The sequence below is a fragment of the Archangium sp. Cb G35 genome (assembly GCF_001896145.1).
Classification (GTDB): domain Bacteria; phylum Myxococcota; class Myxococcia; order Myxococcales; family Myxococcaceae; genus Archangium; species Archangium violaceum.
In genome coordinates this window covers 402,152-513,797 of the sequence record NZ_MPOI01000007.1, presented here as the reverse complement: position 1 = coordinate 513,797, position 111,646 = coordinate 402,152, and the positions used below count along the sequence as shown (strand labels likewise).

The 111,646-nt window shown below is 68.3% G+C and carries 103 protein-coding genes, 1 tRNA gene and 1 riboswitch (1 of these 105 only partly in view); of the genes, 54 read left to right on the top strand and 50 right to left on the bottom strand.

Translation table 11 applies throughout. From position 1 onward, the window contains the following. Positions 1–546, bottom strand: partial view of a DUF4388 domain-containing protein gene (locus BO221_RS23615; protein ID WP_073562728.1) — the start only. 624 nt of this gene lie to the left of the window's left edge; only the first 546 of its 1,170 coding nucleotides appear in the window; it begins with the start codon at positions 544–546; the stop codon falls past the left edge of the window. A gap of 21 nt (positions 547–567) precedes the next feature. Here BO221_RS23615 and BO221_RS23610 point away from each other — a divergent pair, with 21 nt between their 5' ends. From BO221_RS23610 to BO221_RS23600, 3 genes are all read left to right on the top strand, one after another. Further along, entirely contained in the window at positions 568–846 is a 279-nt protein-coding gene (locus BO221_RS23610) for a glutaredoxin family protein (protein WP_073562727.1), read from the top strand. Between the two features lie 129 nt (positions 847–975). Continuing rightward, the gene (locus BO221_RS23605) at positions 976–1,914 is read left to right on the top strand and encodes a diguanylate cyclase (protein WP_143195634.1); all 939 of its coding nucleotides are present in this window, start codon (positions 976–978) and stop codon (positions 1,912–1,914) included. 69 nt (positions 1,915–1,983) lie between these two features. Next, positions 1,984–3,633, top strand: coding sequence for a sigma-54 dependent transcriptional regulator (locus BO221_RS23600; RefSeq protein ID WP_073562725.1), 1,650 nt, complete (start codon positions 1,984–1,986; stop codon positions 3,631–3,633). 133 nt (positions 3,634–3,766) lie between these two features. Here the strand turns inward: BO221_RS23600 and BO221_RS23595 are convergent, their stop codons facing one another. The 7 genes from BO221_RS23595 to BO221_RS23565 form a co-directional block, all read right to left on the bottom strand. Beyond that, a complete protein-coding gene (locus tag BO221_RS23595; RefSeq protein WP_073562724.1) occupies positions 3,767–4,495 on the bottom strand; it encodes a TfuA-like protein in 729 nt (242 codons plus the stop codon). Beyond that, positions 4,492–5,754 carry a YcaO-like family protein gene (locus tag BO221_RS23590; RefSeq protein WP_073562723.1) on the bottom strand — a complete coding sequence of 421 codons (1,263 nt, stop codon included), beginning with the start codon at positions 5,752–5,754 and terminating at the stop codon, positions 4,492–4,494. Before BO221_RS23590 ends, BO221_RS23595 begins: the two co-directional genes overlap by 4 nt. 61 nt (positions 5,755–5,815) lie before the next feature. Beyond that, positions 5,816–6,874: a hypothetical protein gene (locus tag BO221_RS54930; RefSeq protein WP_158079901.1), complete on the bottom strand. Its 1,059-nt coding sequence runs from the start codon at positions 6,872–6,874 to the stop codon at positions 5,816–5,818. Positions 6,875–7,123: 249 nt separating this feature from the next. Then, complete coding sequence (locus BO221_RS53930; protein WP_143195633.1) at positions 7,124–7,876, bottom strand: hypothetical protein; 753 nt, start codon at positions 7,874–7,876, stop codon at positions 7,124–7,126. A gap of 193 nt (positions 7,877–8,069) precedes the next feature. After that, a complete protein-coding gene (locus BO221_RS23575; RefSeq protein WP_073562720.1) occupies positions 8,070–8,987 on the bottom strand; it encodes an SDR family oxidoreductase in 918 nt (305 codons plus the stop codon). 153 nt (positions 8,988–9,140) lie between these two features. Further along, the gene (locus tag BO221_RS57380; RefSeq protein ID WP_073562719.1) at positions 9,141–12,641 is read right to left on the bottom strand and encodes a serine/threonine-protein kinase PknK; all 3,501 of its coding nucleotides are present in this window, start codon (positions 12,639–12,641) and stop codon (positions 9,141–9,143) included. A 281-nt stretch (positions 12,642–12,922) separates the two neighbouring features. Continuing rightward, positions 12,923–14,659, bottom strand: coding sequence for a DEAD/DEAH box helicase (locus BO221_RS23565; protein WP_073562849.1), 1,737 nt, complete (start codon positions 14,657–14,659; stop codon positions 12,923–12,925). A gap of 426 nt (positions 14,660–15,085) precedes the next feature. Here BO221_RS23565 and BO221_RS53925 point away from each other — a divergent pair, with 426 nt between their 5' ends. After that, entirely contained in the window at positions 15,086–15,859 is a 774-nt protein-coding gene (locus BO221_RS53925) for a hypothetical protein (RefSeq protein ID WP_143195632.1), read from the top strand. Positions 15,860–15,862: 3 nt separating this feature from the next. Continuing rightward, positions 15,863–16,321: an Imm26 family immunity protein gene (locus tag BO221_RS23560; protein ID WP_073562718.1), complete on the top strand. Its 459-nt coding sequence runs from the start codon at positions 15,863–15,865 to the stop codon at positions 16,319–16,321. A gap of 15 nt (positions 16,322–16,336) precedes the next feature. Here BO221_RS23560 and BO221_RS23555 read toward each other — a convergent pair whose 3' ends face one another. After that, positions 16,337–17,680, bottom strand: a complete 1,344-nt coding sequence (locus BO221_RS23555; protein WP_369865437.1) for a sensor histidine kinase — start codon at positions 17,678–17,680, stop codon at positions 16,337–16,339. A 96-nt stretch (positions 17,681–17,776) separates the two neighbouring features. Here BO221_RS23555 and BO221_RS23550 point away from each other — a divergent pair, with 96 nt between their 5' ends. The 4 genes from BO221_RS23550 to BO221_RS23535 all read left to right on the top strand — a co-directional run bounded on the left by BO221_RS23550 (position 17,777) and on the right by BO221_RS23535 (position 20,813). Next, positions 17,777–18,601, top strand: coding sequence for an NAD-dependent epimerase/dehydratase family protein (locus BO221_RS23550; protein ID WP_233166226.1), 825 nt, complete (start codon positions 17,777–17,779; stop codon positions 18,599–18,601). 119 nt (positions 18,602–18,720) lie between these two features. Continuing rightward, positions 18,721–19,200: an RNA polymerase sigma factor gene (locus BO221_RS23545; protein WP_073562715.1), complete on the top strand. Its 480-nt coding sequence runs from the start codon at positions 18,721–18,723 to the stop codon at positions 19,198–19,200. A 1-nt stretch (position 19,201) separates the two neighbouring features. Beyond that, a complete protein-coding gene (locus BO221_RS23540; protein ID WP_073562714.1) occupies positions 19,202–20,014 on the top strand; it encodes a hypothetical protein in 813 nt (270 codons plus the stop codon). Positions 20,015–20,225: 211 nt separating this feature from the next. Beyond that, a complete protein-coding gene (locus BO221_RS23535; protein WP_073562713.1) occupies positions 20,226–20,813 on the top strand; it encodes a tetratricopeptide repeat protein in 588 nt (195 codons plus the stop codon). 13 nt (positions 20,814–20,826) lie between these two features. On the opposite strand, the gene BO221_RS23530 is transcribed toward BO221_RS23535, so the two are convergent. Next, positions 20,827–21,270 carry a GNAT family N-acetyltransferase gene (locus BO221_RS23530; RefSeq protein ID WP_073562712.1) on the bottom strand — a complete coding sequence of 148 codons (444 nt, stop codon included), beginning with the start codon at positions 21,268–21,270 and terminating at the stop codon, positions 20,827–20,829. A gap of 112 nt (positions 21,271–21,382) precedes the next feature. Between BO221_RS23530 and BO221_RS23525 the strand changes: the two genes are divergently transcribed. From BO221_RS23525 to BO221_RS23505, 5 genes are all read left to right on the top strand, one after another. Further along, positions 21,383–21,940: an RNA polymerase sigma factor gene (locus BO221_RS23525; RefSeq protein ID WP_073562711.1), complete on the top strand. Its 558-nt coding sequence runs from the start codon at positions 21,383–21,385 to the stop codon at positions 21,938–21,940. Beyond that, complete coding sequence (locus tag BO221_RS23520) at positions 21,937–22,509, top strand: hypothetical protein (RefSeq protein ID WP_073562710.1); 573 nt, start codon at positions 21,937–21,939, stop codon at positions 22,507–22,509. The genes BO221_RS23525 and BO221_RS23520 overlap by 4 nt, the downstream gene beginning before the upstream one ends. A 61-nt stretch (positions 22,510–22,570) precedes the next feature. Further along, the gene (locus tag BO221_RS23515; protein ID WP_083681291.1) at positions 22,571–23,170 is read left to right on the top strand and encodes a periplasmic heavy metal sensor; all 600 of its coding nucleotides are present in this window, start codon (positions 22,571–22,573) and stop codon (positions 23,168–23,170) included. 81 nt (positions 23,171–23,251) lie between these two features. Then, on the top strand, positions 23,252–24,706 hold the full coding sequence (locus BO221_RS23510; RefSeq protein ID WP_073562847.1) for an amino acid permease: 1,455 nt from the start codon (positions 23,252–23,254) through the stop codon (positions 24,704–24,706). A 49-nt stretch (positions 24,707–24,755) separates the two neighbouring features. After that, complete coding sequence (locus BO221_RS23505) at positions 24,756–25,364, top strand: hypothetical protein (protein WP_073562709.1); 609 nt, start codon at positions 24,756–24,758, stop codon at positions 25,362–25,364. An 84-nt stretch (positions 25,365–25,448) separates the two neighbouring features. Here the strand turns inward: BO221_RS23505 and BO221_RS23500 are convergent, their stop codons facing one another. Both BO221_RS23500 and BO221_RS23495 read right to left on the bottom strand, forming a co-directional pair. Next, a complete protein-coding gene (locus BO221_RS23500) occupies positions 25,449–26,396 on the bottom strand; it encodes a hypothetical protein (RefSeq protein ID WP_073562708.1) in 948 nt (315 codons plus the stop codon). Continuing rightward, on the bottom strand, positions 26,389–26,829 hold the full coding sequence (locus BO221_RS23495) for an EVE domain-containing protein (protein WP_073562707.1): 441 nt from the start codon (positions 26,827–26,829) through the stop codon (positions 26,389–26,391). Before BO221_RS23495 ends, BO221_RS23500 begins: the two co-directional genes overlap by 8 nt. Positions 26,830–26,851: 22 nt before the next feature. Here BO221_RS23495 and BO221_RS23490 point away from each other — a divergent pair, with 22 nt between their 5' ends. Continuing rightward, positions 26,852–28,330 carry an amidase gene (locus BO221_RS23490; RefSeq protein WP_073562706.1) on the top strand — a complete coding sequence of 493 codons (1,479 nt, stop codon included), beginning with the start codon at positions 26,852–26,854 and terminating at the stop codon, positions 28,328–28,330. 91 nt (positions 28,331–28,421) lie between these two features. Here the strand turns inward: BO221_RS23490 and BO221_RS23485 are convergent, their stop codons facing one another. The 3 genes from BO221_RS23485 to BO221_RS23475 form a co-directional block, all read right to left on the bottom strand. After that, positions 28,422–28,625 carry a cold-shock protein gene (locus BO221_RS23485; protein ID WP_043398352.1) on the bottom strand — a complete coding sequence of 68 codons (204 nt, stop codon included), beginning with the start codon at positions 28,623–28,625 and terminating at the stop codon, positions 28,422–28,424. Positions 28,626–28,766: 141 nt separating this feature from the next. Next, positions 28,767–29,435, bottom strand: coding sequence for a spermidine synthase (locus BO221_RS23480; RefSeq protein WP_073562705.1), 669 nt, complete (start codon positions 29,433–29,435; stop codon positions 28,767–28,769). 64 nt (positions 29,436–29,499) lie between these two features. After that, positions 29,500–30,387: an RNA polymerase factor sigma-32 gene (locus BO221_RS23475; RefSeq protein ID WP_073562704.1), complete on the bottom strand. Its 888-nt coding sequence runs from the start codon at positions 30,385–30,387 to the stop codon at positions 29,500–29,502. Positions 30,388–30,751: 364 nt separating this feature from the next. Here BO221_RS23475 and BO221_RS23470 point away from each other — a divergent pair, with 364 nt between their 5' ends. Both BO221_RS23470 and BO221_RS23465 read left to right on the top strand, forming a co-directional pair. Further along, positions 30,752–32,266 (top strand): ATP-binding protein, encoded by a 1,515-nt coding sequence (locus BO221_RS23470; RefSeq protein ID WP_083681290.1) that lies wholly within the window; start codon positions 30,752–30,754, stop codon positions 32,264–32,266. A 96-nt stretch (positions 32,267–32,362) separates the two neighbouring features. Further along, a complete protein-coding gene (locus BO221_RS23465; RefSeq protein WP_083681289.1) occupies positions 32,363–36,472 on the top strand; it encodes an alpha-2-macroglobulin family protein in 4,110 nt (1,369 codons plus the stop codon). A 142-nt stretch (positions 36,473–36,614) separates the two neighbouring features. Here the strand turns inward: BO221_RS23465 and BO221_RS23460 are convergent, their stop codons facing one another. Beyond that, positions 36,615–37,085, bottom strand: coding sequence for an NUDIX hydrolase (locus tag BO221_RS23460; protein WP_073562702.1), 471 nt, complete (start codon positions 37,083–37,085; stop codon positions 36,615–36,617). Between the two features lie 288 nt (positions 37,086–37,373). Here BO221_RS23460 and BO221_RS23455 point away from each other — a divergent pair, with 288 nt between their 5' ends. Further along, on the top strand, positions 37,374–37,814 hold the full coding sequence (locus BO221_RS23455; protein WP_073562701.1) for a hypothetical protein: 441 nt from the start codon (positions 37,374–37,376) through the stop codon (positions 37,812–37,814). 62 nt (positions 37,815–37,876) lie between these two features. Here BO221_RS23455 and pip read toward each other — a convergent pair whose 3' ends face one another. Further along, on the bottom strand, positions 37,877–38,836 hold the full coding sequence (pip, locus tag BO221_RS23450; RefSeq protein ID WP_073562700.1) for a prolyl aminopeptidase: 960 nt from the start codon (positions 38,834–38,836) through the stop codon (positions 37,877–37,879). A gap of 210 nt (positions 38,837–39,046) precedes the next feature. Between pip and BO221_RS53920 the strand changes: the two genes are divergently transcribed. Further along, entirely contained in the window at positions 39,047–40,285 is a 1,239-nt protein-coding gene (locus BO221_RS53920) for a hypothetical protein (RefSeq protein ID WP_143195631.1), read from the top strand. A 76-nt stretch (positions 40,286–40,361) separates the two neighbouring features. Here the strand turns inward: BO221_RS53920 and BO221_RS23440 are convergent, their stop codons facing one another. Next, entirely contained in the window at positions 40,362–40,562 is a 201-nt protein-coding gene (locus tag BO221_RS23440; RefSeq protein WP_073562698.1) for a hypothetical protein, read from the bottom strand. A 359-nt stretch (positions 40,563–40,921) separates the two neighbouring features. Here BO221_RS23440 and BO221_RS23435 point away from each other — a divergent pair, with 359 nt between their 5' ends. The 6 genes from BO221_RS23435 to yvcK all read left to right on the top strand — a co-directional run bounded on the left by BO221_RS23435 (position 40,922) and on the right by yvcK (position 47,636). Beyond that, entirely contained in the window at positions 40,922–41,563 is a 642-nt protein-coding gene (locus tag BO221_RS23435) for a polysaccharide biosynthesis/export family protein (RefSeq protein ID WP_073562697.1), read from the top strand. A gap of 57 nt (positions 41,564–41,620) precedes the next feature. After that, positions 41,621–42,775 (top strand): hypothetical protein, encoded by a 1,155-nt coding sequence (locus tag BO221_RS23430; RefSeq protein ID WP_143195630.1) that lies wholly within the window; start codon positions 41,621–41,623, stop codon positions 42,773–42,775. Positions 42,776–42,802: 27 nt separating this feature from the next. Then, a complete protein-coding gene (locus tag BO221_RS23425; RefSeq protein ID WP_073562695.1) occupies positions 42,803–44,224 on the top strand; it encodes a Wzz/FepE/Etk N-terminal domain-containing protein in 1,422 nt (473 codons plus the stop codon). Between the two features lie 40 nt (positions 44,225–44,264). Then, on the top strand, positions 44,265–45,002 hold the full coding sequence (locus BO221_RS23420) for a CpsD/CapB family tyrosine-protein kinase (protein ID WP_073562845.1): 738 nt from the start codon (positions 44,265–44,267) through the stop codon (positions 45,000–45,002). A gap of 100 nt (positions 45,003–45,102) precedes the next feature. Continuing rightward, positions 45,103–46,488, top strand: a complete 1,386-nt coding sequence (locus BO221_RS23415) for a sugar transferase (protein WP_073562694.1) — start codon at positions 45,103–45,105, stop codon at positions 46,486–46,488. An 89-nt stretch (positions 46,489–46,577) separates the two neighbouring features. Further along, on the top strand, positions 46,578–47,636 hold the full coding sequence (gene yvcK, locus BO221_RS23410) for a gluconeogenesis factor YvcK family protein (RefSeq protein WP_073562693.1): 1,059 nt from the start codon (positions 46,578–46,580) through the stop codon (positions 47,634–47,636). Positions 47,637–47,666: 30 nt separating this feature from the next. Here yvcK and BO221_RS23405 read toward each other — a convergent pair whose 3' ends face one another. Together BO221_RS23405 and BO221_RS23400 are read right to left on the bottom strand one after the other, a co-directional pair. Further along, a complete protein-coding gene (locus BO221_RS23405; RefSeq protein WP_073562692.1) occupies positions 47,667–49,082 on the bottom strand; it encodes an NAD(P)/FAD-dependent oxidoreductase in 1,416 nt (471 codons plus the stop codon). 81 nt (positions 49,083–49,163) lie between these two features. Continuing rightward, positions 49,164–50,573 (bottom strand): NAD(P)/FAD-dependent oxidoreductase, encoded by a 1,410-nt coding sequence (locus tag BO221_RS23400; protein ID WP_073562691.1) that lies wholly within the window; start codon positions 50,571–50,573, stop codon positions 49,164–49,166. Between the two features lie 219 nt (positions 50,574–50,792). On the opposite strand from BO221_RS23400, the gene BO221_RS23395 reads away from it, so the two are divergent. The 3 genes from BO221_RS23395 to BO221_RS23385 all read left to right on the top strand — a co-directional run bounded on the left by BO221_RS23395 (position 50,793) and on the right by BO221_RS23385 (position 54,392). Beyond that, on the top strand, positions 50,793–51,911 hold the full coding sequence (locus BO221_RS23395; protein WP_073562690.1) for a GNAT family N-acetyltransferase: 1,119 nt from the start codon (positions 50,793–50,795) through the stop codon (positions 51,909–51,911). Beyond that, positions 51,899–53,074 carry a DegT/DnrJ/EryC1/StrS family aminotransferase gene (locus BO221_RS23390; RefSeq protein ID WP_073562689.1) on the top strand — a complete coding sequence of 392 codons (1,176 nt, stop codon included), beginning with the start codon at positions 51,899–51,901 and terminating at the stop codon, positions 53,072–53,074. The genes BO221_RS23395 and BO221_RS23390 overlap by 13 nt, the downstream gene beginning before the upstream one ends. Positions 53,075–53,180: 106 nt before the next feature. Further along, entirely contained in the window at positions 53,181–54,392 is a 1,212-nt protein-coding gene (locus BO221_RS23385) for a GNAT family N-acetyltransferase (protein ID WP_073562688.1), read from the top strand. A gap of 11 nt (positions 54,393–54,403) precedes the next feature. On the opposite strand, the gene BO221_RS23380 is transcribed toward BO221_RS23385, so the two are convergent. Next, a complete protein-coding gene (locus BO221_RS23380; protein WP_073562687.1) occupies positions 54,404–55,009 on the bottom strand; it encodes a macro domain-containing protein in 606 nt (201 codons plus the stop codon). 104 nt (positions 55,010–55,113) lie between these two features. On the opposite strand from BO221_RS23380, the gene BO221_RS23375 reads away from it, so the two are divergent. Next, entirely contained in the window at positions 55,114–58,203 is a 3,090-nt protein-coding gene (locus BO221_RS23375) for a sensor histidine kinase (protein WP_073562686.1), read from the top strand. A 9-nt stretch (positions 58,204–58,212) separates the two neighbouring features. Here BO221_RS23375 and BO221_RS23370 read toward each other — a convergent pair whose 3' ends face one another. Continuing rightward, entirely contained in the window at positions 58,213–58,938 is a 726-nt protein-coding gene (locus tag BO221_RS23370; RefSeq protein ID WP_073562685.1) for a BON domain-containing protein, read from the bottom strand. A gap of 415 nt (positions 58,939–59,353) precedes the next feature. Between BO221_RS23370 and BO221_RS23365 the strand changes: the two genes are divergently transcribed. Together BO221_RS23365 and BO221_RS23360 are read left to right on the top strand one after the other, a co-directional pair. Further along, on the top strand, positions 59,354–59,689 hold the full coding sequence (locus BO221_RS23365; RefSeq protein ID WP_143195628.1) for a hypothetical protein: 336 nt from the start codon (positions 59,354–59,356) through the stop codon (positions 59,687–59,689). 206 nt (positions 59,690–59,895) lie between these two features. After that, positions 59,896–60,267 carry a nuclear transport factor 2 family protein gene (locus tag BO221_RS23360; RefSeq protein WP_073562683.1) on the top strand — a complete coding sequence of 124 codons (372 nt, stop codon included), beginning with the start codon at positions 59,896–59,898 and terminating at the stop codon, positions 60,265–60,267. A gap of 53 nt (positions 60,268–60,320) precedes the next feature. Here BO221_RS23360 and BO221_RS23355 read toward each other — a convergent pair whose 3' ends face one another. From BO221_RS23355 to BO221_RS23340, 4 genes are all read right to left on the bottom strand, one after another. Continuing rightward, positions 60,321–61,682, bottom strand: a complete 1,362-nt coding sequence (locus tag BO221_RS23355; protein ID WP_143195627.1) for a hypothetical protein — start codon at positions 61,680–61,682, stop codon at positions 60,321–60,323. Between the two features lie 205 nt (positions 61,683–61,887). Continuing rightward, the gene (locus BO221_RS23350; protein ID WP_073562681.1) at positions 61,888–62,295 is read right to left on the bottom strand and encodes a hypothetical protein; all 408 of its coding nucleotides are present in this window, start codon (positions 62,293–62,295) and stop codon (positions 61,888–61,890) included. A gap of 35 nt (positions 62,296–62,330) precedes the next feature. Further along, positions 62,331–63,251, bottom strand: coding sequence for a ribonuclease Z (locus tag BO221_RS23345; RefSeq protein WP_073562680.1), 921 nt, complete (start codon positions 63,249–63,251; stop codon positions 62,331–62,333). Positions 63,252–63,326: 75 nt separating this feature from the next. Beyond that, on the bottom strand, positions 63,327–63,962 hold the full coding sequence (locus tag BO221_RS23340) for a hypothetical protein (RefSeq protein ID WP_073562679.1): 636 nt from the start codon (positions 63,960–63,962) through the stop codon (positions 63,327–63,329). A gap of 548 nt (positions 63,963–64,510) precedes the next feature. On the opposite strand from BO221_RS23340, the gene BO221_RS23335 reads away from it, so the two are divergent. After that, complete coding sequence (locus BO221_RS23335; protein WP_369865421.1) at positions 64,511–65,281, top strand: DUF6310 domain-containing protein; 771 nt, start codon at positions 64,511–64,513, stop codon at positions 65,279–65,281. A 1-nt stretch (position 65,282) separates the two neighbouring features. Next, positions 65,283–66,044: a DUF5953 family protein gene (locus BO221_RS23330; RefSeq protein WP_073562677.1), complete on the top strand. Its 762-nt coding sequence runs from the start codon at positions 65,283–65,285 to the stop codon at positions 66,042–66,044. A gap of 178 nt (positions 66,045–66,222) precedes the next feature. On the opposite strand, the gene BO221_RS23325 is transcribed toward BO221_RS23330, so the two are convergent. The 3 genes from BO221_RS23325 to BO221_RS23315 form a co-directional block, all read right to left on the bottom strand. Next, positions 66,223–67,149, bottom strand: coding sequence for a hypothetical protein (locus BO221_RS23325; RefSeq protein ID WP_073562676.1), 927 nt, complete (start codon positions 67,147–67,149; stop codon positions 66,223–66,225). Then, positions 67,146–67,634: a cytochrome c-type biogenesis protein gene (locus tag BO221_RS23320; protein ID WP_043398241.1), complete on the bottom strand. Its 489-nt coding sequence runs from the start codon at positions 67,632–67,634 to the stop codon at positions 67,146–67,148. Before BO221_RS23320 ends, BO221_RS23325 begins: the two co-directional genes overlap by 4 nt. 138 nt (positions 67,635–67,772) lie before the next feature. Further along, the gene (locus BO221_RS23315; protein ID WP_052518441.1) at positions 67,773–68,189 is read right to left on the bottom strand and encodes a helix-turn-helix transcriptional regulator; all 417 of its coding nucleotides are present in this window, start codon (positions 68,187–68,189) and stop codon (positions 67,773–67,775) included. 238 nt (positions 68,190–68,427) lie between these two features. Between BO221_RS23315 and BO221_RS23310 the strand changes: the two genes are divergently transcribed. The 7 genes from BO221_RS23310 to BO221_RS23280 all read left to right on the top strand — a co-directional run bounded on the left by BO221_RS23310 (position 68,428) and on the right by BO221_RS23280 (position 75,897). Beyond that, positions 68,428–69,579 (top strand): serine/threonine-protein kinase, encoded by a 1,152-nt coding sequence (locus BO221_RS23310; protein ID WP_083681288.1) that lies wholly within the window; start codon positions 68,428–68,430, stop codon positions 69,577–69,579. A 99-nt stretch (positions 69,580–69,678) separates the two neighbouring features. Then, complete coding sequence (locus tag BO221_RS23305) at positions 69,679–70,086, top strand: (deoxy)nucleoside triphosphate pyrophosphohydrolase (protein ID WP_043398238.1); 408 nt, start codon at positions 69,679–69,681, stop codon at positions 70,084–70,086. A gap of 1 nt (position 70,087) precedes the next feature. Further along, positions 70,088–71,032 carry a hypothetical protein gene (locus BO221_RS23300; protein ID WP_073562674.1) on the top strand — a complete coding sequence of 315 codons (945 nt, stop codon included), beginning with the start codon at positions 70,088–70,090 and terminating at the stop codon, positions 71,030–71,032. A gap of 206 nt (positions 71,033–71,238) precedes the next feature. Further along, on the top strand, positions 71,239–73,302 hold the full coding sequence (gene ftsH / locus BO221_RS23295; protein WP_233166225.1) for an ATP-dependent zinc metalloprotease FtsH: 2,064 nt from the start codon (positions 71,239–71,241) through the stop codon (positions 73,300–73,302). A 112-nt stretch (positions 73,303–73,414) separates the two neighbouring features. Next, positions 73,415–73,660 (top strand): RNA polymerase sigma factor region1.1 domain-containing protein, encoded by a 246-nt coding sequence (locus BO221_RS23290; protein ID WP_073562843.1) that lies wholly within the window; start codon positions 73,415–73,417, stop codon positions 73,658–73,660. A 50-nt stretch (positions 73,661–73,710) separates the two neighbouring features. Then, positions 73,711–74,316 carry a nucleotide exchange factor GrpE gene (locus BO221_RS23285; protein ID WP_073562673.1) on the top strand — a complete coding sequence of 202 codons (606 nt, stop codon included), beginning with the start codon at positions 73,711–73,713 and terminating at the stop codon, positions 74,314–74,316. 132 nt (positions 74,317–74,448) lie between these two features. After that, positions 74,449–75,897, top strand: a complete 1,449-nt coding sequence (locus BO221_RS23280) for a trypsin-like peptidase domain-containing protein (protein WP_073562672.1) — start codon at positions 74,449–74,451, stop codon at positions 75,895–75,897. Between the two features lie 12 nt (positions 75,898–75,909). Here BO221_RS23280 and BO221_RS23275 read toward each other — a convergent pair whose 3' ends face one another. Then, positions 75,910–76,584, bottom strand: a complete 675-nt coding sequence (locus BO221_RS23275) for a DUF6066 family protein (RefSeq protein WP_073562671.1) — start codon at positions 76,582–76,584, stop codon at positions 75,910–75,912. 207 nt (positions 76,585–76,791) lie between these two features. On the opposite strand from BO221_RS23275, the gene BO221_RS23270 reads away from it, so the two are divergent. Then, positions 76,792–77,157, top strand: a complete 366-nt coding sequence (locus BO221_RS23270; protein ID WP_043398228.1) for a PilZ domain-containing protein — start codon at positions 76,792–76,794, stop codon at positions 77,155–77,157. Between the two features lie 76 nt (positions 77,158–77,233). On the opposite strand, the gene BO221_RS23265 is transcribed toward BO221_RS23270, so the two are convergent. After that, a complete protein-coding gene (locus BO221_RS23265) occupies positions 77,234–78,784 on the bottom strand; it encodes a Glu/Leu/Phe/Val dehydrogenase (protein WP_073562670.1) in 1,551 nt (516 codons plus the stop codon). Positions 78,785–79,095: 311 nt separating this feature from the next. Between BO221_RS23265 and BO221_RS23260 the strand changes: the two genes are divergently transcribed. The 3 genes from BO221_RS23260 to BO221_RS23250 all read left to right on the top strand — a co-directional run bounded on the left by BO221_RS23260 (position 79,096) and on the right by BO221_RS23250 (position 81,277). Continuing rightward, positions 79,096–79,171 (top strand) — tRNA-Thr (locus BO221_RS23260). Between the two features lie 336 nt (positions 79,172–79,507). Then, a complete protein-coding gene (locus tag BO221_RS23255; RefSeq protein ID WP_083681287.1) occupies positions 79,508–80,701 on the top strand; it encodes an AHH domain-containing protein in 1,194 nt (397 codons plus the stop codon). A gap of 9 nt (positions 80,702–80,710) precedes the next feature. Continuing rightward, positions 80,711–81,277: an imm11 family protein gene (locus BO221_RS23250; protein WP_073562668.1), complete on the top strand. Its 567-nt coding sequence runs from the start codon at positions 80,711–80,713 to the stop codon at positions 81,275–81,277. Between the two features lie 194 nt (positions 81,278–81,471). On the opposite strand, the gene BO221_RS23245 is transcribed toward BO221_RS23250, so the two are convergent. After that, on the bottom strand, positions 81,472–82,083 hold the full coding sequence (locus BO221_RS23245; RefSeq protein WP_073562667.1) for a hypothetical protein: 612 nt from the start codon (positions 82,081–82,083) through the stop codon (positions 81,472–81,474). Between the two features lie 512 nt (positions 82,084–82,595). On the opposite strand from BO221_RS23245, the gene BO221_RS53915 reads away from it, so the two are divergent. The 4 genes from BO221_RS53915 (at position 82,596) to BO221_RS23225 (ending at position 87,403) form a co-directional block, all read left to right on the top strand. Then, positions 82,596–82,937, top strand: coding sequence for a hypothetical protein (locus BO221_RS53915; RefSeq protein WP_143195626.1), 342 nt, complete (start codon positions 82,596–82,598; stop codon positions 82,935–82,937). Positions 82,938–83,300: 363 nt separating this feature from the next. Continuing rightward, positions 83,301–85,415 (top strand): hypothetical protein, encoded by a 2,115-nt coding sequence (locus tag BO221_RS23235; protein WP_143195625.1) that lies wholly within the window; start codon positions 83,301–83,303, stop codon positions 85,413–85,415. A gap of 556 nt (positions 85,416–85,971) precedes the next feature. Continuing rightward, positions 85,972–87,069: a hypothetical protein gene (locus BO221_RS23230; RefSeq protein ID WP_143195624.1), complete on the top strand. Its 1,098-nt coding sequence runs from the start codon at positions 85,972–85,974 to the stop codon at positions 87,067–87,069. Between the two features lie 10 nt (positions 87,070–87,079). Then, positions 87,080–87,403, top strand: coding sequence for a hypothetical protein (locus BO221_RS23225; protein ID WP_143195623.1), 324 nt, complete (start codon positions 87,080–87,082; stop codon positions 87,401–87,403). Positions 87,404–87,514: 111 nt separating this feature from the next. On the opposite strand, the gene BO221_RS23220 is transcribed toward BO221_RS23225, so the two are convergent. The 7 genes from BO221_RS23220 to BO221_RS23190 all read right to left on the bottom strand — a co-directional run bounded on the left by BO221_RS23220 (position 87,515) and on the right by BO221_RS23190 (position 93,271). Next, complete coding sequence (locus BO221_RS23220) at positions 87,515–88,180, bottom strand: hypothetical protein (protein ID WP_143195622.1); 666 nt, start codon at positions 88,178–88,180, stop codon at positions 87,515–87,517. A gap of 20 nt (positions 88,181–88,200) precedes the next feature. Further along, positions 88,201–89,043: a hypothetical protein gene (locus BO221_RS23215; protein ID WP_073562661.1), complete on the bottom strand. Its 843-nt coding sequence runs from the start codon at positions 89,041–89,043 to the stop codon at positions 88,201–88,203. A 441-nt stretch (positions 89,044–89,484) separates the two neighbouring features. Continuing rightward, a complete protein-coding gene (locus BO221_RS23210) occupies positions 89,485–90,768 on the bottom strand; it encodes an SGNH/GDSL hydrolase family protein (protein WP_233166224.1) in 1,284 nt (427 codons plus the stop codon). Between the two features lie 181 nt (positions 90,769–90,949). Continuing rightward, the gene (locus BO221_RS23205) at positions 90,950–91,132 is read right to left on the bottom strand and encodes an SIP domain-containing protein (RefSeq protein WP_255408485.1); all 183 of its coding nucleotides are present in this window, start codon (positions 91,130–91,132) and stop codon (positions 90,950–90,952) included. A gap of 33 nt (positions 91,133–91,165) precedes the next feature. After that, positions 91,166–91,573, bottom strand: coding sequence for a DoxX family protein (locus BO221_RS23200; RefSeq protein ID WP_073562660.1), 408 nt, complete (start codon positions 91,571–91,573; stop codon positions 91,166–91,168). A 33-nt stretch (positions 91,574–91,606) separates the two neighbouring features. Next, entirely contained in the window at positions 91,607–92,470 is an 864-nt protein-coding gene (locus BO221_RS23195; RefSeq protein WP_073562659.1) for a pirin family protein, read from the bottom strand. Positions 92,471–92,650: 180 nt separating this feature from the next. Then, positions 92,651–93,271 (bottom strand): TetR/AcrR family transcriptional regulator, encoded by a 621-nt coding sequence (locus tag BO221_RS23190; protein WP_073562658.1) that lies wholly within the window; start codon positions 93,269–93,271, stop codon positions 92,651–92,653. An 85-nt stretch (positions 93,272–93,356) separates the two neighbouring features. Between BO221_RS23190 and BO221_RS23185 the strand changes: the two genes are divergently transcribed. After that, positions 93,357–94,913: an NAD(P)/FAD-dependent oxidoreductase gene (locus BO221_RS23185; protein WP_083681285.1), complete on the top strand. Its 1,557-nt coding sequence runs from the start codon at positions 93,357–93,359 to the stop codon at positions 94,911–94,913. Between the two features lie 15 nt (positions 94,914–94,928). Here BO221_RS23185 and BO221_RS23180 read toward each other — a convergent pair whose 3' ends face one another. From BO221_RS23180 to BO221_RS23155, 6 genes are all read right to left on the bottom strand, one after another. Next, complete coding sequence (locus BO221_RS23180; protein ID WP_073562656.1) at positions 94,929–95,993, bottom strand: L-dopachrome tautomerase-related protein; 1,065 nt, start codon at positions 95,991–95,993, stop codon at positions 94,929–94,931. Positions 95,994–96,063: 70 nt separating this feature from the next. Then, positions 96,064–96,429 (bottom strand): Rieske (2Fe-2S) protein, encoded by a 366-nt coding sequence (locus tag BO221_RS23175; RefSeq protein ID WP_073562655.1) that lies wholly within the window; start codon positions 96,427–96,429, stop codon positions 96,064–96,066. Next, positions 96,426–97,439 carry a fumarylacetoacetate hydrolase family protein gene (locus BO221_RS23170; protein ID WP_073562654.1) on the bottom strand — a complete coding sequence of 338 codons (1,014 nt, stop codon included), beginning with the start codon at positions 97,437–97,439 and terminating at the stop codon, positions 96,426–96,428. The genes BO221_RS23175 and BO221_RS23170 overlap by 4 nt, the downstream gene beginning before the upstream one ends. Beyond that, complete coding sequence (gene hmgA, locus BO221_RS23165) at positions 97,436–98,749, bottom strand: homogentisate 1,2-dioxygenase (RefSeq protein ID WP_073562653.1); 1,314 nt, start codon at positions 98,747–98,749, stop codon at positions 97,436–97,438. The genes BO221_RS23170 and hmgA overlap by 4 nt, the downstream gene beginning before the upstream one ends. Before the next feature lie 34 nt (positions 98,750–98,783). Next, positions 98,784–99,857 (bottom strand): 4-hydroxyphenylpyruvate dioxygenase, encoded by a 1,074-nt coding sequence (gene hppD, locus BO221_RS23160; RefSeq protein ID WP_073562652.1) that lies wholly within the window; start codon positions 99,855–99,857, stop codon positions 98,784–98,786. 126 nt (positions 99,858–99,983) lie between these two features. Then, positions 99,984–100,439 (bottom strand): MarR family winged helix-turn-helix transcriptional regulator, encoded by a 456-nt coding sequence (locus BO221_RS23155; RefSeq protein ID WP_073562841.1) that lies wholly within the window; start codon positions 100,437–100,439, stop codon positions 99,984–99,986. Positions 100,440–100,704: 265 nt separating this feature from the next. Between BO221_RS23155 and BO221_RS23150 the strand changes: the two genes are divergently transcribed. From BO221_RS23150 to BO221_RS23140, 3 genes are read left to right on the top strand one after another with little or no spacing between them, the layout of a single operon-like run. Further along, entirely contained in the window at positions 100,705–101,859 is a 1,155-nt protein-coding gene (locus BO221_RS23150; RefSeq protein WP_073562651.1) for a protoglobin domain-containing protein, read from the top strand. An 8-nt stretch (positions 101,860–101,867) separates the two neighbouring features. Then, positions 101,868–102,590, top strand: a complete 723-nt coding sequence (locus BO221_RS23145) for a response regulator (RefSeq protein ID WP_073562650.1) — start codon at positions 101,868–101,870, stop codon at positions 102,588–102,590. Continuing rightward, complete coding sequence (locus BO221_RS23140) at positions 102,587–103,693, top strand: sensor histidine kinase (RefSeq protein WP_073562649.1); 1,107 nt, start codon at positions 102,587–102,589, stop codon at positions 103,691–103,693. The genes BO221_RS23145 and BO221_RS23140 overlap by 4 nt, the downstream gene beginning before the upstream one ends. A 9-nt stretch (positions 103,694–103,702) precedes the next feature. Here the strand turns inward: BO221_RS23140 and BO221_RS23135 are convergent, their stop codons facing one another. From BO221_RS23135 to BO221_RS23120, 4 genes are all read right to left on the bottom strand, one after another. Then, on the bottom strand, positions 103,703–105,118 hold the full coding sequence (locus BO221_RS23135) for a sigma-54 dependent transcriptional regulator (protein WP_073562648.1): 1,416 nt from the start codon (positions 105,116–105,118) through the stop codon (positions 103,703–103,705). A 77-nt stretch (positions 105,119–105,195) separates the two neighbouring features. Next, positions 105,196–105,735, bottom strand: coding sequence for an OsmC family protein (locus tag BO221_RS23130; protein WP_073562647.1), 540 nt, complete (start codon positions 105,733–105,735; stop codon positions 105,196–105,198). A gap of 123 nt (positions 105,736–105,858) precedes the next feature. Beyond that, positions 105,859–107,196, bottom strand: coding sequence for a universal stress protein (locus BO221_RS23125; protein WP_073562646.1), 1,338 nt, complete (start codon positions 107,194–107,196; stop codon positions 105,859–105,861). 41 nt (positions 107,197–107,237) lie between these two features. Continuing rightward, positions 107,238–107,654, bottom strand: coding sequence for a CBS domain-containing protein (locus tag BO221_RS23120; RefSeq protein WP_233166223.1), 417 nt, complete (start codon positions 107,652–107,654; stop codon positions 107,238–107,240). A 260-nt stretch (positions 107,655–107,914) separates the two neighbouring features. After that, positions 107,915–108,023, top strand: a riboswitch (TPP riboswitch). A gap of 37 nt (positions 108,024–108,060) precedes the next feature. Between BO221_RS23120 and thiC the strand changes: the two genes are divergently transcribed. Next, positions 108,061–109,920 carry a phosphomethylpyrimidine synthase ThiC gene (gene thiC / locus BO221_RS23115; protein ID WP_073562644.1) on the top strand — a complete coding sequence of 620 codons (1,860 nt, stop codon included), beginning with the start codon at positions 108,061–108,063 and terminating at the stop codon, positions 109,918–109,920. 130 nt (positions 109,921–110,050) lie between these two features. Then, positions 110,051–110,440 carry a DUF4870 domain-containing protein gene (locus BO221_RS23110; protein ID WP_233166222.1) on the top strand — a complete coding sequence of 130 codons (390 nt, stop codon included), beginning with the start codon at positions 110,051–110,053 and terminating at the stop codon, positions 110,438–110,440. A 12-nt stretch (positions 110,441–110,452) separates the two neighbouring features. On the opposite strand, the gene moaA is transcribed toward BO221_RS23110, so the two are convergent. Then, complete coding sequence (gene moaA / locus BO221_RS23105; RefSeq protein WP_073562643.1) at positions 110,453–111,451, bottom strand: GTP 3',8-cyclase MoaA; 999 nt, start codon at positions 111,449–111,451, stop codon at positions 110,453–110,455. Positions 111,452–111,646 lie beyond the last annotated feature (195 nt).

The following is a 111,646-nucleotide window of genomic DNA, read 5'->3' as shown; positions in this document are numbered from 1 at the left end:
CTCCGGCAGCCGGCCCTCGTCCACCGTCAGGTACAGGTTCCCCGAGGGGAACGCCGCCCGGATGGACTGCCAGGCCGTCTCGCGGAAGTCACCCTCGCGGCGCACCTCCGTCAGGTCCACCCGCGCGTCCACGCCCTCCACCTCCGCCACCGCCCCGGCGTCGAAGGAGAACTCGCCTTCCTCCCAGCGGAACATGTCCAGCAGTGTCTCGCGGAACTTCAGCGAGAGCGTGGCACGCACCGTCGGCTCGGACACCAGCCCCGTCATCACGATGATCTTCCCCAGCGGTACCTTGGTCTCGCGCTGGGTGGCGAAGGCCTTGCTGAACTGCTCCTCGCTCAGGTGCCCCATGTTGATGAGGAACTGGCCGAGGAACTCGCGCGGCTGGTTGGAGCTGGCGCTGATCACATGCCCGGCCCGCACGAGGATGAGCTTGCGCACGCCCGCCCGCATGACCCGCAATGTGCCGGTGGCCCGCCGGCCGCCGAGGTAGGCGACGAGATCCCTCAACGGCATCGTCGAGAAGTCACCTGACAGGCCGCGCATGACGTCACATCCTTCTGCCGAATGATTGTCCGACTCTACTCGAAACCGAACTGTTGCCTCTGCGACCAGGCGAAGGAAGTCCTGGAGCGGGTACGCGAGCGCATCCCCTTCGACCTGGTGGAGGAGGACATTCGCGCCGATCCCGCCACCTTCGCCGCGTACCGCTACGACATCCCCGTGGTCATCATCGACGGCCGGGACACCTTCAAGCTCCGGTTGGAGGAGTCCGAGGTCGAGGCGTGCCTCCGGAGGGCGACAAATGGCACGCCGGTTGCTCATTCCGGGGAGCATGAGGAGTAACTCCCTTCCCACCCTCAGGAAAAACAGGGGGATGCGAAGGGGAGGCGGCGGGAAGGGCTGTAAACCTGGGGAGAACGCCGGAGGAACGATGGGGAAAAAGGTTCTGGCCGGACGGGGGACACGGTGGCGTTGAGGAGCAAGCACAAGAGGGCGGACCAACCCCTCACGGTGTTGGTGGTGGAGCCGCGGGCGGGAGACCTGGAGCGCACGAGGGTGGAGCTGGGTGAGGCGGGCTTTCGGGTGGTGCCAGTGACGCGCTTCGACGCGGCGGGGCCGCTGTTCGAGGCCATCCGGCCGGACGCGGTGGTGCTGGCGGCTCAGGCGCCGGACTACGCGGCCGTGTCGGTGGCGCGGCGGCTGCGGCAGATGGGCCGGGGCGCGGTGCCCATGCTCTACCTGGTGGACTCGGGGGACCGGGAGGCCTGGCGTCACTGCCTGGAGAAGGGGCTGTGCGTGGACATGGTGCCGCGCAGTGGCTCGGGCGAGGAGCTGGTGCTGCGCCTGCGCGCCCAGCTGCGCCTCAAGGCGTCCGTGCGCCGGGAGATGATGCCCGAGGACCCGGGCTCGGCGGCCCTGCATGATCCGCTCACCGGGCTCTACAACCGGCCCTTCCTGCTGGAGCTCATCGCCCTGGAGACGCGGCGCATCGAGCGCTTCGGGGGCAGCTTCTCGGTGGTGGCGGGGGCGCTCGAGGACTACCGCACCATGCGCAAGGAGTCCGGCAGGGGCCTGGCCGAGCGCCTGCTCGTGTACTGCTCGGTGGTGTTCGGCCAGACGGTGCGCGAGGCGGACGTGGTGGCGCGCGTGGGCGAGGACGAGTTCGCGGTGCTGCTGCCGGGGACACCGGCGGAGGGAGTGCCGGACGTGATGGCGCGCGTGGGCGATCGCTTCGCCCTGGCGCGGCTGCAGGTGGAGGGCAAGGTGCTGCGCCCCTCGTTGGCGTTGGGGGCGGTGAGCTATCCGGACGTGGTGGGGTCGCCGGTGCAACTGCTGACCCAGGCGCTGCAGTCGCTGCGCAGGGCTCGCGAGGAGCGCCGGAGCGGCACCGGAATGGGACTGACGGTTTGATCGAGGGATGAGCCCGGTGGGCGTCCCACGGAGTGAATCGAGATGGACAGGGTGAGGGGAGGCGAGGGGATGGATCGGATCGCGGTGCTGGTGGTGGACGACGAGGAGCAGGTGAGGACGTTCCTCGGCGAGCTGCTGGGCAGCTCGGGGTACCAGGTGCGCTGCGCGTCGAGTGGCTCCCAGGCGCTGGAGATGCTCTCCGGCGGCTCGTTCGACGTGGTGCTGCTGGACGTGATGATGCCGGAGATGAGTGGCCTGGAGGTGCTGCGGCGCTACCGGGCCTCCGGCGGCGGTGCACCCGTCATCGTGCTCTCGGCGCTCTCGGGCGCGGAGGACGCGATGCGTGCCATGAAGATGGGCGCCAGCGACTACCTGTCCAAACCCTTCAGCAGTGACGAGCTGGAGGACGCGATGAGCCGGGCGCTCGGCAGCCGCATGCCGGCGCGCCAGGCTCCGGCGGCCCAGGCGGCGAGCGCGTCGGCGTCGCGGGAGGAGTCGAGCGGGGAGCGGATCCTCATCTCGCACTCGCCGGCCATGCGCAAGGTGCGCGCGTTGGTGGAGCGCATCGCGGACACGGACGTGCCGGTGCTGCTGCTGGGCGAGTCCGGAACGGGCAAGGAGGTGATTGCCCGCGAGGTCCACGCGCGCAGCAACCGGCGCAACCGGCCGTTCATCAAGGTGAACTGCGCGGCGCTGCCGGGCGAGCTGCTGGAGAGCGAGCTCTTCGGCCACGAGCGCGGTGCCTTCACGGGCGCGACGGCGGAGAAGCCGGGCAAGTTCGAGCTGGCGGATCAGGGCACCATCTTCCTGGACGAGATCGGCGAGATGGCGATCCGCCTGCAGGCCAAGCTGCTGCAGGTGTTGCAGGACGAGGAGTTCTTCCGGGTGGGCGGCAAGAAGAGCGTCCGGGTGGACAGCCGCGTGGTGGTGGCGACCAATCGCGATCTCGAGCGGGAGATCGAGCTGGGCAACTTCCGCGAGGATCTCTTCTACCGCCTGAACGTGGTGGCGATCCGGCTGCCGGCGCTGCGCGAGCGGCCGGAGGACGTGGTGCCGCTGACGGACCACTTCCTGAAGAAGTACGGGCGCCAGTACATGAGCGGGGTGGCGGAGCTGCCGCCGGAGGTGCTGAGGGCCTTCACGGAGTACGAGTGGCCGGGCAACGTGCGCGAGCTGGAGAACATGGTGCGCCGGCTGTGCGTGCTGAAGGATCCGACGCTGGTGCTGGACGAGCTGCGCTCGGGAGGCCGTGCGCCGGCGAGTGCGCCGTCGCTGCCGACGTCGTACGCGGGAGACGGGGACGTGGAGCCTCCGGCGCCGACGATGACGCGGACGCCGGTGCCGATGCCCCAGACCGCCGTGACGGTGGCGGGCCCGGGCGGGTCGGTGCAGGTGCTGGAGATGCCGGCGCGCGGGGCGGTGCCCGCGGCGGAGGTGCCGGTGAACCAGGTGGTGGCGCAGCCGAAGTACACGAATCCGTTCGACGTGCCGCAGCCTCCGCCTCCGCCTCCGACGGTGCCGGAAGGCGAGATGTCGCTGAAGGACATCGGCAAGAGGGCGGCGATGCTGGCGGAGCGGGAGGCGATCCTGGCGATGCTGCAGCGCACGGCGTGGAACAAGCGCCGGGCGGCGAGCAAGCTCCGCATCAGCTACAAGGCGCTGCTCTACAAGATCAAGGAATGCGGAATCGTGGACCCGAGGGCCTCGGCCGAGTTCTGAGGTTCCACCTCGAGGGTCCACTGAGGCCCTACCCCTCTCCCCCCGGGAGAGGGACGGGGTGAGGGTATCGAGGACCCCGGGTTGAGCCCCATGTGCCAGCGGCGCTGGTACGTGGGGCTCTTCTCCGTTCAGGTCAGGGCTCGCGGAGGCGGCAGGCCGCCTCCCAGGCATCGGTCCGGGAGAGCCAATAGGAGACCTTCTTCGGACCGGGACGCCGGGTCAGCTCGGCGGACATGGTACGCAGCATGGCCAGGGCATCCTCGCGCTTCTGATTGACGCGGCCCTGGGGCAACCAGGCGCGGAGCCGCTCCAACTCGGGAGAGGGCACGCCCTGGTGGGCTGCCTGGGCGAGCAGGTGGGGATAGCCGCGCTCGGGGTAGTAGAGCCCCTTGGCCATCCGCTCCAGCGCCTGTCGCGTGTCCCCGCGGATCACCCGGGCCCGTTCCGCGGCCGCCAGGGTGGCGCGGATGTTGACCATGGCCTCCGAGAGCGGGCGGAAGCCCTCTTCCTCCGGAGCGTGCATCACCGCCACCTCGTCATCATCCTCAAGATCGCCATGGAGGAACGCCTCGAAGGTGGCTCCGACGCCACGCATGCCGAACGGAGCCAACTCCACGGCGCGCAGGGCGCCCATGCTGGCGCCCCCGTAGACATGGATGCCCTCGGACATTGCCCAGAGGATCTCCTTGTGCCACACGGCGGGGAGGCGCTCGAAGTAGCCGTCGATGAGGCCAATCGCCTCGGGGTGCTCGCGCGCGGCCCGGTACACGTCTCCCTGGGCCGCGGGTGGCAGGAACACCGCGTCGAGCTCTTGTCGTGCCTGCTCGGCGGGGAGGGTTGGTCCAACGAAGACGTAGATCACGACTGCCGCTCCTGCTGGATCCGGCGGGCCCGGGCTCCCAGCACGTAGCCTGGAGCGTCATGGATGGCCTCCAGGCCGGGAATGACGACCCGCGCCACGGCGATGCCAAACGCGGGTTTGGAGAGATCCACCACGACCACCTGCTCGATTCCCGCCGTGGCCAGGCGCTCCAGCTCCCAGGCCACGTCCTCTTCGAAGCTCTCAGCCTCGAAGGAGGGGGCCTGCTGGAAGCGCCGCATGGCCCCGCTGGAGCGCATCACGGCGTGGACGCGCCGCCAGAGGTCCGGCGCCTGAAGGGCCTCATAGTACCGGGCGACGCCGAGATCATCACGGGAGCCGGAGATCAGCGTGGCCCGCACCTGGGCCGCCTCGGTGAGAGCGCGGGACAGGGCCACCTGGCGGGCCGGATGACACCCCGCTCCCGTCGTCGGGTAGAGCGGACGGAAGGGCTCGGGCTCGCGCTCGGCGGTCATGCAGTAGAAGGTGGGCAGACCCACATCGGAGGTCGTCTCCCAGACGGCCACGTCCACACCGGCGCGGTCGAACTTCTCCAGCACGTCGCGGCAGCCCGGGTCGTCCACTGAGCCCAGATCGAGCCGGGTCTGATGCCGCTCCTCGGCGGTGCGCTGATGCCAGAGGGTGACGGCGTCGCGTTCCACCACCTCACAGATGCCGTGGCTGATCGCCTCGAGCAGGTGGTTTCCGGAGGCCAGCCCGTTGGAGCTCATGAAGAACGAGCCACTGCCGGAGGGCAGGGGAACGGTGAAGTCGGTGTGCACCAGCTCATAGGGCAGCCACACCGGTCTGCCGCCGAGGAGGTCATGGCCCTCGATCCACAGCAGCCGCAGGTTGGGGTGGAAGGCGCCCACCGAGAGGCGGGGAAGGCGGGTGACGTCCACCAGGGGATGGCTGAAGCGCAGCTCGTTATAGGTCGCAAGCGTGAGGGGGAGGGTGATGTGCTCGGCGTGGTACGTCTCGATGGCCTCCATGAGTCCGGAGACCTTGGCGGAGGTGAGATCCAACCCCTTGCCCTGGGAGACCGCGAGGGAGCGCGCGTTGGGCCGGCAGACCGTCACCACGGGGATGCCCAGGCGATCCAGGCCAGTGATGTTGGCGATGCGGGTGATGCCCATCACCGCCATGAGGGGACGCACCCGCCGGAGCGTCTCCTCCGGGGAGAGCAGCCGGTGGGTTCCGGCCCGGTAGCGTTTGGGTGTTGACCGAAGGGCGGTACTGGAGTCTGTCGATGACACGGGCATCACCTGGCGTCCCTGTGTTCGCGTTCAAGGCAATGAGGAGCAACCACAGCATCCTGCGGATTCAAGTCTGATCGTCACTCTCATTGTCTCGCGTCTCTTTTTCCGCGAGGCCCTTCTCCGCCTCCTTCGCGATGGGCTTCTGCTCTCTCTCCTTGAGAGCTTTTTCCTTCTTGTCGACAACATCTTCCCTTCTTATGAGTTCCTGCACTTGCCTGGCGAGTTCCGCCTGCGTCATCTTTCGCGGAGCCGCTCTTTTCTTGGCGTTGAGTCTGATTTGCAGATTCTTGTTTTCATCCCTCATTTTTTTCAATTCACCGGACCAGTATTTCAGTATTTCCGGGCTGACCTGGCTTGGTTCGAGGTCGAGGGAAATTCGCTTGAATGATGCCCTCCGTGGTACTTGCGTTCCTTTCAGTTCCGCCGTGAGTCTCGCTTTGTTATATTTTTCTTCCTCGATCTGTGCCTCCAGGGAACTCTTTTCGATGAGCACAGCGGCTCTGGTGCTTCCATGCCGGATGGAAGCAACATTCAGCAGGTAACACGCGCAGCCCGCCGTTGGCAGGCTGGGCATGTCCGCGATCTGGGTACCCAGTTGCACCATGAACTTGGGTGTATTCTCCAACGAACGCGGGAGACTTGTGTACTCATTTGAGTAGATCTGCTTTTTGAGCAGGTAGAATTTCCTGTCCGTTCCAAAGATCACCAAATCGTCTTTCTCGATTTTCAGATTGAATTTGGGGATGATAGGGCCTGATGGGGCTGCCTTCCCGTTCTTGGTGTTCGTGGGTTTTTGGCATTTGCAGGTGGTGTCATCGAGAAAGGAGATGGGGGGATCTCCAGCCTTTTCACTCACCTGCCGGATGGCGGCCAGATTCATGAGTATGCATGCGCTGGCCTGTGTCAGTTCAACAAGTTCGACTGGTTGCGCGGATGTTCTATCATTTTGTCCTTCACCCGATGAAGCGGCTGCGTTGAGCAATTGAAGAGAGGCGACATCCGAGACCATCGCGCCCATCCCCACCACGAACTCCGCAGTGCTCATGAATTCGCTTGGGAGAGGCTCCGATGTATAGGTTTCAGGGGAAACCACGTAGAATTTCCCGTCCTCGCCGAAGATCACCAGATGGTCCACTCCGAGCTGCAACTCTGCCAGATACCGCTGTGGGGTTTCGGTGAGTTTTGGAGTGGCGGGGCCGGGAGTGGCGGGGGCGGGAGCGTCTGGGCCGGGAGTGGCGGGGGCGGGAGCGTCTGGGCCGGGAGTGGCGGAGGCGGGAGCGTCTGGGCCGGGAGTGGCGGGGGCGAGAGCGTCTGGGCCGGGAGTGCCGGTGTCGGTTTTTTGGGGAGCCATATCGATTGGTCCTCTTGGTTCCTAAAGGAAGAAATTCACATCGGCCCTGACCTTGGGCTCCAACAGAGGGTAGAGTTGGTAGTGCCGTGACACGTTTCTACAGACATGTTGATCCTGGTCGCAGAGGAGGTCGATCTGGGCATACGTCAGATTCTCCGCGAGTTGTGGCATCAGCTTCCGGGGACTTTCAGGGTCTTCGTACTCCCAGATGTTCAACAATGTCGTTTCACGGTTTTTACTCTTGTATTGTCCCGCGACAACCAGGGACAGTCCGTACTGCTCGAAGTTGTCAAGCAGTGCCGGCATGTGTTCATTGAATTCGTCCAGATAGTTGATGTCGTGCAGGGTGCAGACGACATGCAGGAGATAGGGTTTGGTCGCCACGAGTTGTGCGCATTGAGCCTGTCCCAGTCCATTGAGCATATATGGCAACTGAGTCAGCTCTTCTTTGTCGTTGTATGGGAGGCGAGACTGTCTTCTGAACTTGCGTTCCTTGCTGGTGATGCGTGCATCCTCCAGGACACGCTCCAAATCCCGCATGCGTGAATCGTTTTTCATGTCCTCCATGGCTTCATCGAATCGGAAGACGTTCTCGACATAGTAGACCTCGAAGAGCCTGTCGGGATCGCCTGTCAGCGCGGAGGCCTTGACCTGCCGCCGTATTTGGTATTTCTCCAGGAATCGTTTCCGGAGTTGGGCGGCATGGAGGTAGCGCGGCAGTTGGCCGTGTTTCACCTTGGCGGTGTAGAAGAGATAGCGTGTTGCTGAACTCATGAGTTTCCTCCTGGCTGGGTTTCGAAAGACATGCTTCGGCGATGCTGTCCGCGGGGAGTCGCGGGCGGCCGGTGGCGTAGCGTGGGCAATGGAGGGTCGAATCCGTTCAGCCGGGTGACGTTCCATGCCACTCCTATGGGCGGTATGGACAGAGCGCTTGCGGGCGGGGCGGTTCCCGCCGGGTTCAGCTCATCTAGGGGGCGTGATGAGACTCCGCCGTGTGGCCGGGAAGCACGCGCTCCACGTAGTCGCGTAGCGTGCGGGGGCGGAGCCCCATGGCCTCCATCGCGGGTCTGGGATCGACCGGGCCTCCGAGCGCGACGTTGAGCATCATCGCCGCGAAGGAGCGCTGCAACGGATCGGTGGCGCCGTCGAACTGCTCACGCAACACCTGCTCGGGGATCTGCTCCAACTCCCAGCGGCGCCCGCTCCGCTCTTCGCTCATCCGGACCACGTCGAGCTGCCCGAGTGCTTCTTCTCCTCCGAGTGGGAGGGTGGCATTCCAGGCGTTCGGGCTCTCCAGCGCACCCACGGCGAAGCGGGCCACGTCCTCGACGGAGATCCAGTTCAGCTTGCCTTGACCCGTTCCGAAGATCCGGGCCCGTGCATTCAGGAAATCGAAGCCCAGGGCGGGGCTCAGCCAGACCTCGGTGAAGTAGGTGGGTTGGAGGATGGTGTAGCGGGGAAATCCGCTTCTCTTCACGGCCCGCTCCACCTCTCGCTTGGCATCCTGGAGCGGGAAGCTCCCCTGGAGGGGGGCGAACGAGACGAAGACGAAGTGCTCCACCCCGGCGCGCTGGGCTGCCTCCACCAGGGCAAGCTGGCCTTCGAGATCCACGGACTGGATGGAGTCTCCCGCCTGTCTCGAGAGTGTGGAGGAGGCGGTCGAAATGATTGCCCGGGTTCCCTCGCAAATGGCGTCGAGCGAGGGCTTGTTCTTGAGATCTCCCCGCAGGAGTTCCACGCCAGCCCGTTCAAGTTGCTCGACGCGGCTCGGATCCGACGTTGGCCGGACCATGGCCCTCACGGGGACACCCGCCGTGGACAGGTGCTTGCAGACCGCACCACCCAGCAGCCCCGTGGCGCCTACGATAGTCGTGATATGTTTCATGGTCTCTTCCCCTCACTCTCCTCATTCCCAGCAATTGCCAGGGACTGCGCCTGGGTGGGCCAGCGTGTCTGCCTCATCCAGGGAAAATCCCTCCACAGGGAGAGTGAAGTGTCCGTGGATGTGATACCACCCGTACGGTGGGGCATATCAGGCTTACAGGAATCCCAAGCGTTGCGCCGACTCCGAGGCGTGGCGCAGATATTCCCGCACCACCTCCTGCTTCCCCTCGTTCCAGGCTGCGAGCGCAGTTTCCAGTGGGGCGGCCAGTTCCGATGACAGTCTTTGCTGGGTGGGTTCCAGCAGTGCACGCGCATGCTTCACGGCCTCCGCCAGGGCCTGGCGCCGCGACGCCGCCGCGAGCAGCACCCACAATCCCAGCCATTGGAAGGGATAGGGGTAGATCGCCGAGAGCTTGCCCCAGCACTCCAGGGCCTCCCGGGCCTCCTGCTCGGCCTCGTCCACCCGGCCCTCCCGCCAGGCCACCCAGGCATGGTTGGCCCGGGCCGCTCCCGCGTAGTCGTGCATGCCCGTGGCGATCGCGATCTCCAGGCTCCGCTCGCTGTACTCACGCGTGAGCTCGAGTTGGCCCCGCATACGATACACCACCGTCAGGTAGGTGAGGAGGCGTGACTTCATCGTCATGTCTCCCGTTTGTTCCACCCACTCCAGCCCGGTGAGGCTCTCCTGCTCGGCTTCATCGAAGCTGCCATGGAAGAGCAGGGTGAAGGCATGGCAGAAGCGGGCCAGCACCTTCGCATCGATGTTGCCGGACTCCTCGCTGGCCACCACCGCCAGACGGCCGTATTCCACCGTCTCGGCGGGAATCACGTAGCGCTCCTCCCGGAAGGACGTATTGGCGAGCGACACGAAGAAGTGCGCGCGTTGGAGGGGCGTCCCGTACTTCTCCATCACCGGACGGATCTTCCCCACCAGCCCGGCCATCTGCTCGCGCTGGTTCATCCAGTAGTAGGTCCAATGGCGATCCATCTGGATCTGGATCCATTCCTTCCACCAGGAGGAGACGTCCGGGTCCGACGCGTCGTCCTTCCCGGTCGGGGTGCCCAGGGCGGTCTCCCCCTCGGCATAGGCGTGCAGCGCGTGCTCGTGCTGGTGGTGCGTCTCCCACGACTTGCCCACCTTTCGGTGGAGGCAGGCCCGGTGGAGCCGCTCGTCCCGCGAGAGCCGCGCCAGGGCCTCGCCAAACGCCGCGCGGGCCTCCTCCTGCTGCCCGGTGAGGGCCAGCACGTCGCCGAGACTCTCGTGGGTGCCCAGCAGGGCCGTGCGCCAGTCCTCCGGCTCGTGGGGCTGCGGCTTCAGGTGCTCGCGGGCCTCGACGAGGGCCGCCCGGTAGTAGGTGATGGCCTCGGCGTTGGCGTGGGCCGTGCGAGCCCCCTCGCCCGCCAGGTGGAAGTAGCGGCTGGCCCGGTCGTGCACCTCCGCCTTGGCCCAGTGCTGGGCCAGGGCCGGGATGTAGAGGGCGAAGTCGAGCGCTTGCTTGTAGCGATGCTCGATGGCCTCGGCGGCCCGGCGGTGGTGCTGGCGGCCGCGCGCGTGGGGGATCCGGGCGTAGGTGAGCTCGCGCAGCATGTCGTGGAGGAAGCGCAGCTTGCCTCCTGCGGCCTTCTCCAGGATCTGCCGCACCCGCAGCGTCTCCAGGGACTCCAGGGCCACCGGGTGCTCCAGCGGCGCCGTGTCCAGCAGCAGCTCCGCGTCGAATTCGCGCCCGAGCACGGCCGCGCTCTCCACCAGCATCTGGGCCCTGGAGTCCAGGTCGCTCAGGCGCCGATGGATGATCTGCGCGATGGAGCCGGGCAGGGACAGGCTCTCGAGGGAGCCGCCCGTGCGTGCCCGCTCATCCAACCGCCACTGGCCGGAGGTGTCGCGGTGGAGCAACCCCTCGGAGATGGTCGCCCGCAGGTACTCGGCGACGAAGAAGGGATTGCCTCCGGAGCGGCTCACCAGTCTGTCGAAGTCCCGGGGCAACGCGTGCAGCGCGAGCATGCCGCGCGCCATGGACTCGATGCTGCGCTCGTTGAGCCGGTCCAGCTCGAGCCGCAAGGAGCCGGGGACGGACACCACCGCGCGCAGGGCGTCGCTCAGCTCCTCCATGCGGTAGGTGCACAGCATCAACACTCCATGCTGGACCAGGTCCTCGTACCGGAGCTGGCTCAGGAAGGTCAGCGTCATCTCGTCGGCCCATTGGAGGTCGTCGATGATGAGCAGCACGGGATCCTCCTCCGCGAAGGCGAAGAGGACGTCCTGGAGGGCGGAGAAGATGCGGGCCCGTGCGGCATCCGCATTGGAGAGCGGAGGGGGCGGGGGGAGCTCCCGCTGGCCGGGGAGCTCGTCCAGGAGTGGCTCGTAGGCCACCAGCACCTTGCCCCGGGGGCCCAGCAGCCGCGCCGTCTCCTCCGCGCCATCGTTTCGGCACCGGTCCGCCACCGCGGCGAGCAGGGCTCGGAAGGGGTGGAGGGGCGAGGCCTTCATGGAGACGTCCACCCGTGCGCCGGAGAGGCCCATCGGGATGCACTCGCACGTCACCACCGGGATGCTGCGGTAGAGCGCCTCGCGGGCCAGCTCCAGGGCCAGACGTGTCTTGCCCACTCCGCTGCCACCGCCGATGAAGACCCGGCCGCCCTTGCACAGCAGCATGTCGTCCAGCAACTCCCGCAGCGTGTGCATGGACTCTTCGCGTCCGGTGAAGGGCGGGCGGTAGAGGTAGGGCCGGGGTGTAGGGAGCTCCTCGGGCTCGTCCGCGTCCACCCCCAGCTCCGAGAGCACCCGGGCCACGTCCTCGGCATAGCCGAGCCGGTCCTCGGGCCGCTTCGCGAGCAGCTTGAGGATGAGCCATTCCAGCCGCGGGGGAATCGGCTCCGCGACGAGCTGGGAGGGCGGGGTGGGTTGCTCCTGGAGATGCCGGCGGCGGACGACCATGCCCGAGCTGCCGAAGAAGGGGACGAAGCCCGTCACGCACTCGTAGAGGATGCAGCCCAGGGAGTACAGGTCGGCCCGGGCGTCCACGAGGTCTCCGCGGATCTGCTCGGGTGCCATGTACATGAGCGTGCCCAGGCCCGCGCCGTCGACGTTGAGGACATCGCGCCCGAAGGCGCCGTCGAAGTCCACCGCCAAGCCAAAGTCACCGAGCACCACGGTACCGTTGTCCCGGATGAAGATGTTGCCGGGCTTGAGATCGCGGTGGACGAGGCCGCAGCCGTGCAGATAGGTCAGGGGGGCGCACAGCCGCATCACCGCTTCCAGCAACGGGCGGGCGGGGAGCTGCGGGGCTGTCTGCCCGGCGCCCGCCTCTTCCCTCCAGGCCGACATGCCCGTGCTCACCCAGGAGTGGGTGGAGCGAGAGCCGGTCTGGTTGTAATAGCGCTCGAGGAGCTGTTTGAAGGTCCGGGCCTCCAACAATTCCATGGCGTACCAGGGCAGCCCCTGGGAGACGCCGTGCGCGATGATCCGGACGATGCGCGGGTGGTGGATGCGGCTAAGCGACTGGACTTCCCGCCGGAGGCTGGCCAGCGTGGTGGTCCGGGTGGCGCGGACCGTTTTGATTGCCACGCGCTCGCCCGTCTCCCGATGGAGCCCCTGGTAGACGATTCCCATTCCCCCACTGCCGAGGATCCCCTGGATGAGATAGGGGCCCATCATTTGCGGCAGGGCGGGCGGTTCCCTGCCTGATCGAGAGACATCCACTCGGCTCATTGCTCCCCCCGTTCCGAAGGGCAGCGCCGCTCGCCAGGATGCGGGTGGGCGTTGGCTGCCCCGGACTCGTCGCGTCTGGTTCTTCCCGCCTATATGGGTAGGGAGGGCAAGGCGGGAGTGACAAGAAGGCACGAAGGGCGGATTCAGCCCTCGACGTACCCCTCACCGCACGGGCGAGCCTTCAGGGCAGGCTGGACCTGCCCCGTGTGTGCTCCGCGGACGGAAGCTCAGGCGCGGTCGCGGCGGACCTGGACCTTCTTGCCGCGCAGGGTGGCCTGGCGCAGGGCGGCGACAATCTGATCGGCGAGGGGCTCGGGCACCTCGACGAGGGAGTAGTTGTCGCCGATCTCGATGGCGCCGATGCGCCGTCCCTCGACGCCGGCCTCGCCGGCGATGGCGCCCACGAGGTCCGCGGGACGCACACCGGCATGCCGTCCCACGCCGATGAACAGGCGCGCCATGTCGAAGTCCTGGGAGGGAGGACCCGCGCGCCGCTTGTCACCGCGAGGCCCCTTGGGAGCCGGACCCGGCCGCTCTCCGAAGCCGGGGCGGGCGGCGGCGCGGGCGTTCTTGCCCGGACGGGGGGGCCGCTCCGTGGGCGGAGGCACCACGGGAATCTCCGCCTCGGCCTCCTCGCGGCCCTCGCTCTGCGCGTCGTGGATGAGTTTCACCGCGGCGGCGGCCACATCCACCAGGTCGAACTCGGAGCCGAGGCTCTCCACCACGGAGCGGTAGGAGTCGAGCTCGCCAGCCACGAGGGCCTCGCGCAGGGAGGCGCGCACCAGCTCGAGCCGGCGGGCGCGCAGATCGGCCACGGTGGGCACGGTGGAGATCTCGATCTTCTGGCCGGTGAGCTTCTCGATGTTGCGCAGCAGCCGGTGCTCGCGCGGCTCGGCGAGGGTGATGGCGACGCCCTCGCGCCCGGCACGGCCGGTGCGGCCGATGCGGTGGACATAGGCCTCGGGGGCGTTGGGCACGTCGTAGTTGACGACGTGGGAGAGCTTCTCGATGTCCAGACCGCGCGCGGCCACGTCGGTGGCGATCAGCAGCTCCACGGCGTGCGTCTTGAACTGCTTGAGGACGCGGTCGCGCTGGGCCTGATCCATGCCGCCGTGGAGCGCCTGGGCGCGCCAGCCGTGGCCGTTGAGGGAGACGGTGAGCTCATCCACCTCGGTGCGCGTACGGCAGAAGACGATGGCGGCGGTGGGGGCTTCCACGTCCAGCACGCGCCCGAGCGTGGCGGCCTTGAAGGCACGTGGGACGATGTAGGCCGTCTGGCGCACGCGGGGCCCGGTGCCAGGGGCCACCTTCTCCTTGGCGATGCGCACGTGCACGGGCTTGTGCAGGTGGCGCTCGGCGATGGAGGCGATGCGGGGGGGCAGGGTGGCGGAGAAGAGGGCGGTCTGGTGCTCCTCGGGGGTGGCCTCGAGGATGGCCTCCAGGTCCTCGGCGAAGCCCATGTCGAGCATCTCGTCGGCCTCGTCGAGCACGACGACGCGCAAGGAGTCGAGCAGGAGCGACTGGCGCTTGAGGTGATCCAACGCGCGGCCGGGGGTGGCGACGATGACGTCCACGCCGCGCTTGAGCACGCGCAGTTGCTGTCCGATGGGCTGGCCGCCGTAGAGGGGGAGCACGGTGACGCCGAGCTTCTGGCCGTAGCGGTGGATGGCCTCGGCCACCTGCATGGCGAGCTCGCGGGTGGGGACGAGCACGAGCGCGGAGGTGGAGAACGGGGCGAGCTTGCCGGGGGTGAGGTTCTGTAGGAGCGGGAGGGAGAAGGCGGCGGTCTTGCCGGTGCCGGTGGCGGCGATGCCGAGCAGATCCTTGCCCTCGAGCAGAGGGGGCAGGGCAGCGCGCTGGATGGGGGTGGGCTCCTCGTAACCGAGGCCGCTGAGAGCCTCCACGAGGGCGGGCCCGAGGCCCAGTTGTTCGAAAGTCGGAATGTTCTCGGAAGGGATGCTCACGATGGAGGGGGCTTGTACCACCCCTCTTGCCCGAGGTCTCCCGTTGCGTGCCGGGGGTGTCGGAGCGGTGACTCAGACCCGGGTACCAGACGGGTTGTCACGCCGCCGAGGCGGGACGGGCACTCGGCACCCGGACTTCTCCGCCATCGGTCTCGACGGTGCCCTCGAGCTACCTGTAGCTTCGAGTCGAGGAGGCCCCTCATGCCACGCTGTGTGGCACTACTTCTTTTCGTATTCCTCGTGGGATGTAGCGGCACGATACGAGGAGTTCGTTCCGGCACTGGCCGGGACATGCTCAGGTTGGGGCTGCCAGCGGCTCCCATTGCCCAGCCCCCGCAGAGCCCGCTCCAGGGAGTTACAGGCGAGGGCCTGGGGAATGGCGTTCCAAGTGCCGTGCTCCGGCTCGTGCCCAAGGGAGCTGCGGCCGTGGCGGACGCAGGGGCTGTTGCCGCGACGGGAAAGGCCCTTGTGACGGGTGGCGCGGTGCTGGCGGCAGGGGGCAGCGTTGTCCTGGTCTGCCTGACCGTCAAAGCCGGCCTGGACGGGGTACGGACCCCGGTCGACATCGCGGACACGTTTTACGGCACTCACTTCGGAGACCTTCAGGGATGGGTTCAGGGTTGCTATGCGCCCAAGGCCACGGTGCGCCCGGGAACACCCGCTCGCACGCCAGAAGTGGATCGGGTGTCCGAGCCTCATACCTCCCCCGCTCCAAGACCCACTTCAGAAGCCGGGAGCGACAGAGACAAAAAGAGTTGGGGCCGACTCTACGCGACCTATACGAAGCTCAACCTGAAGACCGGCTGGTACTACTCGGGTCGAACGAGCATGGTCATCGACCTGAACAAGCCTTTGGAGGCGCAAGCCGAACAAGCTGTGGATACGCGCGATTCGAACCATCACATTGATGAGACCAATGAACCCAGAGGTCCTGGATTCCTGCCGGCCGTGCTGGACAAATTCGATGTAGGGACTGCGGTCGACTACGCGAAGAGATACAGCGACGCCGCTTATTGGCGAATCCGTGGACGAGAGCAGCAGTTGATCGATTCTTTTGGGGGGGCCCGGTCCGATACGCGAGAGCCGTATCGAACCGAGAACGTCAATCGCGGCGTGGCGAAGGACAACCCGTTGGGCAGGCTGTTTCACGATGCCGCCACGAAGCTATGGGGTCAGCTCTACCCCTACACTGGGGAATGAGGAATGCCAAAGCAAAGACACAAGCCAGGGTCTTTCGTGAGAATCGCCCTCTCCGATGGCTCATTCGGCTACGGAAGGTTGCTCGAATCCCCCTATGCCGCGTTCTATCAACACAGAACAATGAGTCCGGATTCTGATCTGGATGGGATCGGCGCGAGACCCGTGCTCTTCAGGACGGCTGTCCGCCATCTGGCCCTGGATGCGTGGGAACTCATCGGGTGGAGAGCACTCGAGGAGCATCTACGTCAGCCGCTCGTGAGGTTCATGCAGGATGTGGGAGACTTCCGTCGCTGCACGATCTTCGACACGGCTGGCCATAGCAGGGCCGCCGAGCCCCAGGAATGTGTGGGTCTCGAGCGGGCGGCCGTCTGGGAACAGGATTCCATCGAAGAACGCCTGCTCGATACCCTTCTGGGCCGGCCCAATGTCGCTGAGGAGCATCTGAAGGTACGGTTGCGTTAGGTCGTCTCTGGGCGCTCACGCCGCCGAGGCGGTCTCGACTACTTCCTTCAGCGTGAGCACGAAGCGCGCGCCGCCCTCGGGCCGGTTCTCGGCGGTGAGCGTCCCTCCTGCTCGGCAGATGTACTCGTGGCAGAGCGCCAGCCCCAGCCCGGTGCCCTTTCCGGGCGGTTTGGTGGTGAAGAAGGGCTCGAAGAGCCGCGGCAGCGCCTCGAGTGGGATTCCCGAGCCGTTGTCTTCCACCTCCAGCCGCACGCCCCCCTCCACCCGCCGGGCCCGTACCGAGATGCGGGCCTTGCGTGGAGGCACTGCTTCCTCCACCGCATCCGCCGCGTTCAGCAGCAGGTTCACCAGCACCTGCACGAGGTGTCGTTGCCCCAGACTCACCTCGGGCAGACCCGGCGTGATGTCCAATGTCACCTCGCCCAGGCTGCGCAGGCGGACCGATGCCAGCCGCCGCGCCTCCTCGATGGCTTCCGACGGCGAGCTGGGCTCCGTGGACGCGTGGCCCTCTCGTGCGAAGCGCCGGAGATCCGTGACGATCTGCTGGATGCGCAGGACGCCCTGCCGTGTCTCGTCCAGCAATTCGCGCAGCTCCGCTTTGTTCTCGGCACCGTCGGCGTCCAACAGCTCCCGCTCGAGGTAGTGCAGGTTGGATTTCACGAAGGCGAGGGGGTTGTTCACCTCATGGGCCACTCCGGATGCGAGCTGCCCCACCAGAACCAGCCGCTCCACCTCGGCGCGCTCGCGCTCGGAGCGGAGCCGGAGACGCTCGCTCTCGGCCAGTTGCTCCAGTGCGCTCAGCCGCTGCTCCTGTGCCACCTTCTCCGCGTCCCGGAGCCGCCGGTAGGTGCGCCCGCCGTAGAGGCCGAACGCTCCGACGCAGCCAAACACGAGGGCCTGGTACAGGAATGCTCGCGGAGGAACTCCCGCCAGGACGTTCAACACCACCACCGCGCCCAGCATGCCCACGAAGGCTACCCGCGTCGGCAAGCGGGAGTCCGGGGCGAATAGCGCGATGATGAGGGGCGCGCAGACGATCGTCACGAAGAAGGGGCTCGCCGGTCCGCCGGTGATGTGGATGATCGCCGTGACCGCGGGAACGCACACCACCGCGGCCAGGGTGCCCGCGAGCCAGGGAGCCAGGACTCCCTTGCCCATACACACGCCGAGCAGCACATAGCTCAGACCCCAGAGCACCTGCACGAGCGCCAGCGAGGGGATCACGGTGCCGGTGAGCAGGAGACGCACGAGAGGGAGCGCCAGGATCATGCACGCGGAGACGAAGAAGATCCTCCGCTTGACTCGGAGCTGTGCCTGGAGCGCGGTGTCATCTGCGAGCATCACTCCGAACGCTGCCACGTCGCGATGCTCCGGCGGCACGGCGACACCCCGGGCGTGCCCCGAAAAGCATCCGATTTAGGACACCGCCGCTCCACCAGTTCAAGGAGGTGTAGAGTGACACCCGGTCATCGCACGGACATGGTTCCTCTCTACCTGCTGGGATGTGGCTACACGTTGACGCGGCTGGCGTGCGAGGAGGCCCGGCGGGGACGTCCCGTGCGGGCGGTGACTCGCGACGAGGCTCGCCGGGAGGAACTGTCCCGCGAAGGTGTCCAACTCCTCTCCTTGGACGAAGCCGTGGCGTCATCGAAGGGCGCCCATGTGGTGATCTCCATCCCCCCGGAAGCCGGGCTCGACACCTCCCTGTCCGAATCCCTGGCGCGCACCGGTCCCGCCCGTCTCGTCTATCTCTCTTCCACGGGGGTCTACGGTGGTGCCCGGGGGCACGTGGACGAGGACACGCCCGTCGATTCCGTCTCCCCGAGGGCCCAGGGCCGTCTCGACGCGGAGGCGAAGTACCGCCCGCTCGGTGGAATCAGCCTGCGCATCGCTGGCATCTACGGTCCCGGCCGGGGTCTGCACGAACGCATCCGCGCCGGCACGCTCCGCATCCCCGAGAGCGGTGGGGGCCGCATCTCCCGGGTGCACGTGGACGACCTGGTGGACGCCATCCGCGTGGTGTTGGAGCGGGGCGCGCCGGGGGCAACCTACTGCGTGGCCGATGACCGTCCGGCGACCCAGGCCGAGACGGCCACGTGGCTGTGCGCCCGGCTGGGGCTGCCCCTTCCACCCTCGGTGCCCCTGGCTTCACTGCACGAGTCCCTCCAGGGCGACCGGGCCATCTCCAATGCCCGGCTGAAGGCCCTGGGCTGGCGGCCCCGCTACCCGGATTTCATCGCGGGTTTCTCGGCCCTCCTGGACGCCGGGGCGTCGAGCTGACAGCCGCGATTCCGGGTACTTACGGTGCCCCTCCACCTGACGCACCCGGCGAAAGCGGTGTGCGGTAACAGTTCGCGCCCGCTCCGGTGTTGAGGTGCGTGAGGCAGGGAGGAACGACGTTGGCCATCGATGTGGAAGCCTGCTACCGCCGGTATGGACCGATGGTGCTCCGGCGCTGCCGCTTCCTCCTGCGCGACGAGGAGCGGGCGGTGGATGCCATGCACGACGTCTTCGTCCAACTGCTCGACCATCAGGACGCGTTGAGCCAGACGGCCCCCTCCAGCCTGCTGCACCGCATGGCGACGAATGTGTGCCTCAACCGGTTGCGCTCCGAGCGCCGGCGCCCGGCGGACTCGGACGAGGAACTGCTGGTGCGCATCGCATCGCTGGAGGACATGGAGGCCCGCACGGGGGCGGCGGCGGTGCTGGACAGGCTCTTCGGCCGGGAGCAGGTGTCCACGCGCACCATCGCCGTGCTGCACCTGGTAGACGGCATGACGTACGAGGAGGTGGCTCGCGAGGTGGGCCTCTCCGTCTCGGGGGTCCGCAAGCGTCTGCGCACGTTGCGCGCCCACCTGCAGGAACTGGAGGCCGCCTGACATGCCCCACCGCACGCCCGATTGGTTGTTGGAGCGCATCGCCCTGGGAGAGCTGCCCCCCGAGGAGCTCGCCGCCGCCCGCGCGCGGCTGGCCACGGAGCCCGGTGGACTCGAGCGGCTCGCGAAGCTGGAGGCCGATGATGGCGCCACGCTCGCGAAGCTCCCGCCGTCCCAGGTCGCCGCCGAGGTCGAGCGCCGCCGCCGCGTCGTGGATGCCTCCCGCTCCCTGTCCGCCTCCACGCCCCCTCGCCGCTGGCTGCCGGCCGTCGCGCTGGGCCTGCCCGTGGCCGTGGGGCTCGCGTTGCTGATGTTCGTCTCCCAGCGGGAGCTGCCCGAGGAGCCCCGGCCCCAGCAGGCGGTGTTGCTGGAGACGACGCGCACCAAGGGCCTGGAGCCGAAGCTGCTCATCCACCGCCAGACGGCGGGTGCACCCGAGCCGCTCGTGGACTCGGCCCGGGTGCACGCGGGGGACGTGTTGCAGCTCAGCTATGTGTCCGGAGGCCGGCCCTACGGCGCGGTGCTGTCCGTGGATGGCCGTGGCTCCGTCACGCTCCATGCCCCGGAGCCGCCCACCGGCCCGCTCGAGCTGAAGGGAGGCACCGTGCCGTTGCCGAGCGCCTACGCGCTGGACGACGCACCCGCCTTCGAGCGCTTCTTCTTCGTCACCAGTGACGAGCCCTTCGACCTGAACGCGCTGATGGAATCGGCCCGCGAGCTGGCCCGTGAGCCCGAGCGCGCCCGCCGTGAGCCGTTGCCCCTGCCGCCGTCGCTCTCGCAGACCTCGCTCGTGCTGGAGAAGGGGCCTCGGACCTGACGCACCGCGCGGTGCACCTGTGCAGAAGATCCGCTTTCCGCCCGGAGAAGCCAGGATCCCGTGAGCGGTGTGGACCGGGCCACAGGTGGAGAAAAGCCTCTCGTTTCCGGGTTCTCGGCGAGCCCCCCGGCCTGTCACGCTCGGGGTCCCTGGCTGTACACTGAAGGACCGGGAACTCGGGCCGGCCTGTGGGCCGGCGAGAAGGGGCCATATGTCCACGCTGTTAGCGGCATTCAACGAGGGCGTCAGCCACTCGATGTCCGGCAACCACGAGGGCGCGATCAAGGTGTTCGACCGCGTGCTGTCCCAGGACCCCAGCCACGTGTTGGCGCTGAGCGCGAAGGGCTCGTCGCTCACGAGCCTGGGCCGTCCGCGCGAGGCGCTGAAGTGCTTCGAGCGCGCCATCGACCTGGACCCCGAGACGGCCGAGCACTACCGCAACGCGGCCATCTGCCAGTTGGAGCTGGACGAGCCGGAGGCGGCGAGGGCCCTGCTGGAGGAGGCCCTGCAGCTCAACACCGAGCTGGCCTGGCGTGAGGCGACGGCGGTGGAGATCGCCAACCTGGGCGAGGCGCTGCTGACGGAGTCGGGCAAGCACCGCACCCGGGGCATCGGGCTGACGGGCAAGGCGCGCTACCGGCACGCGCGCCACGTGCTGGAGATGGCGCTGGAGCTGTACCCGGCGCTGACGGAGGCGGCCAGGTGCCTCGCGGACGTCTGGGCGCACCTTGGCGACACCGAGAAGCGCGATCAGTACACGCAGCTCGCCGGCCGGCTGCTGCGCGCCTCCGCGGTCTGAGCTGCTTCTCCGCTCAAAGCGGACGCGACATGAGGTAGTGCGGGCCGATGCCGGGCAGCTCGAACTCGGCCCCCTCCACGGCGAAGCCCAGCCGTTTGTAGAAGCCGGACGCCGTCGTGCGCGCGTTGCACCACAGCCGGGTGCCGCCCTGACGCGCCGCGTGATCGATGCAGGCCTGGAGCAGGGCCGCGCCGTAGCCCCTGCCCTGGTTCGAGGCGAGCACCGCCATGCCCCGCAGACGCCACTCGGTGGTGGATTTCGTACCCGGCCGGGGCTCGCGGTAGAGCGAGGCCACCCCGTGCTGCTCTTCGTCCACGTACAGCCCGAAGTGGACGGTGTCCGGGGCGTCATCCCCCGGGTAGACGAGCTCCTCGGGCCGCTGGTGGGGGCGCAGCACGACGTGGCGGAGGTAGCGGGTCTCGGCGGCGGGAATGAGTTGGAGCTCGTACGGGGCCATGGCGCGGGGGATTCTCCCGGAGGGGCCGGAAAATAGGGGGAAAATTCAGCGGTATGCCGCCCGGGCGCCTCGTGCGTCCTCCTTTCTGGAAACCGGGCAACGAGGTCCAACCTTGAAGGGCACCGCCGTCATGGACGAGACGCAGATGGAGGAGAGGGGCAACCCCCTCGACTTCGACGCGCTCGTGGAGGGGGAGCAGGCGGCCCTCCTGCGCCTGGCGCGGCGGCTCGTCTGGGACGGGGAAGAGGCGAGGGACCTGGTCCAGTCCGCCCTGGCCGATGCCTACGAGAAGCGCCACACCCTGAGGGACGCGAAGGCGGGCCCGGCCTGGTTGCGGCGCATCCTGGTGTCACGCGCCATGGGACACCTGCGCCGGCGACGGGTGTGGAACGTGGTGCGCGAGGTGTTGGACCTGGGCCCCGCCCCGCAGCCCTCGCCCGAGGAGCGCTTCGCCGGTGCCGAGCGCTGGCGCGCCTTCGGCCGGGCCCTGCGCACGCTCCCGGCCCAACAGGCCACGGCCTTCTCCCTCCGCTACCTGGAGGGGCTCGACCTCGATGCCATCGCCGATGCCATGAACATTGGCCGCGGCACCGTCCGCATCCACCTCTACCGCGCGCTGCAGAAGCTCAAGGCGGCTGACGCGCTCCAACTCCAAGGAGACACCCCATGAGCTGCCAGGACTTCGCCGAGGCCCTCGTGGACGAGCGCCTGCCCAGGCCTCCCGGCTTGCAGGCCCACCTGGAGCAGTGCTCCGCGTGCCGCGCGCTCGCCGGCCTTCACGCCTCCGCCTCTTCGCTGCGTCTGCCGGACGCTCCGGTCCCCGCTCGCATCCCGCGCGAGGCCATTCTGGGCGAGGTGCGCCGCCGCCAGTACCGCCGCCGCGTGGTGGCCAGCGGCACCGCCACGGCCGCCCTGGTGGCCCTGGTGCTGTTCGTCTCGCCGAGGGTGCGGACGCCGGTGCCCATCGAGACGGAGCCGGTGGTAGGGGGGCCCATCGAGGGCTCCCTGCGGGCCGGGGAGCCCGTGGCCGAGGCGCCGGTGGGGCAGGGGAGTGAGGTCGTCTCGCTCGAGGTGCTGGTGGAGGAGGTGCACGGCTACACGCGCACCAACCCGAGCGTCGAGGACGAGGCGTACGCGCCATTCGGAGCTCTGGCCGCGTGGGTGCGCCCGCCGGACGTCACGGCGCTCGACTCGGAGCCCTTCCAGACGGCCCTCGCGGTCCTCCAGGTGTCCCGGTGATGTCCCCTCTCCCAGCGGGAGAGGGAGCTGCGCAACCCAGGTCGAACAAAGGAGCAGTGCCATGATGAAGAAGCTGCTGTGTGCCCTCGTGGTCCTCACCGCGGTCCCCTCGCTGGCGCAGGACAAGGAGGAGGACGTGCGCATCCGGACGCCAATGCCGGTCCGCGCGCCGATGCCGCCCGTGCCTCCCATGCCGCCGATGCCGCCAGAGGCTCCCATCGGGCCGCCCTCCTTCGGGATTCCGCCGGAGGTGGCGGCGAGGATCGGCCTGCCGCAGAGCCTCGTGCAGAAGGTGCAGGACATGAGCTTCGAGGCCAATGACGCACTGATCGGCCTGGAGGCGGAGCTCAAGCGGGCGCAGCTCGCGCTGGAGAAGGAGCTGCGCCAGCCCGCTCCGAACGAGGGAAGCGTGAAGGACCTGGTGGAGAAGGTGGGCCGGGCGGAGACGGCGGTGCGCCAGAACCGGGTGGGCCTGATGGTGGCCATCAAGAAGGCGCTGGGCCCCGACAACTGGCAGAAGCTGGAGGCGGAGATGGGGAGCCTGAGCATGGGGGGCAGTTTCCCGCGCCGGCTCCACATCCTGCGGCGCGGCGAGGATTCGCGTGGCGCTCCGGCGGCTCCCGTGCCCCCCGGCCAGGAGCCCCAGGAGCGCAAGCGGTAGGCCTCCCCGGAGTGCCGACGAGCCCACACTCCGCACCGCCGTCCCCTTCCATCTCCTGGCCGAGTGTTCATGGTGCCGGGCATGGAAGACGACAAGCAGCATCAGTTGGACGCGGATGCGGCCCAGCTCCAGCGGTTGGGGTACGCGCAGCAACTGCTGCGTGACATGGGCGGCTTCTCCAACTTCGCCGTCTCCTTCTCCATCATCTCCATCCTCACCGGAGCGGTGACGCTCTATGGCCATGGCCTGCGCTTTGGCGGGCCGTTCGTCATGACGGTGGGGTGGCCGTTGGTGGCGGTGATGACGCTGACGGTGGCGGCGAGCCTCGCGCAGCTCGCCTCCTCGTTCCCCACGGCGGGGGCGCTCTATCACTGGTCGGCGATGCTGGGAGGCCCCCGAGTGGGCTTCTTCACGGCGTGGCTGAACACGATTGGCCAGTTCGCCATCACCGCGGGCATCGACTACGGGCTGGCGGATTTCCTGGCGGACATGTTCGGGTGGCCGCGGGAGCGGGGCTATGTGCTCCCGCTCTACGCGGCCATCCTGCTGTCACATGCGGTGCTCAACCACGTGGGCGTGCGCGCGGTGGCGCTGCTCAACAACCTGTCGGCCTGGTACCACGTGGCGGGCGTGGCGGTGGTGATTGGAGCGCTGGTGGCCTTCGCGCCCCGGCAGGACGCGGCCTTCCTCCTCACGCACTTCACCACCGATCCCAGGGGCTACACGTATGGTTTCCTGATCGGCCTGCTGCAGGCTCAGTGGACGTTCACCGGCTATGACGCCAGTGCCCACGTGTCGGAGGAGACGGTGGATCCGACGCGCAACGCGCCCTGGGGCATCTTCCTGTCGGTGGCGGTGAGCGCGGTGGTGGGCTACGCGCTGCTGGTGGGGGTGACGCTGTCGATCGGGAACCTGCCGGCGGCGGCCGCCACGGCCAACCCGTTCCTGTATGTGCTGCGCGAGTCGCTCGGGCCCGCGCTGGGCGGGGCGCTGGTGTGGATCACGATCGGTGCCATGTGGTTCTGCGGGCTGTCCTCGGTGACGTCCAACTCGCGGATGCTGTTCGCGTTCGCGCGGGATGGGGGGTTGCCGGGCTCGGCGCACCTGGCACGGGTGTCGCCGCGCTTCCGCAGTCCGCACGTGGCCATCTGGGTGTCGGTGGTGGCGGCCTTCGTGGTGGCCATCTGGAGCGGGGCCTATGCGGCCATGGTGGCGCTCAGCACGCTGGCGCTCTATGCGTCGTATGCGCTGCCCATCTGGGTGGGCTGGCGGGCGCGGCGCAATGGGACGTGGTCGCGCCGGGGACCGTGGGACCTGGGGCGCTTCTCGCCGCTGGTGAACGGGGTGGCGCTCGGCTGGTGCGCGGTGGTGATGGTGCTCTTCGTCCTGCCGCCCCACCAGTTGGCGGGGTACACCTTCGCGGGAGTCCTGGCCCTGCTGATTGTCTACTGGGTGTCATCGCAGCGGAACACGTTCTCGGGGCCGAAGGTGACGTTGCTGGCTCCGGCACCAGTCCGGACGGGTTCCGGGAAGTGAGATCTGCTAGGACGCGGTCCAGGGTCCCTTCTTCTGGAGTGGCACACGTATGAGCAAGCGGCAGCAATCCGAGTCCTCCGAGTTGGTCAGCGCCGCGGCCTCCATCGAGGAGGAGCTGCGCAAGTTCGAGTCGCTGGCGGAAGAAGTGCGCACGGGCACGATGCGGTCGCAGAAGAACCTGGAGAAGATGGGCAAGCTGCTGACCCAGGTGGCGGACTGCGACGAGCGGATGGTGGGGCACATGCGCACGCTGCTGGGGGTGCTCAACGGGTGGAGGGATCGGCAGCAGTCGTTGGCGGCCGAGGTGAACGAGCGGGCGCTGGAGCTGCAGGAGCGCACGAAGGTGTACCAGACGCTGATGGAGCGGTTCGGCGAGCTGGGGCAGCAGGCGGCATCGTTGAGCTCGCAGATGCACCAGGTGGCGGGGATGACGCAGCAGGGGCAGGCGATGAAGACGGAGGAGGTCATCGCGTCGCTGCAAGCGGTGAACGAGAAGATGACGGAGGTGGCGGAAGGGGCGGGAAAGCTGGCGAGCGACGCGGAGGCACAGGACTTCGTGGACGTATCGCGCGACGCCGAGTCCCTGCGTCAGCAGCTCCTGTCGGCGCGCAACCGGGCGAACCTGTTGCAGCAGAAGCTGCACTCGGCGAACGCCTGAGCCCATCTCCAGCCCCGAGCCCATTTCCCCTCTCCCCCCGGGAGAGGGTCGGGGTGAGGGTGCCCGGACCCCGGGTTGAATCCATCACCCGGAGGCCGGTGTATCCGGAGTCGCCGGAGGCTCGGGCTCCTTGTGGAACATCCGGGCGAGAATCCGTTCCGCGGCATCCGCGAGCAGATCCCGTTCGAGCCGGATCTCCTCACCAAAGAATCGGGTGCCCACGGAGGCATCGAGCACGTGGGTGGCGAGGAGCGAGAAGGCGGCGGCCTCATCGAAGGAGGTCTCGGAGGCCAGCACACGTTTGCCGGGTTGGAGGTCCTCCTGGTCGAAGCGGCCTTCCCAGTTCTCGCCGAGGGTGACGGAGAAGTACTGCACGGCCACGTTCCCGGGGCGGGCGGTATGCGAGACAGCGACCACGGCGCGCAGCCGGGCGAGCTCCTCCGGGGTCATCTGCTGTTTCCAGGCCTCGATGGTGGCGTGCATGGTGTCGATCTGATCGCGGGCCGCGTCCTCGGCGTTGCGGAGGATGTCCGGGACCTGGGCACGGGTATAGGCGGAGAGCGCCTCGGCCGAGACACCGTCCCCGGAGAGCACCTGCTCGAGGATCGCCGCCGAGGCCTCGAGGATGCGGCGCTGGCGTGCGCTCTGCTCCTGGGAGAGCCCGCGGCGCTCGAGCCCCTCCAGGCTCGCGGAGATGAGCCGCTGTATCCCGGAGAGCCGGTCCCGCGTGGCCGCGTCCAGCTCCCCGCGCCGGCCCGAGAGCAGCACATGAAGGGCGAGCGGAACGTGGGTGACCACCTTGAGCTCGTGGTAGCGCCGGGTGCGCGCGGGTCCGACGAGGCGCTGACCGCCGCGCCGGAGGATGAGCAGGTCATCGATCTGGGCGATGACCGGGCCCATGCTGGCGAGGATGGCGTCCCGGCGAGCCGCGTAGGCGTCGCGGAAGGCCATGTTGAGCGCGGAGAGTGGATCCGAGGACTCGAGCGCGGCATGGGCGCTCGGGGGAGCGGACTCAGCGGGACCTTCAGCCATGGCGAGCCCTGGGGAGCTTCGTCCCGCTCATCTCGAGGATGCGCTTGAAGTGCTCGGGGGTGACGGGGGTCACGCTCACGCGGCTCTTCTTGATGAGCGGGAACTCCTTCAAGTCGAGGGTGGCCTTGACGGTGGCGAGCGTCACCGGCTCCTTCAGGGCCACCACGGGGCCCACCACCACCGAGGCCCAGTCCTCACCGGGCGCGGTAGGATCCTCGGTGGGCCCGGAGATCACGCGGGCCACGGCCACCACCTCCTTGCCCTCGTTCGAGTGGTAGTAGAGACACAGGTCCCCGGGCTTCATGGCCCGGAGGTTGTTGCGCGCCTCGAAGCTGCGCACGCCCGTCCACTCCGTCCTGCCGTCCTTCTCCAGCTGGGCGTAGGCGTAGACGGAGGGCTCGCTCTTGATCAGCCAGTACTGGGGTTTCGCCATGGCGGTGCTAGATAGCAGGCCCATGGCCATTCAGGGATACGACGCACTCGACGCCACGGCGCTCGCCGAGCTGGTCCGCAAGAAGGAGCTCCAACCCACTGAGCTGGTGGAGGAGGCCATCTCGCGCATTGAGACCGTCAACCCGAAGCTCAACGCCGTCGTCCACAAAATGTACGACCAGGCGCGCAAGACCGCCGCGGGCCCGCTGCCCCAGGGCCCCTTCTCCGGGGTGCCCTTCCTGGTGAAGGACCTGGACGGCTATCTGGCGAACGAGCCCTACGCGGGCGGGTGCCGGGCGCTGGTGGGCTTCGTGCCGGACCACGACGCGGAGCTCATGGCGCGCTTCCGCCGCGCGGGCGTCGTCATCGTGGGCAAGACGGCCACGCCCGAGCTGGGCATCCTCGGCGTCACCGAGACGGTGCTCAACGGGCCCACGCGCAACCCGTGGAACCCGGAGCACACGCCGGGTGGCTCCAGCGGAGGCTCGGCGGCGTGCGTGGCGGCCCGGGTGGTGCCCATGGCCCACGGCGGCGATGGCGGTGGCTCCATCCGCATCCCCGCGTCCGCCTGTGGCCTCTTCGGGCTCAAGCCGACCCGCGCCCGCAATCCACTCGGCCCCGACTCGGCGGAGGGGTGGGGTGGCTTCGTCCAGCAGCACGTGCTGACCCGGAGCGTGCGGGACAGCGCTGCGATGCTCGATGCGACCCACGGACCGGACGCGGGCGCGCCCTACGCGGCGCCTCCGCCCGCGCGGCCCTTCCTCCAGGAGGTGGGCACTCCGCCCGGCCGCCTGCGCATCGCCTTCTCCACCGGCTCGCTCTACGGCAAGCACGTGCACCCGGACTGCAAGGCGGCCGTCCAGGACGCGGTGAAGCTCTGCCAGGAGCTGGGCCATGAGCTCGTCGAGGACGCTCCCCGGTTCGATCGCGAGGAGCTGGTGCGCTCCTACCTCGTGAACGTCGCGGCCAACACCACGGTGCAGATGGAGGAGATCTCCCGGGCGACCGGCAAGCCCGTGACGGCGGATGACGTCGAGCCGTCCACCTGGGCGCTGGTGCAGCTCGGAAGCATCCTCTCCGCGGCGGACCTGCAGCGGGCGCGCGACGTCATGCACAGGGCTGGCCGGATGATGGCGGCCTTCCACGAGCGGTACGATCTCTTCCTCGACGCGACGCTCGCGTACCCGCCGGTGCGCATCGGCGAGCTGGCGCCCAAGCCCGCCGAGATCGCGGCGATGGCCGTGCTGCGCAAGCTGCCGCTGAAGCCGGTGTTCCTCAAGCTGCTGGACGCGCTCGCCGGAAACGCCCTGGAGCGGACTCCCAACACCCAGCTCTTCAACCAGACGGGGCAGCCGGCCATGTCCGTGCCGCTCTTCTGGAACACCGCCGGGCTGCCCGTGGGCGTGCAGTTCGCCGCTCGCTTCGGGGACGAGGCCACCCTGTTCCGCCTGGCCTCGCAGCTCGAGCAGGCGCGCCCGTGGGCCGGCCGCAAGCCGTCCTGACCTCCAGAAACACCAAGGGCCTGCCCCCAAGATTTGGGAGGCAGGCCCTGGATCGAGCCTCTATCGTCGAGCGAAGTGGCTCAGGTCCCCATCAGATGGGGCGCACGTTCTGCGCCTGCAGGCCCTTGGGGCCGCGGGCGACGTCGAACTCAACGCGCTGGCCCTCGGCCAGGGTGCGGAAGCCCTCGGTCTGGATGGCGGTGTGGTGGCAGAACAGATCCTCGCCACCGCCCTCCTGCATGATGAAACCGAAGCCCTTCGCGTCGTTGAACCACTTCACAGTACCAGTCGCCATTACTTGTCTTCTTTCTCGTCCGGACGCGGTGGAATGCGCCGGAACTCCGCCGCACTGAGCGCGGAGACCCCTATCTGGCACCTTTGGGGGAACAAAGGAAGTCCCCCCCTTTCATTTCTCCATGAAAAATGTGGGGGGCCCTTACCCGGAGCGGCCGATGAAGAGCGTGTGGAGCGGTCCACCTCCCTTGCCGCGCGCCGGTGTCTCCACGACGTCGGTGGTGAACCCCGCCCGCTTCAGCCGGGTGGCGAAGGCCTTGTCCGGCGAGGCGGACCACACCACCAGGACGCCCCGCGGCTTGAGGGCGCGCTGGATGGAGGCCAGCCCCCGCTCGCCGTAGAGCCAGCGGTTCTCCTCCTGCGTGAGCGCCTCGGGGCCGTTGTCCACGTCCAGCAGCACCGCGTCATAGTGCCCCTCCGCCTGGCGGAGCAGCTCCCCCACGTCGCGTGTTTCCACTTTCACCCGGGGATCATCCAGCGGCCGTCCGGCCAGGGGCCCGAGGACTCCCTGGTTCCACGTGACGACGGCGGGGACCAGCTCCGAGACCACCACCTCGGCTCCCGGGGGGAGCCGCTCCAGGGTGGCCCGGACGGTGTAGCCCAGCCCCAGGCCTCCCACGAGCACCCGGGGCCGCTTGCCGCCGAGGCCCGTACAGGCCACCTCGGCCATCTTCTCCTCGGAGCCGTGCTGGCGGCTGGACATGAGCTCGCGCCCGTTCACCCGGATGGCGAACTCCTCGCCCCGTTGGTGCAGCACCAGCTCTCCGCCGCCCGGCGCGGGCGCCCGATCAATCACCTTCCACGGCTTCATCGCCCCGCTACCTTACGCGTCACGGGGCGGCGATGCACCCCGGGAGTGCCGGGGCCACCGCGGCTCAGTAGGCCTCGGCCGCCTCGTCCTGGCCCACCTCGGCCATCAGCGAGGCCAGCTCGGCCTTGAGCTTGTCCTTGGCGCGGATCTCCAGCTGGCGGGCGCGCTCGCGCGAGAAGCCGAAGTGCTCGCCCAGCTCGCTCAGCGTCATCTCCGCGTCACCCATCACCCGGTTCTCGATGATGAAGCGCTCGCGCGGATCCAGCCGCTGCAGCGCCATGCGGATGCGCTCGCGGGTGATCTGCGCCTGCTGCCGGTCCGCCACCTCGTCCACCTGGGAGGCGGACTCGGACTCCACGAAGTCCAGGTGCGTGGCGTCGCCCTCCTCGCCCACGGGCGCGTCCAGCGACAGATCCCGCCCGCCCATGCGCTGCTCCATCTCGCGCACCTCGGAGGCCTTCACGTTGAGCTTCCGGGCGATCTCCTCGGCGTCCACGATGGTGCCGTCCGCCGAGCCCAGCTTCTCCAGCTCGCGGCGCGTGCGGGCCAGGCTGAAGAACAGCCGGCGCTGCGCCTGCGTGGTGCCGAGCTTCACCAGCGACCAGTTCTTCAGGATGTAGTTCTGGATGTACGCGCGGATCCACCACACCGCGTAGGAGATGAGGCGGATGCCCTTGTCCGGATCGAACTTCTGCACCGCCTTCATCAGGCCGATGTTCCCCTCCTGGATGAGGTCGGACATCTTGATGCCGTAGGAGCGGTACTCGTACGCCACCTTCATCACGAACCGCAGGTTGCTCGTCACCAGGCGGTGGCCGGCGGAGAGATCGCCCGAACGGAAGTTGCGGGCCAGGGTCTGCTCCTGCTGCACGGTCAGCAGCGGGTACTGGCTGATGTCCGAGAGGTACGTGGTGAGGGTTTCGGTGGAGGACAGGGAGTTGGTGGCCTGCATGGAGTCTCTCGGGGGATGGAGGACGTTGATCTCTGCGCTGCGACTTCGTGCCCATTGCCAAAAGCAACCAGGATGCCAGCGGCCTTTTGGCAACGTTCCTCAGTGAATGCGGGGAGTTGCATCGCGAGCCCATCGTGCCTAGGGCGGAACCCTGTCGTATTTACAGGGCCCGGTTTGGAGGTTTTTTCGGGCCCTACCTGGACGTACGAGGGCCTACCTCCTGCCCTCAGGTAGGAGGAGGGTGTCAGGCAGTGGACGAGAGGGGGACGTGGGCCCGGGCGGAGCGTGCGCTGCTGGACGCCCAGGGGAGGTGGGGAAGGGGGGCTGCCTGCTCAGAAGCTCCAGTTGTGGATATTTCATCCGCATGAAGCCCCCCTCAGAGCTGCCGTACCGCGAGCTCTTCCTCACCATGGTGGAGGAACTGCCGGACGCGGTCTTCACCAAGGATCTGCAGGGGCGCTACACCTTCATCAACGGCGTGGGGGCGCACTACCTCGGCAAGCCGGCGGCGGAGATCGTGGGCCGTACCGACCGGGAGCTGCTGTCCGAGGAGGAGGCGCAGAACACGCTGGAGTTCGATCGGCAGACGCTGCTGGCCGGGCGCACGCTCCACGCGGAGATGAGCGAGCAGATGGCGGGGGTTCAGCGCGAGTGGCTCTCCACCAAGGGCGTCATCCGCCGGCCGGATGGGCAGGTGGTGGGGCTGTTCGGGATCGCCCGGGACCTGACGCACCACCGGAGGGGCGAGGCGGCCCAGCGCCAGAGCGAGGCGCTCTTCCGGGCGGCGTCCAGCAACAGCTTCGACGCCTTCTTCATCCTCCGGGGCGAGCCGGAGCACTTGAGGCTGCTGCGCCTCAACAACCATGCCGGGTCGCTGCTGGGCTGTGAGGCGCGCGTGGCGGAGGGGCAACCGCTCTCCGATTTCCCCCACGCGGCCTTCATCGCGCCGCGCCACCTGTGCGAGCAGGTGTGGCGGACCGGCCGGACCCATGAAGACGAGGTGGATCAACTCCTGCCCGGCGAGGGCCGCCGCTGGTTCCGCCGCCAGTTGTGCGCGGTGGGGGACTGCCTGGCCGTCACGGTGCGGGACATCACCGCCCAGCGGGAGAACGAGCTGCGCCTGCGGCTCAACGAGCGGATGGCCTCCATCGGGATGCTCGCCGCCGGGGTGGCGCACGAGATCAACAACCCGCTGGCCTTCGTCTCCAGCAACCTGGGCTTCATTGGCACGGAGCTGGGGCGGTTGGCGCTGCCGGAGGAGGACGGGCAGGAGTTGATGGAGGCGGTCAACGAGGCCCGCGAGGGCACCGAGCGCATGCGGCTCATCGTGGAGAGCCTCCGGGCGCTCTCCCGGGGCGACGCGGTGAACACCCACCCGTTGGAGCTGCACGAGGTGTTGGAGAACTCGGTGCACCTGGCGTGGGGCCGGTTGCGCAGCCGCGGCCGGCTGGTGCGCGACTACGGGGATCTGCCCGAGGTGCTGGGCAACTCCGTGCAGCTCGCACAGGTCTTCACCAACCTGTTGATCAACGCGGCGCACGCCCTGCCCAGGCCGGGCGGGGAGATTCATTTGGTGACGCGCCTGCACGGCACCTCGCAGGCGATGGTGGAGGTGCGGGACAACGGCTGCGGGATTCCCGTGGAGAACCTCGAGCGCATCTTCGAGCCCTTCTTCACCACCAAGCCGGTGGGAGAGGGGACGGGCCTGGGGCTGTCCATCAGCCACGACATCATCCGCGGGCTCGGAGGAACGCTCTCCGTGGACAGCGTGGTGGGGCAGGGGAGCACCTTCCGGGTGCTGCTGCCCCTGGCGCGGGCGGATGCAGCGGATGCGGAGGAACCGCGCCCCGCCGGACCCGGGCGTCACTCCGTGGCCTGAGCGGTAGCGCCAGATCCCCCTGGTTGGGTAGGACAGAACTTTCGACGCGCACATCCGTTTCCCCGTCGGCTCCTGTTCTCCGCTCCAGGGAATTTCATGCTCGAACACGTCGTCCCACGTGCCCTCCTCGTCCTCGTCGCCGTGGGCATCGCCTTTCCCTCCGTCCAGCAGCAGGTATTGGCCGCCCGGGCGGACACGGATTCCCTCGGCGGGCCCGACCGCCATCTGACCTTCATCAGCACCGACAAGCCCCTCTACCGGCCCGGTGAGCAGGTGATGGCGCGAGGACTCCTGCTCGAGGCCCGCCGTCATACCCCCTTCAGATATCCGGTGATGGCCAACGTGGAGATCCGGGGTCCCAAGGGGGACGTCGTCACCTCCACGAGGGTGGGGGGCGACGCCTCGGTCTGGGGCTACTCGTGGACCATTCCGCAGGACATGGCCGGGGGTGAGTACACGCTCCGCGTCTCCTATCCCCACACGGGTGAAGCCCCCGCTGAGCGCAAGTTCGATGTGCGGGCATACCGCGCTCCCCGGCTCAAGTCGCAGATCGAGTTCCTCCGCGACGGTTACGGACCGGGGGACACGGTCACCGCCACGCTCGACGTGAAGCGTGCCGAGGGGGGTGTTCCCTCGGGTGCCCGGGTCACCGCCACCGCGCTCGTGGATGGCGCCACGGCGGCGCAGGTGATGGGCGTGGTCGATGCGCGGGGCTTGTGCACCGTCAGCTTCAAGCTGCCTGGCCGGATCGAGCGGGGTGAGGGCTCTCTGGCCTTCGCCATCGAGGACGGTGGGGTGGTCGAGACGGCGGCCAAGACGATCCCCATCCTGCTGCAGACCCTCGATCTCACCCTGTATCCGGAGGGCGGCGACCTGGTGGCGGGACTGCCTTCGCGCGTCTACTTCCAGGCGCTGACGCCCGCGCAGAAGCCCGCGGACCTGTCCGGCGCGGTGATCAATCTGGCCACGGGCGAGGTGGTGGCGCCGGTGCGCTCGGAGCACGAGGGCCGGGGCCGTTTCGAGCTGACCCCCAAGGCCGGCGTGAAGTACGGGCTGCGCATCGACGAGCCCTCGGGCATTCGCGGGCCCTTTCCTCTGCCCGAGGTGAAGCCCCGGGGCGCCGTCCTGCGTGCGAGCGAGGACGTCATCCCCGCCGGACAGCCCGTGGTGCTCACCGTGGGGTTGTCGGGGGTGAAGCAGGCGAAGGTGACCCTGAGCCACCGTGAGGTGGAGCTGGCCTCGTCGAGGGTGGACCCGAACGAGCGGGTCATCCTCGATCCGAAGGACGCGGACGGGGTGCTCATCGCCACGGTGTGGGACGCCGACGGCCGTCCGCTCGCGGAGCGGCTGGTGTTCCGCCAGCCCGCGAAGGCCCTGTCCATCGAGTTGAAGGCGGACAAGCCGCGCTACGTGCCGGGCGACCGGGTGGAGCTCACCGCCCGGACGACGCGCGGAGGAAAGCCGGTCCCGGCGCTGGTGATGCTCACCGTCACGGACGACGCGGTGCTGGAGCTCATCGAGAAGCGGGATCAGGCGCCCCAGTTGCCGGTGATGGTGCTGCTCGAGCCCGAGGTGAAGGAGTTGGCCGACGCCCAGATCTACCTCGACGAGAAGAACCCCAAGGCGAAGCGGGCGGTGGACCTGCTGCTGGGCACCCAGGGCTGGCGGCGATTCGCGCTGGCGGACGCCGAGCAGTTCCTGGCCCAGCATGGCGAGCTGGCCCGGCGCGTGCTCGCCGTCCGGATGCCACTGCCGCCTCAACCGGTCTTCGAGGGGGCCGTCGTCGAGGAGATGGCCGGGGCGCCGCCTCCCATGCCCGCAGCGGTGCCCCAGGCCGCGCCGGTGGCCCAGGCCGCGCCAGTACCCCCAGCCGTGCCAGCTCCCGAGCCCGTGATGGCTCCGCCTCCCGCGGCCGTCGCCGCGAAACCCGTGGCGCCCGCGAACAAGGTGGCGGCGGAGCGCAGGGCCAGGAAGGAAGCCCCTCGGCAGCAGGCGAGGGCCGCGGACAGGGAGATGCCAGCGGAGGAGATAGCGGCGGCGGGGATGGTCATGGATCCTTGGGTCTATTTCCGCGAGTACGCCCACACGGTGCGGCCCGGGCGCAAGGCGGGGGATCGCGTGGACTTCACGGAGACGCTCTTCTGGAACGCGGGCGTGCGCACCGGCGAGAAGACGGGAGAGATCCGCGTCTCGTTTGGCCTGAACGACTCGGTCACCAGCTTCAAGGCGTTCGCGGGCGCCGTAGGGGATGACGGCGCGCTCGGCTCGGCCGTGGCCACGATCGAGTCGGTGCAGCCCTTCTATGTCGAGCCCAAGCTGCCGCTCGAGGTGACGTCCGGGGATGTGATCCAACTGCCGCTGGCGCTGGTGAATGGCACGTCCGAGACGCTCAAGGGAGCGGCGGTGAAGGTGGGCCTGAGCGGTGATGTGAAGGCGTCCTCCCTCGGTGCGATGAACCTGGCCGCGAACGAGCGGGCCCGGCGCATCCTGGAGCTGAAGGTCGGTGCTCAATCCAGACCCGTGGACGTGACGCTCACGGCGAGCGCGGGCAACTACGTGGACACGGTGAAGCGCACGCTGAGCATCAAGCCCAATGGCTTCCCCATCCGGGCCTCGTTCGGCGGGCTGATGTCGTCACGGCAGCCGGTGGTGCACGCGGTGACGCTGCCCGCCAACCACGTGCGCGGCAGCGTGAAGACCTCCATCGCCGTGTACCCCTCGCCGCTGGCCAACATGACCGAGTCGCTGGCCCGGCTCATCCAGGAGCCCTCCGGCTGCTTCGAGCAGACGAGCTCGACCACCTATCCGATGACGATGGCGCAGCAGTACTTCCAGACGCACAGCGGGGTGAGCCCCGAGCTGGTGGCGTCGGCGCGCGAGAAGCTGGAGACGGGCTACAAGCGGCTGGTGGGCTTCGAGTGCTCGGAGAAGGGCTACGAGTGGTTCGGCGAGAATCCGGGCCACGAGGCCCTCACGGCGTTCGGGCTGATGCACTTCAGCGACATGAAGCAGGTGCGGGACGTGGACGCCGCCATGCTCGAGCGCACGCGGGCCTGGCTGCTCAAACAGCGCGATGGCAAGGGCGGCTTCGAGCGGAAGCGGCGTGCGCTCCACACCTGGATCGAGGACTCCGACACCTCCAATGCCTACATCCTCTGGGCCCTGCTGGAGAGCGCGGACAAGCCGGCGGAGCAGGCCCGTGAGCTCTCCAAGGAGGTGGGGGCGTTGAAGGCGGCCGCCATCAAGAGCAAGAACAGCTACGTGCTCGCGCTCGCCGCGAACGTGATGGCGCTCGCGGGGGAGGGGGGCGAGGCCCGCAAGCTCATGGAGCGGCTCGCGGAGAAGCAGGGGAAGACAGGGGTGGTGGAGGGGGGCACGCAGTCGATCGTCGGCAGCATGGGAGAGACGCTCCAGATCGAGACCACCGCGCTGGCGGTGCTGGCCTGGCTGAGGGAGCCCGCCCATGCGGGGAACGTGGAGCGCTCGATGCGGTTCCTGGCGGACTCGTGCGAGGGGGGCCGCTATGGCTCGACCCAGAGCACGGTGCTCGCGCTGCGAGCCATCGTCGCCTACGACCAGGCGCGCGGGGCGAAGCGGGCGCCTGGCTCGGTGCGTGTCTACGTGGACGGCCGGCCCGTGGGCGGCGCCGTGAAGTTCGATGGCAAGACGCAGGAGGCGCTCAAGCTGCCGGACGTGTCCGAGCTGGTCACCGCGGGTGAGCGGAAGATCGAGCTGCGGATGGAAGGCGGCTCGGAGATGCCCTACTCGATCGAGGTCACGTACAACGCCCTCGTGCCGGCCAGCTCGCCGGACACCCGGGTGGACCTGGAGGTGGCGCTGGCGAAGACGGCCCTGACCGAGGGCGAGCCGACCGAGGCGCGCGTCTGGGTGACGAACCGGAGCGACCAGAAGCTGTCCACCACGGTGGCGATCTTCGGCGTGCCGGGGGGGCTCGAGGTCCGGCATGACCAGCTCAAGGAGCTGGTGAAGAAGCACACGGTGGACTCCTACGAGGTCATCGGCCGCGATGTCGTTCTCTACTGGAGGGGCATGGAGCCGCGGAAGAAGCTGGAGGTGCCCCTGTCGCTCATCGCGGCGGTGCCGGGCACCTACACGGGTCCGGCGAGCCGCGCGTACCTCTACTACGCGGACGATCACAAGATCTGGCGCGACGGCCTCAAGGTCTCCATCGCTCCGAAACAGTGAGCGGCTCCCGTCCTGGAGCGGGCTCCCTGGGAAGCGGGGGATGCCGTTGCGCATCCCCCGTTGAGTCCGCCAGCCACGCTCACCGGGCTCTCCTGTGCCCCCGTTTCGGCGGAGGGTGCTCTCTCCTGGGGGCAGGGGAGGATCAGACTTCCTCGTCAGGCAGGAGCGTGAGCAGCAACTCATCGTCGGGGCCGAGAGGGCGCCAGCCGGGATGCGGCGGCGTGGCGAGGAGTGCATCGCCGGCCTTGTCGGCGCGTTCCTTATGGGTCTCTGGGGTGAAGGTAACCCAAGCGCCGAGTGCATGGGCGACGTCGAAGCGGTTTGCGTCGTCGAGCACCGCCGGCCAGCCATTTGGGAGACACGCCCACAGTTCTCGCACGAGTTGTCCGCGCACCAGGCGTGTGATCCGACGACTTCGCTCTGCTTCAGCCACCAGTCCTTTGAACACCTGCACTCCCGCGACGTCGTCCGGACCGAGATCCTCAGCCAGAGCCACCAGCGACGCGGTGGGGCGTGCCTCGGCGAAGGCCGTGAGTGAATCGTAACCCCGCTCGCGGACCCGCTCGTACAGGCGTGCTACCCAGTTGCCCTGAAAAGGATGTCTGTCGCTCATGGTCCTCTCCACGGGATGCCGAGGATTCACACAAACTGCGGGAAAGCCGCAACTGGGGCAAGCCCACTGGCGGTGGCATGGGGGATCGCGCTTACGTCACGTGACGGGACCGGACACCCGGGGCGTCCCCTCCTTGATTCGGACTCCCCGGGTGTTTACCTGACGCATCGCACCGAGGCGCGAGAGCCCTCCCGTGCGTGGAATGTTGTGCTATGCGCCCCGGGCGGACCGGACGGGGCTTCGCGGCCTCCGGGCGCGTTCCGTCCAGTGAACGAAAGGCACGATTCGATGGCGTCACTCACCGAGACGTTGACCAACCAGAACAAGAAGGCGGCCGTCATTGATGACTGCTGCACGCTCATCGACGCCGAGGTCGCCGACAAGGGCGGCATCTCGGGGCTCGCCATCAAGGCGGGCTACAGCGCCGTGAAGAACATCAAGCCGGGTTTCATCCGGCACGCCGTGGAGGATCTCCTCCCCGATTTCGCCAAGGCGCTGGATCCGCTCTACCAGGAGGCCAAGACGGGCGGGAGGCCGGTAGGGGCGCACATCGCGGCGAACTCCGGCCGCGCCGCGGATGCCCTGCTCACCATCACCGATGGCAAGGTCCGCAACGCGCAGAGCGGCCTCGTCAAGGGCACCTACGAGAAGCTGCGCGGCACGGCGAAGAAGAACGTCGAGGCCGCCATTCCCCGCATCGGCAAGCTCATCGAGAAGCACGGCGGCTGAGCCCGGAGCGGTGGGCGTGGTCCCGCCGCTTCAGTGCTCGCGCCACGGCCAGGTGCTCCTGTCTAGCGGCGGAACTTGTCCGTGGCCTCGACGAGCGCGCTCGTGGTGCCCGGCTCGAACGCCGCGTGTCCCGCGTCCGGAATGATCTTCAGCTCCGCTTCCGGCCACGCCTTGTGCAGCGCCCAGGCGCTGTCCATGGGGCAGCACATGTCATAGCGGCCCTGGACGATGACGGCCGGGATGTGGCGGATGCGAGGCACGTCGTCCAGCAGCTGCGTGTCACTGCGCAGGAAGGCACGGTTGACGAAGTAGTGGCACTCGATGCGCGCGAAGGCGAGCGAGAAGTCGTCCTCGCCCAGGTGCGCGATGTAGTTCGCGTTGGGCGCGAGGTAGCTGGTGCGGCCTTCCCAGATGCTCCAGGCCCTCGCCGCCTCCTGGCGCACCTTGGGATCATCCCCCATCAATCGCCGGTAGTACGCCTGGACCAGGTCCCCCCGCTCCTCGGGAGGAATGGGCGCGAGGTAGTCCTCCCACGCGTCCGGGAAGATGGTGTGCGCGCCGTGCTGGTAGAACCAGCGGATCTCCTGCTGGCGCAGCAGGAAGATGCCGCGCAGCACCAGCTCCGAGACGTGCTTCGGGTGCTTCTGCGCGTAGGCCAGCGCGAGCGTGCTGCCCCACGAACCGCCGAACACCTGCCACTTCTCGATGCCCAGGTGGCGGCGCAGCGTCTCCATGTCCTCCACCAGGTGCCAGGTGGTGTTCTCCTCCACGGAGGCGAAGGGCGTGCTCTTGCCGCAGCCGCGCTGGTCGAAGAGGACGATGCGGTACGCCGCCGGATCGAAGAAACGCCGCTGCTTGGGATCCGTGCCGCTGCCCGGCCCACCGTGCACGAAGACGACCGGCTTGCCCTTCGGGTTGCCGCTCTCCTCGAAGTAGAGCTCGTGGAGGTCGGACACGCGGAGGCGGCCGGTGTTGTAGGGCTCGATGGGCGGGTAGAGGGTGCGGAGCTCGGGGGTGGCCATATGGCGGCGCACCCTAGCAGACGAGCGCTTCACGGGCCCTCGGGTTGGACGGGAGCAATTACCGGCAGTGAAACCGGGAGGACAGTACCGCCGCGACCACCGGCCCATGCACGCCGCCCATCAGGGCCTGTTCGCATCCGGTTCGATGCGGCGAGTGTGGTAGCAGGGGGACGCGAACGCCGTACGCGATCCCGAGAGGGGGGAGTCAGCATGAAGCTTTGGAAGACCGGGTGGATGCTCGCCGTGCTGGGTGTGGTGATGGCGGGCTGCCCCACCAGCGATCCCGACGACACGTGCGCGCAGGATTCGGACTGTGCCGCGGGCCAGCAGTGCGAGCTGGCGACAGGCCAGTGCGTGGCCAGAACGGATGGTGGGATGGATGGCGGGGACACCGGTGCGGGGGATGGCGGGACGGACGGTGGGACGGATGGCGGGATGAACGGTGGCGGGGATGGTGGAACGGACGGTGGGGCGGATGGAGGCGCGTCGTGCGGGGACGCCTCGGATTGTCTGGCGTCGGAGTTCTGCGATCCCACGTCGAAGGTCTGTGTGCCCAAGTGCACCAAGGACACGGACTGTGGCGAGGGCCACACGTGTGACACGGCGACGGGCCGGTGCGAGGAGAAGGTGGTGGACAGGGACCTGTCGTGTACGGCCGACACGGACTGTCTGGAGGGGGAGATCTGCCACCCCACGGCGAAGGCGTGCGTGCGGACGTGCGAGAGCAGCGTGGACTGCCCGGACTCCGCGAAGACGTGCGATCCGATGAGCGCCACCAGCTCCCAGAAGATCTGCAAGTGCTCCACGGACGTGCTGTGCAACCTGTACCGCAGCACGCCTGACCTGGTGTGCTCGAACCAGGAGAAGGTGTGCGCGCCGAGGTGCACGTCGGATGTGGACTGCGCCACGGGGCAGATCTGCGAGACGTCGACGGGGCAGTGCCAGGCGGGGGGCGGTACGGGTGCTCCCTGCACCGGAGAGGGTCAGTCGTCCTGCGACTACGGCACGCACTTCTGCGGCACGAACCAGTGCACGCCGCTGCCGGCCCCTACCTGCGCCAACTACGAGAGCTTCTCGGGCAAGGGTAATCTCGGCACCACGGGCCCCATCCTCTACAATGCCCGGCTGATGGGCGTCGTGACGGACTCGGCCTACTGCGGGCCGACGACGCCCAAACAGGTGAAGATCGCTCTCTCGGCGTACAACAACAGGCCCTTCCCGACGACTCGCGATGGCTTGGGCGGCTTCTTCTTCGTGCGGGTCGATGGAACGATGGTGGACGCCACCAACCTGATGCTGTCGGCCGCGGGCAACTACACCGTGTCGGGAGACAACCGGGAACGCGCCGAGCTCGTCGTGAACCTCTGCTACCCCTCGACGAGCACGTCCGTCTCGACCGGCTTCTACTTCACGAACGGCAACTTCTTCTGCTACCAGGCCAACTTCTAGGACTCACGCTAGAAGGCCGTGCCTGAAGGGCTCGCGGAGTTCCCTTCCACTCCGCGAGCCTTCCCCCGTAGCTTTTTCAGGCTTCCTTGGCGATGCCGGCCGCGGGCACCGTCTCCTTGCCGCTGCCCAGCATGGAGCTGCCCGCGAACAGGCCCGCGCCGACCAGTGCGAGCGAGGCCGCCTCCGCGTAGGTGCCCAGCACCGAGCCGAGCAGCGCCATCATTCCCGCTCCCACCACGAACATCCCGACCACCGCCCCCGCCGCCGCCTTGCTCATAGCCTCCGTCCACTCCTCTCTCTCCCGGGCCTTTCCCGCGCCCGGGTTCCTCCAGGGATGGCTTCAAGTGGCGTGCCACGTCTTCCCCCGGGGGGAATGGGAAAAGCCCTGGCACGGGGTGGGAAAACTCTTTCCCTTTGTGAGGGCCTCCCGGCGTGTGATCCGCACCCGCCCCTCGGGGTGATGCCGGAATTTTTTCCCGGACATCCCACCCGCTTCCGTAGGGGTGTAGCGCGTAACCCATGACGATCCGGGGACTTTGCCTGCTCGAAGGCTTTGGCACACCCGCTGCTAATGCCTCCCGCGAACATGTGGTCCCTGTCTTTTTGGGAGGCAGGGGACTTTGGGAGAGGCGAGCGATGGGAAAGACGAGCGCGAGGTGGTGGGTGGTGCTGGGATTGCTCCTCCTGTCGGGGTGTGCCCACCGGGGCACGGCGCGGGTGGACAACTCGGACCAGCCGTACCGCATCGGCCGTGAGGACGTCCTCGATGTGGCGGTGTGGCGTGACGCGGATCTCTCGCGCACGCTGCCGGTGCGCCCCGATGGTTTCATCTCCCTGCCCATGGTGGGCGAGGTGAAGGCCGAGGGCCGTACGCCCAACGAGCTGGCCGATGAGGTTCGCGAGGCCCTCAAGCCGTATGTGCAGGATCCCCGCGTCACGGTGATCGTCCGCGAGGTGAACAGCAGCCGCGTCTTCATCACCGGCGAGGTGACGCACCCTGGCGCCTACCCGCTGCGTGGCCGGGTGTCCATCCTCCAGGCCATTGCCCTGGCGGGCGGCTTCACCGACTTCGCGGACCGCGACGCCATCGTCGTGCTGCGCCGCTCGGCGGCGAAGCAGGCCAATACGGCGGAGGGCTCGGGTACGGGTGGCTCGGGTGACGTGGAGGGCGCCACGCAGGGCGACTACATCTCCGTGAGCTACCGCGACCTGGTGGAGGAGCCGGAGAAGTACGAGCCGCTCATCCTTCGGCCCGGTGACACCATCATCGTGCCGTAACGGAACGGGAGCACCGCGGAGCGTGGTCTGGGTGGGTGCGTGGGGATGGAGGGTGCCGTGAGGGTTTCCTGGAAGAGATGGTTGGCGGCGGCGGCGGTCGTGGGGACCTCTCCGGCCGCGCTCGCGGGCACGGTGGTGGAGCCTCGGGCCCGGGTGTCGCTCGAGGAGCGCTACGACGATGACTTCCGGCTCAATACCGCCGGCGCGACGGGTGGTCAGTTGATGACCAAGATCACGCCGCGGATCGGGCTGGACATGAAGGATCCGACGCTGAAGCTGGAGAGCTACTACGCGGCGGATCTCCTGATGCGGCATGGCAGTGGCCGGGTGACGTTGGATCACCGCGGCGGGCTGATGGTGAACAAGCGGCTGTCGCGCCGCCTGCGGGTGGAGGCGTCCGGGAGCATCTACCGGGTGACGGACCCGGCCTCGCTGCCGCGTGACAGCGTGGCCCGCTCGACGGACCCGGTGCTCTACGGCCAGTCGCGCGTGTACGTGTCGGGGCGGCTGAGCCGGGTGGTGGACGTGGCGGCTGGCTACAACTTCGAGGGCGTGAGGGTGCAGGTGCCGGGCAGTGTCGCCGGTTTCGTGCACACCCCGTTCGCGGAGCTGTGGCTGCGCACCACGCGGCGGTTGTCGCTGGGAGTGGAGTACCGCTACCAGGGCTTCGTCTTCGGCGACAACTTCCAGCAGGCGCACGGTGTCTTCGGTGCGCTGCGCTACCGGCTGTCGCGGCAGACGACGTTCACGGCTCGTGGTGGCCCGGTGTCCTTCGACTCCGGGGATGGGACCCGGGGGCTGATTCCCCGGATGAGGTTGGAGCTGCTGCACGAGGCGGGGCCGTTCGACCTGGGCTTCGTCGCGGGGCATGACCTGGTGGGAGCCAGTGGCTTCACCAACGCGCTGTGGGCGGACTTCGCGGGACTGGTGCTCAACCGGCACTTCAGCGACCGGATATCCGTCTACGGGATGGCCAGCTTCTTCCGCAATGGACGCGCGCCAGGGGAGGGGGCCTTTACCTGGGATGGGGGGGCGCGAGTGGCCCAGGGCTACGCGCTGGGCGCGGGGCTCGAGTACGAGATCAACCGGTATGTGTCGATGCAGGCGGCCGTGGATCGGATCTCGCAGGTGGGGATGGAAGAGGAAGTGGCGGCGGGAGTGAACCTGACCCGGAACGTCGCGGCGATCCGGCTGCACATGAAGGCTTGGTGACACGTGGAGCGAGGAGGAGGAGCGCACATGGAGCGTGGGATGACGGCAGACCAGGTGCTGAAGGCACTGTGGCGCCGGAAGGTGCTGGTCGGGGCCATCGTGCTGGGAGTTTTCGCGGTGGGAGCCGCCATCGTGTTGAGCCAGCCGAGCGTGTACGAGGCAACGGCGGTGGTGCGCGTGCAGCACCAGCGCCCCGGAGAGGAGATGGTGCAGCGCACCGTCAGTGAGCTGGTGGAGCAGCGGCTGCTCACCGTCCGCCAGGAGCTCATGGCGCGGCCGGTGCTGCAGAAGGCCATCGAGGAGATGAACCTCTATCCGGACATCGTCTCGGAGAAGGGCATGGAGTCCGCCGTCAACCGCATGCGCAAGGACATCACCGTGCGCGTGGAGGGGGAGAGCGCCTTCGAGCTGACGTACTCGAGCACGGATCCGAACGTGGCGGCGCAGGTGGCCAACCGGCTGCCGCAGCTCTTCGCCGAGCAGGCGATGAAGTCCCGCCAGGAGCAGGCGGCGCGCGCCACCAAGCTCTTCGAGGACGAGGTGGTCTCGCTCTCCAAGAGCGTCACCGAGTGGGAGAAGAAGATCGCCCAGTTCAAGGTGGACCACCAGGGTGAGCTGCCCGAGCAGCTGGAGATGAACATGCGCGGCCTGGAGCGTGTGGGCGCCCTGCTGCAGACGAAGTCCGAGGAGCTGCGCGTGGCCGAGGCCCGCCGCTCCGACCTGGCGCGGGCCCGCAACGCCGCGGACAGCGAGGCCGGCCGTCTCGAGGCCGCCGAGAGCACCCTCACCCAGGGCCTGGTGGCCGCCCGCTCCTCGTGGACGGCGGATCACCCCGAGGTGAAGCGCCTCAACCAGGAGCTCACCACCATGCGTGAGCGCCGCAAGGAGGCCGAGAGCCGCCAGTGGGCCGAGCGTCAGGAGCGCACCCGCGTGGCCGAGCTCATCACCAACATCCAGAAGGAGATCGAGGGGCTGCACCTGCAGGCCAAGGACTACCAGGCCCGCCTGGATCGCACCCCGCAGTGGGCCCACGCGCTGGGCGTGCTGAACCGGGACTACGAGATCGCCCGCACCAAGTACCAGAGCGTGGTGTCCCGCCGGGTGGAGGCGGAGCTGGCCCAGGAGCTCGAGGCCAAGAGCGCCGAGAGCCTCTTCTCCACCATCTCCCCGGCCGGCGTGCCGGTGGCGGCGGCGAAGCCGGACCGCGTCAGCGGGTTGCTCATCTGCTTCCTGCTCGCCCTGGGCGCGGGAGTGCTCACCGGTGTGGTGATGGAGATGCGTGACGACAGCATCCGCGACACCCAGGAGCTGCGCGATCGCCTGCCGCTCCCCGTGCTCGCGGTGGTCCCGAACATGCAGGGCAAGGCGGAGAAGCGGGTGCTGATGCCCGCCACGGGGAACCGCAATGGGGTGGTGACGTCTTCTTCGTCCGACTCGCCGCTCAACTAGGAGACTTCGGGTGAACAACGCGGAATCCGGGAGGAATGGAATGGAGCAGCAAATGGATCGGGCGGGGAATTTCCTTCCCCGGGTGGATGACGCGGCGGGCTCGCCCAACGCGGTGGACAGGCGGGTGGTGTCGCTGACGGCGCCGGCGTCGGGTGCGGCGGAGCAGTACCGCAGCCTCTACTACCGGCTGGAGCGGATGCGCGAGCTGCGTCCGCTCAAGGTGGTGGGTGTCACCTCGGCCATGCCCGGCGAGGGCAAGACGGTCACCACCGTCAACCTCGCCCTGGCGGCGGCCCGGGCGAATCCGGAGCGGCGCATCCTCCTCATCGACGCGGACCTGCGCCGCGGCCAGGTGGCGGACGTGCTCGGCATCAAGGGGCGGCCCGGCCTGTCGGAGCTGCTCAGCGGCGAGTGCGAGGTGCGCGAGCTGGTGCGCCGCTTCCACGCCACGCGCATGGCCGTCATCACCGCGGGCTCCACGCCGGAGGAGCCCACCCAGGCGCTGGCCAGTGGGAAGATGAAGCAGTTCCTCAAGGTGGTGCGCGAGCACTTCGACGAGGTCTACATGGACCTGCCGCCGACGCTGCCCTTCGCGGACTCGGCCATCCTGGGGCACCAGACGGACGGTCTGCTCATGGTGGTGCGCGCCAACGTCACCCCGGCCGGGGCCGTCAACCAGGCCGTGGAGCAGCTGGGTGGGGCGCCCATCCTGGGCTGCGTGCTGAACGGCGCGGAGATGAGCGACACGCCGTATCTGAAGAACTACGTCCGGAAGTAGCGGACGCGGAGTGCATCCGGCCACGCGGGCAGGAGGCGCGTGGCCGGGTGCCGCCGGGCAGGACAGGGGGGAATTGGGCGAGGCGGTCGGAGGGAGATACGTGCTTCGGGTATTCCATCATTACTTTTCATCCAGGAAGCTGACGCTCTTCATCATCGAGGGCGCCGCCATCGCCCTGGCGTGTCTGCTGGGAGCGGCGGCCTGCGCGAGGATGCTGGCGCCGGCGGACACCCACCTGGCCCTGAACCAGGCGATGCCGGGGCTGCTGCTGCTGGGGGCCACGTTCGTCCCCACCTTCCAGTTTTCGCTGTACCTGATGGATCTGTACAACCTGCGGGTGGCGGCGGAGGACCGGGGCCGTGGGGCGCGGCTGCTCAAGGCGGCGGGTGTCACGACGGCGGTGGTGGGCCTGTTGATGCTGGCGCTGCCGCTGGTGTTGCCGGTGCGGCTGCCGCCCGGGGCGCTGCTGGGCGGGGCCGTGGGCGCCCTGGTGGGCACGCTGCTGGTGCGCGCCTCGCTGCGCGCGGTGGTGGGGGTTCCCAGCCGCGTGCTCATCGTGGGGGATGGCCTCAAGGCGCGCTCGGTGGCCACCGCCATCGAGCAGGGCGGTGAGGACAGCTTCCAGGTGGTGGCGCTGGTGGATCCGCGCGAGCCGCGGGCCAACGGCCAGCCGGCCGAGCCGGTGGATGTGACGGCCGAGCGGCTCGGGGCCGGCTTCGTGGTGCAGGCGGCGGATGACATGCGCGGGGCCAACTGGATGGAGGCGCTGCTGCGCTGCCGTCTGGCCGGGCGCCGGGTGTACGAGGCCTCCGGCTTCTGCGAGCGGGTGCTGCGCCGCTTCCCGGTGGCGCACCTGCGCACCAGTGACTTCGCCTTCGCGGACGAGCTGACGGTGTCGCGCCCCCGCCGGTGGGCCAAGCGCGTCTTCGACATCCTCGTGGCCTCGACGCTGCTGCTGTGCGCCGCGCCCTTCCTGCTGCTGGTGGCGTTGGCCATCAAGCTGGACTCCAAGGGGCCGCTCTTCTACCGGCAGGAGCGCGTGGGGCTCAATGGCAGGACGTACCAGCTGTGGAAGTTCCGCAGCATGCGCACCGACGCGGAGAAGGACGGCGCGGTGTGGGCCCGGGCGAATGATGACCGTGTCACGCGGGTGGGCCGCTTCATCCGCAAGACGCGCATCGACGAGATTCCCCAGGTGTTCAACATCCTGACGGGCGACATGAGCTTCGTGGGGCCCCGGCCGGAACGCCCCGTGTTCGTCGAGCAGCTCAAACAGCAGATTCCCTTCTATGGGTTGCGTGAGGCGGTGAAGCCCGGACTCACGGGGTGGGCGCAGATCCGCTACCCGTACGGGGCTTCGGTGGAGGATGCGCGCAACAAGCTGGAGTTCGACCTGTACTACGTGAAGAACGGCTCCCTGTTCCTGGACATGGGCATCATCTTCCACACCGTGCGGCACGTGTTGCTGGCGCGGGGGGCGCGGTAGGGCGGTAAGGGCCGCAGTGGCTCGGGTGGAGTGACGCCGCCGGGGGGCCCGGCGGTGGTGGTTGGGACGGGCGTTGGAGGGGATGGGACATGCTCGAGTCGTTGGAATGGGAGGCGCGCGAGGAGCGCCGGGCGGGCAACCGCAACGAGTTGATGCAGGCGCTCGATGTCCGGCCGACGCGGATCGTCGCCATGGGCGGAGGGACGGGGTTGCCCATGGTGCTGCGCGGCCTGGCCCGGCGCGCGGATCCGAAGCTGGGAGACCCGGGCCTGGACATCACCGCCGTGGTGGCGATGAGTGATGACGGCGGGAGCTCCGGCCGGCTGCGGCGCACGCGGGGGACGCTGCCTCCCGGGGATGTGCGCAACTGCCTGGTGGCGCTGGCGGGTGGAAAGGCCAACAGCCCCTTGAGCGAGGTCTTCCAGTACCGCTTCGCGGGCAGGCGCGGGCTGGCGGGCCACGCGGTGGGCAACCTGCTGATCGCCGCGCTCGCCGAGCTCAAGGGGGACTTCCTGGAGGCGGTGCGCGTCTCCGGGGAGCTGCTGGGCGTGAAGGGCCGGGTGCTGCCGAGCACCACCTCGCCGGTGCAACTGGTGGCGCAGATGGAGGACGCCACCGAGGTGGTGGGCGAGCGCAACATCAGCCGCGCCCATGGCCGCATCCGCAAGGTGCTGCTCAGCCCGCGCTCGCCGCCTCCGGTGGATGGGCTGATCGAGTCCATCCGCACCGCGGACCTGATCGCCATCGGGCCCGGCTCGCTGTACTCGAGCGTGATGCCCAACCTGCTGGTGGACGGGGTGGCCCAGGCGCTGTGCGAGACGCGGGCGCTGAAGGTGATGGTGGCCAACCTGATGACGCAGCCGGGCGAGACGGACGGCATGGACTGCCTGGATCACGTGCGCGCCGTCATCGACCACGTGGGCCCGGTGCTGGACGCGGTGTTGATCAACGGCGCCCAGCCTTCCGAGGAGGCCGCCAAACGCTACGCCCTCAAGGGCCAGTTCCCCGTCCGGGTGGATCGCCGCGCCCTCATCAGCGCGGGCGTGGTGCCGGTGGAGGCGGACCTCCTCAAGGAGTGCCCGCGCATCCGTCACGACAGCCGCAAGGTGGCGCGCTGCCTGCTGAAGATGGCGCGCTCCGGGTTGTAGACGAGGGCTCCTCCCGGGGGAGCCGCCCGCTCAGGCCGCCTGCTCCTTGGCGGCGGCCGGGGCGAAGGGCGGCTCCGGCTTTCGCTCCAGATCGGCGGCGGTGGGCTTCGTGGTGAGGACCTTCAGCACCAGGCGCGGGGAGAAGAGCGCCGTGGGCTGATCGACCATCTGCATCACCCGGACGAAGGTGAGCAGGGCCTCCTCGTCGAGGCACGCGAGCGTCTGGAAGCGGTCGCTGTACCAGTTCGTCAGGGCGAACGCGGGGGGGCGCTTGCCCTCCACCTGGGGGAAGCGCAGGTCTCCGGTCGTCGCCATGGACCAGGGGGTGGCCAGGAGCTCGCCCACCTGCCGGCGGTAGCGCTGGGACACACCGCTCAGGCCCTGACGCAGGCACTCGCCCAGGGCCTGTGCCTGCAGCGCGCCCGTGGTCATGCCCTGGCCGTAGATGGGGTTGAAGGAGCAGAACGCATCGCCCACGGGCGCCAGCCCTTCCGGGAAACGAGGCATTCGCTCGTAGTGGCGCCGCTGGTTGTGCGAGTAGCGGAAGATGTTGATGGGCCCGAGCGGTTCGGCGTGCTGGAGCACCTCGTGGATGTGCGGCTGGGCCAGGGTCCGCGTGAATTCGATGTAACCGGCGTCATCCAAGGGCGGTTGCACGCCATGCCAGCCGCCGAGCAGGAGCAGCATCTGGCCGTTCTCGATGGGGGCGAGCACGGCCATCCGCGGATCCGTGGGCAGCTGGGGGGCGATGGTCATCATCTTCCAGTCCGCCACGAGGCCAGGAGGCCGCCGGAAGAGCCGGCTGGCGTAGACCAGATCGACCTGGATGTGCGTCTCCTCCACGCGGGGGTAGCCGAGGGCCTCCAGCCACTGGGGCGTGCGCGAGCCGCGGCCACTGGCGTCCACCACCAGCTCGGCCTCGAGTGTCTCCTCCTGGCCGCCGCCGGGGATGCGCAGGTGGACACCGGTGACGCGGGCCTTGTCCGCGCTCGTCTGGAAGCCCGTCACCTCGCGGCCATCGCGCACGGTCACGTTGGGCAGGGCCTTGAGGCGCCGGCGGATCACCCACTCCAGCAGTGGCCGGCTCTGCGCGTAGAAGTGCAGACCGCAGGGGATTCGCGGGCGCCAGAGGCCGCCCATGAACCAGGCATGATCCCGGGTGAAGTCGACGAAAGAGGAGCCGGCCACCTCGAGCTCCTCCCGGAAGCCGGGGAAGACATCGCGCAGGACGTTCATGCCGGGCGTGAGCAGGCCGTGGACGTGGGAGCCCTGGGGTACGCCCTTGCGGAACTGGGGACCGTCCTCGAGGCGGTCACGCTCTACCAGGGTGACGCGCTCGAAGTGGCGGGCCAGGACACCCGCGGCGATCAGCCCCGCCGTGCTGCCGCCATAGACGATGGCGTGTTTGCCGGCGGGTGTGGAGGGGAGGGGGGTCGAAGTGCTCATGGGGACCTCGGTGCCGCGAATGAGGTCCCGGAGCGTAGGCGACAACCCGCCCGGCCGTCGAACACGTGAAGGCTCGCCTGCTCAGGTGGGCTGGTTGCTGGCCACGGTCATCGGCTTGGGTGCGTACCTCTGGGGATCGGAGGCGTGCCAGGTGGTGAGCACCTCGAGCAGCGTCCGGGGCGAGGCCATGGCGGCGGGGGACTCGACCATGTGCATCACCCGCATGAACGTCCTCAGAGCCTCCGGGTTCTGGGTCGCGAGCCGCTGGAAGCGGTCGCCGTACCAGTTCGTCAGGGCGAACCCGGGTGGGCGCCTGCCCTCCACTTCGGGGATGCGCAGGTCACCGGTGGTCGCCATGCTCCAGGGGACCTGCAGGAGCTTGCCCACCTGCCGCCGGTAGCGCTGTGCCACACCGCTCAGGCCCTGACGCAGGCACTCGCCCAGGGCCTGGGCCTGCAGCGCGCCCGTGGTCATGCCCTGGCCGTAGATGGGATTGAAGGAGCAGAACGCATCGCCCATCACGGCCAGCCCCTCGGGGAAGCGGGACATGCGCTCGTAGTGACGCCGCTGGTTGTGCGGGAAGCGGTAGTGGTGGATGGGCCCGAGCGGCTCGGCGTTCCGGAGGGCCTCGTAGAGGTGCGGCTGGGGCAGGCCCCGGGCGAACTCGAGGAAGTCCGCGTCGTCCGCCGGCGAGGGGCCTTCGCCCAGCCATCCTCCCAACATCACCAGCCAGCGGTCCTCTTCGATGCGCTGGATGGTTCCGACCTTCCGCTGCTCGGGCAGCCTGGGCGAGATGCTCAGGATCTCCCATCCGGGCTCGAAGCCGCGGGGCCGGTGGTAGATGCGGGTGGCGTAGCGCACGTCGATGTGGATGTGCGACTCCTCCACGCGGGGGTAGCCCAGGGCCTCCAGCCACTGCGGGGCGCGCGAGCCTCGGCCGCTGGCGTCCACCACCAGCCCGGCCTCGAGCGTCTCCTCCTGGCCGCCACCGGGGACCTGGAGCCGGACACCGGTGACGCGGGCCTTGTCCGCGCTCGTCTGGAAGCCCGCGACCTCGCGGCCATCGCGCACCGTCACGTTGGGCAGGGCCTGGAGGCGCTGCCGGATGACCCACTCGAGCAGGGGCCGGCTCTGGCAGGTGAAATCGAGCCCGATGCGCCCGCGGGGCACCCAGACGCCTCCCATGTACCAGGCGTGCTGCTCGGTCATGTCCAGGATGAGCCCGCCGGCGGCCTTCAGATCCTCGCGGAAGCCGGGGAAGACCTCGTCGAGGACGTTCAAGCCACGGGTGAGCAGGCTATGGGCGTGCGACGCCTGGGGGACGCCCTTGCGTGCTTGTGGCCCGTGCTCGAAGTGGTCTCGCTCCACGAGGGTGACGTGCTCGAAGTGGCGGGAGAGCACCCCTGCGGCGATCAGCCCGGTGATGCTGCCGCCATAGACGAGGGCGTGCTTGCCAGCGGGGGTGGAGGGCAGGGGGGTCGAAGTACTCATGCGTGACTCGGTGTGTGTGTATGAAAGGACCGGGAGAGTAGGCGACATCGGCCGGAGGGTCGACTTGCTGACAAATCCCCGCCCGGACTCCGGAGTCCCCCCTGCGTGGAGCTGGACGGAAATGGCCCGCGTGGGTTGTGGGCGGGCGCGTCCGTTACCACCTTCCGGCGCACGCGGACCCCTGGAGGTTCCGCGCCGTCAGGAGCCGGACACATTCACATGGAAGCCAGACAGCTCTCCCCCGCACCGGGTGTCATCGAGGTGCAGGACCGGACCGCCTTCATGGCGCTCGAGCCCGAGTGGAACGCGCTCGTGGAGTCCACGGCCGACGAGCCCTTCTATCGTCACGAGTTCATCCGGGTATGGGTGGACAACTTCGCCCCGGAGTCGCGGCTGCGCGCGCTGACGCTGCGCGACGGCTCGGGACGGCTGAGCGCCGTGCTGCCGCTGATGGCGGGGCGGGCGTCGATGTATGGCGTGCCGGTGCGGCAGTTGTCCGCCGCGGCCAATACCCACTCGTGCCGTTTCGATGTGGTGGCGCGCGAGCCCGGAGCCGCCGCGGAGGCGTTCCTCTCGCACCTGCGCGCGGACAAGAGCTGGGACGTGCTGCTGCTCACGGATGTGCCCGAGGGTGGAGCCGGCTGGCCGCTGTACGAGGCGGCGAAGGCGGCGGGGCTGTCGGTGGGGACGTGGGAGTCGCTGCAGTCGCCCTACATCCCGTTGCCGGGCTCGTGGGAGGCGTACCAGCAGACGCTGCAGTCCAAGTTCAAGGCCAACTGCCGCCGCCGGCGCCGCAAGCTGGAGGAGAAGGGCCGCGTCACGGTGGAGCGGGTGGAGGGCGGGCTCGACCTGGAGTCGAAGCTGGAGGAGGGCTTCGCGCTGGAGGCGAGCGGCTGGAAGGGCCGGCGCGGGACGGCGATGGCGCAGGACGGGCGGACGCGGGGCTTCTACTCGGAGTTGGCGCGCACGGCGGGGTATGCGGGCCGGCTGGCGCTCTACTACATGCGGCTGGACGGGCGGGCGGTGGCCTTCCAGTACGCGCTGGAGTACGGCGGGCGCTATTTCCTGCTCAAGCCTGGCTACGACGAGTCGCTGGGAGACTGCAGCCCGGGCCAGCTCCTCATGGAGGACGTGCTGCGCGACTGCATGTCGCGGGGCCTGCGCGAGTTCGACTTCCTGGGGCCGGACATGGTGTGGAAGCGCGACTGGACGGACAAGGTGCGCCGCCACACGTGGCTCTACGTCTTCAACGACACGGCATTGGGCCGCGCGATGTGCGCGGCGAAGTTCCGCTGGGCCCCGGTGGCCAGGGAGGTGGTGGCGAAATGGAAGCGCTGACGACTACGCGGTTGTTCGTTCCCGCCCTGCCGACGCTGTGGCCGGGCATGTTGCTGGGCCGCGGTGAGCCGAGCGGCTTCATGCCCTTCAGCGCGCCCAACGTCCGCTGGTTCTACTTCGCCCGCAACGCCGTGTGGTTGACGGTGAAGATGCTGGGGTTGGACAAGGGCGAGGTGTTGATGCCGGCCTACCACCACGGTGTGGAGGTGGAGGCGGTGGCGGACGCGGGGGCCACGCCGCGCTTCTACCGGGTGGGCAGCCGGTGGGACGTGGACGTGGAGGACGTGGAGCGGCGCATCGGGCCGAACACGAAGGCGCTCTACCTCACGCACTACGCGGGCTTCCCCGGTCCGGCCGAGGAGATGCGGCGGATCGCGGACAAGCACGGCCTGCCGCTCATCGAGGACTGCGCGCTGTCGCTGCTGAGCGCGGACGGCTCGGTGCCGCTGGGGACGACGGGGGACATCGGCATCTTCTGCCTGTACAAGACGCTGCCGTTGCCGCATGGCGGGGCGCTCGTCGTCAACGGCCCGAGGCAATACAGCCTGCCCGAGCCGCCCACGCCGCCCATCACGTCCACGCTGAGCCACACGGTCTCCGCGCTGCTGCAGAACCTGGAGCTGCGAGGGGGCCGGTTCGGGCGCGGGCTGCGCGGCTTCATCCGGAGCCTGGGCAAGGGAGCGGTGAAGGCGGCGGACATCCAGCGGGTGGCCACGGGCACGCAGCACTTCGACAGGAGGCACGTGGACCTGGGGATGAGCCCGTTCGCCAGGCGGATCGCCCAGGCGCAGGACCTGGAGGCGATCGTCGAGCGGAGGAGGCGCAACTACTTCTTCCTGCTGGGACGGCTGAGGGACGTGTCTCCGCCGCTGTTCAACCAGTTGCCGGCGGGGGTGAGCCCGCTCTTCTACCCGCTGGTGGTGGAGGACAAGGCGGAGGTGCTGGCGAGGCTGCACGCGCGGGGGATCGAGGCCATCGACTTCTGGAGGCACATGCACCCGGCGTGCGACGCCTCGGCCTTCCCCGAGGTGATGCAGTTGAGGCGGAGCATCGTGGAGATTCCGTGCCACCAGGATCTCTCGCCGGAGGTGATGGCGGAGGTAGCGCTGGTGGTGCGGGGCGCGCTGACGCAGGACCGGCGCACCCGCAAGCACGCGGGCTGATCTCCTCCACCCGTCACAACCATCCCAGAAGTCTCTAGTTCCATCCCTCCCTCTCCCCCCGGGAGAGGGCCGGGGTGAGGGTATTTCGAGCCACGAGGTCAAAACCGTGATCCACGAAGCGGAACTGTCACCCACTCCGAGCCCCGCGCAATGGCTGGAGGTAGGAACCGTACGGGAACTGTCCCAGCTCGCGGGGCTGCGGAACGAGTGGGGCGAGCTGCTCGACGCGAGCAACGCGGGTCCGTTCAACGCATGGGAGTGGCTGTATCCGTGGTGCCGGCGGATCGGCGCGGAGCGCAAGCCCTTCGTGTTGCAGGCGAAGGATCGGACGGGGGCGCTGGTGGGGCTGATGCCGCTGGGCTTCGAGTTCCACTGGGTGCTCGGGAGGCCGGTGAGGCGGCTGGCGTTCCTGGGCGAGACGCACGTGGGGAGCGACTACCTGGACGTGGTCGCGCGGAGGGGCCGCGAGGAAGAAGTGGCGCGCGTCTTCGCCGAGGCCCTGTGGGAGCTGAGGGATCAGTGGGACGTGCTGGACCTGACGGACCTGCGCGAGGACTCGGTGACGGTGCGGGTGCTGCGGGAGACGTTCGAGAAGTACCGGGCGGACCTGCGGATGTCCACGCGGTACGTGTGCCCGTACGAGCCGCTGCCGAAGGGCGAGTCCTTCGACGGCTTCCTGAAGCGGACGAGCCGGCGGGACAACTACCTGCGGCGCAAGAAGTGGCTGGAGAAGCAGGCGGGCTACAGCATCGAGAAGACGGAGGCGCCGGGGGCGCTGGCGGGGCCGCTGACGGACTTCTTCCGGCTGCACTCGGCGCGGTGGGAGTCGGATGGAGGCTCGCAGGGCATTCGGGGGAAGGGCGTGGAGTCCTTCCATCGCGACGCGACGCAGCTGCTCGCGGAGCGGGGCCGGCTGCGCATGTACACGATGAAGGTGGGAGGCCAGGCGGTGGCCTCGGTGTACGGCATCCTGCACCGGGACACGTTCATCTACTTCCAGTCCGGCTATGACCCGGCGTGGCGCAACCGGAGCGTGGGCCTGGTGTTGGTGGGCGAGACGTTCAAGGACGCCATGGAAGCGGGGCTCCGCGAGTACGACTTCCTGCGCGGCACCGAGTCCTACAAGTCCGACTGGACGACGCAGCAGCGGCGCACGGTGTCGATGCGCGTGCTGTCGCCGGGTGGGGGAGGGGAGTGGCTGGTGCGGCGCGAGGAGGCCATGAAGCAGGTGCGCGAGGTGGCCAAGCGCGTGATGCCCCAGGACATGGTCGAGCGGGTGCGCCGGTTGAGGCGCAGGCTCTCCGCGGTCCGCGGTTGAGCCAGGCAGCCCTAGCTCGTTCGGAGGGCCCGGTGAACGAGGTGGATCTCCCGGAAGGAGGGAATGCGGGAGGGTCCGAGAACCTGCTTGAGGGCCATCCGCATCTGCACGGCGCACCGCCGTGGGTCCATCCCGCCAATTCCGGTGCCCAGGCCCGGACAGACGAGGGTGCGGATGACGGGCTGTCCCGCGGCGGTGGCGGCGCTGTTGTGCCGCTTCACCTCGAGGAGCACCGCCCGGAATGCCAGGTAGGCATGGACGGTCTGCGCGACGCTCTCCGGCACACGCATGGTGGGCGCGGCCACGAGAAACGGCCAGCGCTCGTCTCCCGTGGCCACCACCTCCGCGGCTCCGACGGGGAGCTCGCCATGATGGCGCTCGACGATCGCCCGCTGGACGGCCTCCTGGACCTGGATGCCCAGGGTGTCCCGGATGGCCAGATCCAGTCCTCCATCCATGATGCCAAAGCTGTTGGCGGGACTCACCATCGCGTCGGCTGGAACGGAGAAGAAGTCCCCTTCCACGACGGAGACGAAGTCGAACTCCTCGAAGGCCTCGGTCCATGCCTTCGCGAGTGGGGGAGCGCGGTCGATCAGGTAGAGCTTCTCGAGGAGCATCCCCTCCCTCTACCACTTCGCCGGTCCACCCAGGGGGGCCGGGACTCTCCTGAATGGAAGCACCGTGCGCGATCGGTCATACTTGGCCGGCTGCCCGAGACTCCATGTGCCCCCGGTCGTCCTTCATCTCCCTCTTGCTCGCACTGGCCGCTTCGCTGAGCCCCTGTGACGCCGCGGCCACATCCCTCGGCCACTACGCCTACACCCCGCTCTCGGTGACTGACGGCGCGCCCGCCGACATCTGGACGCTGGAGCAGGCACCCACGGGCTACCTCTGGCTCGGCACGGGCATGGGCCTCTATCGGTTCGATGGGGTCCGCTTCGACCGCTATCCGCTGCGCGAGGGGCAGCGGCTGCCCTCCTCCAACATCAACGCGCTGAAGGTGCTGCCCAACGGCGACATCTGGCTGGGCTTCTACGCCGGAGGTGTGGCGCGACTGCGTGATGGCCGCTCCACCGTCTTCGGTCATCACGAGGGGATTCCGCCCGGCCGCGTGCTGAGGTTCGCTGGCACTCCGGACGGTGCTCTCTGGGCCGCCGCCGCGGGTGGGTTGGCCAGGTACGAGGCGGGGCAATGGCAGGCCGTGGGCCGGGAATGGGGCTACGACGACGCCGCCGCGGAATATGTCTATGTCGATCGGCGCGGCGTACTTTGGGTCTGCACGCCACACCGGCTGGTCTTCCTCCGTCCGGGGGAGCGGCGGTTCCAGGACACGGGAGAAAAGATCTCCCGGGATGCCGTGCTCGCGGAGGACCCCGACGGCCGGCTCTGGCTGAGCGAGGGGCTCCAAGGGACGCGCCCTCTGCCGGATCATGCCCGGTCCGTCCCTCCGGGCACCGCACCCGCATCTTCAGCGGCTCCGCGGACGTCCGGCTCATCTTCGTCACCTTCGATGGCGGACGCGCCTGCCTTCGTACGGGCCAAGCAGATGCTGTTCGCCCGCGACGGCAGCCTCTGGCTCACCGTCTGGGGTGCTGGCATCTGGCGGCTGCCCTCTCCGGCCAGCATTCCGACCGGGCGCGGCCTGCTCCCCTCGGACCCGCTGGAGAAGTTCGAGCGGCCTGATGGACTGGCCTCCACGGTGGTGGTGCCGGTGATCGAGGACATCGAGGGCACCGTATGGGCGGGCACGAACGCCGGGCTGGCGGGTTTCCAGAAGAAGCGCCTGCATGAGCTCCCCGAACTGTCGTCAGCGTCTCAAGGGGGCTTCGCGCTCGCGGTCTTGGATACCCGGGTGGTGGCGGGCAATCGGCTGACCGCGCTGGTGGTGGACCCTCCCGCCGCACCTCGCGCCTTCGGCGGTCCGGTGCCGGCCCGTTCGGCCATCACCGCCGCCGATGGTGCGCTGTGGTGGTTCAACGGACGGGAGGTGTTCCGGCGCTCGGGCGACACGCTGCGGAAATTCGATCTCCCCGCCGGCAACGCTCAGTCGCATGTGATGTCCTTCATACCGAACGGCGAGGACGGCATGTGGCTGTCCATTTTCGGCCTCGGGATCTTCGTCGCCACACCTGAGGGCATCCAACCCGAAAGGCGGTTCGGCGACAGCCCCGCTCCCAACGCCATGGCGCTTGGTCCCGGCAACGTGGTCTGGATGGCGTTCGAGGACGAAGTGGTCCGGTGGTCCGGCGGCCACTCGACCCGATACGGCGCGAGCGATGGATTGGCGATCGGCCGCGCTACCTCGATTCACGCGACCGGCAAGAACCTGTTGGTCGCTGGCGAGAATGGGATCGCGCGTTTCGACGGCCAGCGCTTCGCGACGATTCTGGAAAGCCGGGACATCGCTTTTGGTCTCATCACCGGCATCGTCGAGTCGCTGGATGGGGACCTGTGGATGAACGGCGGGCGGGGCGTGGTCCAGGTGAAGGCAGGCGACATCGAAAGGATGTTCTCGCAGCCCGGCGGTGAGCTGAACTATCGCCTGTTCGATTGGCGCGACGGGCTGCCCGGCATCGCCTTGCAGGCGAGCGCGGTCCCCACGGCGGTGAGGGATCAGCGCGGCCGGTTGTGGTTCGCCACCAACCTCGGCGTCGCGTGGCTGGATCCGGCCGCGTTGCCCAGGAACGAGCGCCCACCTCGGACCGAGATCCAGAGCGTTCGGGCCGGCGACCGTACCTATCTCGCCGGGGACGGCCTGCATCTGCCAGAAGGTACCCGCAGCGTGACGCTGCGCTACACCGCGGTCACGCTCTCGGCGGCGGACCGGGCACGTTTCCGCTACCGGCTGGAGGGAGTGGACGGCGAGTGGCACGACGGCGGCTCGGTGCGCGAGGCGACCTACGCCCATCTCACCCACGGCCGCTATCGTTTCCACGTGGTCTCCTCCAACGGTGACGGCGTGTGGGACGAAACGGGCGCCACGCTGGACTTCACCATCGAGCCCACCCTGGTCCAGACGAAGGCTTTCGCCGTGACCTGCGTGGCCGTGCTGTTGGCCATCGTCTGGAGCGCGTACCGGATGCGGGCCCGCGTCATCGAAAACCAGGTCCAACTGCGGCTGGAAGAGCGCCACCGCGAACGGGAGCGGATTGCCCGCGAGCTGCACGACACGCTGCTCCAGGGCGTGCAGGGCCTGGTGCTCCAGTTCGACAGCGTGGCCAGGCGAATCGTCGAACCCAGACTCAACGAGGAGATGGAACGCGCGATCGTGAAGGCCGAGGGATTGATCGCCGCCGCGCGCGATCGGGTCTCGGATCTGCGTGAGACGGACGGGCCGCTCGGCACGGCGCTCGCTCGTGCGGCGTGGGAGCTGGCGGACGGAAAGCTCCTCGTCGATGTCTCCGTCACCGGCGACGAACGGCCGCTGCGCGCCGCCGTTCGCGACGAGTTGCTCATGATCGCCCGGGAGGCGGCGGCCAACGCGGTACGCCATGCGAAGGCCCGCTCCATCGCCGTGTCCCTGACGTATGAGGAGCACCGTTTGAGCCTGTGCGTGAAGGATGACGGCACGGGCCTGGACCCTCTCTATGCCAATCACCAAGGCAAGCCGGGCCGTTACGGCATCAAGGGCATGTTCGAGCGAGCCAGGCGCCTGGGTGGAGCGCTGCGGATGAGCAGTGCTCCGGAGGGGGGCACGGAGGTGGAAGTGTGGATCCACGCGGCCTCTGCCTATGCGGATACGTCCTCCGGCCTTTCATCCGGTTTGTTGAACCGGTGGATGAAACGGCTCAAGACCGCCCGGCCTGGATGACCCGCGCGATCAACCGCCGATCACCAGTTGGTTGTCCACGAGGTCAACGCCCCACACGCACCAGGCGTCGCGCTCGGCGGCTTCGCGCGCCATCTCGCTGTTCACCGCGCCGCTCAAGGTGACCACACCGCTCCGGGAGGAGATGGAGACGCTCTCCGTGCTCACCAGGGGGTCCTTCTCCAGGGCGAGCCGCACGCCGTCCGCCATCTCCCCATCGTTGTCCTGCTCGCGGGGACTGACGCCCAACCCGTTCACGACGTCGCGCACGCCCGGCACCCACCAGGCCAGCACACCCGCCAGGCGCTTGTGGCCTAGCCCCGTCACGTCTCCGTCGAGGGTGACCACCCCGTCCTCCACGCGGACCTCGATGGCGCCGCGGGCATCCGGGCCGGCGTCACGCCAGGTTCGAGCTTTCTTTCCCATACGGGCCCGGAGGGTAAAGGGCAGCAGGGCGGACTCCGCCGAGAGATCCCGGCACACATGCTCGAGCACCTGGTCGTCTGGCAGGCGGCGGTCGGGGATGACGTGGAGCTCGTCGATGATGTGGGCCACGCCCGGTACGGCGGCCGCCCGCTCCAGGGCGAGCTTCTTGGAAGCCACATCGGGGACCTCTCCCGCCATGCCGAGGTCGTTCCATTCCCACCACAGCCGGATGGGGTAGCGCTGCAAATCGAGGCGTGGCTCCCGGGCGAGCGCCTCGCGCACAGCCGAGAGCAGGGAGTCCACCGATTCCATGGCCACCTCGCGGAGAGAGAGCACGGCGCGGGTTGCGCCGGGCCAGACGGCATCAGGTGGAAGTTAGGGATGTGGCGCGCGTCCTCCGCGGCTCGCGCGTGCGCCCTGTCCCTCCGGTGCCATGCGAGGCAGCCCTCTCTGCTCCCTCCGAGGAGCCGCTGGGGTCCTCCGAGGCGGCCCTGTGCTCGGGGCTGAGCGCCAACAGCCTCACCCTTCAGGGCGTCAGCTCCTACCAGGGAGAGCTGGCTGGCAGTGCAAACTGGACGTCGATGACTGCGGGTTATCGATGAGGCATGCCTTTGTTCCTGTTGGTAATCGAGGCGTGTGTCTAGTTTGCGGGTGTCTCTTGGGGGAAGGTGAAATGAACAGCCCTGCGAATTCCGATCGTCGTCCCTGGCTTGCCTGGCGCGTGACCATGCTCGCGGTCCTCGTGAACGTGCTCATCCACCTGTGGATTGTGTCGTCCGAGTTGCTCATGGAAGAAGGCGACTCCCTCATGGACCAGGCGCGCATCTACACGGACGAGGTGGCTGCTCCCATGAATCTCTGGTCCACCGTGATTCATCTCCCTGGATGGCTCGCGGCCGCGTTCACGCTCTGGCACATCGAGGACCGGAACTCGCTCGCGGCACTGTTCCTGCCGCAGTTGGCCTTCCTGGCCGTGTCCTCGGCCCAGACAGTCCTGGTGGTGGGGGCCATCTTACGGCTGTGGCAGTGGGGATGCCGCATGGCGCGCCTGCGCGTCAGCTGACTGCTGCAACAACATAGTTGTCGTCTTGTGATGTTATGCCTCAGATGGCATACAGGTCGGCTGGACCGAACTCGTCGTCATCTTCACCGCGCCCCCCGGCTTCCAATGGGCTTGCCCGCTGTAGCATTTCTCTTCGTTTTCCCTAAAGTACAAGCCTGTATGCGCAGCGCTCAATCGGGTGCGCTGTCACAAATGAGAACGCGGCCATGAATTACAGGGGATTCATCGACGAGATGTTCGCGCATGTGGATGCGCTCGACGCGCGCGGTTTCGCGGCGTGCTTCACCGAGGGGGGCGTCTTCCGCTTCGGCAACAACGAGCCGGTCGCCGGCCGTGACCGGATCGAGGACTTCATCCGTGGGTTCTTCGGCGCGATTGGCGGCATCAGCCACCAGTTCGAGAATTGCTGGACGTTGGAGGACCGTGCCTTCGCCAACGGGTTTGTCACGTACGTGCGCAAGGACGGCAGCAAACTCACCGTGCCGTGGGCGACCATCTCCCGCTTCGAGAAGGGCAAGCTCGCCGAGTACAACGCCTACGTCGACGCGTCGGAGCTCTTCAACCCGCGGCGAGCATGAGACGGTAGGCCCCGGCACTCGTGGTCATGGCGGCCGGGGGGCGCACCCGAGGCTCAACGTTGGGCCTGGATCGTCTGAACGCTCCTGGTACCGCCTCGCGACAAGGGAGCCTCGGTCTCCACCTGCAGAACGCGGCGCGCCTCGCTTTCGATCCACAGGATGATCTTCCGCGGCGCCTTCTCCAATTCCTTCTCCCCGGTGGACTCGAGCAGCTCGACCTTGTAGCTCGCGACGTCCTTCTTGAGTCTCGCGAGACCCGTGACCGGGCCGGCGAAGGGAACGGAGACCCGCCAGGTGGAGAAGGGCTTTCCAGCGGCCATTCCCTCCGGGTCGAGCACCCGGACGCTCCCGGTGAAGCCCGGCGCCAGGGGAAGCGTGGAGAGGGCAAGCTCCAGCGGAGCGCCCGGGAACAAGAGCGGCGTGTCTCCCAAGTGCTGGTTGAACTTCACCGCGCTGGCGCCCTTGCCCTCCGCGCGCAGGAATCCGTCGATGACTTCCAGCCGCGTCGAGGCACCGGGAGACCGGCTCGTCCACCGGTAGGGAAGCAAGGTCTTCGCATCGAGCCAGAAGCGGTGCTCGAACGTCCCCGTCTGGGTACGGCCCGTCTCGATGATGATGAGAGCGTCACGCTTCTTGTCGCGCTTGCGCTGGATGCTGCGTTTGGCCGTCCCCACGGAGAAGCTCCAGGGCATTCCTTCTCCGGGGAGCTTTTCCTGGATGCTCTGATACTGGAGCTTGCCTGGCTTGAGCAGCGAGGCCTGCATCCGCGCGGTGATGGACGAAGGAGAGGGCTCGGGCTGGACCGAAGCGGAGGACGCCTGCGCCGGCTGGGGAGCTGCTGTCGGCTGCGTGGGGCCAGGCGCGGCGGAGGGCTCCGGAATGGGCTGGGGCTCCGGAGCCGAGCTCGCGACGGCCTCTGACTTCCCCGGCTGGCCCTCCACGCGAAAGGTGTTCATGAAGCGCTGGACGGCCTCCTCGGAGGGCAGCGTTTCACCGCCCACCTCGATGGCGACGATCCGCGTGCCGATGAGCACCAACCGCCCCACTGCCCCATAGGCCGATTCGTCGGTGGACTCGAAGCGGTAGTCGAGCGCGGGGAGGTCGCCGACGTGTGTGGCCTCCTGGCGGGCGATCCGGAAGCTTCCGTCCTCCGCACTCGAGTCCAGATACTTCTGGAGGGATTTGGCGGGTGGCTCCGAGGACGTGACCTTCGAGAGCGACGCGCTCAGGACCCACCCCTCCTTGGGATACACATAGTGGCAGCTCGGCTCGTCCGCATTCGCGTCGCATGTGGGCGCCGCGGGGAACTCGATGCTGAACAGCCCGCCCGCGGGCGTCACTCGCTGGGGCGAGTCTCCGGGGGAGGGCTCGGCAGCCGCGGCCGCGCCGCACAGCAGCGACAAGCCTACCGACATACAGATGGAAGCGACGACTCGCCGTGAACAGAAGAACATGAGGGTGGGGTGTACCACGGTGGTCCCCGTGCCTCACACTGGCGGGCGGCCCCCATTTCCACCCGGCCCGTCTCGCGCCGGACAATCCTTTCAGGACAATTCGGACTGCTCGGTCGCCTCTGGATTGTCGTGGATGGCCCCGTCTGACACGAGGCTTGTGCCGGGCTCAGGAGGAAGGGGGCTCCTCCTCTTCCGGTTCCGCCTCCACCTGGAAGCCCCGTGCCTCCGCGGCGTCGCGAAGCTCCCGCATCACGCGCTTCGGAAGCCAGCGGAGGGTCAACTCCGAATGTCCCCCGAGCCGCTGATGCACTTGCGAGATGGGCAGGTCCTTGAAGTCCGGGATGAACTGCCGCAGCAACGCGGCGTCCTTGACGGTTGCGCTGGAGCCGCGCCACTTCATACACAGGCGCCAGACGGGTTGGGGCTCCAGAGGGAGCGGCGCGCAATAGATTGCCTGCATCACGTAGCCGCATTCCCGGCACGGGGTGGAGACGATGCCCCGTTCCACGGTGGAGTCTCCGAATGCTCCCCCGCAGCGCGGGCACCTCGGCTCGGTCTCGTACTCGTTCGTCATGGCTGGCGCTTCCACCTTCCGTGCGGACCTACGGCTCACTCCGCCCGTGCGCGTTTCGGAACCTCGACGTGGTCCAGGTCCCGCACGGCCACCACGTCCTGGACCAACGCCTGGGCCTCCTGGACGAACGGCGCCGTGTCCTCGTAGCGCTGCGAGAAGTGCGTGAGCACGAGCCGCCGGGCCTTCGCCGCATGGGCCAGCTCCGCCGCCTGGCGCGCCGTCATGTGGAAGTGGCCATGCGCCTCCTCGCGCTCGCTGTCGAGATACGTCGACTCGCACACCAGCAGGTCCACGCCCTCCGCGAGCCGCCCGGCGTTCGCGCACGGCCGCGTATCCATGATGAACGCGAAGGCCTGCCCCTCCCGCTTCTCGCCCACGTCCTCCAGGCGCACGATGCGGCCTTCCACCTCGACCAGGCCTCTCCGTTGGAGTTCCCCGACACGCGGCCCCGACAACCCATGCTCCGCCAGCCGGGCGGGAATGAGCTGCACGCGCGCGTGCTCCTCGAGCCGGAAGCCGAACGTGTCCACCGAGTGCTCCAGACGCGCCGCGGAGAGCTTGAAGCCCTTCGTCTCGGCCAGCACGCCGTCCTTCGCGATGGGCCTTGGCACGATGGTGGCTTTGTCCATGAAGACCGTCGCGTGCCGGAGCCGCTCGTAGAAGGCCTGCCCCGAGGCCGGGTAGTAGATCTCGACGGGGTGGGGCGCCGAGTCCAGCGAGAGCCGCTGGATGATGCCGGGCAGCCCCAGCGCGTGGTCCCCATGGAAGTGGGTGATGCAGATGCGGGTGACCTGCCGGGCCGACAGGCCTGCGTACGTCATCTGCCGCTGGGTGCCTTCTCCCGGGTCGAACAGGATTCCTTCCTCGTCCCAGCGCAAGAAGTAGGCGTTGTGGTTGCGGTGACGCGTCGGCACCTGGCTGGCGGACCCGAGGACGATGAGCTCTCGATTGGACATACACGTATCTCCCGCGACCTGGCGCGACGGACTGATGATGGACCCTGACCGGCTCCCCCGCTCATTCCTGACGGTTCATGGCTCGTCATCCATGCTGGATGCCCTGCTCGGCAGCGTAGACCAGCGGCGATTTCGCCAGGGGAACGGGAGGATGCGAATGCGAGACCCCACGCTTCCGTCCCATTCCACCGCAACCCCGTGCCGCTCCAGCGTTTCGAACACCTCGCGCGCGATGACCAGGCTCGCCTCGTCATCGTCATCCCGCGTCCCCTCGTCCGAGAGCGCTCCAAAGGAGAGCATGAGCCCCGCCCCAAGGACCCCCTGTGCGACATCCTGCTCGAGGAAGAAGGTGGCGCCTCTCGCCGGAACGTAGTCGCCCCGCACTGCGTCGATCACGCGCGCCCAGGCCTCCGAGAGGGTGCCTCCTACGTTCTGCGCCGCGGCGATGCCCTCGCCGTTCAGTTCCTCGAATGCCCACGAGATGGCATCGTTCGTCGTCGGCTCAGTCCAGCGAGCCTCTTCCTTGAGCTGTGCATCGAGCAGGTTCCGGGCATACGCCAGAAGCCGTTCGGCCGCCGGAGCCTTCCCGAATTCGCGCCTCACCCGCTCCTCGAGCTGGGCGAGGACCTCACTCTCCGTCCCGTAGCCGCTGCGAACCGCTATCTCCACCTGCTGGCGGAGGCCGCTCTCCAGCTCGTTCCCGGTAGCCATTGTGACACCCACCGTACTTGCATTCGTATTCCCTGGCAGCGACTTCGTGCGGCAGCGCGATCATGCGCGGGGCGCGCTCAGCGGGGGGGCGGGGACGATGCCGGGGGCGCCAGTCGAGGCGCGAGCGGCCTGGATACTCGGCCCCTCCTGGTACGGGCAAACCGTCTCCTGTCCCAGCACTGTCCGCGAGAGCACGCCCGATGGTATCGCTACCGCCCCGGGAGCCCTCCACATGCCCGAACTGCGGTTGGTGCATCCTGACCTCGGCCGCGCCCCGGAGCGCTCGTTCGTGGCTGTCGGGGCGCTGTCATACTCCGAACGGCCCCGCCAGGATCCGTCAGGTCCTAGTCCGAATGGAGAACCCGGCCATGCGTCTCCGAGCGTGCATCGCACTTCTGCTCTTTCTCTCAGCCTGTACGACGACACCGCTCACTCCAAGAGAGCCAGCGGCCCGGGACCCAAGGCTCGCCAACCTCCAGCGAGCGGCGGCGCTGCCCTGGACGGACGGGGGGCGCTGCGCTGTACAGGAGGCTTCCGAGCCCTGGCCCGTGCTGGCGGAACGGTGCTTTCATGCCCTCGACCATGACCGGATTGAGTTTCACGACATCGCAGGACGATGCGCGGTTGCCTCTGTGGGGGCCGCTGCCATGGGGCTGGGGGTCTGCGTCCTGGCGGCCCCGGAGATCTTCGTGGGAGCGGTAGTTGTGGCGGGCGTTGTCGTGGTGGGCTTCGCCATCAAGGAGGCGCTGGATGCGTATGAGCTGAGTTGGGGCGATCCCGAGAAAGTGAAGCCCGCGCCAGAAACGAGGCCCGCGCCAGAAACGCGCCCCGTGCCAGAAACGACGCCAGCGCCGCAGAAACCCTCGCCGAAAGAAAGGCCCAAGCCGGAGCCCAAAGGACCGGATTTCCCTCCCGTGGGGCCAACCGAAGTCACGGAGAGAGAGCGCCGCCCGGAGTGCAAGCCCCAACGGGTGCCACCCAAGGGTGGAAATAAGCTGCACAATCAGTGTGCCGACGGAATTCCATTCAACGCCTATCGTGGTGCTAACGCGCTCGTCAACGGCAAGGCTTTCGACGCGCTGCAAGTTGTGGCTGGCGTGCTATGGGAGGTGAAGACCGACAATTTCGATACATATCCGCTCGAACTTCGAGACATTGTGATCAGAAAGAATGTGCGTGACTTCCTGGTAGAGCGCGAGCTTGCGAGGGCGTGTGGATTTGGCTTCCAGGTCGGCGTGCGAAGCGCCACTCACAAGGCCATGTTGGAAATTGAGGAACCGCAACTCCAGGGCGTTATCGTCCTCATGGATTGGTGCTGAAATGTCCGCCACACAAAAAGACCAGATGACCATGATCGTCTACGCACCTGCGCTTGCGGTCGATGATGGCCGTCCATTGGCTGTTGTTCATGGGATGGAAAGCGCAGTTCCCGGCTTGTGCATCGGGCTTATGATTTCTGACGAGGGACAACTTGTCCCGGTACAGGATCGTGATGCACTCGTTGCCCGTGAGAGTAAGCGCGGGGAATTTCCGACTCTGCGCAGCATCGATGACAACTTCCGAGTGAGGGTAATGGGGTGGGGGAAACCGGCAGGGATGTCCCCTGGCGGTCGAGCACAGTTTGAATTCCATGTGTCAGTGCCTCTGTCCGCAGACGGCATCGCGGCTGCGGCGGCTTTGCTAGAGGCTGTGGCGGAGGAAGCACGCGCATTCTGGGGGCTCGCGACGCCGTTCAGCGCGGGGGTGGACATTGCACGCCAGACGAAGAATCGGCCAGACGATCTGGAGCCGCCTCCCCGTGGCCTGCCGATGATCAAGTCCCCTGGTGCCATGCGCTCGCCTGAGATTCCGCATCGCCTCGGGTGGCTGAACTACTGGTCAGACGCCGCTGCACGGACCATCGGCTTCCCGGACCCGGTCCGCGACGCCGAGCTGCTCTCACGGGCGCGGCGCACCGCGACGGGCGGGTGGGTGGTCAGGCTCACGGATGCGCCGCTCGACCTGGACAACCCCGCCCACCTGGATGCGCTTGAACGGGCCTACGAGCGCTTCCCGGAGATCGGCGGGCGTTCCACCCCTTGAGGCTCGGCACGGTCGACTGGCTTGTGCCCCAGCTCCACGCCGCACCGGCCAGAGACGCCGGAGGGGCACACTGAGGGCACATGAGGAACCGGGGCAAAAGAAAAGCCCAGCAACCCTTTGCGATTGCTGGGCTTCTCGGGTTGTCCCCGACGGGATTCGAACCCGTGGGCAGGGCTTTCTACCGGCCCAGTTCGCCGCGCAGCTGCTGGATGGCCGCGAGCAGCGGGGGCGGGTGCATCTCGCTGGGCACCTCCACGGCGAAGCGCTCGAACATCCCCAGCGCCTTCTCCTTGTCGCCCTGCCGCATCGCGATGGCGCCCATGAACAGCAGCGCCTCCTGGGCGTCCGGGTACGTGTCCACCAGCATCATCAGATCCTGCTCCGCGCCCGCCTCGTCCCCGCGCACCGCCTTCAGCACGCCCAGGTGCACCCGAAGCTCCACGTTGAACGGATCCACCGCCAGCGCCCGGTTCGTGACGCGATCCGCCTCCTCGTACATCTGCCGCCGGATCAGCTCGTGGCTCAGCAGCGCCGCCGCATCCAGGTCCGCCGGGTTGTTCCTCACGCGCTCCATCGCCTCGCTCAGCTGCGTGTCCTCCTGCGGCTGCTGCGCGGTGGCGCCCATGCCCGGAGGCACCCGGCCCGTGGCGGCATCATCCTCGCCCCGCGTGCGCTGCTCGGACACCAGCGTGTAGCCCAGCGTGGCGAAGAACAGCACGATGCCTCCGCCCCACAGCGCGCCCTTGAGCTGCGGCGACAGCAGCCCCTTCGACGCCGGCGCTTCCCGCCGCGCGCCCGGCCCGTCCTGGGTGGCTCCGCGCTTCAGGTGCTCGTCCTTCGCACGCAGCGCCGCCACGGCCTCCAGCTCCAGCCGCTTGCGCTCCGACTCGTAGCGCTCCGGCTCCAGGGTGTGCTTCTCCGCCGCCAGCTCCTTGAGCTGCTCGATGAGGGACTGGTAGCGCCGCTCCAGATCCTCGAGCGCGCCATCCTTCGCCTCCGGCGCGGACGCGGCCACCTTACGGGTGAAGAGGAACAACGCGGCGGCGATGAAGCCCACCGTGAGCACGATGAGGCCAGGCGCCCAATTGGTCGCTGTAGGGTTCATTGATCCAGCTCCCGGCGCACGGCCGCGAGGTAGGGGTCCTCGGAATCGGTGGAAGCGGCGGGGGGCGTCGCGGGCGCGGAGACCGCCGGAGCGGCCGCGGCGGGCTCGCGCCGCACCTGCCGGAAGATGACGAAGGCGCCGCCCAGCAGCAGGGCCACCGGGCCGAGCCACACGAGCAGGTTCACGCCCTCGGCCTTGGGCTGGAGCAGCACCCACTCGCCGTAGCGGGCCACGAAGTAGTCACGGACCTCCTGGTCCGACTTCCCCTCGGCCACCAGCTCCCGGATTTTATCGAGCTGGGCACGGGCCATGGACGAGGGGCTGTCCGCGACGGAGAGGCCCTGGCACACGGCGCAGCGCAGCTCCTTGCCGAGCGTTTGCACGCGGGCCTCGAGGGCCGGCGCGAGGGGTTCACTTCCAGCCTGCTGGGGCGCGTACTGTCCCGAGGCGAGAAAGAGGGTGAGCGTGAGGAGGGCAGCTGTCATGGGGTGGCCGGGATCCGGCTCACCTACCTAGCTCCCCGGGCCGGGTGTTGCCCAGGGAAACCCGAGGGTAGGAGGGCGGAGCCTCCCCCCGCCCGCCCGCTCCCCGGGCTCCGGCAAAGGGTCTCGCGGTGGAGACGCTCAGGAGGGGGAGGAGTCGCGGGAGGCGCGTCCCTGCCGCATCAGCCGCAGGCGCAGCAGGCCGGTGGCCATCAGGCTCAGCAGGCGGAACTCGGCCGGCTCCAGCCGTTTCACGGTGCGGACCAGGCGGCGGATCTCCCCCGGCTCCTCGACGGGACGGGCCGGTGGCTCCTTGGTCCAGAAGTTCTCCTGGGCGGGGGTCAGCCCCAGCAGCACGTCCGAGGGGATGCGCAGGACCTCGCACAGCTTCTTCAGGGTGGGGACGCTGGGCAGCATGCCGCCGCGCTCCAGCCGTCCATACACCTCGGTGGCGAGACCCACCCGCTCGGCCACGTCCTCCTGGGTGAGATTGGCCTGGACCCGAGCCGCCCGGGCTGCTGTCCCGATCGTCCCTGCCAGTCCTCGTGGGAGTGCCATGTGCCGTGCGGTCCTGAATGAGAGTGGAAGGAGTAGGGCCCGGAACCCCCGGCCTACATGACTTCTAAGATAACCGGAAAAGTGGTGACTTCAAGAGTCATGTGAGAGGTAGACACGACTTTGGAGGTCATGGCCTGAACGTCCGCCCTGCTGGCTCCCCGTCATCGTTCTTGGTCCTTTCGGGGGCGCATGTTTACCTTTCGAGTCAGCCCGCGGAAACCCCCAAGGAGTACTTCGCATGTCGATCCGGACGACCCCTGAAACAACATCCACACGTGAGACCCACCCGGTGGTGTTCGATGCCGGGATGGTGAGTTACGAGCTGGTGCGCTCGTTGGGACAGGGCCATCATGGCGAGCTGTTGCTCACGCGCCAGCGTTACCAGGACGGAGAGGGCGGCCTCACCGTCCTCAAGCGGCTCAACCGCGTGGTGCGGCAGGAGGACTACCAGCGGCTGGTGGAGGAGGCGCGCCTGGGCAGCCAGATGCGCCACCCCAACATCGTCTCGGTGCAGATGCTCGGGGGCACTGCGGACACGCCGCTGCTGCTGCTGGAGTACGTGGAGGGCCGGCCCCTGGGTGACCTGATGCGTCTGGCCGCCCGGGCCGGCCGCTCCTTCTCCGAGGCCTTCGCCTGCTATGTGACCTCAGAGGTCGCGGATGGTTTGCACTACGCGCACGGGCTCCTGGATCAGAAGGGCCGCGCGCTGGGCGTCGTCCACCGGGACGTGACACCCCAGGGCATCCTCATCGGCCGGAACGGCGAGGTGAAGTTGATGGACTTCGGAGCGGCCTGGTCCCGGTTGGAGGGGCGCATCTCCACCGAGGGCGACAGCGATCTGGGCAACCTGGCCTACAGCTCCCCCGAGCGCGCCATGCTGGAGCAGCTGGATGGGCGCTCGGATCTGTTCTCCCTGGGACTGGTCCTCCTGCAGACGCTCACTGGCCAGCACCTGCTGGACGCCGCGGATCGCCACGAGGCGGAGCTGCTCAGCCGCCAGTTGCGTGCGCGGGGGGATGGCCGGGTACCGGGACTCGAGGAGCTGGCGGCCGCGCGCACTGGCGAGCTGATGAAGCGCATGCGCCAGCTGAGCCCCCAGGACGTGCAGGCGGCGGCGCGCTCGCTGCCGGAGGGGCTGCGGCCCATCGTCCACCGGTCGCTCGCGCCGCAGAGGGAGGAGCGTTATGCCACGGGGGGGGAGCTGGCCCAGGCGCTCCGGGATCATCTGTGGCGCTCGGGCCTGCGGTACGGACGGGCCGAGCTGGTGGCGGAGGTCTCGGCGCTCAACCAAGCCGTCCTGGAGGACCTGGAGCAGCCCCCGGGTACGCCGAAGCGGGGCAAGGGGGCGGCGTCCCGGAGCCGCCGGGGAGGCCCTGGAAAGGAGTCCTGAGGCGTCCTGAAGGGGTCCGAGGGGTCCTGAGGCTTGGCCTGGGGCCCCGGGCCGTGTTAGTCCGCCCCCCTTCCTGCTTCCGCGAGAAGGAGTCCGGAAATGGCTCGTCGTCACATCCGCGTCGTGGGCGCGATGCTTCAGAACGCCGAGGGGCGCTACCTCATCACCCAGCGCCCGCCCAAGGCGACCCTCCCGCTGCTCTGGGAGTTCCCCGGTGGCCGGGTGGAGGAGGGGGAGGCGGACGAGCAGGCCCTCGCGCGTGAAATCCGCGAGGAGATGGGCGTGGAGGTGGAGGTGATGGAGCAGGCCCTCCACACCCATCACGACTACCCCAGCTACGACATCGACTTCCGCGTCTACCGCTGCCGGCTCACCAGCTCCGAGTCGGCCATCCAGCACCTGCGCGTGCATGATCACCGCTGGGTGACGCTGGAGGAGATGTCGAAGTACCAGTTCCCCGACGCGGACGCGAAGACGCTGGCCAAGTTGCTGGGGCTGGAAGCCTGACGTGGGCCGTCGTACCGCCCTGGTGCTCGCGGGGTTGTTGCTCGGGGCCTGCACGACGAAGAAGCCCTCCAGTCCGGATGCCTCCACCCCGGTGGCCGATCCGCGCTACCCGTCCGCCGAGGGCTTGCCCGGCTGTGTGCTCCATGGAGAGCCCCGGCGGGTAGGACAGGTGCCGCTGGAGCTGGCCGAGATGTCCGGCCTCGCCGCCAGTACCCGCCACGAGGGGGTGCTGTGGGCGCACAACGACTCTGGCAACGCCTTCCGGGTGTTCGCCCTGGATGCCGCCGGCAAGGTGCTCGCCACGGTGACGCTCACCGGGCTGGAGCCGAAGGACGCGGCGAGGATGGACCTGGAGGACATCGCCCTGGGCCCGTGCGCCCCGGGCGAGCCGCGCGAGTGCCTCTACCTGGCCGACATCGGAGACAACTTCGAGCGCCGGCCCCAGGTGCGCCTCTTCCGCTTCCCCGAGCCGGAGGTGGCCGACGCCAGTGTCGCCGTGGAGACGCTGGCCTTCACCTACCCGGACAGGCCGCATGACGCGGAGTCGCTCGTGCTCGAGCCGGGTACGGGCCGGCCGGCCGTCATCACCAAGGAGCGCGGCTCGCTGGGCGAGGTGTTCGCGCTGGAGGGGCTCGCACCGGGCACGGTGGCGAAGGCCGCGCACCTGGGCACGCTCCAGGCGCCCGGGGGGGTGGATTACCGCACCACCTCGGCGGCGCTCCATCCGTCCGGCCAGCGGCTGCTGCTGCGCACCTATACCCGCGTATGGGAGGTGCGCGCTCCGGGAGCGTCGCGGCTGGAGGAGCTCGTGAGGGGCCAGGTGGTGGAGGTGTCCGGCCCCAGCCAGGCCCAGTCCGAGGCCATCACCTGGTTGCCTGGTGGACGCTCCTTCGTGCTCGGCTCCGAGTTCGCCGGCCAGTTCATGTACCGGGTGGACTGCCGCTAGCGGTGTCTCCCCGCGTGGCGTGTTCGCTGCCGGGCATTTCCGTTGCCCGGATGGACGGGTGCTGTTCCGGCGTTACCACCATTACCCGGCTACGTGGGGCATGCCGGGTTGACCGGCTGGCGGGTGTGAACATCTTTTGCCCGCGGATCAGTCGTACCACGTACCACCAGGGGTACGTGCAATGGGGGAGGGGGAGTGCGTCGACGATGAAGCCTCAGAACACCATGCCGCCGGGGATGAGCCCGCGCGGAAAGAAACAGGAAAAGCCTCAGCCTCCACCCGCCAACAAGGGGTTCCGGTTCGGCTCGCCACTGGGCTACATCGCGCTGCTCCTCCTGGGCTTCATGCTCTTCAAGAACGTCTTCCAGGACGCGGGCGTGCAGCGCAAGACCTACAGCGAATTCCGCACGGCCATCCAGGAGGACAAATTCTCCAAGGTGCAGATCGCACCGGACTGGGTGAAGGGTTTCCTCAAGGACAACTCCGCGGCGCGCGCCTCGGGGACTCCCGCGGGAGGGACCGAGCGCCTGCGCCCCGAGCTCAGCGACCTGCCGTGGATGGCCTACCGCGTGGAGGGAGACGAGCAGCTCGTCCCGCTGCTGGAGCAAAAGGGCGTCCCGTACGAGGCGGTGGTCCAGTCCGGCTTCAGCGACGTGCTGCTGATCTGGCTGCTGCCGCTGGCGTTCGCCTTCGTGTTGTGGAGCTTCATGATGAGGCGGATGGCCGGAGGCATGGGTCAGGGCCCGCAGAGTGTCATGAGCTTCGGGAAGACACGTGCCAAGGTGCAGGCCGAGGCCGACACCGGCGTGGGCTTCAAGGACGTGGCGGGCGTGGACGAGGCCGTGGACGAGCTGCGGGAGATTGTCGAGTTCCTCAAGACGCCGGAGAAGTTCCGCCGGCTGGGCGGCCGCATCCCCAAGGGTGTGCTGCTGGTGGGCCCACCGGGAACGGGCAAGACGCTGCTGGCCCGGGCCGTCGCGGGTGAGGCGGGCGTGCCCTTCTTCAGCCTCTCCGGTTCCGAGTTCGTGGAGATGTTCGTCGGCGTGGGCGCCGCCCGCGTGCGTGACCTGTTCGCCCAGGCCACCGCCAAGGCGCCGTGCATCATCTTCATCGACGAGCTGGACGCCATCGGCAAGAGCCGCAACGCGGGTGTCGCCGGTGGCCATGACGAGCGCGAGCAGACGCTCAACCAGCTCCTGGCGGAGATGGACGGCTTCGACAGCCGCGCCGGCCTCATCATCCTGGCGGCCACCAACCGTCCGGAGATCCTCGACAGCGCGCTCATGCGTCCGGGCCGTTTCGACCGGCAGGTGCTGGTGGACCGGCCGGACAAGCGCGGCCGCGAGCGGGTGCTGGAGATCCACTCCCGTGGCGTGAAGCTGGGGCCGGATGTGGACCTCAAGTCCATTGCCTCTCGCACCCCGGGCTTCGCGGGCGCCGACCTGGCCAACGTGGTGAACGAGGCGGCCCTGCTCGCCGCGCGCCGCAACCGCGACTTCGTCATGCGCGCCGACTTCGAGGAGGCCATCGAGCGCGTGGTGGCCGGCCTGGAGAAGAAGAACCGCCGGATGAACGAGCGCGAGAAGGACATCGTCGCGCACCACGAGGCCGGCCACGCGGTGGTGGGGTGGATGCTGCCCAACGCCGAGCGGGTGACGAAGGTATCCATCATCCCCCGTGGCATCGCCGCGCTGGGCTACACCATGTCCCTGCCGCTCGAGGACCGGTACCTCATGTCCTACGACGAGCTGCGCGACAAGATGGCCTCGATGATGGGCGGCCGCGCCGCCGAGGAGATCTTCATCGGCGAGGTCTCCACGGGTGCCTCCAACGACCTGAAGCAGGCCACGGAGATCGCCAAGCTGATGGTGCGCGACTACGGCATGAGTTCCCTGGGTCCGGTGGCCCTGGGCAGCGAGCAGAATGCCTTCCTGCGCTCGGCCGGGGGTCCGGAGATGCGCTCCTACTCGGAGCAGACGGCCCGGATGGTGGACGATGAGATCCGCAAGATGGTGACCGAGGCGCTCGACCGGGCCCGGGAGGTGCTCACCACCCACCGCGACAAGGTGGAGGCCCTGGCCGCCCGGCTGCTCGCCACCGAGGTGGTGGACGAGGACGAGATCCTCCGCATCCTCGGCCCCAAGGCCACCGCCGCACGGGGACTGCTGCACCCGGAGGCCCGTCAGGTCATCTCCGCCCACCCGGCGAGCAGTGACGAGACGCCTCCGCCCGGGGCCCAGCACTCCAGCGGGAATCTTCCCGACGCCTGAGCCTCCAGGCGCCCGCCTGGTTGCTCCCTGGCCTTGCCTTCGCCCTTTCACGCCGCATGTTCTGCGGTGTTGGAAGGGCGAAATTATGTTGGCCGGGAAGGAGGGAGAGGCCGTGGAGAATAGAATCGGGAAGAGCTATACGGCGCGGAAGGCACTCTTCGCCAAGGGACTGCGTGAGGGCCGTCTGACGGTGCAGGAAATCGAGAAGGCCCTGCCCGCGGGGACACTCACGGCGGCCGAGCGGTGGTTGTTGTACTACTCGCTGCGTGCAGCCCAGGTGGAGATCATCGACGAGGTGACGGGCCAGGTGGATCACGGCTTCATGTCGGAGCAGCCCGCCGCGCCCGCCGAGCACTAGTCTCGTCGTTCGAGCGTTGACACGACTCCGGGGCTGGTTACGTTCGCCGCATGAACGGCAATCCCCGGACAGACGGTCCGCCCCAGGAGGCGCACGAGGCCGCCGCTTCGGCTGCGCCCGAGGCGTCCACCGAGCAGCAGCCACCGGCCGAGGAGGCCGCGGTGGATGCGGAGAAGCAGCGGTTGGAGGCCGAGTTGCTCGCGGCCCGGCGCCGCGTGGATCAGCTCGCCCGTGCCTACCAGGAGCTGGAGAAGGACCGCGAGGAATTCAAGCAGCGCCTCACCCGCGAGCGCGAGCGGATGATGGACGTGGAGCGCGGCAACGTGGCCGCCACGCTGCTGGAGGCGGTGGACGAGTTGGATCGCTCCCTGTCGATGAGCGGAGGAGACGTCTCGTCGCCCCTGGCGCAGGGCGTGAAGATGATCCGTGACGGGCTGCTCTCGAAGCTGCAGCAGACGGGCATCGAGCGCATCCAGGTGGTGGGTCTGCCGTATGACCCGAACACCGCCGAGGCCACGGACATGGACATCACCACCAACCCGGACGATGACCAGAAGGTGGTGGCCGAGGTCCGGGCCGGTTACCGGCTGAAGGACCGGATCATCCGTCCGGCCCGGGTGAAGGTGGCGAAGTACGTCGCCCCCGCCCAGGCCTGATCGTGGGTGTTCCCTCTCCCTCTGGGAGAGGGGTAGGGTGAGGGTCTCCCCCCTCGCCCCCCCCGCACAGTGGACGCGGATCCGGACAATCCCGGGAAATAGGCGGAGGGAGTGGTTGTTCGAGCCCTCGCCATGGCCCGTGTCGTGAATCCCCGAGCTCCCGTCCTGCTTCCCCTCCTCGTGCTGCTCTCGCTGGTGCTCGTCCCGGGTGTACGGGCACAGCAGGGAGCGCTCGCGCCGTGGCTCCAGGCCCGGGCGCGGGAGCATGCGGCCTGGGCCGAGGACTCCAACCGGGTGAACAGCGGGCCGATGGGGCTGTGGCGGGAGTGGGTCTCCAGCGAGCCGATGCTGCCGGGCTTCGTGCCCCCCACCTCACTGGCGCCGCTGATCCGCGCGGTGGAGGCGGGCGTGGTGAACATCAACGTCATGGAGACGGTCCACCCGTTGCGGGGCGCGACGCGCTCGGCGAGCGGCTCGGGCTTCATCCTCACCCCGGACGGGCTGGTGGTGACGAACAACCACGTGGTGGCGCGCGAGAACGAGGCCGCGAGTGAGATTCTCGTGCGCCTGTCGGACGGGCGCGAGTTCCAGGCCGAAGTGGTGGGCCGGGATGCGTCCACGGACGTGGCGCTGCTGCGGCTCCTGGGGAAGGGCGTGGGCGGGTTGCCGGCGGTATACCTGGGGGACTCGGACCGGATGGAGGTGGGGGACTGGGTGGTGGCCATTGGCAACCCCTTCGGCCTGGACCACTCGGTGTCGCACGGGATGATCTCCGCCAAGGAGCGGGTGATCGGCGTGGGCCCCTTCGACGACTTCATCCAGACGGACGCGCTCATCAACCCGGGCAACTCGGGCGGGCCGCTCTTCAACATGCGGGGCGAGGTGGTGGGGGTGAACACGGCCATCATCACCGAGGGGCAGGGCATCGGCTTCGCGGTGCCCATCAACATGGTGAAGGATCTGCTGCCCAACCTGCGCAAGAACGGCCAGCTCCAGAAGGGCTGGCTGGGCGTGGTGATCGACGAGCAGCCCCAGGTGGGCACGCGCGCCGCGGTGGTGACGCGGGTGTACCCCACCAGCCCGGCGGCGCAGGCGGGCATCCGCCCCGGAGATCAGGTGGTGCGGGTGAACGGCAAGCAGGTGGACTCGTTCCAGCAGCTGTTGCGCAAGGTGGCCATCATGGCGCCGGGGTCCGAGGCGAAGCTGACGCTGCTGCGTGACGGGGTATCGCAGGAGGTGCAGGTGAAGCTGTCCGCCCGTCCGGCGCAGGAGGTGCTGGCGGCGATGAACAGCCCGGGCAACCTGGGCGAGCTCGGCCTGGTGCTGAGGGACGTCACCCCCGAGGTGGCCGCTCCCATGGGCCTGGAGCCCTACGGGGGGGTGCTGGTGTCCGGGGTGTTGCCGCGCAGCCCGGCGGCGAGCGCAGGGCTGCGGACGGGTGACGTGGTGCTGGAGGTCAACCGCCGCAAGGTGAAGGACGTCGCGGCGGTGCGGGGCGCGCTGGAGAAGGGCGCGAGCGCCTCGGTGCTCCTGCGCGTGCAGCGCGGGGATGTGCAGCAATACGTCGCGCTGAAGTACTGAGCTGCCCGGCGGCTACTTCTTCTTGCCCTTCTTGCCGCCCTTGCTGGCGGGCTCCTTGGGCGCGGCCGTGGGCTGATCGGCGAACCACAGGCCCAGCGGATCTCCCGTGGGCGCGAACGTGAGGAGGATGGCCTCGATCCGCGCCGCCACGCCCTGGGCCTTGCCGCCCTGCTTGCGCGGGATCGTCCACACCCCCTGGGGCGTGAAGACGATCTGCGCCCGGATCTTCTTGCTGGAGAAGAGCCGCAGGAAGTCGGTGGCGGCCCAGCCCTCGGGGGTGGTGCCGGTGATGCGGATGAGGGGCAGGAGCGGGTTGCCCGCAGAGTCCGTCTGCGTGGGCATGCCCTGGGTGAGCGCATAGGCGTCCCCCGGGAAGTAGGGGAGGACCTGGATGGTGTAGTTGCCGCTGCCGGGCTGGTACGGGCCCGGGGTGAGCATGGTGGCCGCGTCCTCGCCGACGATCATGTACAGCTTCCGGCCGCCGTACTTCGCGCGGAACGCCTCGGCGTTGCTCTTGCACGACGGGTTGACGAACAACCCGGCGCACTCGCCGATGTACTTGTCCAGGAACGACGAGAGGCTACCCAGGGCCTCGGCCTGATCCCTCAGCTGGGCGAAGCGCGCATCCACGTCCGCCAGGGCGAGCGTGGGCAGCAGCAACAGGGCGGTCAGGAAGAGTCGTCTCACTCGGGGGCTACTCCAGGAAAAGGGGAAGAGAAAAGGGGAAGGAGGGGAGGCCGGATGGTGCCACCCCCGGGCCCCTCCGGGCACCCCGGAGATGGGTACGTGGTGGTACGTGCCGGTATGTGCCGGTATGGGCTGGTGGAGATTTTGACTACATGCTCGCACCATGTAGTTTCTGTCCCACCTTCCCCCCTACCCGGAGGCAGCAGTTTGGCACCACAGGCCCAGGTCCGAGAGCGGCGTACCCACCTGCGTTTCGACAAGGTTTTCACCATCTACCTCTCGACGGAGGGGGGGTTGAGCCGGGGAATCGGCCGCAACATCAGCGCCCAGGGCATGTTCGTGGAGACGCGGGAGCACCTGTCGCTGGGTGAGCGGGTGAAGGTGACGTTCGCGGGCGAGGACGGCACGGAGATGACGTGCCTGTGTGAGGTGCGCTACCAGGTGGCGCTGGCGTACGGGCGCAAGGATGGGCGCGAGGGCAACAGCCGCGGCGTGGGCCTGCGGGTGGTGGCCTACGAGGTGGCGGAGGATCAACCCCTGCTGCTGGTGGCGCGCGAGCGCGTGATGCACTGAGCGGACGGGGGGCGGAAAAGCGAAAGGGCACGGCCGCCAGGAGCAGCCGTGCCCTTCGTGCTTCAGGGGGAGGGGCTTACTGCGAGAAGCCCTCGAGGAGGTAGTGGGCCTCGATGCGCTTGAGCGCGAGGATCATCGCGGCGCAGCGGGGATCCACTTCCTTGCCGATGCAGTACTGCCGGCTGTCGTGCGTGTCCGAGCGGCGGGCCTGGTTGCGGGAGATGTCGCGGATGATGCGGTAGTTGCGCTTCATCGCGTGCTCGAGGCGCTGGTTGACCTCGGCCTCGCTCCAGCGCTCCATGCGCTTGTTCTGGATCCACTCGTAGTAGCTCACCGTCACGCCGCCGGCGTTGGCGATGATGTCGGGGATCATGTCGATGCCGCGCTTCTGCAGGACGCGATCGGCCTCGGGGGTGGTGGGGCCGTTGGCGCCCTCGGCGATCAGCTTGACCTTGAGGCGCTCGGCCACGTCGGCGGTGATCTCGCCACCCAGGGCGGCGGGGATGCACATGTCGGCCTGGACCTCCCAGAAGTCCTTCTTCTCGATCTTCTGGGCGCCGGCGAACCCGAGCACGCTCTTGCGCAGGTTCTTCGGATCATTGAGGTGGGCGATGAGGGCGGGCACGTCGATGCCGTCACCGTTGTAGATGGTGCCGTCGGCGTCGTTCACCGCGAGCAGGCGGGCGCCCATCTTCTGGAGGATGGAGGCGCCGTGGCTGCCCACGTTGCCGAAGCCCTGGAGGATGAAGGTCTTGCCCTTCAGGGTCTCACCCTTCTCGGCGTAGTAGTCCTCGATGCAGAAGGCCACGCCCTGGCCGGTGGCGGCCGCACGGCCCTCGGAGCCGCCGATGCGCACGTCCTTGCCGGTGACGATGCCGCGCATGTTGTGCCGCTCGCGCTCGCCGTCCGAGTACTGACGGTACATGAGCGCCATGATGTCCCCGTTGGTCCCCACGTCGGGCGCGGGGATGTCGATGTTGGGGCCGATCATGCTCTTGAGCTTGTACATGAAGCGCAGGGTGATGTTCTCCAGCTCCTCGCGGCCGTACGAGCGCGGATCGATCTGGATGCCACCCTTGCCACCGCCGAACGGAACCTCGGAGATGGCGGTCTTCCAGGTCATCTCGGCGGCGAGCGCCTTGAAGAGATCCAGGGAGACCTCGCGGTGATAGCGGATGCCGCCCTTGTAGGGGCCGCGGGCCTGGTTGTGCTGGACGCGGTAGGCCTTGAAGCGCTGGGACTCACCGGGCACCAGCTGGTACACGTTGCCGTCCGGCAGGCGCAGGTGGCCGCGGCTGATGTTCACGTCCGAGCCCAGGAGGGCGCGGCCGTTGAGGATGATCTTCCCGTCGGCGAGGCGCTCGAGACCCTCGGGGTTGCGCACCTGGGTGACGGAGAGGCTGGCGAAGTCCTTGGCCTGCTCGGGGGCGAGCGGGACCAGACGGTCCTTCAGCTTCGCGGTGACGTAGAAGATGTGCTCGTAGTCGGGCTCCTCGAGCTCCAGACGAACGCGCTTGTCGAGACCGATGAGGTCGGCGGCGCGATGGAAGATCTCCATCGCCTCCGTGTAGACGGTGCGCTTGGGCGTCGGGGCCGGGGCGCGCATGAAATTCTCTTCGCTGGCCATGTGAAAAATCGCTCCTTGGGGAAAGGCGATTGTTGAGTAAAGGCGGGGCCCTTATGCGCATAGGCCCCCCATGAGGTCAACCGCCGGGCAGGCTTGTTGGAATCCAAACTTTTAGTTGTTTCAGGTAGTTAGCCAACGCGGCGTGTCATTCACGGCGTGTGCTCGCCTGCGTGCTCTCCTGGGCTGTGGTGGCGCGGGAGGAGGGCGGGTGGAGGCTGGAAGTGGAGGGGATGAAAGAAGTGCTTGCCCTGTCCGGAACCGCGTGTTACTTCGCGCCCATCTTCGGTGACGCCGAAAAGCGCTGTGGTTGTGCCGACATAGCTCAGTCGGTAGAGCAACTGATTCGTAATCAGTAGGTCCCCAGTTCAAATCTGGGTGTCGGCTCCATGAACGGGTCGCCAGGTGAAAGCTTGGCGGCCCGTTCTCTTTGTGGGCTACCGCAGACGGAGACCCATCCCCTGGGCCCTCCACCTTTCCGGCCCACGCGAAAAGCTGGGAAGGTGCGGCATGTCCACCCGTCATGAGGGGCCACACCCGTCAGGCACCTGGCCTCGCCCTGGGTTTAGTGCCTGGGCCCTCATCGTCCTCGTCCTCCAGGCCGCGTGTGTCACGGGCGTTCCTTTGACACCCCGCGTCCATGTGGACGCGCGCTCATCCGTGGCTATTGCGGAGGCCGGGAAGACGGGGGCGGCTGAGGTTGCGGACGAGCAGGTTCGTCTCTCCTTGCCCACCCGATTCGGCGCGGTGCAGGTGAGCGACTTCGAGCTCAACGAAGCCCTCACCACCCTCACGCTGAACATACCGCTGCGGGTGGTCGGCTCGCACTTCCCGCTCTGCCCCAACCGGAAGCTGGCGCTGGCTTTGGTTCCGCTCACAGGCGAGGAGTGGCGCACACCCCTGGCGCGGTCCTACGGGAGCTTCTGCGAACGGCAAGGTACGCCGGGTGACTGCCTCGGGTTGTTCAAGGACGGTCCGGGCCTGAGTGGCGAGGACAAGCGCGACCTTGCCCTGGCGCTCTCCGTGAATGCGGCGCTGGAGGCTCGGGATGCCGAGCTGCGCAGCATGTTCTCCACGACGCAGCTGTGGACGATGCTCAGCATCACCATCATTGGATACATGGCCTTGGTTGCGGCACCCGAGCCGGTTTCTAAGGGCGTCGCCGCGGCACTCGCCGTGCTCATGTGGGGATACCTGGGCTGGGAGCTCTTCGACCTGGTGAGGGCCTACTTCAAGCTCTGGGAGGAGGCGGCGGAGGCCAGCACGTTCGCGGAACTGCGCGAGGCGGGGGACCGCTTCGGCAAGGTCATCGGGCCCAACAGCGTGCGGATTCTCCTCCTGCTGGGCACAGCGGCGGTGGGGGAGACGGCGGCGCTCGTGTCCAAGGCCCCGACGCTGCCGGGCTTCGCGAAAGCGGCCGGTGCGCTCGAGTCCCATGCCGGCATCCGAGACGTGCTCACGGCCGTGCAGGAGGCGGACAAGGTGAAGGTCGCCGTGGCCGAGGGCACCTTCAGTGTCGTCCTGCCCGCCAATGCCGTGGGCATGGCCGCGAGGGGCTCTCCCGCTCGCGCGGACCCGCCGAAGAAGAAGCCGGACGTGCACCACATCGCCACCGTCGAGAACGAGGTTTCCACCGCGCGTGGCGGACCCTGGACACCACGGTTCAAGAAGCTCTTCGACAAGGCCGGGATGAGGATGAAGGACGTGGAGAACACGGTGCCCATCGAGGGCCACAAGGGGCCTCATCCTGAGCGGTATCATCGCATTGTGTTCCGAGAACTGGACCAGGCGATGCAGGGCTGCCGTGGTGTCGCGGAGTGCCGGGCTGCGCTGACGAAGGCACTCGGCGTGCTGGCCGAGGAAATCGCCACGCAGGGCACGGAGCTCAACCAACTCGTCACCCGAGGTGCGTCGCGCTAGATATCCGGCATGTCTCAGCGCTTCTTCGAGTTGTACGATGATGTCTACGTTCCGGGTCGCTGGCTCCTGGACAATCCGACCGACAGACAGGGGCGTGAGGTGGACGACCCCTGGATATTCAGGAGTGGCGAACCCGTGCTCATCGACGGGCGATTGAAGGTTCCCATCGAGCATGCGGGTAGAGCGCTCGATTTCAGTCTCGCGGGCCTAAGCGTCCCCGTCGTCCATGTCAGGGCCGCCAACATCTTCACGGAACTCGCCCCTGACGACGTGCAGCTCTTCCCCGTGGACCTTGAAGGTCAGCCGGACCAGTACCTCATCCTCGTGGCCACGCGGCTCATCCCCTGTATCGATGAGCGGGCTTCCCGGATACGGCTCTGGACGCACGAGGATGGGCTGCCTCACAAGGTCGGGCAGTACGCCTCCGTGCGTGACATGCGCATCGATCCGTCGAGAGTGGGCGATGCCAGGGTGTTCCGCGCTCGGGGGTGGCCAGGCCCCCTCCTCATCTCCGGTGACCTCAAGGAGGCTCTGGAGCGCGCGGGCATCACCGGGGTGAAGTTCGAGGAGGTCTGATGGGCTCTGAGCTGGCGCGGCGCTTCGTGGAGAGCGGCGAGGAGCACCTGTCGCGTCTCAGAAGGAGGCCCGTGGCGTAGCACGGAGTGGCAGTAGCCCCGGGCTGGTGATGCTGCGCGCCACTCGAGGCCAAAAAAGCCGGGGGGCTCGTGGGCCACTACCGGCATGCAGCTGCGAGAGGGCGGGGGAGAGCGTCAGGGGGCGCGGGCCTCCGGCGCGGTGCTCCCGTTGCCCTTGCGCTTGCTGCTGGAGGAGGACTTCTTGCCCGTCTGCTCCTGCCTGGGCGGAGCCTCGGTCGTGCGCTGACGCCCGGGCACAGCGAAGACCTCGCCCTTGTCCTTGCCGTGGAGAAATTGCTCCACCGCATCCTGGCGGCGCGCCAAGTCCGCCACGGCCTCGCGCAGCTCCTCGCCGAGATCCCGCGTCTCGCTCCGCTGGGCGTCGAGCTGGCCCTCGAACTCGGCCATGGAGGTGATGACCTCCGACTGCGCGTCGGCGATGAGCCCTTTGAACTCGGTCACCGTCTTGGTGTTCATCGCGGCGAGCTTCTCCAAGAGCTCCGTGTGCTTCCTGTCCAGCTCGTCCGGGGCCAGCTGGCCGTGGAGGTTCTTGATCGACTCGGCCGTCTCGAGCACGCCCGCTGCGTCCTGGAGGTGCCCCTGCTTCCGCTCCTTGGCGTCGGGCTCTTCGTCCGAGAGCCAGCGGCCGACCCGGTCACGGTTGATGTAACCCGCGATGCCCAAGGTGGTTGCAGCCGCAGCGGCGATCTTGCCGAGGTTGTTGACGATGAAGGGGATGAAGACCATGAGGGACTCCGGGTGTGGACGGGAGGAAATCCCGGCTCAGGAGCTGATACCCACAGGAGGCTGCGGATTTCGCATGCAGGAGAGGGTGGGAGCGGCTGGCCGTCGTCATCGAGTCGTAGGGCCTGCCAACCGCGTGGTTGCGCAGGCCCGGATCGGGGGCATTCGGCCTGCGGCGCTCCTGGTATAGCGCGGCGCGCAGGTGCATGACGAAGGAGCCGAGCGCAGCTAACGTCTCCATCATGGCAACTCCCAGCTACACACTCGGGGATTTTCTCGCGCAGCTACCCGGCGTTCCGAAGCGCGGCGCGCAGAGTGCCGCGACAGACGTCCTTCACCGAGCCGGTGCGTTTCAGGGGTCGGTGGGGCGGTGGCCGGCCGCCCGCGAGATCCCGACAAGGTATGGGAGCATGGTCCTCGTGTATCCGGCCGGGGCCCGGGCGCTCGTGGCGGCGTACCATGAGGGACGCCTCCCGCTACGCAAAGGGGCGCAGCCCGGCGATTTGCCGAAACACATGGCCGCTTGGGTCGCGTTGACGGAGGACGAGCTGGACGCGATGGTCGAGACGCTGCCGACGTCGCACGAGCTGCTCCGGGAACTGGACGCGCTCCGTCGGGATCAGTGTCCCCATGGGGCCGGCGACGAGCGCCGGGCGTGGCTTGAGGCGCACCCCCTTCGGCATCGGGGCGTGACGTTCCAGGTGGACCGCGGGGAGATGGCCTCGAACTCAGGGAAGTCCATCGTCGCCCGGTGGACCGACTATTACGGCAGCGATGGCTCGGTATATGCGGCCGCTCGTCCCGCCCCGAATCGCACCAACGATCCCGAACGCAACTGGGGCCTCGGGCGCGAGTAGGTGGCGCTCGTCCGCTCATTCGCCCGCTCGCTCACCCGCCTAGAAGGCGGGGATGCCTAGAGCCCCTTGGGCAACACGCTGGCCCAGGCCGCCCTCACAGGAGGGGGGTGGCAGCGGTCGGCCCGCAGCCAATTGACTGGCTGGATCGGATGTCGCGGACACGGTAGGGTGCGACCACCGCTTCACCAGCGATGGCCCCCCGCGCAGCCGCGCGGCCTGGCAATCGCTGGAGGGCGCGGTTCAACCGGCGCCGTGACCTTGGCGCGCAACCGTGCGTTCTGGACCTACGCGGAGGAGGCGTTCCGCGTGCCGCCAGTCGTACGGGACGCGTGCCCGAGGGCATCTCGCCAGGAGCACATCGTCATGAGTACGAAGCAGAATCGCATCAGTACGAAGCAGAATCGCAGCGCCGCGGAGCAGGGGGCTGTGCCTGTCCCTGGTGGCACGTCCAACGTCCCGCTCTCCTCGCTTGATCCCACGGCGGCCCCGCCCAACGACGGTGGGCCGCACGGGAATCGCGAGTCCGTGCAGACCGCGATCAACGTGCCCCTATCGCCGAGCAACCCCGCCGCCCCTCCGGACGCCGGGGCCCTTCGCGTTGAGAACGTCACGTTCATTGTCGACCGGCTCTACCAGGACTGCGCGCCGGGCCAGTTCGTCCGCGAGCTGACCGCTAACGGGTTGCAGTGGCTGCCGCCCGAGGGCGGGCAGGTGATCTGGACGATCCACCGGCCGATGTACGACCACGAGCAGCTCACGAAGCTCTGCTGCATCGACACCGGTATCGGCATGACGGGCCCGCAACTCGTCTCGCATGTTGCGGGGCTCTCCAAGAGCGGGCGCACGCAGTCGATGGAGGAGAACTTCGGCGTCGGCGGTCGCATCTCGACGGTGCCCGCGAACCCGGAGGGGGTGGTGTACCTCTCGTGGGTCAACGGGCAGGGGGCGATGGTCATCCTCAAGCACGACCGGGCCACCGGGCGGTACAGGCTCGAACCCTTCGTGCATGCCGACGGCTCGCATGAGCTGTGGGGCCAGGTGCCACCGGAGCAGAAGCCGGACGCCATTGACCAGCATGGCACCGTGGTCATCCTGCTCGGCAAGACCAAGGGCGAGGACACCACCGTCATGCCTCCGGGGCTCCACACTCCGAAGCGGTGGATTACGCGCTACCTCAACGGGAGGTTCTTCCGCTTCCCGGCAGGGGCCGACGTGCGTGTGCACGAGGGCTGGCGGCTCCCGAAGGGGGACCAGCACAACTTCCTGCGCAAGATCTCCGGCCTCGAGGCGTGGCTCAACGATCCGAAGAACCGGTTCGATTCCGGCTCGGTCCCCCTGAGTGGCGCCACGGCGCACTGGTGGATTCTGCGCGAGGACGCCGACACCAACAGCGGCCACTACCCCACGCCAGGCGTCGTCGCGGCCCTGTGGCAGAATGAGCTCTACGACGTCGCGGTCGCGCCGGCCGGTAATATCCGGCTCCAGAGCTTCGGCGTGGTGTTCGGGATGAAGCGGGTCGTGCTCATCGTCGAACCCGACTCGACGGCGGGGTCGCTCACCTCGAACACAGCGCGTACCACGCTGCTGCTCAACAGTGAGCCGCTGCCGTGGACGGATTGGGCCGAGGAGTTCCGTGCGCGGTTGCCGGCGCCGCTTCGCAAGCTTATGGAGGAGAGCGCGCCCAAGACGATGGATCCCGATCACCGCAAGAGCCTGCTCGACCGGCTCAAGGGAGTCGCGGACCTCTTCCGCTTCAGCCGCTACCAAGCCTCACGCCGGGGCACGGTGCAGGCCGATCCGGACTCGGTGACGAGCGGCTTCGCGAACCCGGGCGAAGAGGTCGTCGATCCGCCCCAGCCGCCCGAGGAGCCGTCCGTCAATCCGGTTACCCGGACGCGAAAGCGCGGTACGGGGGGGGCGGCGGACTACTTCACGCAGCGTGCGGCTGCGAACGCCGTTGGCGTGCAGGCGCGCGAGGTGAAAGTGCCGGACCTGCCCAAGGTCTACTGGGTCAGCACCAGCGACAGCAGCCGGAACCCGGACGAGATCGAGGACCAGGCGGCGCTGTACATCGAGAGCGCGCACGTGCTCAAGATCAACGCGGACTTCCGGGTGTTCACGGACATGATTTCGCGCTGGCAACGGCACTACGCGCACATCCCCGGGGCTGGAGTCATCGTTACTGAAACGGTGAGGTCGTGGTTCGAGCTCCAGCTCATTGAGGCAGTTCTGGCCGCCCGGGCCCTCAAAGGGTCTAGCCCGCTCTGGACGTCGACGGATGTTGAGTCGATCCTCACGCCTAGGGCGCTGACGGCGGTCGTGTTGCCGCGCTTCCACGTCGACCAGATCGTGGGGCGCACACTCGGCACTCGCATCATGTCGCTCGACCGGGCCCGCCAGCTCGCGGGGGCTCAGGCCCCAGGTGAGACCCCGTCCATGTCCGGTGTGCCTACCAACGGCGAGGCGAGCGCTGACTAGACGGCCACGTGGTTGCCATCCCGGGCGGTTTCGCCCACGCGGCCCATCGAAGGTGCGGCTTGGGGCTGCTCGTGTTGGGTAATTTGTTGGGTAATTCGAGCCGCCACCGGTAGCCAAGCAGGGCCAAAAGAGGCCATATTTCGCAGTGTTTCCGGCTGGTTACGATGATGGCCCGAGCCGGCTCCACTCATTCGTAATCAGTAGGTCCCCAGTTCATATCTGGGTGTCGGCTCCATGAACGGGTCGCCAGGTGAAAGCCTGGCGGCCCGTTCTCTTTTTCGGGCCTTCGTTTCCCAGCCCGTGCGACGCGCTGGGGAGGTGACGCTTGATCACCCGGCTCATGGGAGCGGCTCCGGCGCACGCGCGGCGGCGCCCGGGGTTGGGCGCCTGGGCTCTTATTGTCCTCTTGCTCCACGCTGCGTGTGTCACGGGCGGGCCTCGGGGCGGTGTGCGAGTGGGGTCTCCCGCGTCCGAACCACCCCCGGTGGTCGTGGAGGCCGAGGTTGGGGATGTGCGAGTCCACCTCTCCCTTTCCACCCGGTTCGGGGCGGTACGGGTGAGTGACTCCGAACTCGATGAGGCCCTGGCCACCCTGGTGCTGAACGTACCGCTGCGGCTGGCCGACTGTCCTGTCCCGCTCTACCTCCACCGGAAGCTGGCGCTGGCCTCCGTTCCGCTCACGGGCGAGGCGTGGCGCACGCCCCTGGCGCGCTCCTACGGGAGCTTCTGCGAGCGGCAAGGCACGCCGGGCGATTGCCTCGGGTTGTTCAAGGACGGGCCGGGCTTGGACGGCGAGGACAAGCGCGATCTCGCCCTGGCGCTCTCCGTGAATGCTGCGCTGGAGGCGCGGGACGCGGAGTTGCGAGGCATGTTCTCCGCGAAGCAGCTATGGACGGCGCTGAGCCTCACCATCATCGGATACATGGCTTTGGTTGCTGCACCCGAGCCTGTTTCTAAAGGCGTGGCCACCGCACTGGCCCTCCTCATGTGGGGCTACCTGGGCTGGGCGCTCTTCGACCTGGTACGGGCCTGGTTCAAGCTCTGGGAGGAGGCGGCGGAGGCCAGCACGTTCGCGGAACTGCGTGAGGCGGGAGACCGCTTCGGCAAGGTCATCGGGCCCAACAGCGTGCGGATTCTCCTCCTGCTGGGCACGGCGGCGGTGGGGGAGACGGCGGCGCTCGTGTCCAAGGCCCCGACGCTGCCGGGCTTCGCGAAAGCGGCCGGTGCGCTCGAGTCCCATGCCGGCATCAGCGACGTGCTGACGGCCGTGCAGGAAGCGGACAAGGTGAAGGTCGCCGTGGCCGAGGGCACCTTCAGTGTCGTCCTGCCCGCCAATGTCGTGGCCATGACGGTGAATGGGCCATCGAAGTCCGAGCATGCCCGGCAGCGACAGCTGGAGGGCCGGCCTGTCGGGACAGCGTTCAACGATGTGAGGAACGCTCGCCCTTCCGATGTCTTCATTCAGTCGGAGAACGGCAGATTCGTCGTTCGGGGTCCGAACGGTCGAGAACACATCTTCGAGCAGAACGGTACGCACGTTACGACTGTAGCTGTGCGCAGCGCGGCTGCGCACAGGAGTAGAGTCCAAAGTGGTGTTCTCCGGCTGGCTACCGGGCACGAGTTCAATGCATTCAAGTCTCTCTTCGGGAGGTGATATGGAACCCATGAGTCTGGATGTGTTGCTGGAGCTCGTTTCTGGCGACATCGTTGGAATGAAGCGCCATCAGGAAGTTCTGAGGACACTTCTCTCCAGTCCAGCCGGTGAGTGGCGGGAGCTCCGGCGACTCGACCCGACAGACGCGCTCGCAGCGGAGTGCCAAAACTACTCTCCGGACGTGGGTCCAAGGGTTCTGGATGGTCTCCGGCTAGCATGGACGCCCCATCCGGATGAGCCGTCAGACAGTCCTTACTGTCTCATCCTGTTCTTCTACGGCCGAGACGGGCTGATATGGCACTCCCTGGCCATCTTCAACCGCGACACGCTGTGATGGGTCATCTTGTAGGGTGAGGCGTGGAGTCGCGCTCGTTGCTGCGGCACCTCACCATGTTGCCGGAGAGGTGCGGAGAGCGCACGGCAGAGGAGCGTGCGGTGAGCCAACTCAGCGCGACTTGCTGAGAGCCTCGGCCGGTTCGCCTTCATGTGCAGTTCCCAGCGTCCCACGGTGCTCAGGTGAGTCGCGCCACTTCCGCAGCTTGCCAACCACGGTGGTACGCACCGCCAACTCGCTCTCGATGGAGACGAGCGGCCATGCGGCGACCTGGAGGGTGCCCTCGTTCTTGAACCACTCCGGGTGCAGCCCCGGCTGAAGGGTTCGCTCTGCCGCCATGGGGTATACGCCCTTGAGCGTCCCCTCCATCCACGGGCCGCTGTTGTAGACGGTCTTGACTTCATGGAGCGCCATAGGCTTCGGGAATTGCACGTGTGCTGCAACGAGGAGGGCGTGCTCCGCGTCGCAGGAGGGCAGCAGGTGCACCTCGATGACCGCCAACTCTGAAGTGGGCGCGCTGCTATTGCGGTTGGTGAGGCGCGGCCAGTAGGGCCGTCCCAATGTCGCCTGTAGCCATGCTTGCGGCGCGTTGATGTTGCGGCGCAGGTCGTCGAGCTTCACCTCGGCTCCGATCGCGCTCTCAAACCCGAGGTCGTCCATCGCGCTGTCGACTGCGTTGAGTAGACCCTGTATTTGCGCGAATGTGGAGCGCATGAAGCGGGAGCACTCGAGAATCTTGCGACCGAGGTCGCCTCCGGCTGGCGAGGAAGGCGTCATGGTGTCACTTGGTAGATAGGTCACGCAGGCGTCCACCAGGTCGCGTGCGTAGGAATGGATGAGGGGGGCGAGAGGTGGCGGAAGAAGATACTGCCGAGGCTACCCCGCCAGAAGGCCGCGTGAGCGGGAGGAACTGTGAGTGGGGGTGCTGGGTCGCGGAAGCCAGCGAAGGGCCTCAACCCTTTGCGATCGAGCAGATCCCTCAGGTCGCTGACGATGCGCGCGGCCACGCTTCCTCCGGCCTCTGCGGCCGGGAGGCAAGTGAAGAGGTCGCGCCAGCTGAGCCAGTAAAATGCGTCACGGACCTCGTCAGGACGCTTGAACTGGCTGATGCTTTCCTCGAATTCCCCCCATGGGGGGGCGGCGTGCGCGGTCACGTATAAAAGGCTCACCCGTCGCACCTTGGTGGGCTCATACGGACGCGGGCGCACGTTATGGGCGCGCAGGGCGGTGAGATAGTCTGCGAGCTGGTCGCCACAGGCAATGAGTGGCTCCTCATCTAGATCATCTGCGGCGAGCTCATTGCCTGGGTTGCGAGCCCGGCCGCTTTTCCCCCTGTGGTACTTGCACTCGATGGCCACGAGTTCGACCGTCCCTGATAAGAGAAGGACGAGGAGCAGATCTGCCTCACGTTCAGCAAGCTTCGGCCAGAAGACGAGGGCTGCGTCCTGGACGTCTGATGGGAGGAGAGGGCGGGCGTGAGTTGCTAGCGGGGTAGCCCGCGCAATCCAGGGGAGGAGCGCTGCAGCGGGTGGAAGATAGCTCAGTGTTCCGAAGACATTGGACGTAAGAACGTCCTCGCTGCGTTCAGTCGCGTTGCTCGAGTCGTCAGCAATCTTCCCGTGAAGCTCAGCCTTGAGCATGTGGGTACCCGTCTCGCAAGCCTGCTTGGCGGTCGTGCATGCAATCGAGAATGAGGCTAGCCGATGGGCAGTTTCATGTCAGACGCCTTTGGCGCTCCGAGCGGAGCCGCACCATCCGGGAGGACGTGTGCGGCTGGAGCCTGAACCACCCGGCTCATGGCAGGGCCTCCGGCGGACGTGCGGCGGCGCCCGAGGTTGAGCGCCTGGGCTCTTGTCGCGCTTCTGCTCCACGCCGCGTGCGCTACGAGCGTGTCTCGGGGCGGTATGAGTGGGGTCTGCTTCCGGGCCACCTCCGGTTGTTGCGGAGGGTGGAGCCGGGGATGCGCGGGTCCACCTCTCCCTACCCACCCGATTCAGAGCGGTGCGGGTGAGCGACTCCGAGCTCGATGAGGCCCCGGCCACCCTGGTGCTGAACGTACCGCCGCGGCTGGCCGGGCTCCCCTACCGGAACAAGGCCAGGTCGATGGCATTGGCCATCGCCTCGTAGCCGGCATCGTTGGGGTGCAAGTGGTCGCCGCTGTCGTACTCCGGGCGCATCTGGAGTGGGTCGGCCGGGTCACGCGTGGCCGCATCGAAGTCGATGATGCCCTTGACCTGTGCGGTGTTGGCGCGAATCCAGGCATTCACCGCCTGCCGTTTGGCCTCGGTCTCCTCGCTGTAGTACGGCGGGAAGGTGCCCTTGAACGGGAGCAGGGTGCCCAGGAACACCGCGACGTTGTGGGCCTTCGCCTGATCCACCATCGTCTGGAGGCCAGCGATGATTTCGTCGGCTGTCACCGCCTGCTCCGGCGCGAAGGCTCCGAAGCCGATGTCGTTGATGCCGATCAGGATGATGGCGTGGGTGGCACCCGTCGTGTCCAACACGTCACGCTGGAAGCGGTCCACTGCCCTGGTCCCGATGACGTCGTTGAGCACCCGGTTGCCCCCAATGCCCTGGTTGACCACGCTGAACCCTTTCAACTCCGGGTCGGCCGCGACGCGACGCGCGAGGAAGTCGGGGTAACGGTTGGTCGCATCCACGGTCGAAAGCGCGCCGTCGGTGATGGAATCCCCAAAGGCGACGATGACTCCGCGGGCATCGTCGTTGCTCACGTCGATACCGGTCACCCAGTAGTACGACTGCCGTGTCTCCGTTGGGGTGAAGGTCGCGCTGCCGAGGGCGTTTCCGGCCGCGATCGAGATGGTCTGCTGACCCTGCGAGTGCACGGTCGCCACGGGCGTCGTCTGGGGCACGTACACGGTGACTGCCACGTCCGTCTGGGATGGGAGCGAGAAGCGCGTCTCGTCACTCCAGGACTCCTGGCCGACGGGAACCGTCACGGACTCCTGACCGTTGAAGCGGAGGACGGTGTCCGTGGAAGCATCGATGGATGCGCCGCCCGTGCTGCGGGCGATGTGCACGCCGCCGAGGGTGACCGGAGCGGTGCCGAAGAGGTTCGACACCTTCACCCGAACCTTGTCCCCGCCGGCCGATACCCGCATCACATGCCGTATCGATTGATCCTGGAAGGATTGCGGCTCCGGCTGCGGCACCCCCGGCACTGGAAAGGGCTCGTTGTAGTCCTGCGGCGCGGCCGTCCATGTGGCCTGCAAGCGCTGCGTATTGCCGCAGGCGCTCAGGCCGGTGGCGAGGCACGCGGCAGCCACGAAGCCGAAGAAGCGCCGGAGGGTCACCGCCTCCGGCCAGTGGCGGGGCGGGGTGTCTTTCGTGGCGGTGTTTCTCATGATGGGTTCTCGCTCTGTGCGCTGGTTCCGATGCGTGGCCACCATAGGGCCTGGGGCTGACGAGCTTGTCGATTGCCCTCTTTCTGACGGTGGAGAGATGAACTCCGCGCTCGTTCAACGGCGAACCGCCCAGGCCAGACCGTCTGGTCTTCCACCGGCATCGAGACGGCCGCGATGACCTTCAGCCGTCGTGCGTGCTCGGCTCCCCACGCACGACCCATTCCGGCCGCCAGGAGGCCCGGGTCACGAAGGTCTGCACTTCGCCCTCGTTCGCCACGGCCACCACGGTTGTCACGGGTACTCCCGGGCGCAGCGCTTCAACCCGGCGGCCGATCGCTGGCAGCGCGCTCTCGTCGCCAACCAGCAGGTAGGGGAGGGGAGGCCTGCCCCCCGTGTCTCAGGCCTGGCTCTTCGCGCCCCGGCGCGCGGCGTCGACACTCCAGATGCCCGAGCCGTGCGCGGCGATATAGAGGAACACGAAGCAGTAGAGCGCGGCGAGCTCGCCCTTGTTCACGATGGGGAGGATGTTCCACTGGGCGGGAATCACGTGCCCCATGAAGTAGGCGACCGCCATGGTGCCGCTCGAGATGAAGGCCGCCGGTGAGGCGAACAGCCCGAGCAGGATGAGCACGCCGCCCACGAACTCGATGCCTCCGGCGCCGTAGACGATGAACGCGGGCGCCCCGGCGGGCACGCCGCCGAACATGCCGAAGAGCTTCTGCATCCCGTGCAGCGTGAACATGAATCCGCTCATGATTCGGAGCAGGGCATAGATGCGTTCGGCGTGGGGCTTCAGGAATCCCATGACTTCTCCTTTTCTTGATGCTTTCAAGACATGCTAACGACGGGGCGGCGGACCATAGCGGCCAGAGCGGTACTCGCCCATCACCCGCAGTATGTCTGCCTGGGTGTCTCCGATGAACGGCCCGTAGCTGACCAGTTGATCTCCCTGGGGCTGGCCGGCGTACAGCAGGGCCCTCGCCCGGGTGGTCCCGGTGATTCGGATGGAGCCAAGTCCACCGGCTTCCGGATGATCCAGCCAGCCCACCTGTCCGGGCCGCAGTGTCCTGGCGTCGGGGCCCACCGAGATTTCTCCCTCCAGCACGTAGAAGAAGCCGTTGTACGAGGCCGGCAGGTCCTGCTCGATGGATGCGCCCGGCTCGAGCTGGAACTCGGCGAGGGTGACGGGCACGTAGTTCTTCGTCTCCGACCGCACCCCTCCCGAGCTGCCGCTGTACAGCCGGACCTCCACTCCCGGCTCTCGCCGGACCGGGAGCTGCGCGTAGGGAATGTCCTGGAAGCTGGGGGGAGCCCATCGCTGCGCCTTGGGCAGCGTCAACCACAACTGGAGGATGCGGCCCTGGCCAGCCTCCTCCAGTCCTTCGCCGTGGATGACTCCACTTCCCGCCGTCATCCACTGCACGTCACGCTCGCCCAGCCTGCCGTTGTCGTGGACCATCCCGCCCTTCACCACCAGGGTCACCGTTTCGAATCCGGCGTGCGGGTGGGGTCCGCCCTGCAACTTGCCGTCGATGCGGTCCTCCATCAACAGGATGAACGGATCGGATCGTGCGTAGTCCTCCGGCGAGATGACCGGCACCACGGTGTGCGCGGGCCCGAACTGCCCCGGCGTGGGAGCGGGAAGGTCGATGATCCGCTCCAGGCGGCGCTCCACCCCTCGCGGTTGATGTGTGCTGGTCATGATGTTTCTCCTTGGCTGGTTGGCCACGGCTCTGAAATGCCGAGGCCGCCATGGACGTGCCATGGCATCCAGTCCAAAAGAATTGACCAATCGTCCAGACTCCCAGGACGAGCAGGGCTCCGGCGTCCTCGCCGGGGTGCCGGACTCGATCCGCCTGTCGAGGGGGTCTGACCGCCTGGCTCAGCGTCCCCTGAGCACCAGGCACAGGCGCATGGCGGCGCCAACGACCTCGTGGAGCGGCTGCGAGTAGCCGCTCGAGATCCACTTCAATGCGACGTGGATGACGCCGCCGACCACTCCCGCGCGCAGCAGCGGGTCGCTCGCCGCGCTGCCATCTCCACGAGGGGAGAGCGTCCGCGCGATGAGGTCGCCAAACTCATGGAGCGAGGCCTCGAGCGCCTGGTCCACCGCGGGGCTGACGCCCGAGATCTCCACGAGGAACACGCGCGCCGACTGGGGATGGCCCTGGAGCGCCTCGTAGTACGCGGTGAGCATCGCGCGCGCCCGCTCGACCGGACCCCCCGAGGCTTCCGCGATGGCCTTCTCCAGCTCGCCGAAGAGGAACCGCATCACCGCCTGGAAGGAGGCGACGAGCAGCTCCTCGCTGTTGGAGAACGACTCGTAGAAGTAGCGCTCGGTCAGCCCGGCTGCCTCACAGACGGCCTTCACCGTCGCATTGCGATAGCCCTGCTCGCCATAGACCTGGATGGCCGCCTCGAGGAACTGCTCACGTCTCTGGGCTCGGCGCTCTTCCGCTGAGGAGCCGCGATAACGCCGGTTGGCCACGGGAGAGGAGGGCATGTGAGTTCTATTGACATGAACCGTTGTCAGATGCAATTTGACAATGTGCGGTGTCAATTGCTTCGCCGCACGGGAGCGAGCATCCATGACTGACCGGGCAGGACTCGACGAACACGCCTCGGGCGCTTCGGCCGCGAAGGCGGAAGCACCGGTGGAGCACTTCGACGTGCTCATCGTTGGCGCGGGACTGTCCGGCATCGGCGCGGCGTATCACGTGCAGGCCAGGTGCCCGGGCAGGACCTACGTGCTCCTCGAGGGCCGCGAGGCGATTGGCGGCACCTGGGATCTCTTCCGCTATCCGGGCATCCGCTCGGACTCGGACATGCACACGCTGGGCTACTCGTTCCGGCCGTGGACCGACGCGAAGGCGATCGCCGATGGACCGTCCATCCTGCGCTACGTGCGCGAGACGGCGAGCGAGTATGGGATCGACCGGCACATCCGCTTCCGGCACCACGTCAAGCGGGCCTCCTGGTCCTCCGAGCACGCTCGCTGGACGGTCGAGGCCGAGCGTGGGCCCGAGAAGGAACGGGTCCGCTTCACCTGCAACTTCCTGCTCATGTGCAGCGGCTACTACAACTACGCCGAGGGCCACCGGCCCGGGTTTCCCGGTGAGGCACGCTTCCAGGGCACCCTCATCCATCCGCAGTTCTGGCCGGAGAAGCTGGACTACGCGAACAAGCGCGTCGTGGTGATTGGCAGTGGTGCGACCGCCGTCACCCTCGTGCCCGAGATGGCCAGGACGGCCGCGCACGTCACCATGCTGCAGCGCTCGCCGACCTATATCGTCTCGCGTCCGGCCGAGGACCGGATCGCCAATGGGCTGCGCCGTGTCCTGCCGTCGAAGCTCGCCTATGGGATCACGCGGTGGAAGAACGTGCTCCTCAGCATGCTCTTCTACAAGCTGGCTCGGAAGATGCCCGAGCGGGTGAAGGCGGTCATCGTCCGCCTGGCGCGCGAGCAGCTCGGTCCCGGCTACGACGTCCACTTCACGCCGAGCTACAAACCGTGGGACCAGCGCATGTGCATGGTCCCCGACGCCGACCTGTTCGACGCCATCAAGCAGGGCCGCGCCGCGGTCGTCACTGATCACATCGAGACGTTCACGGAGAAGGGCATCCAGCTCGCCTCCGGCCAGGAGCTGGAGGCGGACATCATCGTGACCGCCACGGGGCTCAAGCTGCAGCTGCTGAGCGATATCGAGTTCAGCGTCGACGGCGCGCGGTGCAACCTGTCGAAGAGCCTCAGCTACAAGGGCATGATGTTCAGCGACGTGCCGAACCTCGCATTCACGTTCGGCTACACCAACGCGTCGTGGACGCTGAAGGCGGACCTCACCAGCGAATATGTCTGCCGCCTGCTCAACCACATGGCGCAGCAGGGCGTGACGGCCTGCATGCCGCGCCGCGACCCCTCGGTCGAGGAGATACCGCTGCTCGACTTCACGTCGGGCTATGTCCAGCGGGCGCTCGACGTGATGCCGAAGCAGGGCTCGAAGAAGCCGTGGCGGCTCTACCAGAACTACGCGCTCGACATGTTCATGCTGCGCTTCGGCAGGGTCGACGACGGCACGATGGTGTTCTCCCGTGCGCCGAAGCTGCTGAAGGCGGGCGCCGGAGATTCCCGGCGCGACGCCGCCTGACGAGGTCCGCCGGGCTCAGGGCTGGAAGCGGTAGATGCCGTAGGGACCGCGCTCGGCCGGGGGCAGGTGGATCTGCGTGGTGGTGACGTAGATCCACCCCCGCGGACCCTCCGCGAAGCTGTCCGGCCAGAGCAGGCGGTCGTCGCGGATGACCTGCTCGTAGGCTCCGCCCGGCACGTACCGGTAGATGGAGCCATCCTCCAGTCCACCGAGCCACAGCACTCCCTTGCCGTCGAAGAGGATTCCATCGGGCGCCACGATGGTGTGCGCCTTCTCCACCCGGCTGGCGAGTGCCTGGTCATCGAGGCTCGTGTCGAGCAGCGCCTCGGTGGGAATGCGCCAGAGCGTGTGGCCCGTGAGCGAGGACCAGTAGAGCGTCTTGCGGTCCAGGGGGAGCGCGATTCCATCTGAATGGACCTTCTTGTCGAAGCGGCGGCCCAGCACCATCAGGTGGCTGGCGTCGGCGTGGGTGGACGGATGATCCTTCAGCACCTTGCGCGAGCTGCCGCTCTTCAGATCCAGCACCACCAGACCCCCGGCCTGCGAGTCGGTGAGGTAGGCCACCTGGCGCTCCGTGTCGATGCGGACGTCGTTGAGGTAGCTGTCGCCGGAGGACACCTCGGGCGGGAAGCCATAGGTGTGCACCAGCCGTCCACTGGAGATGTCGAACTGGTGGAGCCGGGGCGTCGCGATGACTCCCTTGAACCGGGGGTTGCCCGTGTCCACGACCCAGAGCCGATCCTGGTCGTCGATCACCACGCTCTGCACGGCGACGAAGCGGTTCAGCTCGGTCGTGCCCGGCGTCCACTCGTTCCAGGTGGCATCGGGCCAGGCGGAGACCTGTCCGTTCTTCAGCTCGGCCACGGAGACGGGCACGTCCTCGGACCAGCGGGGAAAGTTGACGAAGATGCGGCCGTCCTTCGAGACCGCGATCCCCGTCCACTGCCGCGGCGACTGCGCCACGAGCTCGAGGGCCGGGGCCTTGTTTCCCCCGGAGCGTTCGGCGGTTCCGGGAGCGGGAGCGTTTCGGACACAGGCGGCCGTCGCCAGGGCGGCGAGGGCCAGAAGAAGCGGACGCATGGAGAGAGCCTCCTGGGTGGAAATGACGCACCGCAAGATGCAGGAGCGCGGACGCCCACGCCACTCATTCTCAGGCGGTCTTCACCACACCGTGCTCGACCGTGACGGGCCAGGGCGTCAGCCGTTGGCCGGAGCAAGGTCCGCCCACGCACACTCCGTCGTCCAACCGGAAGAGAGCCCCATGCCAGGAACAGGAGATCAGCTGGCCGTCGGGCGTCAGGTAGCCGTCGAGCTTCTGCGCCAACGGCAATCCCTGGTGCGGGCAGCGGTCCACGTAGCCCTGGACCGTGTCGCCGGTGCGCACCAGGAAGCCGTGGAAGAAGGCGTCATCGATCTGCAGGACGACGTTGCGCGCCCCGGGATCCGCCAGGGCGCCGAGCGTACAGAGCGCGACGCCAGCCGGAGTCTCGAAGACGCGCGTACGTCCCGCGGTCATCGGCGCGGTGCCGCGACGGTCTGGTCGATCGCGCCGAAGATGGAACGGCCCGCCTCGTCCTGCATCTCGATGCGCACGCGATCACCGTGACGCAGGAAGGACGTCTTGGCGGCTCCGGCCAGGAGGGTCTCGACGGTCCGCACCTCGGCGATGCAGGAGTAGCCGTGCCCGCCGTCCCGGATGGGCTTCCCGGGACCGCCATCCGCATCGCGGTTGGACACGGTACCCGAACCGATGATGGTGCCCGCGCACAGGTCGCGCGTCTTCGCGGCGTGGGCCACCAGGGTGCCGAAGTCGAACGTCATGTCGACGCCCGCATCCGCGCGTCCGAAGGGCTCTCCGTTCAACGAGACGCGCAGCGCCCCGTGCAGCTTGCCCTCGCGCCACGCGCCGCCCAGCTCATCCGGCGTGACGGCCACCGGCGAGAAGGAGGAGGCCGGCTTGGACTGGAAGAACCCGAAGCCCTTGGCCAGCTCTCCCGGAATCAGGTTACGGAGCGACACGTCGTTCACCAGCATGACGAGCCGGACGGCCTTCAGGGCCTCCTCGCGCGTCGCGCCCTGCCGCACATCCCCGGTGATGACCGCGACCTCGCCCTCGAGGTCACAGCCCCAGCTCTCGTCCGCGAGCGGAATGGGCTCACGCGGGCCGAGGAAGCCGTCCGAGCCACCCTGGTACATGAGGGGATCGGTCCAGAAGCTCTCGGGCATCTCCGCCTTGCGCGCCTTGCGCACCAGCGCCACGTGGTTCACGTAAGCGGAACCATCCGCCCACTGATAGGCGCGGGGCAGGGGAGAGGCGCACTCGGCCTCGGAGAACGGGCTCCTCTGCCCGTCACCTCGGTTGAGTGCCGCCGCGAGGGCCCGAAGCGGAGCCTCGCAGCGCTCCCACTCGTCGATCGCACGTTGCAGGGTCGGCGCGATCGCCGTGGCGTCCGCGCACCAGGCCAGGTCATCCGAGACGACGGCCAGACGGCCGTCACGTCCCGACTTCAATGAGGCAAGCTTCACCGCTTCGTCTCCGAGCCCGTTCCGGGCAGGCGTGCCTTGGGGAAATTCGACCAGCAGGCGTCGTAGTCGCGCTGCAGGGCAGGGGTCTCCATCGCGAAGCGCGTGGGGGAGATCACCCAGCGTGTCTCGAACATGAACGCGAGCGTGTCGGCGATCTTGTGCGGTGCGAGGTTGGCCGCCACCGCGCGCTCATAGGTCTCCCGGTCGGGGCCGTGGCCGCTCATGCAGTTGTGCAGGGACGCGCCGCCCGGCGTGAAGCCCTCGGCCTTCGCGTCGTACGCGCCGTGCACGAGCCCCATGAACTCGCTCATGATGTTGCGGTGGAACCAGGGCGGGCGGAAGGTGTTCTCGGCCACCATCCACCGCGGCGGGAAGATGACGAAGTCGCAGTTGGCCACCCCGGGGCTGTCGCTCGGCGAGGTGAGCACCGTGAAGATCGACGGATCCGGATGGTCGTAGCTCACCGTGCCGATCGTGTTGAACCGCGACAGGTCGTACTTGTACGGAACCAAGTTGCCGTGCCACGCCACGACGTCGAGCGGCGAGTGGTCCAGCTCGGCGGCCCAGAGGCGGCCCTGGAACTTCTGCACGACGCGCGTGGGGCGATCCACGTCCTCGAAGGCGGCCACCGGCGTGAGGAAGTCGCGCGGGTTCGCGAGTCCGTTCGAGCCGATGGGTCCCAGCTCGGGCAGCCGGAACAGCGCGCCGTAGTTCTCGCAGATGTAGCCGGACGCCGCGCCGTCGGGCAGCTCGGCGCGGAAGCGCACGCCACGCGGCACCACACCGGCCTCGCCCGGCGCCAGCCCGAGCACGCCCATCTCGGTGACCAGCCGCAGCCGCCCCGCCTGCGGGACGATCAGCAGCTCACCGTCGGCGTTGTAGAAGACGGTGTCGGTCATGGACCGGTTGGCGGTGTACTGGTGGATGCCCACGCCCACGCCGTGCGACGGCGAGCCGTTCCCGCCGAACGTGACCAGCCCCTCGATGAAGTCCGTGGGCTGGGCCGGGCGCGGGAGCGGGTTCCAGCGCAGGCGGTTGGGCGTGGCGGGCGTCTCGGTGAAGGGCCCGCTGCGCAGCAGTCCTTCCGGGAGCGGGCGGAAGGACCCGTGGCTCGAGCTGGGGCGCAGCCGGTACAGCCAGCTGCGGCGGTTCTCGCGCCGGGGCGCGGTGAACGCCGTGCCCGACAGCTGCTCGGCGTAGAGTCCGTAGGGGACGCGCTGCGGAGAGTTCTGCCCCTCCGGAAGCGCCCCCGCAACGGCCTCGGTGGTGAACTCGTTGCCGAAACCCGGCATGTACCCGTCGATCGCCATGTGCCCTCCCGCGCGAGCCCGTTCTACCGGATGACTACTTCCGGGTCTCGACCTTGATGACGCCGCGGCGGATCTGATCGAGCTCGATGGACTCGAACAGCGCCTGGAAGTTCCCGTTGCCGAACCCCTCGTTCCCCTTGCGCTGGATGACCTCGAAGAAGATGGGCCCGAAGAGGTTCTCGGTGAAGATCTGCAGCAGGAAGCCCTCGGACTTGCTGCCGTCGATGAGGATGCGGTTCTGCTTCATCCGCTCCAGGTCCTCGCCGTGGCCCGGCACCCGCTTGTCCACCAGCTCGTAATAGGTCTCGATGGTGTCCTGGAAGATGACGCCGCGCTCGCGCAGCTTCTCCACCGTCGTGTAGATGTCCGGGGTGGTCAGCGCGAGGTGCTGGATGCCCTCGCCGTTGTACTGGTTGATGAACTCGGCGATCTGCGACTTGTCGTCCTGGCTCTCGTTGAGCGGGATGCGGATGGCGCGGTCCGGGGCGATCATCGCCTGCGAGAAGAGGCCGGTGGCCTGGCCCTTGATGTCGAAGTACTTCTGCTCGGTGAACCCGAACACGCGGTTGTAGAAGCTCGACCAGGTGCGCATCTCGCCGCGGCGCACGTTGTGCGTGAGGTGATCGAGGATGTCGAGGCCCACGCTGTTCTTCTTCTCGGCCTCCGCGGCCCCGGGAATCTGGCGCCAGCCGTCATAGAGCGAGCCCTTCGCTCCATGGCGGTCCACGAGATACAGGCGGCTGCCTCCGATGCCCTCGAGGACATAGCTGCCGAGGCCCAGCGTGCTCGACTCCGGGTCCGCCGGACGGGCGCCACGCTCGATGGCCAGCTCGTACGCCTTCTTCGCGTCCGCCACCCGGAACGCCATGCCGCTGGCCGAGGGACCATGCAGCTTCCGGAACTCGGCGGCCTGCCCGCTCGGATCCCGGTTCACCAGGATGTTGATGCCCCCCTGCTTGAAGCGGATCACATCCTTCGTCGGGTGCATCGCGTAGGCCGTGAAGCCCATCCGCTCGAAGAGCTCGATCATCTTGCCGGGATCCGGCGAGGTGAACTCGACGAACTCGAAACCATCCAACCCGAGAATGTTATCCGCCGTGCTGTTCATGACCTGGTCTCCTCCACTATCTCTAGCCGCCCAGATAGTAACATCTGAAACAGTAACATCTGAAACTAAACGTGCAAGCGGGCATGCGGACGCCTGTTGGGCGGCGGATGGTTTGAACGCAATGCGTCAGCGACGGGAGAGCACGCGCTCGGCGGCCGCCTCCAGGCGGAGGAGCACGTCCTTGAGGCCGGCGATCTCCCGCTCGCTGAGCCCCTCGAGGACCTCCGTCTCGAGCTCGATGGCGGCGGGCACGACGCGGGCGTAGAGCTTCTGCCCCTCGGCGGTGAGGGAGAGCCGGAGGGAGCGGCCATCCTCGGAGTTGGTCACCCGGCGCAGGAGCTTGCGCCGCTCGAGCACCTGGGCAGCGCGGCTCACCGTCACCTTGTCCATCTTCGTGCGGCCGACGATCTCCTGCTGGGAGAGCTCGCCGTCCTCCGCCAGCACGGTGATGACGCGCCACTCGTGCATCTTCAGGCCGAAGTGTTCCTCGTAGGCCCGGGCGATGACCTGACTCACCGCGTTGGAGGCGAGGGAGAGCCGGTACGGAAGGAACTCATCGAGCTTGAGATGGGAGCGCGCCACGGTCGCCGGCAATGTACACCAGCGTGTGCAAAAGCTGCGCGCCGGCCCTCCATTCCGCAGGGCTTGCGCGCCTCCGGGGCCGTCCCCGAAGGGGCTCCCGTGGCGTGCTTCTTGCCTCGTGAAGGCCCTGGCGCCGGGCCCTTCGAGCCCGGTGGCCCGGGGGGCATTGCCGCCCTGACTCCCCCGTAGGGTTGACTTCCATGCAGGGGAGGGTCGTTCAACCGATGTGTCCAGAGGATGGGCGCGCTAGAACATTCACCTACGAATGGCAGAGACCTTGTTCGAGGAGTTGAAAAGATACGTCGGCTTTGGGGCGGACGACGAGCAGGCGCTCCGGTGCTTGCATGAGCTGGCCCGGCACGAGTTCCCGGCCATCTCGGAGATCTTCTACGACCGCATCCTGCAGCACGAGGGCGCGCGCAGCGCCCTGGCCGGTGAGAGCCAGGTGGGCCACCTGAAGGTGACGCTGGTGGCCTGGATGGAGCAGCTGCTGCGCGGGCCCTGGGACGAGGAGTACTTCCTGCTGCGCTGCCGCATCGGCCGCATGCACGTGCGCATCGCGCTGCCCCAGCACTACATGTTCGGCGCGATGAACATCCTCCGGCAGGAGCTCAACCGCATCATCGACCAGCGCTATGTCCAGCAGCCCGCGCAGCTGTTCGCCGCGCGGATGGCGCTCGGGAAGATCCTCGACCTCGAGCTGGCCATCATGCTGCACACCTACCGGGAGGATCTGCTCGCCCAGCAGGCGCGCAGCGAGCGGCTGTCCACCTTCGGCCAGCTGGTGGGCTCCATCGGGCACGAGCTGCGCAATCCGCTGGGCGTCATCGAGACGTCGCTCTTCATCCTCAAGGGCCGGCCCCTGGCCACCGACGAGCGCGCCGCCAAGCACCTGGGGCGCATTGGCGAGCAGGTGGCGCTGGCCAACCGGATCGTCACGGACCTGCTGGACATGATCCGCGACCGGCCTCTCAAGCGCGAGCCGTTGCGGCTCGACGAGGTGTGGAAGGACGCGCTCACCTCGGTGCACGCGCCGGAGGCCGTGTCCATCCGCGCCGAGGGGCTGGAGGGACTCCCCACGCTCCAGGGCGATCCCGGGCAGATGCGCCAGGTCTTCGTCAACCTGCTGGAGAACGCCGTGCAGGCCGTGGGGGAGAAGGGCGAGGTGGTGCTGTCGGCCTCGGCGGATCCGGAGAAGGTGGAGCTGGTGCTGGAGGACACGGGGCCCGGTGTCAGCGACGCCATCCGGCGCCGCATCTTCGAGCCGTTGATGACCACCAAGGCGCGAGGCATCGGCCTGGGGTTGCCGCTCGTCAAGCGGATCATCGATCGGCACGGAGGCTCCATCACCTACGCTCCCCGCGAGGGCCGTGGCGCGCGCTTCGTCCTCCGGCTTCCTTTCCAACCCACCACCCCGTAGGCGACGGTATGAGGAAATACCTGCTGCTGGATGACAACGAGGCCTTCGCGGAGAACCTCGCGGAAATCCTCCGGGACGGGGGAGACGAGGCCACCGTGGTGACGGAGGGCGCGCGGGCCCTGGAGCTGGCACGCGCCCAACGCTTCGACGTGCTCCTCACCGACATGAAGATGCCCGGCATGAGCGGGGCCGCGGCGGTGCATCGCATCCGCCAGGTGGATCCGGAGCTCGCCGCCGTGGTCATCACCGCCTACCCCGGCGAGGACGACCTGGAGACGGCCCGGCGCGAGGGGCTGCTCGCGGTGCTGCCCAAGCCGGTGCCCATCCCCGCGCTCGTGTCGCTGCTGTCCGAGGCGCGCCGGGATGGCCTGGTGGCGCTCGTCGAGGACGATCTGGCCCTCAGCGACAACCTCACCGAGGTGTTGCGCGCACGCGGCTTCTCGTGCGTCACCGCGCGCTCGGTGCTGGACACGGAGTATCTGGCCTCCGTGCGGCCCTTCGTGGCGCTGGTGGACCTGCGGCTGCCGGGGGGCCCGGATGGGGAGGCCCTGCGCCGGCTGCGCGAGCGTTTCCCGGACCTGCCGGTCTTCGTGATGACGGCCTACCCGGAGGCGCTCCCGGCCATGGCCATGCCGGCGCACACGGACGTCCTCTCCAAACCCTTCGACACGGCGGGGCTGCTGGATGTGCTGGAGCGCGTCCACGCCTCACGCCGGCAGAGGACCTCATGAGTCTCTCCCGCGCCAGGCGTCCCATCGTGCTCGTCGTCGACGACAACGCGGCCTTTCTCGACAACCTCCAGGAGTTGCTCGGTGACGCGGGCTACCAGGTCCACGGGGCGAGCAGTTGCCGCGAGGCCCGCGAGCGTGTCCGCGAGGGCTTCGACGTGGCGCTGGTGGACCTGCGGCTGCCGGACGGGGAGGGGACGGCGCTCGCCCGGGAGCTGAAGGAGAAGGTGCCCGAGTCCGAGGTGGTGCTGCTCACCGGTTTCGCCACGCTGGAGACGGCCGTTGCCGCGGTGCGCGCGGGGGCCTGCGCCTACCTGATGAAGCCGTGCGCGCCCAACGAGTTGCTCCTCACGCTGGAGCAGGCCATGCGTCAGGTGCGCCTGCAGGAGGAGAAGCGCGAGCTGGCGCGCCGGGCCCAGGTGACGGAGAAGCTCGCCGCGGTGGGCACCATGACGGCCGGGCTCTCGCATGAAATCCGCAATCCGCTCAACGCGGCGGCCCTGCAGTTGTCGGTGCTGGAGCGGCGGGTCCGCCGGCTCTCCGAGGCTCAGCAGTCCCCGCTGCTGGAGCCGCTGGGGTTGGTGCGCGATGAGATCCGCCGGTTGGATCACATCCTCGAGGACTTCCTCCAGTTCGCGCGGCCGCGTGAGTTCCGCCCGGAGCCGGTGGAGGTGAAGCCGCTGTTGCGGCGCGTGGTGGACCTGCTCGCGGGCCAGGCGGAGTCGCGCCGGGTGCGGCTGGTGCTGGCGGGCGATGGGGGCGAATCGGTGTCCCCCATCCAGGGTGAGGAGGAGCGGTTGCGCCAGGTGCTCATCAACCTGGCCCTCAACGCGCTGGAGGCCACGCCGGCCGACGGGCTCGTCCGGGTCTCCGCGGAGCGCGAGGGCGACCGGGTGTTGATCCTCGTGGACGATACGGGCCCGGGCGTGCCCCCGGAGATTCGCGACCGGCTCTTCGAGCCCTTCTTCACCACCAAGGCCCAGGGGTCCGGCCTCGGCCTGTCCATCGTCCACGCCATCGTGACGCAGCACGGCGGCACGCTGGAGGTGGGCAGCTCGCCGGAGGGTGGGGCGCGCTTCTTCCTGCGCCTGCCCCTGGTCCGTTGAGCGACTGAGCTACTCGGAGGCCGCCTCGGTCTCCGGGTTCTCCTCCTCGGTGTCGCTGCCCGTCGCGGGCTTGCCGGTGCCGTACTCCTTCAGCCGGTACTGCACCTTGCGCACGCTGATGCCGAGGATTTCCGCGGCCCGCGTGGTGGAGCCATGCACCATCTCCAGCGTGCGGAGGATGGCCTCGCGTTCGATCTGCGCCAGCGTGGCCCCTGGAATCAGGGACGAGGGCGAGGAGCCGGTGGGCCGGGGTCCCCGCAGCACGGGCGGCAGATCGTCCGTAGTCAGCTCGTTGCCTCCGGCCAGCACCACCGCGCGCTCGATGGCGTTCTCCAGCTCGCGGATGTTTCCGGGCCAGTCATACGCCAGCATCGCCTGCAGCGTGCCCGGCGCCAGCCCCCGAACGCCCTTCCCGTACGCGTCGCTGTACTTCTCCAGGAAGTGGCTCACCAGCGCGGGGATGTCGCTCTTGCGCTCGCGCAGTGACGGCAACGTCACCGCCACCACGTTCAACCGGTAGTACAGGTCCTCGCGGAACCTGCCCGCCTTCACCTCGCCCGCCAGGTCCCGGTGCGTGGCCGCGACGATGCGCACGTCCACCTTCAACGATTGCGTGCCGCCCACGCGCTCGAACTCGCGCTGTTGCAGCACGCGCAGCAGCTTCACCTGCACCGCCGGGGAGATCTCTCCGATCTCATCCAGGAAGAGGGTGCCCCCGTCGGCCAGCTCGAAGCGGCCCTCCTTGCGGGCCACCGCGCCGGTGAAGGCGCCCTTCTCGTGGCCGAACAGCTCGCTCTCCAGCAGGTTCTCGGAGAGCGCGGCGCAGTGCACCTTCACGAAGGGCTTGTCGCGCCGCTGCGACTCCTGGTGGATGGCCTGGGCGATCAGCTCCTTGCCCGTGCCGGACTCGCCGAGGATGAGCACCGTGGCGCGCGTGGATGCCGCCCGCCGCACCACCTCGTAGATGCCCTGGAGCTGCGGCGCCTCGCCGATGATGTTGTGGAAGCGCGTGCGCTGGCGCACCTGCTCGCGCAGCGTCTCCGCCTCGCGCTTCAGGGCCCGTTTCTCCAGCGCCTTGCTCAACACAACCAGCACGGCGTTGGCGTCCAGCGGCTTGACCAGGTAGTTCTCGGCGCCGGCACGCATGGCCTCCACGGCCGTCTCCACGCTGGCGAAGGCCGTCATCACGATGAACGTGGCGTCCGAGCCCTGCTCCCGCGCCTTCTGCAGGAAGGTGAGCCCGTCCATCTTCGGCATGCGCACATCCGTCAGCACGATGGCGGGCGAGAAGTCGGAGAGGCGGGCGAGCCCCTCCTCTCCGTTGGAGGCCTCCGCCACCTCGTAACCCTCCTCTCCGAGGATGGTGGCGATGGCGCGGCGGGCATTGCCCTCGTCGTCGACGACCAGGATGCGTTGAGCGGACATGGTGTGGACCGTAACAAGCAATCGCCCCCGAGGGGGCGGGTTCCTACACGGTGAGCAACCATGCCCCGCACGTCACGTCAAGGTTCATAACCGGCTGCCCGCCCGCTCTCCCACCACCGCCAGGTCTGCCGGTGACGGCGATCCTCCTCGAGCGCCGCCGCGTGCTGCTCGTCCCACGTGTCGATGATGGGTTCGATGCGGGGCGTGAGCCTCAGCATGGAGCTGGGAAAACAACGCTCCGGGAGCGCCTCGAAGATCCCCCGCGCGAGGTTCGCGTCCTTCTCACTCCGGACGGCCACGTGGGGGCGGACGATCAGGTCCGTGTAGTGGGGAAGCCCATCCGGACCGTCCGCCCGGCGGGCCACGGCGGAGCTCTGGTAGAAAAGAACCTCCACACCCAGGGAACGCGCCTGCTCCAGGAAGGCCCAGAGGGTTCGCCCCTCCACGGCGCCGACCAGCAGGGTCTCGGGATTCCATTGGCCCTCGTTCCAGGGTCCCCCCGTGTCCCCGGTCCCTCCCAGCGGGATGGCGGAGGCCCGGTCTCCAGAGAGCAGCGCCCCACAGCCGCGCTGCCATTGGAGCCGCGTCTCGAACTCCGTGATGGGAACGTATGTCACAGTGCACCTCCCGGGTGTCGTTCAGCCTGGAGAAAACCTTCAAGGTGCGTGCCGGACATGCCCGGGCCTGGCGGGGAACGCCCCTTCCCAGATGGGGCGACGAGAGCCTGGATGCCCGCCTGCTCACTCCGGCCGGACGAGCAACACCGGCCTCGTGCTTCCCTGAAGCACCTCCTGAGCCACGGAGCCGAGCAGTGCCTTGGTGATCCCCGAGCGCCCATGGGTGGCCAGGCAGATGACGTCACAGCCGAGCCGCTCGGCCGCCTGGCTGATGGCCTCGGACACCTTCCGGCCGTGGACCACCTCCACCCGCGTGGTGATGCCCCGGACGGCCGCCTCGGGAGGGATGAGCCCCCGCAGCACCTCGGCCACGCTCTCCTGCTCGGGCGTGTGGACCGGGCCCTGGGGCGGGAGGTATTGCGCGGAGAGGGGGGGCGTACCACCGGCGGGCTCCAGCACATGCAGCAGGTAGACGGAGCCCCCGGCGGGAACGATGGAGTAGGCGTGGCGGATGGCGCTGATGCCCACGTCGGAGAGATCCGAGGGGGCCAGCACCCGGCGCACCTCGGGGATGGTGAGGGTGGACACCGCGCTGGCCGGCACGCACAGCACGGAGACGGGCGCGTCGTGGACGATGCGCTGCGACACCGAGCCGTACCACCACTTGCTCGCCCCCGTGCGCTGGTGGGTGCCCACCACGATGAGATCCGCTTCCTCCTTGCGCGCCAGCGCCACCAGCGATTCCGCGGGCCGGCTCAGGCCCGGATCCAGATGCACCCAGACGGCTCCGGTGCCAGGCATGTCACCCAGCCGGGCCGTCAGGTCGCGCCGCAGGGCCTCCTCCACTTCGGGCGTCACCTCGGACTCGGGGGAGAGCGGAACGCCATAGCGCACGTGGGCATCCGCGCCCCAGTAGTGATGGGCGGCCACCACCTCGCAGCTGCCGAGCGTGCGCAGCTTGCGCACCCAGGCCACCGCCGCATTGGAGGGAGGTGAGAAGTCCAGGCCCAGCAGGACGCGCAGGCTGCGTTCCCCGCGGGCCCAGGCCTCCAGGGGGGACGCCGAGCGCAGGACGAGCACCGGGCACCGGGCCGACTGCACCACCCGCTCCGTCACGTTGCCGATGCGCCAGCGCGGAGCCCGCTGCCCATGGTGGGACACGATGATGAGCGAGGCGTGGACGACGGCCGCGTGCTCGACGAGAACCTCGTCCGGGGTGCCCTCCCGCAGGTGGACCTCCACCCGGGTGTCTCCGGTGCGCAGCTCGGCGGCCTGGGCCTCCAGGCGCGCGAGCAGCTCACGGCGCAGGGTCTCATCGCTCGAGGCGGTACGGCCGACGCTGCCGTACTCGGTGACATGCACCAGGTGGAGCACCTCGCCGGTCCGGTGGGCGAGCACCGCCGCGGCCCGTGCCGCGGTCATCGCCCGCTCCGAGAAATCCGTTCCGAAGACGATCGACATGGTGCTCCCCTCTGGCCCTCCTTGGGCCCTTGTGGCGCGGGTCAGGCTTCGTATTCGGCCGCGAGGCTGCGGCGATCCATGTCCTCGATGAGGTGCTGGGCGTAGCGGACCATGTCCGCCTCGGTGAGGATTCCGACGAGCGTGCCATCCGCCCCCACCACGGGCAGGCAGCCGAACTTGTTGTCCAGCATGATCTTCACCGCCTCGCGGCTGGACATGTCCGGGCGCACCGTCTTCACGTCGCGCACCATCACGTCCGAGGCCCACAGCGGTTGCTGAGCGGGATCCGCCCCGCCGCACTTCGCCGCGGCCTTCAGCAGATCCCGGTGGGTGACGAGCCCGACGAGCTTGCCCCCCCGCACCACGGGCAGGTGGCGGATGCGGTGCAGACGGAGCAGTTCCTCCGCCATGGCCAGGTTCTGGGTCTCGGTGATCGTCACCAGGCTGCTGCGGGTCATCAGCTCTCCAACGGTCTGCATAGGCGGGGCTCCGGTCCTGAGAATCGTGGGTCTCGCAGGAAGCTATTGCAGGATCGGTTCCAGGGCGTGCTCCCTCGGGAGCCCGCTACGTTGGCTGCCAGTGGCGGGGTCGTCCGGCGCAATGATTTCGTCCAGGCGGGGGCCCGCCGCAGATGCTGCGCTCCCAGCCTCGCGCTGGCTGGCGGACAAGGGGCCCTCCAGGCGGTTGATACCCGGTCCCCCGGTGCGCTAGACCCTCGCCCTGACGCTAGGGGTGCCCCGGGTAAGGGGCTGAGACGGCCGTGATGCGGCCAACCCTTTGAACCTGAACCGGTTAGGACCGGCGGAGGGAAGCGGCGGGCGCCCCACGCCTCGCCTGTCCCTTCCGTGCACGGAGGAGAGAGACGTGAGCGGAGCCTCGAAGAGCCTCAAGGTGGATGGCAAGGTGCTGGAGGGCATTACCCAGGGGCCCCTGCCGGCCTCGCGCAAGGTGTACGTGCCCGGCGTGCGGCACCCGGACGTCCGCGTGCCCATGCGGGAGATCAGCCAGACGCCTACCCGGCATGGTCACGGGCCGGACGCGAAGCTGACGCCCAACCCCTCCATCTTCGTCTACGACCCGAGCGGCCCGTACACGGATCCCGGCGCTTCCATCGACCTGCGCGCGGGCCTGCCCCCGGTGCGCTCCGAGTGGATCCGCCGCCGCGGGGACGTGGAGGAGCTGGCCGGCATCACCTCCGAGTATGGCCGCGCCCGGGAGTCGGATCCGCGCCTGGCGGGGCTGCGCTTCGGCCATCGCCGCAAGCCGCTGGTGGCGAAGCCGGGCGGCAACGTCACCCAGTTGCACTACGCCCGCAAGGGCATCATCACCCCCGAGATGGAGTACGTGGCCATCCGCGAGAACCTCAAGCGCGAGGCCGCGGCCGCCGAGCTCTCCCGGCAGCACCCGGGCCAGTCCTGGGGCGCGGCGATTCCCCGGGAGATCACCCCCGAGTTCGTCCGGGACGAGGTGGCGCGCGGCCGGGCCATCATCCCGGCCAACATCAACCACCCGGAGCTGGAGCCGATGATCATCGGCCGCAACTTCCTGGTGAAGATCAACGCGAACCTCGGCAACTCGGCCGTCACGTCCTCCATCGAGGAGGAGGTGGAGAAGATGGTCTGGTCCATCCGCTGGGGCGCGGACACGGTGATGGACCTGTCCACCGGCCGCAACATCCACGAGACGCGCGAGTGGATCCTCCGCAACGCCCCGGTGCCCATCGGCACGGTGCCCATCTACCAGGCGCTGGAGAAGGTGGGCGGCAAGGCCGAGGATCTCACCTGGGAGATCTACCGCGACACCCTCATCGAGCAGTGTGAGCAGGGCGTGGACTACTTCACCATCCACGCGGGCGTGCTGCTGCGCTACATCCCGCTCACGGCGAAGCGCGTCACGGGCATCGTCAGCCGCGGCGGCTCCATCCTGGCCAAGTGGTGCCTGGCCCACCACAAGGAGAACTTCCTCTACACGCACTTCGAGGAGATCTGCGAGATCCTCAAGGCGTACGACGTCAGCTTCAGCCTGGGGGACGGGCTGCGGCCGGGCTCCATCGCGGACGCCAACGACGCGGCGCAGTTCGGCGAGCTGGAGACGCTCGGCGAGCTGACGAAGATCGCCTGGAAGCACGACGTGCAGGTGATGATCGAGGGTCCGGGCCACGTGCCCATGCACCTCATCCAGGAGAACATGACGAAGCAGCTCGCGGTGTGCCACGAGGCGCCCTTCTACACGCTGGGGCCCCTCACCATGGACATCGCCCCGGGGTACGACCATTTCACCAGCGGCATCGGCGCGGCGATGATCGGCTGGTTCGGCACGGCGATGCTCTGCTACGTCACGCCCAAGGAGCACCTGGGCCTGCCCAACCGGGATGACGTGAAGGAGGGCGTCATCACCTACAAGATCGCCGCCCACGCGGCGGATCTCGCCAAGGGGCACCCGGGCGCTCAAATCCGGGACAACGCCCTGTCCAAGGCCCGCTTCGAGTTCCGCTGGGAGGATCAGTTCAACCTCTCGTTGGATCCCGAGCGCGCCCGCGCCTTCCACGACGAGACCCTGCCCGCCGAGGGCGCCAAGGTGGCCCACTTCTGCTCCATGTGCGGTCCGCAGTTCTGCTCGATGAAGATCACCCAGGACGTGCGTGACTACGCGGAGAAGGTCGAGGCCGGCATGGCCGAGAAGAGCGAGGAGTTCAAGAAGACCGGCGGGGAGATCTACCGCTGACGTCCCGTTGACCTCAAAGGTCTCCTCCACCTACCCGATGCGAGGAACGTGACATCCCCCGGGGACTGACGGAGAATGGGTCCTGAAGGGCGCGGGCACCGTGCTCCTTCAGGACCCGAGGGGACCTCGCATGGACATGCATCAGCAGCAGCGGGCCGATTCGTTCATTACGGGTTCCCCAGCGCCCACGGCGGAGGAGCGGACGTGGGGCATGTTGGCGCACCTGAGCGCACCGGTGGCCGCGATCCTGACGGTGTCGACGCTGTCCTTCCTCGGACCGCTGCTCGTCCTGGCCTTCAAGAGCAAGGAGTCGGCCTGGGTCGAGGCGCACGCCAAGCGGGCCCTCAACTTCCACATCGTGGTCTGTGCGGTGGTCTGGGCCTTCCTGGCCACGTGTTTCCTGAGCCCCGTGGGGGTCGGCGTGGCCATCCTCGGCGCGCTGTTCAGCGTGGTGGCCGGGATCCGGGCCAACGAGGGGTCCGTCTACCGCTACCCGATCGACGTCAAGATCGTGAAGTGACCGGGCCGCGGCTCAGCCGCCAATGCCCATCATCGACAGCAGGGAGGAGCCGGCACCGGGCTCGGTGAAGCGGTGGCCGTCCGGCTTCTCGCCCAGGGCGCGGCGGATGGACAGGGCGAGTTCCGCGTCCGTGGCGCCCCCGCGGATGAGCGTGTGCAGCGGCGCCTGGGCCCGCCCGCCGAGGCAACTGCGCAGGTCTCCGTTGGAGGCCACGCGCACGCGGTTGCAGCCGCCGCAGAAGTTCTGGGTGAGGGGAGAGATGAAGCCCACCCGCCCCCCGGGAGCGCGCCAGTATTGCGCCGGCCCCGCGGCGGCGCCGTGCGGCTCCTCGTCGGGAACCAGGGGCAGTCCGCTGGCCTGGAGCCGCTCCACCAGCTGTGCCGTGGGCACCGGAGTGCCCTGGCCAAAGGGCATCAGCTCGATGAAGCGCGGGGTGATGCCCCGGGCGTGGGCGTAGGCGATGATGTCCCCCACCTCGGCGTCGTTCACCCCGCTCATGACGACGGCGTTGAGCTTCAGTGAGGCGTAGCCCGCGCCCACGGCCGCGTCGATGCCCCGCAGGATGGAGCCGAAATCCCCCTGCTTGGAGATGCGCCGGAAGGTGTCCTCGGACAAGGTGTCCAGGCTGATGTTGAGCTGGGTGACGCCCGCCTCGCGCAGTGGCACGGCCAGCCGCTCCAGGTGGCTGGCGTTGGTGGTGATGGCCAGCCACTCCACCCCGGGGACGGCGGCGATGCGCCGCGCCACCTCGAGGATGTCCGGGCGGATGAGGGGCTCGCCCCCGGTGAGCCGCACCCGGCGGATGCCCATGCGCGCGAAGACGGAGACGATGCGCTCGAACTCCTCGGGCGTCAGCAGGTCCTTCTTCCCACCCCAGCTGGCCGGCGAGCAGTACGTGCACCGGAAGTTGCACCGGTCCGTCACGGACAGGCGCAGATAGGTCATGGTCCTCCCCTGGGCGTCCAGCAAGGGAGGGACCAGGGGATCCCTATGGGGATGCGCGTCAATCATGAGGGGACTCGACTCTTAACCCACGAGCGCCCGTCTGGCATCCCCGAAGACGGCTTTTTGCCGGGAGTGTGGACATCCGGCCGTATCGACGGCTGCCTGCTTTGGTCGAGTCAGAAGCCGCCATGACGTCCTGCCTCTCCAGCTCAGCCCCTACCGCGTCCGGTGGTCCGGCTCCAACCAGCGAGCATCATCGGG

What these genes read in the sequence shown, in the direction of transcription:
- BO221_RS23610 (WP_073562727.1), top strand. Translation starts at nt 568, where the DNA reads ATGATTGTCCGACTCTACTCGAAACCGAACTGTTGCCTCTGCGACCAG.
- BO221_RS23600 (WP_073562725.1), top strand. Translation starts at nt 1,984, where the DNA reads ATGGATCGGATCGCGGTGCTGGTGGTGGACGACGAGGAGCAGGTGAGG.
- BO221_RS23590 (WP_073562723.1), bottom strand. Translation starts at nt 5,754, where the DNA reads ATGCCCGTGTCATCGACAGACTCCAGTACCGCCCTTCGGTCAACACCC.
- BO221_RS53930 (WP_143195633.1), bottom strand. Translation starts at nt 7,876, where the DNA reads ATGAGTTCAGCAACACGCTATCTCTTCTACACCGCCAAGGTGAAACAC.
- BO221_RS23575 (WP_073562720.1), bottom strand. Translation starts at nt 8,987, where the DNA reads ATGAAACATATCACGACTATCGTAGGCGCCACGGGGCTGCTGGGTGGT.
- BO221_RS57380 (WP_073562719.1), bottom strand. Translation starts at nt 12,641, where the DNA reads ATGATGGGCCCCTATCTCATCCAGGGGATCCTCGGCAGTGGGGGAATG.
- BO221_RS23560 (WP_073562718.1), top strand. Translation starts at nt 15,863, where the DNA reads ATGCCAAAGCAAAGACACAAGCCAGGGTCTTTCGTGAGAATCGCCCTC.
- BO221_RS23540 (WP_073562714.1), top strand. Translation starts at nt 19,202, where the DNA reads ATGCCCCACCGCACGCCCGATTGGTTGTTGGAGCGCATCGCCCTGGGA.
- BO221_RS23535 (WP_073562713.1), top strand. Translation starts at nt 20,226, where the DNA reads ATGTCCACGCTGTTAGCGGCATTCAACGAGGGCGTCAGCCACTCGATG.
- BO221_RS23530 (WP_073562712.1), bottom strand. Translation starts at nt 21,270, where the DNA reads ATGGCCCCGTACGAGCTCCAACTCATTCCCGCCGCCGAGACCCGCTAC.
- BO221_RS23520 (WP_073562710.1), top strand. Translation starts at nt 21,937, where the DNA reads ATGAGCTGCCAGGACTTCGCCGAGGCCCTCGTGGACGAGCGCCTGCCC.
- BO221_RS23515 (WP_083681291.1), top strand. Translation starts at nt 22,571, where the DNA reads ATGATGAAGAAGCTGCTGTGTGCCCTCGTGGTCCTCACCGCGGTCCCC.
- BO221_RS23510 (WP_073562847.1), top strand. Translation starts at nt 23,252, where the DNA reads ATGGAAGACGACAAGCAGCATCAGTTGGACGCGGATGCGGCCCAGCTC.
- BO221_RS23505 (WP_073562709.1), top strand. Translation starts at nt 24,756, where the DNA reads ATGAGCAAGCGGCAGCAATCCGAGTCCTCCGAGTTGGTCAGCGCCGCG.
- BO221_RS23500 (WP_073562708.1), bottom strand. Translation starts at nt 26,396, where the DNA reads ATGGCTGAAGGTCCCGCTGAGTCCGCTCCCCCGAGCGCCCATGCCGCG.
- BO221_RS23495 (WP_073562707.1), bottom strand. Translation starts at nt 26,829, where the DNA reads ATGGCGAAACCCCAGTACTGGCTGATCAAGAGCGAGCCCTCCGTCTAC.
- BO221_RS23490 (WP_073562706.1), top strand. Translation starts at nt 26,852, where the DNA reads ATGGCCATTCAGGGATACGACGCACTCGACGCCACGGCGCTCGCCGAG.
- BO221_RS23485 (WP_043398352.1), bottom strand. Translation starts at nt 28,625, where the DNA reads ATGGCGACTGGTACTGTGAAGTGGTTCAACGACGCGAAGGGCTTCGGT.
- BO221_RS23480 (WP_073562705.1), bottom strand. Translation starts at nt 29,435, where the DNA reads ATGAAGCCGTGGAAGGTGATTGATCGGGCGCCCGCGCCGGGCGGCGGA.
- BO221_RS23475 (WP_073562704.1), bottom strand. Translation starts at nt 30,387, where the DNA reads ATGCAGGCCACCAACTCCCTGTCCTCCACCGAAACCCTCACCACGTAC.
- BO221_RS23470 (WP_083681290.1), top strand. Translation starts at nt 30,752, where the DNA reads ATGAAGCCCCCCTCAGAGCTGCCGTACCGCGAGCTCTTCCTCACCATG.
- BO221_RS23465 (WP_083681289.1), top strand. Translation starts at nt 32,363, where the DNA reads ATGCTCGAACACGTCGTCCCACGTGCCCTCCTCGTCCTCGTCGCCGTG.
- BO221_RS23460 (WP_073562702.1), bottom strand. Translation starts at nt 37,085, where the DNA reads ATGAGCGACAGACATCCTTTTCAGGGCAACTGGGTAGCACGCCTGTAC.
- BO221_RS23455 (WP_073562701.1), top strand. Translation starts at nt 37,374, where the DNA reads ATGGCGTCACTCACCGAGACGTTGACCAACCAGAACAAGAAGGCGGCC.
- pip (WP_073562700.1), bottom strand. Translation starts at nt 38,836, where the DNA reads ATGGCCACCCCCGAGCTCCGCACCCTCTACCCGCCCATCGAGCCCTAC.
- BO221_RS53920 (WP_143195631.1), top strand. Translation starts at nt 39,047, where the DNA reads ATGAAGCTTTGGAAGACCGGGTGGATGCTCGCCGTGCTGGGTGTGGTG.
- BO221_RS23440 (WP_073562698.1), bottom strand. Translation starts at nt 40,562, where the DNA reads ATGAGCAAGGCGGCGGCGGGGGCGGTGGTCGGGATGTTCGTGGTGGGA.
- BO221_RS23435 (WP_073562697.1), top strand. Translation starts at nt 40,922, where the DNA reads ATGGGAAAGACGAGCGCGAGGTGGTGGGTGGTGCTGGGATTGCTCCTC.
- BO221_RS23425 (WP_073562695.1), top strand. Translation starts at nt 42,803, where the DNA reads ATGGAGCGTGGGATGACGGCAGACCAGGTGCTGAAGGCACTGTGGCGC.
- BO221_RS23420 (WP_073562845.1), top strand. Translation starts at nt 44,265, where the DNA reads ATGGAGCAGCAAATGGATCGGGCGGGGAATTTCCTTCCCCGGGTGGAT.
- yvcK (WP_073562693.1), top strand. Translation starts at nt 46,578, where the DNA reads ATGCTCGAGTCGTTGGAATGGGAGGCGCGCGAGGAGCGCCGGGCGGGC.
- BO221_RS23405 (WP_073562692.1), bottom strand. Translation starts at nt 49,082, where the DNA reads ATGAGCACTTCGACCCCCCTCCCCTCCACACCCGCCGGCAAACACGCC.
- BO221_RS23400 (WP_073562691.1), bottom strand. Translation starts at nt 50,573, where the DNA reads ATGAGTACTTCGACCCCCCTGCCCTCCACCCCCGCTGGCAAGCACGCC.
- BO221_RS23395 (WP_073562690.1), top strand. Translation starts at nt 50,793, where the DNA reads ATGGAAGCCAGACAGCTCTCCCCCGCACCGGGTGTCATCGAGGTGCAG.
- BO221_RS23390 (WP_073562689.1), top strand. Translation starts at nt 51,899, where the DNA reads ATGGAAGCGCTGACGACTACGCGGTTGTTCGTTCCCGCCCTGCCGACG.
- BO221_RS23380 (WP_073562687.1), bottom strand. Translation starts at nt 55,009, where the DNA reads ATGCTCCTCGAGAAGCTCTACCTGATCGACCGCGCTCCCCCACTCGCG.
- BO221_RS23375 (WP_073562686.1), top strand. Translation starts at nt 55,114, where the DNA reads ATGTGCCCCCGGTCGTCCTTCATCTCCCTCTTGCTCGCACTGGCCGCT.
- BO221_RS23370 (WP_073562685.1), bottom strand. Translation starts at nt 58,938, where the DNA reads ATGGAATCGGTGGACTCCCTGCTCTCGGCTGTGCGCGAGGCGCTCGCC.
- BO221_RS23365 (WP_143195628.1), top strand. Translation starts at nt 59,354, where the DNA reads ATGCTCGCGGTCCTCGTGAACGTGCTCATCCACCTGTGGATTGTGTCG.
- BO221_RS23360 (WP_073562683.1), top strand. Translation starts at nt 59,896, where the DNA reads ATGAATTACAGGGGATTCATCGACGAGATGTTCGCGCATGTGGATGCG.
- BO221_RS23355 (WP_143195627.1), bottom strand. Translation starts at nt 61,682, where the DNA reads ATGTCGGTAGGCTTGTCGCTGCTGTGCGGCGCGGCCGCGGCTGCCGAG.
- BO221_RS23350 (WP_073562681.1), bottom strand. Translation starts at nt 62,295, where the DNA reads ATGACGAACGAGTACGAGACCGAGCCGAGGTGCCCGCGCTGCGGGGGA.
- BO221_RS23345 (WP_073562680.1), bottom strand. Translation starts at nt 63,251, where the DNA reads ATGTCCAATCGAGAGCTCATCGTCCTCGGGTCCGCCAGCCAGGTGCCG.
- BO221_RS23340 (WP_073562679.1), bottom strand. Translation starts at nt 63,962, where the DNA reads ATGGCTACCGGGAACGAGCTGGAGAGCGGCCTCCGCCAGCAGGTGGAG.
- BO221_RS23330 (WP_073562677.1), top strand. Translation starts at nt 65,283, where the DNA reads ATGTCCGCCACACAAAAAGACCAGATGACCATGATCGTCTACGCACCT.
- BO221_RS23325 (WP_073562676.1), bottom strand. Translation starts at nt 67,149, where the DNA reads ATGAACCCTACAGCGACCAATTGGGCGCCTGGCCTCATCGTGCTCACG.
- BO221_RS23320 (WP_043398241.1), bottom strand. Translation starts at nt 67,634, where the DNA reads ATGACAGCTGCCCTCCTCACGCTCACCCTCTTTCTCGCCTCGGGACAG.
- BO221_RS23315 (WP_052518441.1), bottom strand. Translation starts at nt 68,189, where the DNA reads ATGGCACTCCCACGAGGACTGGCAGGGACGATCGGGACAGCAGCCCGG.
- BO221_RS23310 (WP_083681288.1), top strand. Translation starts at nt 68,428, where the DNA reads ATGTCGATCCGGACGACCCCTGAAACAACATCCACACGTGAGACCCAC.
- BO221_RS23305 (WP_043398238.1), top strand. Translation starts at nt 69,679, where the DNA reads ATGGCTCGTCGTCACATCCGCGTCGTGGGCGCGATGCTTCAGAACGCC.
- ftsH (WP_233166225.1), top strand. Translation starts at nt 71,239, where the DNA reads ATGAAGCCTCAGAACACCATGCCGCCGGGGATGAGCCCGCGCGGAAAG.
- BO221_RS23285 (WP_073562673.1), top strand. Translation starts at nt 73,711, where the DNA reads ATGAACGGCAATCCCCGGACAGACGGTCCGCCCCAGGAGGCGCACGAG.
- BO221_RS23280 (WP_073562672.1), top strand. Translation starts at nt 74,449, where the DNA reads ATGGCCCGTGTCGTGAATCCCCGAGCTCCCGTCCTGCTTCCCCTCCTC.
- BO221_RS23265 (WP_073562670.1), bottom strand. Translation starts at nt 78,784, where the DNA reads ATGGCCAGCGAAGAGAATTTCATGCGCGCCCCGGCCCCGACGCCCAAG.
- BO221_RS23250 (WP_073562668.1), top strand. Translation starts at nt 80,711, where the DNA reads ATGTCTCAGCGCTTCTTCGAGTTGTACGATGATGTCTACGTTCCGGGT.
- BO221_RS23245 (WP_073562667.1), bottom strand. Translation starts at nt 82,083, where the DNA reads ATGGTCTTCATCCCCTTCATCGTCAACAACCTCGGCAAGATCGCCGCT.
- BO221_RS53915 (WP_143195626.1), top strand. Translation starts at nt 82,596, where the DNA reads ATGGCCGCTTGGGTCGCGTTGACGGAGGACGAGCTGGACGCGATGGTC.
- BO221_RS23235 (WP_143195625.1), top strand. Translation starts at nt 83,301, where the DNA reads ATGAGTACGAAGCAGAATCGCATCAGTACGAAGCAGAATCGCAGCGCC.
- BO221_RS23225 (WP_143195623.1), top strand. Translation starts at nt 87,080, where the DNA reads ATGAGTCTGGATGTGTTGCTGGAGCTCGTTTCTGGCGACATCGTTGGA.
- BO221_RS23220 (WP_143195622.1), bottom strand. Translation starts at nt 88,180, where the DNA reads ATGACGCCTTCCTCGCCAGCCGGAGGCGACCTCGGTCGCAAGATTCTC.
- BO221_RS23215 (WP_073562661.1), bottom strand. Translation starts at nt 89,043, where the DNA reads ATGCTCAAGGCTGAGCTTCACGGGAAGATTGCTGACGACTCGAGCAAC.
- BO221_RS23210 (WP_233166224.1), bottom strand. Translation starts at nt 90,768, where the DNA reads ATGAGAAACACCGCCACGAAAGACACCCCGCCCCGCCACTGGCCGGAG.
- BO221_RS23200 (WP_073562660.1), bottom strand. Translation starts at nt 91,573, where the DNA reads ATGGGATTCCTGAAGCCCCACGCCGAACGCATCTATGCCCTGCTCCGA.
- BO221_RS23195 (WP_073562659.1), bottom strand. Translation starts at nt 92,470, where the DNA reads ATGACCAGCACACATCAACCGCGAGGGGTGGAGCGCCGCCTGGAGCGG.
- BO221_RS23190 (WP_073562658.1), bottom strand. Translation starts at nt 93,271, where the DNA reads ATGCCCTCCTCTCCCGTGGCCAACCGGCGTTATCGCGGCTCCTCAGCG.
- BO221_RS23185 (WP_083681285.1), top strand. Translation starts at nt 93,357, where the DNA reads ATGACTGACCGGGCAGGACTCGACGAACACGCCTCGGGCGCTTCGGCC.
- BO221_RS23180 (WP_073562656.1), bottom strand. Translation starts at nt 95,993, where the DNA reads ATGCGTCCGCTTCTTCTGGCCCTCGCCGCCCTGGCGACGGCCGCCTGT.
- BO221_RS23175 (WP_073562655.1), bottom strand. Translation starts at nt 96,429, where the DNA reads ATGACCGCGGGACGTACGCGCGTCTTCGAGACTCCGGCTGGCGTCGCG.
- hmgA (WP_073562653.1), bottom strand. Translation starts at nt 98,749, where the DNA reads ATGGCGATCGACGGGTACATGCCGGGTTTCGGCAACGAGTTCACCACC.
- hppD (WP_073562652.1), bottom strand. Translation starts at nt 99,857, where the DNA reads ATGAACAGCACGGCGGATAACATTCTCGGGTTGGATGGTTTCGAGTTC.
- BO221_RS23150 (WP_073562651.1), top strand. Translation starts at nt 100,705, where the DNA reads ATGGCAGAGACCTTGTTCGAGGAGTTGAAAAGATACGTCGGCTTTGGG.
- BO221_RS23145 (WP_073562650.1), top strand. Translation starts at nt 101,868, where the DNA reads ATGAGGAAATACCTGCTGCTGGATGACAACGAGGCCTTCGCGGAGAAC.
- BO221_RS23140 (WP_073562649.1), top strand. Translation starts at nt 102,587, where the DNA reads ATGAGTCTCTCCCGCGCCAGGCGTCCCATCGTGCTCGTCGTCGACGAC.
- BO221_RS23135 (WP_073562648.1), bottom strand. Translation starts at nt 105,118, where the DNA reads ATGTCCGCTCAACGCATCCTGGTCGTCGACGACGAGGGCAATGCCCGC.
- BO221_RS23125 (WP_073562646.1), bottom strand. Translation starts at nt 107,196, where the DNA reads ATGTCGATCGTCTTCGGAACGGATTTCTCGGAGCGGGCGATGACCGCG.
- BO221_RS23120 (WP_233166223.1), bottom strand. Translation starts at nt 107,654, where the DNA reads ATGACCCGCAGCAGCCTGGTGACGATCACCGAGACCCAGAACCTGGCC.
- BO221_RS23110 (WP_233166222.1), top strand. Translation starts at nt 110,051, where the DNA reads ATGGACATGCATCAGCAGCAGCGGGCCGATTCGTTCATTACGGGTTCC.
- moaA (WP_073562643.1), bottom strand. Translation starts at nt 111,451, where the DNA reads ATGATTGACGCGCATCCCCATAGGGATCCCCTGGTCCCTCCCTTGCTG.